114 protein-coding genes, 1 tRNA gene, 1 other RNA gene, 2 riboswitches and 2 other annotated features (2 of these 120 cut by a window edge) are annotated in these 115,343 nt (G+C 35.5%); of the genes, 91 read left to right on the top strand and 25 right to left on the bottom strand.

Annotated features, from left to right (window positions below; all coding sequences use genetic code 11):
* The 4 genes in view from HZY91_RS03740 to HZY91_RS03725 are tightly spaced (at most 11 nt apart) and all read left to right on the top strand, a layout consistent with a single transcriptional unit that may run on beyond the window.
* Nucleotides 1-115: the final stretch of a metallophosphoesterase family protein gene (locus HZY91_RS03740; protein ID WP_197114933.1), read on the top strand. Its footprint begins 1,157 nt before the window's first position; the window shows 115 of its 1,272 coding nt (coding positions 1,158-1,272); its start codon lies beyond the left edge, outside the window; it ends in the stop codon at nucleotides 113-115.
* Nucleotides 105-2,957, top strand: coding sequence for an ATP-binding protein (locus tag HZY91_RS03735; protein ID WP_197114932.1), 2,853 nt, complete (start codon nucleotides 105-107; stop codon nucleotides 2,955-2,957). Before HZY91_RS03740 ends, HZY91_RS03735 begins: the two co-directional genes overlap by 11 nt.
* Complete coding sequence (locus HZY91_RS03730; protein WP_197114931.1) at nucleotides 2,957-3,901, top strand: 3'-5' exoribonuclease YhaM family protein; 945 nt, start codon at nucleotides 2,957-2,959, stop codon at nucleotides 3,899-3,901. Before HZY91_RS03735 ends, HZY91_RS03730 begins: the two co-directional genes overlap by 1 nt.
* Nucleotides 3,902-3,912: 11 nt before the next feature.
* Nucleotides 3,913-4,548, top strand: coding sequence for an SRPBCC domain-containing protein (locus HZY91_RS03725; protein WP_197114930.1), 636 nt, complete (start codon nucleotides 3,913-3,915; stop codon nucleotides 4,546-4,548).
* A gap of 41 nt (nucleotides 4,549-4,589) precedes the next feature.
* On the opposite strand, the gene HZY91_RS03720 is transcribed toward HZY91_RS03725, so the two are convergent.
* From HZY91_RS03720 to HZY91_RS03710, 3 genes are all read right to left on the bottom strand, one after another.
* Entirely contained in the window at nucleotides 4,590-5,627 is a 1,038-nt protein-coding gene (locus HZY91_RS03720; protein WP_197114929.1) for a peptidylprolyl isomerase, read from the bottom strand.
* Nucleotides 5,628-5,743: 116 nt separating this feature from the next.
* Entirely contained in the window at nucleotides 5,744-6,142 is a 399-nt protein-coding gene (locus HZY91_RS03715) for a YtxH domain-containing protein (RefSeq protein WP_197114928.1), read from the bottom strand.
* A 12-nt stretch (nucleotides 6,143-6,154) separates the two neighbouring features.
* Entirely contained in the window at nucleotides 6,155-6,580 is a 426-nt protein-coding gene (locus HZY91_RS03710; protein ID WP_197114927.1) for an HIT family protein, read from the bottom strand.
* A 250-nt stretch (nucleotides 6,581-6,830) separates the two neighbouring features.
* Between HZY91_RS03710 and HZY91_RS03705 the strand changes: the two genes are divergently transcribed.
* The 4 genes from HZY91_RS03705 to HZY91_RS03695 all read left to right on the top strand — a co-directional run bounded on the left by HZY91_RS03705 (nucleotide 6,831) and on the right by HZY91_RS03695 (nucleotide 9,294).
* Nucleotides 6,831-7,613, top strand: a complete 783-nt coding sequence (locus HZY91_RS03705) for a hypothetical protein (protein WP_197114926.1) — start codon at nucleotides 6,831-6,833, stop codon at nucleotides 7,611-7,613.
* Between the two features lie 87 nt (nucleotides 7,614-7,700).
* Nucleotides 7,701-7,826 (top strand): hypothetical protein, encoded by a 126-nt coding sequence (locus HZY91_RS11070; protein ID WP_268888811.1) that lies wholly within the window; start codon nucleotides 7,701-7,703, stop codon nucleotides 7,824-7,826.
* A gap of 250 nt (nucleotides 7,827-8,076) precedes the next feature.
* Entirely contained in the window at nucleotides 8,077-9,096 is a 1,020-nt protein-coding gene (locus HZY91_RS03700) for an SPFH domain-containing protein (protein WP_197114925.1), read from the top strand.
* Nucleotides 9,097-9,294, top strand: coding sequence for a type II toxin-antitoxin system antitoxin (locus tag HZY91_RS03695; RefSeq protein WP_197114924.1), 198 nt, complete (start codon nucleotides 9,097-9,099; stop codon nucleotides 9,292-9,294).
* Between the two features lie 243 nt (nucleotides 9,295-9,537).
* Here the strand turns inward: HZY91_RS03695 and HZY91_RS03690 are convergent, their stop codons facing one another.
* On the bottom strand, nucleotides 9,538-10,146 hold the full coding sequence (locus HZY91_RS03690) for a DUF4352 domain-containing protein (RefSeq protein WP_197114923.1): 609 nt from the start codon (nucleotides 10,144-10,146) through the stop codon (nucleotides 9,538-9,540).
* Nucleotides 10,147-10,958: 812 nt separating this feature from the next.
* Here HZY91_RS03690 and HZY91_RS03685 point away from each other — a divergent pair.
* Nucleotides 10,959-11,174 (top strand): DUF3923 family protein, encoded by a 216-nt coding sequence (locus HZY91_RS03685; protein ID WP_197114922.1) that lies wholly within the window; start codon nucleotides 10,959-10,961, stop codon nucleotides 11,172-11,174.
* A gap of 223 nt (nucleotides 11,175-11,397) precedes the next feature.
* A complete protein-coding gene (locus HZY91_RS03680; RefSeq protein ID WP_197114921.1) occupies nucleotides 11,398-11,790 on the top strand; it encodes a hypothetical protein in 393 nt (130 codons plus the stop codon).
* Nucleotides 11,791-11,845: 55 nt separating this feature from the next.
* Here the strand turns inward: HZY91_RS03680 and HZY91_RS03675 are convergent, their stop codons facing one another.
* Complete coding sequence (locus HZY91_RS03675) at nucleotides 11,846-13,003, bottom strand: DUF1002 domain-containing protein (RefSeq protein WP_197114920.1); 1,158 nt, start codon at nucleotides 13,001-13,003, stop codon at nucleotides 11,846-11,848.
* A 1,162-nt stretch (nucleotides 13,004-14,165) separates the two neighbouring features.
* Nucleotides 14,166-14,237 (bottom strand) — tRNA-Arg (locus tag HZY91_RS03670).
* 172 nt (nucleotides 14,238-14,409) lie between these two features.
* Here HZY91_RS03670 and HZY91_RS03665 point away from each other — a divergent pair.
* From HZY91_RS03665 to serS, 6 genes are all read left to right on the top strand, one after another.
* Entirely contained in the window at nucleotides 14,410-15,723 is a 1,314-nt protein-coding gene (locus HZY91_RS03665; protein WP_197114919.1) for a hypothetical protein, read from the top strand.
* 80 nt (nucleotides 15,724-15,803) lie between these two features.
* The gene (locus tag HZY91_RS03660; RefSeq protein WP_197114918.1) at nucleotides 15,804-16,673 is read left to right on the top strand and encodes a PPK2 family polyphosphate kinase; all 870 of its coding nucleotides are present in this window, start codon (nucleotides 15,804-15,806) and stop codon (nucleotides 16,671-16,673) included.
* Between the two features lie 129 nt (nucleotides 16,674-16,802).
* Complete coding sequence (locus tag HZY91_RS03655) at nucleotides 16,803-17,417, top strand: 50S ribosomal protein L25 (protein WP_197114917.1); 615 nt, start codon at nucleotides 16,803-16,805, stop codon at nucleotides 17,415-17,417.
* 79 nt (nucleotides 17,418-17,496) lie between these two features.
* Nucleotides 17,497-18,687, top strand: a complete 1,191-nt coding sequence (gene queG / locus HZY91_RS03650) for a tRNA epoxyqueuosine(34) reductase QueG (RefSeq protein ID WP_197114916.1) — start codon at nucleotides 17,497-17,499, stop codon at nucleotides 18,685-18,687.
* Nucleotides 18,684-19,211, top strand: coding sequence for a tRNA (uridine(34)/cytosine(34)/5-carboxymethylaminomethyluridine(34)-2'-O)-methyltransferase TrmL (gene trmL / locus HZY91_RS03645; protein ID WP_197114915.1), 528 nt, complete (start codon nucleotides 18,684-18,686; stop codon nucleotides 19,209-19,211). Before queG ends, trmL begins: the two co-directional genes overlap by 4 nt.
* 36 nt (nucleotides 19,212-19,247) lie before the next feature.
* Nucleotides 19,248-19,473 (top strand) — a binding site (T-box leader).
* A gap of 49 nt (nucleotides 19,474-19,522) precedes the next feature.
* Nucleotides 19,523-20,815 (top strand): serine--tRNA ligase, encoded by a 1,293-nt coding sequence (gene serS / locus HZY91_RS03640; protein WP_197114914.1) that lies wholly within the window; start codon nucleotides 19,523-19,525, stop codon nucleotides 20,813-20,815.
* A gap of 163 nt (nucleotides 20,816-20,978) precedes the next feature.
* Here serS and lplA read toward each other — a convergent pair whose 3' ends face one another.
* The 6 genes from lplA to HZY91_RS03610 form a co-directional block, all read right to left on the bottom strand.
* Nucleotides 20,979-21,980: a lipoate--protein ligase gene (lplA, locus tag HZY91_RS03635; protein WP_197114913.1), complete on the bottom strand. Its 1,002-nt coding sequence runs from the start codon at nucleotides 21,978-21,980 to the stop codon at nucleotides 20,979-20,981.
* Between the two features lies 1 nt (nucleotide 21,981).
* Nucleotides 21,982-22,911 carry a lipoyl synthase gene (gene lipA / locus HZY91_RS03630; RefSeq protein ID WP_197114912.1) on the bottom strand — a complete coding sequence of 310 codons (930 nt, stop codon included), beginning with the start codon at nucleotides 22,909-22,911 and terminating at the stop codon, nucleotides 21,982-21,984.
* A 2-nt stretch (nucleotides 22,912-22,913) separates the two neighbouring features.
* Nucleotides 22,914-23,162: a biotin/lipoyl-containing protein gene (locus tag HZY91_RS03625; RefSeq protein ID WP_197114911.1), complete on the bottom strand. Its 249-nt coding sequence runs from the start codon at nucleotides 23,160-23,162 to the stop codon at nucleotides 22,914-22,916.
* Between the two features lie 247 nt (nucleotides 23,163-23,409).
* The gene (gene lepB / locus HZY91_RS03620; RefSeq protein WP_197114910.1) at nucleotides 23,410-23,940 is read right to left on the bottom strand and encodes a signal peptidase I; all 531 of its coding nucleotides are present in this window, start codon (nucleotides 23,938-23,940) and stop codon (nucleotides 23,410-23,412) included.
* Between the two features lies 1 nt (nucleotide 23,941).
* Nucleotides 23,942-24,229, bottom strand: coding sequence for a hypothetical protein (locus tag HZY91_RS03615; RefSeq protein WP_197114909.1), 288 nt, complete (start codon nucleotides 24,227-24,229; stop codon nucleotides 23,942-23,944).
* Nucleotide 24,230: 1 nt separating this feature from the next.
* Nucleotides 24,231-24,440 (bottom strand): helix-turn-helix transcriptional regulator, encoded by a 210-nt coding sequence (locus tag HZY91_RS03610; protein WP_197114908.1) that lies wholly within the window; start codon nucleotides 24,438-24,440, stop codon nucleotides 24,231-24,233.
* Between the two features lie 134 nt (nucleotides 24,441-24,574).
* Between HZY91_RS03610 and HZY91_RS03605 the strand changes: the two genes are divergently transcribed.
* Entirely contained in the window at nucleotides 24,575-25,894 is a 1,320-nt protein-coding gene (locus HZY91_RS03605; protein ID WP_197114906.1) for a carboxylesterase family protein, read from the top strand.
* Between the two features lie 113 nt (nucleotides 25,895-26,007).
* Here the strand turns inward: HZY91_RS03605 and HZY91_RS03600 are convergent, their stop codons facing one another.
* Entirely contained in the window at nucleotides 26,008-26,841 is an 834-nt protein-coding gene (locus HZY91_RS03600; protein ID WP_197114904.1) for an undecaprenyl-diphosphate phosphatase, read from the bottom strand.
* A 162-nt stretch (nucleotides 26,842-27,003) separates the two neighbouring features.
* Between HZY91_RS03600 and HZY91_RS03595 the strand changes: the two genes are divergently transcribed.
* Nucleotides 27,004-27,510, top strand: coding sequence for a PTS sugar transporter subunit IIA (locus tag HZY91_RS03595; protein ID WP_197114902.1), 507 nt, complete (start codon nucleotides 27,004-27,006; stop codon nucleotides 27,508-27,510).
* Between the two features lie 90 nt (nucleotides 27,511-27,600).
* Here HZY91_RS03595 and HZY91_RS03590 read toward each other — a convergent pair whose 3' ends face one another.
* Together HZY91_RS03590 and HZY91_RS03585 are read right to left on the bottom strand one after the other, a co-directional pair.
* Nucleotides 27,601-28,542, bottom strand: a complete 942-nt coding sequence (locus tag HZY91_RS03590; protein WP_235991449.1) for an FAD:protein FMN transferase — start codon at nucleotides 28,540-28,542, stop codon at nucleotides 27,601-27,603.
* An 8-nt stretch (nucleotides 28,543-28,550) separates the two neighbouring features.
* Nucleotides 28,551-29,600 carry a lactonase family protein gene (locus tag HZY91_RS03585; RefSeq protein ID WP_197114900.1) on the bottom strand — a complete coding sequence of 350 codons (1,050 nt, stop codon included), beginning with the start codon at nucleotides 29,598-29,600 and terminating at the stop codon, nucleotides 28,551-28,553.
* A gap of 128 nt (nucleotides 29,601-29,728) precedes the next feature.
* On the opposite strand from HZY91_RS03585, the gene HZY91_RS03580 reads away from it, so the two are divergent.
* The 4 genes from HZY91_RS03580 to HZY91_RS03565 all read left to right on the top strand — a co-directional run bounded on the left by HZY91_RS03580 (nucleotide 29,729) and on the right by HZY91_RS03565 (nucleotide 33,771).
* Complete coding sequence (locus HZY91_RS03580) at nucleotides 29,729-30,967, top strand: AI-2E family transporter (protein ID WP_197114898.1); 1,239 nt, start codon at nucleotides 29,729-29,731, stop codon at nucleotides 30,965-30,967.
* A gap of 130 nt (nucleotides 30,968-31,097) precedes the next feature.
* Nucleotides 31,098-31,778, top strand: a complete 681-nt coding sequence (locus HZY91_RS03575) for a DUF554 domain-containing protein (protein WP_197114896.1) — start codon at nucleotides 31,098-31,100, stop codon at nucleotides 31,776-31,778.
* Between the two features lie 119 nt (nucleotides 31,779-31,897).
* Nucleotides 31,898-32,536 (top strand): NADPH-dependent FMN reductase, encoded by a 639-nt coding sequence (locus HZY91_RS03570; protein ID WP_197114894.1) that lies wholly within the window; start codon nucleotides 31,898-31,900, stop codon nucleotides 32,534-32,536.
* Nucleotides 32,533-33,771 carry an NAD(P)H-dependent oxidoreductase gene (locus tag HZY91_RS03565; protein WP_197114893.1) on the top strand — a complete coding sequence of 413 codons (1,239 nt, stop codon included), beginning with the start codon at nucleotides 32,533-32,535 and terminating at the stop codon, nucleotides 33,769-33,771. Before HZY91_RS03570 ends, HZY91_RS03565 begins: the two co-directional genes overlap by 4 nt.
* A 42-nt stretch (nucleotides 33,772-33,813) precedes the next feature.
* Here HZY91_RS03565 and rnhC read toward each other — a convergent pair whose 3' ends face one another.
* A complete protein-coding gene (rnhC, locus tag HZY91_RS03560; RefSeq protein ID WP_197114888.1) occupies nucleotides 33,814-34,749 on the bottom strand; it encodes a ribonuclease HIII in 936 nt (311 codons plus the stop codon).
* A gap of 230 nt (nucleotides 34,750-34,979) precedes the next feature.
* On the opposite strand from rnhC, the gene HZY91_RS03555 reads away from it, so the two are divergent.
* From HZY91_RS03555 to ccpA, 16 genes are all read left to right on the top strand, one after another.
* A complete protein-coding gene (locus tag HZY91_RS03555) occupies nucleotides 34,980-35,342 on the top strand; it encodes a cell division protein ZapA (protein ID WP_197114886.1) in 363 nt (120 codons plus the stop codon).
* A gap of 24 nt (nucleotides 35,343-35,366) precedes the next feature.
* Nucleotides 35,367-35,906 (top strand): CvpA family protein, encoded by a 540-nt coding sequence (locus tag HZY91_RS03550; RefSeq protein WP_197114884.1) that lies wholly within the window; start codon nucleotides 35,367-35,369, stop codon nucleotides 35,904-35,906.
* Between the two features lie 29 nt (nucleotides 35,907-35,935).
* The gene (locus HZY91_RS03545) at nucleotides 35,936-38,293 is read left to right on the top strand and encodes an endonuclease MutS2 (RefSeq protein ID WP_197114882.1); all 2,358 of its coding nucleotides are present in this window, start codon (nucleotides 35,936-35,938) and stop codon (nucleotides 38,291-38,293) included.
* A 104-nt stretch (nucleotides 38,294-38,397) separates the two neighbouring features.
* Complete coding sequence (gene trxA / locus HZY91_RS03540; protein WP_197114880.1) at nucleotides 38,398-38,709, top strand: thioredoxin; 312 nt, start codon at nucleotides 38,398-38,400, stop codon at nucleotides 38,707-38,709.
* 172 nt (nucleotides 38,710-38,881) lie between these two features.
* Complete coding sequence (gene ald / locus HZY91_RS03535) at nucleotides 38,882-39,991, top strand: alanine dehydrogenase (protein WP_197114878.1); 1,110 nt, start codon at nucleotides 38,882-38,884, stop codon at nucleotides 39,989-39,991.
* Nucleotides 39,992-40,134: 143 nt separating this feature from the next.
* Nucleotides 40,135-41,022 carry a PfkB family carbohydrate kinase gene (locus tag HZY91_RS03530; protein WP_197114876.1) on the top strand — a complete coding sequence of 296 codons (888 nt, stop codon included), beginning with the start codon at nucleotides 40,135-40,137 and terminating at the stop codon, nucleotides 41,020-41,022.
* 49 nt (nucleotides 41,023-41,071) lie between these two features.
* Nucleotides 41,072-42,832: a hypothetical protein gene (locus HZY91_RS03525; RefSeq protein ID WP_197114874.1), complete on the top strand. Its 1,761-nt coding sequence runs from the start codon at nucleotides 41,072-41,074 to the stop codon at nucleotides 42,830-42,832.
* Nucleotides 42,833-42,951: 119 nt separating this feature from the next.
* On the top strand, nucleotides 42,952-43,860 hold the full coding sequence (locus HZY91_RS03520) for an ABC transporter ATP-binding protein (RefSeq protein WP_197114873.1): 909 nt from the start codon (nucleotides 42,952-42,954) through the stop codon (nucleotides 43,858-43,860).
* Entirely contained in the window at nucleotides 43,853-45,184 is a 1,332-nt protein-coding gene (locus HZY91_RS03515) for an ABC transporter permease (protein WP_197114871.1), read from the top strand. Before HZY91_RS03520 ends, HZY91_RS03515 begins: the two co-directional genes overlap by 8 nt.
* A 187-nt stretch (nucleotides 45,185-45,371) precedes the next feature.
* Complete coding sequence (gene racE / locus HZY91_RS03510; RefSeq protein ID WP_197114870.1) at nucleotides 45,372-46,220, top strand: glutamate racemase; 849 nt, start codon at nucleotides 45,372-45,374, stop codon at nucleotides 46,218-46,220.
* Nucleotides 46,195-46,800 (top strand): XTP/dITP diphosphatase, encoded by a 606-nt coding sequence (locus HZY91_RS03505; RefSeq protein WP_197114868.1) that lies wholly within the window; start codon nucleotides 46,195-46,197, stop codon nucleotides 46,798-46,800. Before racE ends, HZY91_RS03505 begins: the two co-directional genes overlap by 26 nt.
* Entirely contained in the window at nucleotides 46,797-47,339 is a 543-nt protein-coding gene (locus tag HZY91_RS03500; protein WP_197114866.1) for a YfcE family phosphodiesterase, read from the top strand. The genes HZY91_RS03505 and HZY91_RS03500 overlap by 4 nt, the downstream gene beginning before the upstream one ends.
* The gene (gene cbpB, locus HZY91_RS03495) at nucleotides 47,326-47,844 is read left to right on the top strand and encodes a cyclic-di-AMP-binding protein CbpB (RefSeq protein ID WP_197114864.1); all 519 of its coding nucleotides are present in this window, start codon (nucleotides 47,326-47,328) and stop codon (nucleotides 47,842-47,844) included. Before HZY91_RS03500 ends, cbpB begins: the two co-directional genes overlap by 14 nt.
* 124 nt (nucleotides 47,845-47,968) lie before the next feature.
* A complete protein-coding gene (locus HZY91_RS03490) occupies nucleotides 47,969-48,613 on the top strand; it encodes a DUF948 domain-containing protein (RefSeq protein ID WP_197114862.1) in 645 nt (214 codons plus the stop codon).
* Nucleotides 48,606-49,172, top strand: a complete 567-nt coding sequence (locus HZY91_RS03485) for a YtxH domain-containing protein (protein ID WP_197114860.1) — start codon at nucleotides 48,606-48,608, stop codon at nucleotides 49,170-49,172. The genes HZY91_RS03490 and HZY91_RS03485 overlap by 8 nt, the downstream gene beginning before the upstream one ends.
* A gap of 195 nt (nucleotides 49,173-49,367) precedes the next feature.
* Nucleotides 49,368-50,372 (top strand): catabolite control protein A, encoded by a 1,005-nt coding sequence (gene ccpA / locus HZY91_RS03480; protein WP_197114859.1) that lies wholly within the window; start codon nucleotides 49,368-49,370, stop codon nucleotides 50,370-50,372.
* Between the two features lie 269 nt (nucleotides 50,373-50,641).
* Here ccpA and HZY91_RS03475 read toward each other — a convergent pair whose 3' ends face one another.
* From HZY91_RS03475 to HZY91_RS03465, 3 genes are all read right to left on the bottom strand, one after another.
* Entirely contained in the window at nucleotides 50,642-53,866 is a 3,225-nt protein-coding gene (locus HZY91_RS03475) for a transglycosylase domain-containing protein (RefSeq protein WP_235991447.1), read from the bottom strand.
* A gap of 26 nt (nucleotides 53,867-53,892) precedes the next feature.
* Nucleotides 53,893-54,864 carry an oxygen-dependent tRNA uridine(34) hydroxylase TrhO gene (trhO, locus tag HZY91_RS03470; RefSeq protein WP_197114849.1) on the bottom strand — a complete coding sequence of 324 codons (972 nt, stop codon included), beginning with the start codon at nucleotides 54,862-54,864 and terminating at the stop codon, nucleotides 53,893-53,895.
* A gap of 169 nt (nucleotides 54,865-55,033) precedes the next feature.
* The gene (locus HZY91_RS03465; protein ID WP_197114847.1) at nucleotides 55,034-55,591 is read right to left on the bottom strand and encodes a folate family ECF transporter S component; all 558 of its coding nucleotides are present in this window, start codon (nucleotides 55,589-55,591) and stop codon (nucleotides 55,034-55,036) included.
* Nucleotides 55,592-55,630: 39 nt separating this feature from the next.
* Nucleotides 55,631-55,727, bottom strand: a riboswitch (THF riboswitch).
* A 107-nt stretch (nucleotides 55,728-55,834) separates the two neighbouring features.
* Between HZY91_RS03465 and HZY91_RS03460 the strand changes: the two genes are divergently transcribed.
* Nucleotides 55,835-56,758, top strand: coding sequence for a diacylglycerol/lipid kinase family protein (locus HZY91_RS03460; protein WP_197114845.1), 924 nt, complete (start codon nucleotides 55,835-55,837; stop codon nucleotides 56,756-56,758).
* A gap of 88 nt (nucleotides 56,759-56,846) precedes the next feature.
* Nucleotides 56,847-57,263 (top strand): DUF2187 family protein, encoded by a 417-nt coding sequence (locus tag HZY91_RS03455; protein WP_197114843.1) that lies wholly within the window; start codon nucleotides 56,847-56,849, stop codon nucleotides 57,261-57,263.
* Between the two features lie 73 nt (nucleotides 57,264-57,336).
* Here the strand turns inward: HZY91_RS03455 and HZY91_RS03450 are convergent, their stop codons facing one another.
* On the bottom strand, nucleotides 57,337-58,311 hold the full coding sequence (locus tag HZY91_RS03450) for a tetratricopeptide repeat protein (protein ID WP_197114841.1): 975 nt from the start codon (nucleotides 58,309-58,311) through the stop codon (nucleotides 57,337-57,339).
* Between the two features lie 40 nt (nucleotides 58,312-58,351).
* Between HZY91_RS03450 and HZY91_RS03445 the strand changes: the two genes are divergently transcribed.
* Nucleotides 58,352-58,768, top strand: coding sequence for a ribonuclease HI family protein (locus HZY91_RS03445; protein WP_197114839.1), 417 nt, complete (start codon nucleotides 58,352-58,354; stop codon nucleotides 58,766-58,768).
* Here HZY91_RS03445 and HZY91_RS03440 read toward each other — a convergent pair whose 3' ends face one another.
* The 3 genes from HZY91_RS03440 to gpsB form a co-directional block, all read right to left on the bottom strand.
* Entirely contained in the window at nucleotides 58,769-59,896 is a 1,128-nt protein-coding gene (locus HZY91_RS03440; protein ID WP_197114837.1) for a THUMP domain-containing class I SAM-dependent RNA methyltransferase, read from the bottom strand.
* A 112-nt stretch (nucleotides 59,897-60,008) separates the two neighbouring features.
* Nucleotides 60,009-60,395: RNase P RNA component class B (rnpB, locus tag HZY91_RS03435), an RNA gene on the bottom strand.
* Between the two features lie 27 nt (nucleotides 60,396-60,422).
* Complete coding sequence (gpsB, locus tag HZY91_RS03430) at nucleotides 60,423-60,764, bottom strand: cell division regulator GpsB (RefSeq protein WP_197114835.1); 342 nt, start codon at nucleotides 60,762-60,764, stop codon at nucleotides 60,423-60,425.
* Between the two features lie 235 nt (nucleotides 60,765-60,999).
* Between gpsB and HZY91_RS03425 the strand changes: the two genes are divergently transcribed.
* The 6 genes from HZY91_RS03425 (at nucleotide 61,000) to dtd (ending at nucleotide 66,684) form a co-directional block, all read left to right on the top strand.
* Nucleotides 61,000-61,524: a DUF3013 family protein gene (locus HZY91_RS03425; protein WP_197114826.1), complete on the top strand. Its 525-nt coding sequence runs from the start codon at nucleotides 61,000-61,002 to the stop codon at nucleotides 61,522-61,524.
* A complete protein-coding gene (gene prmA / locus HZY91_RS03420) occupies nucleotides 61,521-62,477 on the top strand; it encodes a 50S ribosomal protein L11 methyltransferase (protein ID WP_197114824.1) in 957 nt (318 codons plus the stop codon). The genes HZY91_RS03425 and prmA overlap by 4 nt, the downstream gene beginning before the upstream one ends.
* Nucleotides 62,477-63,268: a 16S rRNA (uracil(1498)-N(3))-methyltransferase gene (locus HZY91_RS03415; RefSeq protein WP_197114823.1), complete on the top strand. Its 792-nt coding sequence runs from the start codon at nucleotides 62,477-62,479 to the stop codon at nucleotides 63,266-63,268. Before prmA ends, HZY91_RS03415 begins: the two co-directional genes overlap by 1 nt.
* Nucleotides 63,255-63,902 carry a deoxyribose-phosphate aldolase gene (gene deoC / locus HZY91_RS03410; protein ID WP_197114822.1) on the top strand — a complete coding sequence of 216 codons (648 nt, stop codon included), beginning with the start codon at nucleotides 63,255-63,257 and terminating at the stop codon, nucleotides 63,900-63,902. Before HZY91_RS03415 ends, deoC begins: the two co-directional genes overlap by 14 nt.
* A 121-nt stretch (nucleotides 63,903-64,023) precedes the next feature.
* Nucleotides 64,024-66,222 (top strand): RelA/SpoT family protein, encoded by a 2,199-nt coding sequence (locus HZY91_RS03405; RefSeq protein WP_197114821.1) that lies wholly within the window; start codon nucleotides 64,024-64,026, stop codon nucleotides 66,220-66,222.
* Between the two features lie 9 nt (nucleotides 66,223-66,231).
* Nucleotides 66,232-66,684 (top strand): D-aminoacyl-tRNA deacylase, encoded by a 453-nt coding sequence (gene dtd, locus HZY91_RS03400; RefSeq protein WP_197114820.1) that lies wholly within the window; start codon nucleotides 66,232-66,234, stop codon nucleotides 66,682-66,684.
* A 29-nt stretch (nucleotides 66,685-66,713) separates the two neighbouring features.
* Here dtd and HZY91_RS03395 read toward each other — a convergent pair whose 3' ends face one another.
* The gene (locus tag HZY91_RS03395; protein WP_197114819.1) at nucleotides 66,714-68,105 is read right to left on the bottom strand and encodes an N-acetylmuramoyl-L-alanine amidase; all 1,392 of its coding nucleotides are present in this window, start codon (nucleotides 68,103-68,105) and stop codon (nucleotides 66,714-66,716) included.
* A gap of 195 nt (nucleotides 68,106-68,300) precedes the next feature.
* Nucleotides 68,301-68,489 (top strand) — a binding site (T-box leader).
* A 38-nt stretch (nucleotides 68,490-68,527) separates the two neighbouring features.
* Between HZY91_RS03395 and hisS the strand changes: the two genes are divergently transcribed.
* The 31 genes from hisS to HZY91_RS03240 all read left to right on the top strand — a co-directional run bounded on the left by hisS (nucleotide 68,528) and on the right by HZY91_RS03240 (nucleotide 101,568).
* Nucleotides 68,528-69,850, top strand: coding sequence for a histidine--tRNA ligase (gene hisS, locus HZY91_RS03390; protein WP_197114817.1), 1,323 nt, complete (start codon nucleotides 68,528-68,530; stop codon nucleotides 69,848-69,850).
* Nucleotides 69,850-71,631 (top strand): aspartate--tRNA ligase, encoded by a 1,782-nt coding sequence (gene aspS, locus HZY91_RS03385; protein WP_197114815.1) that lies wholly within the window; start codon nucleotides 69,850-69,852, stop codon nucleotides 71,629-71,631. Before hisS ends, aspS begins: the two co-directional genes overlap by 1 nt.
* Before the next feature lie 205 nt (nucleotides 71,632-71,836).
* The gene (arcA, locus tag HZY91_RS03380) at nucleotides 71,837-73,060 is read left to right on the top strand and encodes an arginine deiminase (RefSeq protein WP_197114813.1); all 1,224 of its coding nucleotides are present in this window, start codon (nucleotides 71,837-71,839) and stop codon (nucleotides 73,058-73,060) included.
* Nucleotides 73,061-73,095: 35 nt separating this feature from the next.
* On the top strand, nucleotides 73,096-74,103 hold the full coding sequence (argF, locus tag HZY91_RS03375) for an ornithine carbamoyltransferase (RefSeq protein ID WP_197114811.1): 1,008 nt from the start codon (nucleotides 73,096-73,098) through the stop codon (nucleotides 74,101-74,103).
* A gap of 81 nt (nucleotides 74,104-74,184) precedes the next feature.
* The gene (locus HZY91_RS03370; RefSeq protein ID WP_197114809.1) at nucleotides 74,185-75,681 is read left to right on the top strand and encodes a YfcC family protein; all 1,497 of its coding nucleotides are present in this window, start codon (nucleotides 74,185-74,187) and stop codon (nucleotides 75,679-75,681) included.
* A gap of 16 nt (nucleotides 75,682-75,697) precedes the next feature.
* The gene (locus tag HZY91_RS03365; RefSeq protein WP_197114807.1) at nucleotides 75,698-77,035 is read left to right on the top strand and encodes a M20 family metallopeptidase; all 1,338 of its coding nucleotides are present in this window, start codon (nucleotides 75,698-75,700) and stop codon (nucleotides 77,033-77,035) included.
* Between the two features lie 16 nt (nucleotides 77,036-77,051).
* Nucleotides 77,052-77,993, top strand: coding sequence for a carbamate kinase (gene arcC, locus HZY91_RS03360; protein ID WP_197114805.1), 942 nt, complete (start codon nucleotides 77,052-77,054; stop codon nucleotides 77,991-77,993).
* 309 nt (nucleotides 77,994-78,302) lie between these two features.
* Nucleotides 78,303-79,994 carry an arginine--tRNA ligase gene (gene argS / locus HZY91_RS03355; RefSeq protein WP_197114796.1) on the top strand — a complete coding sequence of 564 codons (1,692 nt, stop codon included), beginning with the start codon at nucleotides 78,303-78,305 and terminating at the stop codon, nucleotides 79,992-79,994.
* 177 nt (nucleotides 79,995-80,171) lie between these two features.
* Complete coding sequence (locus tag HZY91_RS03350) at nucleotides 80,172-80,870, top strand: Crp/Fnr family transcriptional regulator (RefSeq protein WP_197114794.1); 699 nt, start codon at nucleotides 80,172-80,174, stop codon at nucleotides 80,868-80,870.
* 256 nt (nucleotides 80,871-81,126) lie between these two features.
* Entirely contained in the window at nucleotides 81,127-82,026 is a 900-nt protein-coding gene (locus tag HZY91_RS03345; RefSeq protein ID WP_197114789.1) for a DMT family transporter, read from the top strand.
* Nucleotides 82,027-82,069: 43 nt separating this feature from the next.
* A complete protein-coding gene (locus tag HZY91_RS03340) occupies nucleotides 82,070-83,431 on the top strand; it encodes an APC family permease (protein ID WP_197114788.1) in 1,362 nt (453 codons plus the stop codon).
* 47 nt (nucleotides 83,432-83,478) lie between these two features.
* Complete coding sequence (gene orr, locus HZY91_RS03335; RefSeq protein WP_197114787.1) at nucleotides 83,479-84,552, top strand: ornithine racemase Orr; 1,074 nt, start codon at nucleotides 83,479-83,481, stop codon at nucleotides 84,550-84,552.
* Nucleotides 84,553-84,571: 19 nt separating this feature from the next.
* On the top strand, nucleotides 84,572-85,630 hold the full coding sequence (gene ord, locus HZY91_RS03330) for a 2,4-diaminopentanoate dehydrogenase (protein ID WP_197114786.1): 1,059 nt from the start codon (nucleotides 84,572-84,574) through the stop codon (nucleotides 85,628-85,630).
* A gap of 25 nt (nucleotides 85,631-85,655) precedes the next feature.
* Nucleotides 85,656-85,949 carry a 2-amino-4-oxopentanoate thiolase subunit OrtA gene (gene ortA / locus HZY91_RS03325; protein ID WP_197114785.1) on the top strand — a complete coding sequence of 98 codons (294 nt, stop codon included), beginning with the start codon at nucleotides 85,656-85,658 and terminating at the stop codon, nucleotides 85,947-85,949.
* A 5-nt stretch (nucleotides 85,950-85,954) separates the two neighbouring features.
* Entirely contained in the window at nucleotides 85,955-87,367 is a 1,413-nt protein-coding gene (gene ortB / locus HZY91_RS03320) for a 2-amino-4-oxopentanoate thiolase subunit OrtB (protein ID WP_197114783.1), read from the top strand.
* A 2-nt stretch (nucleotides 87,368-87,369) separates the two neighbouring features.
* Nucleotides 87,370-87,741, top strand: coding sequence for an ornithine aminomutase subunit alpha (locus HZY91_RS03315; RefSeq protein WP_235991445.1), 372 nt, complete (start codon nucleotides 87,370-87,372; stop codon nucleotides 87,739-87,741).
* Nucleotides 87,734-89,953: a D-ornithine 4,5-aminomutase subunit OraE gene (oraE, locus tag HZY91_RS03310; protein WP_197114781.1), complete on the top strand. Its 2,220-nt coding sequence runs from the start codon at nucleotides 87,734-87,736 to the stop codon at nucleotides 89,951-89,953. Before HZY91_RS03315 ends, oraE begins: the two co-directional genes overlap by 8 nt.
* Nucleotide 89,954: 1 nt before the next feature.
* Nucleotides 89,955-91,367 carry a GlmL-related ornithine degradation protein gene (locus HZY91_RS03305; RefSeq protein ID WP_197114773.1) on the top strand — a complete coding sequence of 471 codons (1,413 nt, stop codon included), beginning with the start codon at nucleotides 89,955-89,957 and terminating at the stop codon, nucleotides 91,365-91,367.
* Nucleotides 91,368-91,388: 21 nt separating this feature from the next.
* Nucleotides 91,389-91,943, top strand: a complete 555-nt coding sequence (locus HZY91_RS03300) for a cob(I)yrinic acid a,c-diamide adenosyltransferase (protein ID WP_197114771.1) — start codon at nucleotides 91,389-91,391, stop codon at nucleotides 91,941-91,943.
* 35 nt (nucleotides 91,944-91,978) lie between these two features.
* Entirely contained in the window at nucleotides 91,979-92,860 is an 882-nt protein-coding gene (locus HZY91_RS03295) for a LysR family transcriptional regulator (protein WP_197114769.1), read from the top strand.
* A 30-nt stretch (nucleotides 92,861-92,890) separates the two neighbouring features.
* Nucleotides 92,891-93,706: a metallophosphoesterase gene (locus HZY91_RS03290; RefSeq protein ID WP_197114767.1), complete on the top strand. Its 816-nt coding sequence runs from the start codon at nucleotides 92,891-92,893 to the stop codon at nucleotides 93,704-93,706.
* Nucleotides 93,706-94,053, top strand: coding sequence for a hypothetical protein (locus HZY91_RS03285; RefSeq protein WP_197114765.1), 348 nt, complete (start codon nucleotides 93,706-93,708; stop codon nucleotides 94,051-94,053). Before HZY91_RS03290 ends, HZY91_RS03285 begins: the two co-directional genes overlap by 1 nt.
* Nucleotides 94,054-94,058: 5 nt before the next feature.
* Nucleotides 94,059-94,793: an adenosylcobinamide-GDP ribazoletransferase gene (gene cobS / locus HZY91_RS03280; protein ID WP_235991490.1), complete on the top strand. Its 735-nt coding sequence runs from the start codon at nucleotides 94,059-94,061 to the stop codon at nucleotides 94,791-94,793.
* Nucleotides 94,790-95,386: a histidine phosphatase family protein gene (locus tag HZY91_RS03275; protein ID WP_197114762.1), complete on the top strand. Its 597-nt coding sequence runs from the start codon at nucleotides 94,790-94,792 to the stop codon at nucleotides 95,384-95,386. The genes cobS and HZY91_RS03275 overlap by 4 nt, the downstream gene beginning before the upstream one ends.
* A riboswitch (cobalamin riboswitch) is annotated at nucleotides 95,386-95,502 on the top strand. It overlaps the preceding gene by 1 nt.
* 126 nt (nucleotides 95,503-95,628) lie before the next feature.
* On the top strand, nucleotides 95,629-96,105 hold the full coding sequence (locus HZY91_RS03270) for an ECF transporter S component (RefSeq protein ID WP_197114760.1): 477 nt from the start codon (nucleotides 95,629-95,631) through the stop codon (nucleotides 96,103-96,105).
* A gap of 4 nt (nucleotides 96,106-96,109) precedes the next feature.
* Entirely contained in the window at nucleotides 96,110-97,018 is a 909-nt protein-coding gene (locus HZY91_RS03265) for a GHMP family kinase ATP-binding protein (protein ID WP_197114758.1), read from the top strand.
* Nucleotides 97,006-97,968 carry an adenosylcobinamide-phosphate synthase CbiB gene (cbiB, locus tag HZY91_RS03260; RefSeq protein WP_197114755.1) on the top strand — a complete coding sequence of 321 codons (963 nt, stop codon included), beginning with the start codon at nucleotides 97,006-97,008 and terminating at the stop codon, nucleotides 97,966-97,968. The genes HZY91_RS03265 and cbiB overlap by 13 nt, the downstream gene beginning before the upstream one ends.
* Nucleotides 97,969-98,131: 163 nt before the next feature.
* The gene (cobU, locus tag HZY91_RS03255) at nucleotides 98,132-98,755 is read left to right on the top strand and encodes a bifunctional adenosylcobinamide kinase/adenosylcobinamide-phosphate guanylyltransferase (RefSeq protein ID WP_197114753.1); all 624 of its coding nucleotides are present in this window, start codon (nucleotides 98,132-98,134) and stop codon (nucleotides 98,753-98,755) included.
* Nucleotides 98,756-98,816: 61 nt separating this feature from the next.
* A complete protein-coding gene (locus HZY91_RS03250) occupies nucleotides 98,817-99,755 on the top strand; it encodes an ABC transporter substrate-binding protein (RefSeq protein WP_197114751.1) in 939 nt (312 codons plus the stop codon).
* 35 nt (nucleotides 99,756-99,790) lie between these two features.
* Nucleotides 99,791-100,807 carry a FecCD family ABC transporter permease gene (locus HZY91_RS03245; protein ID WP_197114749.1) on the top strand — a complete coding sequence of 339 codons (1,017 nt, stop codon included), beginning with the start codon at nucleotides 99,791-99,793 and terminating at the stop codon, nucleotides 100,805-100,807.
* A complete protein-coding gene (locus tag HZY91_RS03240; RefSeq protein WP_197114746.1) occupies nucleotides 100,807-101,568 on the top strand; it encodes an ABC transporter ATP-binding protein in 762 nt (253 codons plus the stop codon). Before HZY91_RS03245 ends, HZY91_RS03240 begins: the two co-directional genes overlap by 1 nt.
* A gap of 34 nt (nucleotides 101,569-101,602) precedes the next feature.
* On the opposite strand, the gene HZY91_RS03235 is transcribed toward HZY91_RS03240, so the two are convergent.
* Nucleotides 101,603-102,424: a pyruvate, water dikinase regulatory protein gene (locus tag HZY91_RS03235; RefSeq protein WP_197114744.1), complete on the bottom strand. Its 822-nt coding sequence runs from the start codon at nucleotides 102,422-102,424 to the stop codon at nucleotides 101,603-101,605.
* 60 nt (nucleotides 102,425-102,484) lie between these two features.
* Between HZY91_RS03235 and HZY91_RS03230 the strand changes: the two genes are divergently transcribed.
* The 13 genes from HZY91_RS03230 to HZY91_RS03170 all read left to right on the top strand — a co-directional run.
* Nucleotides 102,485-102,961, top strand: coding sequence for a Fur family transcriptional regulator (locus HZY91_RS03230; protein WP_197114741.1), 477 nt, complete (start codon nucleotides 102,485-102,487; stop codon nucleotides 102,959-102,961).
* Between the two features lie 144 nt (nucleotides 102,962-103,105).
* Complete coding sequence (gene rpsU, locus HZY91_RS03225; RefSeq protein ID WP_006417488.1) at nucleotides 103,106-103,279, top strand: 30S ribosomal protein S21; 174 nt, start codon at nucleotides 103,106-103,108, stop codon at nucleotides 103,277-103,279.
* Nucleotides 103,280-103,509: 230 nt separating this feature from the next.
* Complete coding sequence (locus HZY91_RS03220; RefSeq protein ID WP_197114739.1) at nucleotides 103,510-104,103, top strand: hypothetical protein; 594 nt, start codon at nucleotides 103,510-103,512, stop codon at nucleotides 104,101-104,103.
* A 222-nt stretch (nucleotides 104,104-104,325) separates the two neighbouring features.
* Complete coding sequence (locus tag HZY91_RS03215; protein WP_197114737.1) at nucleotides 104,326-105,291, top strand: PhoH family protein; 966 nt, start codon at nucleotides 104,326-104,328, stop codon at nucleotides 105,289-105,291.
* A 25-nt stretch (nucleotides 105,292-105,316) separates the two neighbouring features.
* Nucleotides 105,317-107,539 (top strand): HD family phosphohydrolase, encoded by a 2,223-nt coding sequence (locus HZY91_RS03210; RefSeq protein ID WP_197114736.1) that lies wholly within the window; start codon nucleotides 105,317-105,319, stop codon nucleotides 107,537-107,539.
* Nucleotides 107,540-107,549: 10 nt separating this feature from the next.
* Nucleotides 107,550-108,029, top strand: a complete 480-nt coding sequence (ybeY, locus tag HZY91_RS03205) for an rRNA maturation RNase YbeY (RefSeq protein WP_197114734.1) — start codon at nucleotides 107,550-107,552, stop codon at nucleotides 108,027-108,029.
* A complete protein-coding gene (locus HZY91_RS03200; RefSeq protein ID WP_197114732.1) occupies nucleotides 108,007-108,408 on the top strand; it encodes a diacylglycerol kinase in 402 nt (133 codons plus the stop codon). The genes ybeY and HZY91_RS03200 overlap by 23 nt, the downstream gene beginning before the upstream one ends.
* A 12-nt stretch (nucleotides 108,409-108,420) precedes the next feature.
* Complete coding sequence (gene era / locus HZY91_RS03195) at nucleotides 108,421-109,329, top strand: GTPase Era (protein ID WP_197114730.1); 909 nt, start codon at nucleotides 108,421-108,423, stop codon at nucleotides 109,327-109,329.
* Nucleotides 109,330-109,345: 16 nt separating this feature from the next.
* Nucleotides 109,346-110,125 (top strand): DNA repair protein RecO, encoded by a 780-nt coding sequence (gene recO, locus HZY91_RS03190; protein ID WP_197114727.1) that lies wholly within the window; start codon nucleotides 109,346-109,348, stop codon nucleotides 110,123-110,125.
* A 266-nt stretch (nucleotides 110,126-110,391) separates the two neighbouring features.
* Nucleotides 110,392-111,279, top strand: a complete 888-nt coding sequence (gene glyQ, locus HZY91_RS03185; protein ID WP_197114725.1) for a glycine--tRNA ligase subunit alpha — start codon at nucleotides 110,392-110,394, stop codon at nucleotides 111,277-111,279.
* 11 nt (nucleotides 111,280-111,290) lie between these two features.
* The gene (glyS, locus tag HZY91_RS03180) at nucleotides 111,291-113,342 is read left to right on the top strand and encodes a glycine--tRNA ligase subunit beta (protein ID WP_197114723.1); all 2,052 of its coding nucleotides are present in this window, start codon (nucleotides 111,291-111,293) and stop codon (nucleotides 113,340-113,342) included.
* A 22-nt stretch (nucleotides 113,343-113,364) separates the two neighbouring features.
* Nucleotides 113,365-114,666 (top strand): GTPase ObgE, encoded by a 1,302-nt coding sequence (obgE, locus tag HZY91_RS03175; RefSeq protein WP_197114721.1) that lies wholly within the window; start codon nucleotides 113,365-113,367, stop codon nucleotides 114,664-114,666.
* A gap of 9 nt (nucleotides 114,667-114,675) precedes the next feature.
* Nucleotides 114,676-115,343: the beginning of an acyltransferase family protein gene (locus HZY91_RS03170; protein ID WP_197114719.1), read on the top strand. Its footprint extends 1,174 nt past the window's final position; only the first 668 of its 1,842 coding nucleotides appear in the window; its start codon is at nucleotides 114,676-114,678; its stop codon lies beyond the right edge, outside the window.

Raw genomic sequence — 115,343 nt, 5'->3', positions numbered from 1 at the left:
TCCTGATTTAGAAAATGATAGTTCATTAAAGCAAGATATCGTTCATTCTGCCCAAGAATTAATGATTCAAGCGATTGGCTTTGAGTTTAAGGAGGCCGAGATGGATGAAAATTAAGACACTTGACATTTATGGATATGGTAAGTGGGTCAACCAACGTTTTGATTTTAATGATAAGATGCAATTAATCTATGGACAAAATGAAGCTGGAAAATCCACACTTCAGTCTTTTGTTAGGAGTATTTTATTCGGTTTTCCATCAAAGCACCGTCGAGTTAACCAATTGAATCGCTATGAACCAAGACATACGGATAATTATGGAGGAAGAATCTTACTTACAGATACTGTATTCGGAGATGTATGGGTTGAAAGAACTGCAAATGGAGTCTATATTACCGATAATGACGGTAACCAATTAGAAGAGAATAGCTTAGATTTGATATTAGGAGGATTAGACGAGAATCTTTTTGATAGTTTTTATGCTTTTTCACTCCGTAATTTACAAGAGTTAAGTAATATTGATTCTGAGAGGTTAGGCGATTATTTCCTATCAATTGGGACAGTGGGAAGCGATAAATTTTTAAACGTAGCGAAGCAACTTGAGAAAGATGCAGATCAAATTTATAAAGCCAAAGGGAAAAAACCACAACTAAATCAATTGCTCAATGAATATGATCACTTATCCCAAGCTTTAGAGCGCTTGAAAGGTGATATGGCTCGCTATGATGCGTTAATCGCTGAACAGCAAGATGAGATTGAAACAATTGAGGAATTAAACCAGAATATTTCGGAAATTGAAAGTAAAATTAGACGCTTAGACAAACTGATTGACCGTTATGAAGTTTATCAAAAAGATCAAGCTGCACAGAGAGAATTAGAGCGATTAGTCTATACGAATATGGACAAAGAGGCTCCCCAACAATTAGATGATGCGCTTCATTCGCAAGCAGAAAGCCAGAAATTAATCACCCAGATGGAAGAGCGAATTCGAAATTTAAATTCGGAAATGAGCTCCTTAACACGTTTAAATTGGTCTCGTAATCATATTTCTGAACGTCGAAAATGGATAAGTGATACAGAGCATATCAAAGATGTACAATTAAGATTAGAGCATGTAATTGAACGAATTCAAGAACAATCTAATTTAATGGCGAATATTGCACGTGAAGGGCAATTTTATCCTGAAAAAATAGTGGAAACGGTAAACTTTGAGCAAGAAATTGAACAAGGGCATGCCATTCAAGCTCAAATAGATGATTTGAGAGGACAACAAGATTCTCTGCAAGAGCAAAGGAAGGTTTTTTTAGATCAACGACGAGAATTACAAGCTTACTCTGCTACAGTAAGACAGCAATATGCGAAATTAGAAAGTCAAAGAATGAATGAAGAGGCACAGTTAATGCAAGCGACGAGCCTTAAACATTATTTTTTAGGTTTTATTTTTGTGATTTTAGGACTTTCAATTGCTACTCATCATTATCTATATCAAAGTACAGCTATTTATCGTTGGTTGGCGATTACTTTATTGGTAATTGGCCTTTTAAGCGTTTTCTATATTGCAATCGAACATCGAAAGCACCGATATGAATTTGCTAATAGTCCGGTTTTAAATAAGATGAATGAGCTTAAGGATAAAGATAGCCAGTATCAAGAAAGAAGTCAGTCCTTAGGTCAAGATATCAATCAGCGTGAGGCTAGTTTAAGAACGGTGGCAACTGAATTAGAGAAACAGCGGCAGCACCAACAAAGATGGTTAGTCTCGCTTGGGTTTTATCCAACAGCAGATGCTGAGCTCATCATCAAATCGAATCCTGTAAAGCAGTACTTTGAAGCAGAGAAAATCAGAAGTCAATATGAAGATGAGCGCAATGATTTAACATTTGAAATAAGTAAATGGCGAAATAGTCTGGCTCCTTTATTGGAAAGATTTCCATTTAGTGATAATCAAGAGGTTAGAGCGCTAATACGGCATGTAGAAGAAACGGAAGTTAGCCTTGCTCGACAGTTTGAGCGAGGAAAAGCAATGGAAGAGCGAATTGATAATGCAAAAGAGATCATTGCGAGTCAAGAAGCGAATATTAAAGAAAAACAAGCACTTGTTGAAAATATTTATCAAGCAACTAATTCTTTTGATGAAATTGACTTTAGACAAAAGGTACAATTTAATCAGCAAATTGAACAACTAAAGGAAAAGCGAACCCTATATGCGGAGCAAATGGTAGGGTATGAAGAAGAGCTTGCCTTAGTGAAAAGTAGCCAAAAGTTGAATCATGAATACAATCAACTTCAGAATGATCTCATAATGAATAAGAATCGATTACAGCCTCATCATCATCAACGAGCGAATCTTGAAGTTGCTATTAAGCAATTAGAACAAGATGGTTCATATCAAGGATTAAATCAAGAGTTAGAAAATAAGCGTGCTCAAATTTTAGATTTGATTCAAGAATGGGGACGTAAAAAGATAGCGACTGATTTAATTTATCAAACGTTAAGACAAGGGATGGATAATCCGATTCCTGAGATGAATAAAATGGCAAATGAGATTTTCAGCCTTTTGACTTATGGACGTTATACTCAGATCAAACTTAATAAAACGGGTATGAAGGTACGACAATTTTCTGATTTACTATTTGAACCTCACGAACTATCGCAAGGGACTCTTGAACAATTGTATGTCGCTTTAAGATTAGCATTTATTGCAAATGCTTCGAGTATGGTTTCGATGCCGATCATGATTGATGATGCTTTTGTAAATTTTGATGAGATTAGAAAAACTAGTATGTATCATGTAATTGAGAAGATATCAGAAGATCATCAGGTCCTATTCTTTACATTTGATCTTCAAGCTCAAGAAACTTTTGGAAGCAAACAAGAAACAATTAATCTTGATTTATATTCTGAGCAAAATGAGGACCACCATTCAGAAATAATTGATAAGAAGGAGGGTAAAGAATAGTGACTTTATTGTATGATGTTAAAGAGGGAGAAGAATTTGGGATCTATGTTTTAATTAAAGGAGCAGATTTAAGAACCGCAAGAAATGGGAATCCTTTTATTGCCTTTCGATTTCAAGACCGTTCTGGTTCAATGGATGGAATGTATTGGTCGGCAACTGAAGAAGAAATTGCAACGTTTCAGGTAGGAAAAGTGGCTTTTTTACGAGGAGAGCGAGATAATTATCAGGGAACCCCTCAAGTGAAAATTAAAGCATTAAGGTTAGCTGAGGCAGGCGAACCTAATGATCCGACTCTTTATGTGGAAAGAATCGAAATGAAAATTGAAGATATTCAAGAAGAAATTAATGATGCTCTTTTTGAAATTCACGAACCAAACATTGCAAGGATTGTTCGCAAAATACTGAGCCAAAATGAAGAAAAGTTTTTTTCATATCCTGCTGCCAAACGTCATCATCATGCTATGGCCGGGGGATTGAGTTATCATACTGTTTCGATGTTAAAAATTGCTAGAGCGATGATTGAAATCTATCCTCAGTTAAATCCGAGCTTATTGATTGGTGGACTCTTACTTCATGATATTGGAAAAACGATTGAACTCTCAGGACCTATTTCGACTGAGTATACGTTTAAAGGTAAAATGCTTGGCCATATTGTGATTATATCTGAAATGATTGATCAAGCTTGTCGTGAGATTGGGATCGATAATGAGCAGGAGTCAGTTATCTTATTGAAACATGTTGTTTTAGCTCATCATGGAAAGCTTGAATATGGTAGTCCCGTGATGCCTAAATTATTAGAAGCTGAGATATTGCATCAAATTGATAATATGGATGCTAATATTAATATGATTGCATCTGTCTTAGAAAAAACAGAGCCAGGACAAGAAAGTGCACAAATTTTTCCGTTGGATCGTCGCGCGTTTTATAAACCAACATTCAAATAAAGGAGGACGATATGGCTGAAAATCAAGATGAGAAATATTTTTCTGATGCAGATCAAATTAATAATGCTAAAGAGAGACTCGAGGCTATTGAACCTGAGTATATGTCGCCTCAACATTCTTGTGGCTGTGGTGGTAGTTGCGGTTGTAGTCATGATGAAATGGATGTGAAGACAGATATTGGGTTTAATCTTGTCTTTGAAGGAATCATTGAAGCTAAGCGAGAGAAGATTTGGCAATATTTGACGGATAATCAATACTTAACGTTATGGCAAGAACAAATAAAAATGGTTAATTGTCAAACTGGAGGAAAAATGAAGGTCCAATTATCTGAAAATGAGCATGACATTTTGTTAATGGACGTTGAAGAAAATCATTTACTTTCATTCCTTTGGGGACAGGATATGGTATCTATCCGTTTAGAGGATTCTACCCCTGATCAAGCAGCCTTTATTCTAGAATATTGGTTTGCGGACACAGAAACGGCTGAAGCAAATGTTGTTTCGGAATGGTTGGTCATGCTCAATAATTTAGAACATTTTCTTTTAACAGGTGAGAAAGATTCGGATTCAAATGAATTGAAAATATCTCTAGACCAGGAAATCACAAGTTTAATTAAGGACCAACAGAGTCATGAATTGGAATTATAGAAAAAAGCCTCTCAATCATCATTGAGAGGCTTTTAAAGTTGTTATTCAGCTACTTCAGCTGTTGTTTCTTCTTCCGCATTTTCAGCTGTATCTTCAGTAGTTGTTTCTTCTGTTGGGGTCTCAGTTGAGGCTTCTTCATCTGTGCTAGCACCTTCATCTTCAGAACCACCTTCTGCTTGCTGGTCAGCTAGAGCGATTAAGTCATCAACAGCTCCTTTTAGATCTTCATCTTGGATTTCAATCTTGGATTGCTTAATGAGTTCTCCAACGATTCCATAAGTGAAATCAGAATCTTCATATTTGCTTTGTTTATATAATTCAACAATTTCATCACGATTTTCTTCTAATGATTTTTTCTCACCATTATTAATTGCTTTAATGACATGGAAACCAAATTCAGATTTAACAGGTTCTTTAGTCATTTCACCATTATCGAGAGACTTAACGGCTTCTTCGAATTCAGGGACCATTTGTCCTGTAGAAAATGGTGTTAAGAGGCCGCCGTTTTGAGCAGTAGAGTCTTTTGAAACTTCTTGTGCGACAGCGTCAAATTCCTCCCCATCATTAATTCGTTGGATGGCTTCTTTTGCTTCTTCTTCGGTATCAACTAAGATATGTTGAGCCTCCATCATTGGTTGGTAGTCATTTTCATAGTAGTTTTTGATTGCTTCATCAGATAAATCGAGTTTTCCTTCTACAACTTCTTGTAGCATATTACGGATATACAATTGATATTCGTACTGTTCAACCGTTCCTAAACTTTGATAAGATAGAAATTGTTGGAAAACTTCTTCTCCACCCAGTTCTTTAATTTGTTTTTGAACTTCTTCCGTTGCGTTTTTACGCGCAGCTTCAGGGTCTTTTACATTCTCTTCTAATACAGCTTCAATGATTTTTGAACGAAGAGCCACTTCTCCATACTGTTCTTTCATTTCTTGGTATAGATCTTCGGCTGTTAATTCTGTTTCACCTATAGTGGCGATAGTACCTTCTTGTGCAGAGACTTGAGTAATAGTCGGTACTGATACAATCGCTAGGCTCGCTGCGGTTAATAACCATGTGCGAATAGATTTCTTCATAAAAATTATTCACTCCTAAAGTTCTCAATAATTTGCTTAATAGCATGATCTTATCTTAACATTAAATACTCAAAATAGGGTAGTATATAGTTAAAAATTACCGAAAAGATCTTATTTTATGCATCTATTTTTTCATTTTGAGAAGGAGATAGCTGCTGGAGGGTAATAGACTCTTCTTCAACATGAGTTTGTAAAGTATTCGCTTTATCTTGGACTCTTCTTAAGCGAGGACTTGTTTCTTCTTTGAAATGCCTAATGGTTTCTTCGATCGCCTCAGTGGCTGTGTTCAGACTATGAATACCTTCATTAGAGAGATGTTGGACTGCTTGGCTGAGGTTGTCTACTTTAAATCGAACATCATGTACATCTTCAGTTGCGACATCAATTTTTTCTTTTAATAGGCTTCTTGTTTGATAGCCAGGACGTTTAGCATTCATGAGTCCACCAATTACGCCTAAGACTAAGCCAGTAATTAAGCCTTGACCTAAATGATTCTTTTTCTTTTGTTTTGTCATTTTGTTCACCTTCTATTCAAAATTGTGGTTTATTTTTTGAGCGAGTGCTTGAAATTCTTCGGTTTGATAGTTATCCTGATTATTCGTAAATTCTAGCTGAAATCCCTCTTTTTCTTGATAGCGTGGGATTAAATGGATGTGGGAGTGAAAAACCGTTTGATAGGCAATCTCTCGATTATTATTTAAAATATTCAGACCTTTCATATCAGGTAAAGCTTGTTGCAGTGCTTTTGCTATTTTAGGTAGACGACTAAATACCTCAGAGGCTAAGTGTTCGTCATATTCAAAAATATCACATACATGTTTTTTGGGTACTAGCAAAGTATGACCAGGTGTTACTTGAGAAATATCTAGAAAAGCATAGACTTTATCGTCTTCGTATACTTTTGCATTTGGAATTTCTCCGTTGATAATTTTGCAAAAAATGCAATCTGTCATTTGCTCACTCCTTCATTTTAAAAATTTTACAATATAGTAATAGCTTACCATAAAATGAATTTTTTTCCTTCTCATAAGAAAAAGTTTAAGAGCAAACAGATCAAATTCATATAATCTTCATAAAACAAGCGGTGAGACAGTTAAAATTCATTAATTATTCCATATTATCTCATGCTAATTTGAATTTTAATATGTTATAATAGCTACGTTAAAGTGCCATAATGGTATTGTTTCGATAAGGAGGATATATATGCAAGAAGTAAAAATGAACTTATTGAAATTGTTTCTTGTAATTTGTACTATCTTTTGTGTGCAAGTGATGGGTGCTAATTCGATTGTTTATGGTCAAGAAATCACTGATTCTAGTAATGAAACAACCGTTACTACAACTGATAATATGAATGAAGAAACAACAGCAGAAGAGATGAGCGAGGAGAGTCAAGAATCTACTGTAGTAAGTGATGAAACAACAGTTCAAATGGTAGATCCTAGTCTGTTTAATAGTATTGTGCCTTATGCTCAGTTTATGAATTACAAGTATGTAGGAGATGGCACACTTTTTTCAACAAAGGATGTTATTATGGAATATATGCCTGATAATAACGGGGTTTTCCAAGTAGCTGAATTTACTGAAAATGAAGCGGTCGCTTTTGTTTATCAAATTCGACCTACAGGTCTGTATGAACTAGCGTGTATTGAAGATTATTCGGTTGTTCAAGATATGCGTTATTCTAGCTTAGCAATGGATGGGTCAGAGTCATTTATTTTACCTACAGATTTAAAAGTAGGGACAAGTTATCAATCTGGTTATTCGGGAGAAAAGCGTCGCACCGTTACAGGAACAGCGGAATCAGTTTCCATTGGATCACAAGCTTATTATAATGTATTAGTGATTGAAGAAGAGGATGGACAAAGTCTTAAGCGCCTTTACTTTGCGGAAAATGCTGGTATAATATTAATTGAAGAGGTACTATCGGATGGAACATCAAATCATTTGATGTATCTTGATGAAACTCAAGGGCCTCTGCAGTAATACTATAATATAAGACATTGTTAGCTGTATGATGAAAGGGATGTCGTTGTGTGTTTTCCTTATTATGAGAAAAAGGGGGGAAACAAGATGGATCCGTTCTGGGTGTTGTTATTCTCAACAGTGGTCATTGCAGTAACTTTTGGAGTCGCTTTAAATATTAATGATGATAACAGGGATAATCACCGCCATTACCATCGTCCAATATTTAGCTAAACATGTCTTACATATATATTAAAAAACTCTAGTTTATACTAGAGTTTTTTATTTTTTTAGATAGGAAAACGATTTATTACAAGATTACTTGATGTAAAGTTTCCGACATAGAATGTTAACTGAATTTGGTGAGCAATACAATTTTTAATTAAAATTTAGATAAATGATTGACAAATGACTAATTTGATATCATAATGATATCAAATAGAATTACTGATCGTTAAATTACTTGAAAGAAAGAGTGGATAAAATGGAAGAAAAAGTAATAAGTAGAAAACCAAATGGCTTACCAGCCTTGTTTTTGATTTTTACGATGTATATCGGGGCTGTAGTTGCTTTAGTAGGGCTTATATCAAATGAAGTAAACTTTCCTGGAATTCAGTTTTTGTATGTAGTTATCGTTGTTTGGCTTGCTTTAGGATGGATTCTTTTTTTGGGAATTAAAATCCTTAAGCCTCAAGAAGCATTAGTTTTAACCCTTTTTGGAAATTATATCGGAACTCTTAAATCACCTGGTATTTATTTCGTGAATCCATTTTCAACTGCTGTTAATCCAGCAGCATCAACTACTTTGGGTCAGAGTGGAGATGTAAAAAGCTCTAAAATTCAAATTAAAACGGGTATGAATGAGAATGGAAATAACTTACAATGGCCAGATAAACGAATTTCGCTCAAAATTATGACTTTAAATAACTCTAAACAAAAAATAAATGATTGTTTAGGAAATCCAATTGAAATTGGAATTGCAGTGATGTGGCGTGTTACAGATACAGCAAAAGCGGTTTTTGATGTAGATAATTTTAAAGAATATTTATCACTCCAATGTGATTCTGCTGTAAGAAATATTGTCCGCATCTATCCCTATGATATTGCACCAAACGTTGATACAACAGGTGATGGGATTGCAGATGATGGAAGCCTTAGAGGATCTAGTGAAGTGGTAGCTCAGCGTATTAAGGAAGAAATTCAAGCAAAAGTGGTAAATGCTGGATTAGAGATTATTGATGCGAGAATTACTTACCTGGCTTATGCTCCTGAGATTGCTGCCGCAATGTTGCAAAGACAACAAGCCTCTGCAATTATTGATGCAAGAATGATGATTGTCGATGGAGCAGTTGGAATGGTTGAGTTGGCGTTGGATCGTTTAAGTGAGGGAGATATTGTTGAACTAGATGAGGAGCGTAAAGCAGCAATGGTTTCAAACTTATTAGTGGTTTTATGTGGAAATCATGACGCTCAGCCTGTTGTTAATTCAGGAAGTTTGTATTAATTGAGTAAGAAAAAACAAATTCCTTTACGTGTTTCTGAGAAATTATACAATGCTCTAGCTGCATGGGCAGAAGATGATTTTAGATCAGTCAATGGACAGATTGAATATTTATTGACTGAATGTGTGAAACAGCGTAAGAAAGATGGTAAATATGTCTCGGAAAGATTAGATGAGGGCATTGATTTGGATATTGATTAAATAAAAGGAGACCTAGAAAAATGACTGGGTCTCCTCTTACTATTCTAGTATTAAAGAGTATCGAAGTCAGAACAATGTCTAAATAGGCTTATACTTATGACGAATTTTTGAAGGTAATAGCTTTGCCACCACAGAATTAAAGAAGAGTTGAGAGATGATAAATGGGTATTAATGATCTAGCTTTATCTGATTCAGCAGGATTGGTATTAAGAACATAAAAAAGAAGCCTATTGGCTTCTTTTCTTATTGTCTTTCTTCTACGTCTTCTAGAGGGATCACGACGGTTTCGGTATCCGACATGCTATATAATTGAGAGAATTCTAGTTCCATATTCTTTGCTTCACCATTGAAGCCAAAAGCTACTTTACAATCTACTTCTCTTCCTTTTGAAACAGAGTCATAAGTAGTATCCATCATGTAATAATCAGAGGCTTTAGAACCGTCTACATAAAGCTCAAATTCACTACCTGTATAGTATTCTTCTTCAGTATTATTTAAGAGAGTATATTCAATGACTAAGACGTTATCGTATTCTTTATCTTCGTATTCGTCTCTTTCTTCAGTGAGATATAAATCTTCAATGGTTACTTCGATACCGTCAAATTCAAATGTTTCTCCGATGACTTTACCACCATTTTCTGGTTTGTCTTCTTTGTCTTCTTTGTCTTCGGAATTACCGCTTAGTTCTTTTAATTGAGCTTCTAATTCTTCAATTTCAGCTTTTTTATCTTCGATTTCAGCTTCTAAATCTGTTATATCTTCTTGACTTGCTTCACTTTGATTTTGAGCAAAAACAGGAGTATTACCAGCGAGAATAAATAAACTTGTGAATAACAATAGACTTTTTTTCATATTGTTTCCTCCGTATGATTGTTTTGTGAAAAATGATATTACGAAAACGCATACTTACACTTGTAATAACATTTCCATAGCTTAATAATATCACATTATGGACGATGATTGGCTTGAAGAATTAAAATTTACATAAAATTTACAATTATATGATGAAATTAATAGCCACTTTTTAAAATGTTTTTAATCGATATCATTGATAAAGATGTCTTGTGTGAGTAGTGTTAAAAGAGAGAAATGATTAAAATTTTAGCTTAAGTTCAATAGGACTTTTGCCTGATTTGAAATAACATAAAACTTGATACGATTTAGATAAGAAATATTGATGAAACGGGGAAGCTTGAGCATGAACTTAGTATTGTGGTTATGTATTGCGGTTGCAATTTGTGCTGGTATTTTAGGAGCTAGCTCAGAAGAAGAAAGTAGTAAAGAGAAAAAAGACTAGACATTAGTATTTGTTTTGAATAATGATTTTTATAAAATTTCTAAAAATAAAAAACTCCTAACCAATAAAGGCTAGGAGGAGGGGAGAAGAGTTCTCCTTAATACGAATAATAAAATCATAATAGCATTAAAATTTTAGCGCCTCAAGCTATATATATAATTATAATAAAATATGGATGTTTATTATTTAGCATTATAAATACTCCCCTATTTGGCATGAAATGAGGATATCATAAGGGCTAATCTTCATTTTAAGAATAACTTTTTCCTTATACTTCTTTTAATAAGAAAAGTATGGAGAAAAGTCTAATCGCATCGTTCGCGGAGCAGAAAAAATAGTTTATCAATAAGTTAGGAGATGATTATGGATGAAAGTTTGGAGAATGGTTAGTATAGCTGAGTTTATTATATATATTGTAGTGAGCTTATTTCTTTTTCTTCGTGTAAATGATGGTGCTGGAGCAGCTAACACTTTAGAAGTTAAAATGATTAGTTTTGCGGTATGGACTGTGTTTAACTTTTTTATTTTCTTCATTCAATGGGTATGGTATAAGAGAATACACAAAAATAAACGTTTAAAATAAATGGTTTATGTAATACAGTCATAGCAATCATTTAATTCTATTTATTAGAGGTAAGTAGAATGATATGTTAGTTTAAAAATTGTAAGTTATTAAAAAAACTCAGCTTAATAAGATCTGCTCAAATTTAGTGTAAAAATAATTATGAATATTATAAAATATTAGTAAGAATATTTCTTTGATACTAATTTTAATTATGTGATTATCTAAATTAGAGAGGGTCAAAATGAAAAAAATAAGAGTAGCCGCCATTTTGATGTTACTTCATGGATTAGTGATGGAATTAGGAACCGGAATATTTTTTATCTTAACAATATTAACTGGTTTTGTTAACGTAAATGAAATTGAAATGGAAATTTTTTATCTGGAATATTTTCAGAAAAATTTGGAATGGATGCTAATGATGAGTCTGATCTTTGGAGTAGTCAGAAGTGTTGGGGCTCTGGGGTTGTTGAAGAGACGAAAGTGGGGATTCATACTATCTATTATAAACTGTCTGGTAACAATGGTCTTGATGGTGTTTATGTTACCGTCTGGAATTATGGATGGACTATTTGCATGTAGTTCTTTAATTTTGATTCTTATGGCGTATTATGGTGAAAATGAAATAGAGGTTTAGTATCAGTCAAAAAGAAGGCAGATAATTATCTGCCTTCTTTTTAAAAATCATTTGATTACTTTTTTTCTATGTTTTCTAATGGGATGATAACTGGATCACCTTCATAATCAAGAGTGTCTTTCAATTCAAGTTCCATATTATCTGTTGGGCCATCAAAGCCAAAGGCGATTTTACAGTCTACTTGTCGACCCGCAGAAACGGAGTCAAAAGAGGAATCTAATAATAAGTAATTGTCAGCTTTGGCCCCATCAACATATAACGTAAATTCATTGCCGGTATAATATTCTTTGTCTGAATTATTGAAAAGAGTGTACTCTAATATCAGAACATTTTCATATGTTTGATCTGCATATTCATTTCTCTTCTCTGTTAAATAAACGTCCGAAATTTCAGCTGCAATGTTTCCTTGTTCAAATTTTTGACCAACGTTTTGATTGTCAGAGGGGATATTGGAGAGTAGTGATTTTTTGGTAGCAGGATCGAGTGCAACTGAAGATTTAGAAAAGCCGATACCATGTTCAATGATCGCTTCTGTGGTTTTTGCTTCAAAATCATGGTCATTCTTCTTCAAGAAAGAAACAATTGCGTCTTCAATTTCTTGTTCTGAAGCCTCTTCATTTTCTTCAAGTACGTCAATCACTTCGATATTAATTTTTGCAACAACCGTGGCAATTTCTTGCTCCGTTAGCTCTGTCTCTTCTGCTAATAATTGTTCAATCTTAATTTGTTGTTCTGCTGTTTGAATATCTTCTTTGTCTAATTCTAAACCGGCTTGGGAGAAAATTTCGTAGACACCAGCTAAGGCACCTTCTCCACTGACTGGAGTGGTAGAACCAATCTGAATAATGGCATCTTTAGCTCCCGCAGAAATAGCAGCATTTTCATAAGTTTTTTTATTAACTTTTGTAATATTATCCGGTGTTTTGATGACTACGGTTAATCCAGAACCTTCAGGTAACATAGTAACGAATGAACTGGAGTAGACACCATCTTTATCGGACGAACCGTCGTTGAGATACTTATTAATAATTTCGCCATCAATGGTTAGAGTATTTTCTTCGGGTATATCTTCTGCTTCGAAAATGGATTTTAATTCGGTAATTTGTTCTTCGGAAAGGGAATTACCAACAGACATAAAAGACTCTTGTTCTTGAGCAAAAACAGTAGGAGCAAATAGAGATAGGGACAATAAACTGAGAAGAAATTTTTTCATAAAAGCACTCCATTCTTTAGTGTTATAACCTATGAATAATATATCATATTTTTAAAGGGAGGGTCATTAAGAAAAAAATTTTGATGCTATGAAGTAGAATTTAAAATTGGGTATTATTTCTCTGCTCGTTACGAGTGAGAGTGTTAAGTATATATAATTAAATTCTTTTAAAGCCTATGTAAAGCCATTTTTATTTATTTATTTATGCTTATTATATACAAAACACTTCTATAATAATTTATAGCGCTGTTAGACGTGTTTTAATTTAATTGAGTAGAATTACAAAATAATACTTTAAGTTTCTTAAATGGCGATGATTTTATTGTCGAGTGCCAAAAAAGTGCCAAATCTTCTTGAATTCATATTTTATCTTTGGATTGTTCCTAGTATCGATAAGAAGAATTGGTCAGTACAATTAACGTGATTGCTGAGATAAAAGATATTCCGGATGTTAACTTTTCTAAATTTGCGGTTAAACTTGAGAAGTATAATTCATGGATTTTAGTTGAACACTTAAAAGAAACAAAAGCGGATTGAGAAATGCCAGTATCTTTAGCTATTCTATACCCTGATTTATTTTTTAAGAGCCATTTAATTAAGTTTACATCTGCTATTTTGGCCATCGTGTCACCATAATAAGCATATTGATCATTAGTAAAATAGCCCAAAATAAAATTCTTAGATTTGTTTTTTATCTTTATTCATTTGAATTCTCATTTCATATCATTTAGAATAAAAGGGAAGGAAGGTCAACGTCCCTTTAGTTGTTATTCTGTTAGCGACTTATACAAGTTGTATAGTGTGGATATTATAGTGAGTAGTTTGGCGACCAACTCTATAATATCCTTTTTGTTTTTGCTTTTTTCTTTTTTTTATTTATTTCCTAGTCTTCATATTTGCATCTTCCTTTTCTGACCTTCTATCCATATTAGGTCCTATAAAGGATACGCGATCAAGTGTTATTTATATAAAAAAACAAAAAACCCACCAATTTATGAAGAACCCTCCTAAAATCCGGATAAGGATTTTAGAAGGACTCTTTAACTTTAAGATAGTGTTATTTTTTGTGCTCAAAATATAGTATAATTCAACCGGTTGGGAGTTTGGTTGGATTCCCCAGTGCTATAAACCTTATTCTAAAGCCACTTAAGAATCAAAAAAATATCGCCGGAGGGAATCGAACCCCCATCGAAAGAACCGGAATCTTTCGTGATATCCATTACACTACGGCGACATAACTCTTTTATTATAGCAAATACTTCTGGGTTTTGGCAAGAATTAATAACTATAGAAAGAAAAATACGTGAATCCTATGTTTTTCGCTACTTTGCTAGACAATTAGGAATCCATGCATTAAAATTTAGGTATGTTTCACTTATTAAGGAAAGCATGAAAGGGAGATCTAGATGAAATTGAAAAATGTGTTACTGAAGAGTTCATTATTATTAGGATCAATGTTAATTTTAGCAGCATGTGACCAAGGAAAAGAAACCCCTGCAGATACTGATACAGCAACTACAGCTGTTAGTGATGGAGAAACTACAACAATTGAAGAGACAACAACTACTGTTTCAGAAGAATCAGCTTCAGAAGAAGAATCTGCTTCAAGTGAAGAGTCAGCATCAGAAGAAGATGCATCCGCTTCAAATGAAGAGTCAGCGGCTGAAGAAGATGAGTCTGCATCAAGTGAAGATGATTCTGCTGCTTATGCAGTGATTCCTAACGCAGAAGACGAATCAGCCTCAGAAGAAGACGAGTCAGCTTCAAGCGAAGATGAATCAGCATCAGAAGAAGATGAGTCTGCATCAAGTGAAGACGAATCAGCATCAGAAGAAGACGAGTCTGCATCAAGTGAAGATGAATCAGCATCAGAAGAAGATGAGTCTGCATCAAGTGAAGAAGAATCAGCCTCAGAAGAAGATGAGTCTGCATCAAGTGAAGAAGAATCAGCATCAGAAGAAGATGAGTCTGCATCAAGTGAAGACGAATCAGCATCAGAAGAAGATGAGTCTGCATCAAGTGAAGACGAATCAGCATTAGAAGAAGATGAGTCTGCATCAAGTGAAGACGAATCAGCATTAGAAGAAGATGAGTCTGCATCAAGTGAAGACGAGTCTGCTTCAAGTGAAGAAGAATCAGCTTCAGAAGAAGAATCTGATTCAAGTGAAAAAGAGTCTGACGGAATGGCGGCAGTACCGAATGCAGAAGACGAATCAGAAGATGAATCAGAATCTAGCGAAGATGAAACTCCTGAATTACAAGATGGAGAATACAAGGCTGTTGCAGAACCAAATGAGCAAGGTTGGGCATTAGAACATATCATTACAGTTAAAGACGGAAAAGTAACAGATTCTAAATTTGACTATAAGAATGAAGAAGGCGACTTATTAAGTGAAGATGAAGAATATAATGTTCAAATGGAAGAGGCCACAGGAGAAACGGCTACAGACAATATCAAAGCATTAAATGAAGCCTTCATGGAGGATCCGTTTGCTGAGATTGATGCTATATCTGGTGCAACTGAATTAGTAGAAGACTTTAAAAAATCTGCTGAAATTCTTTTAACTGCAGCTGAAGCTGGTGACACGGAGGAACAAAAAGTTGATTTAAAGAAAGAATCTTCAGAAGATGAAAGTGAAGAAGCGTCGGAATCTAAGAAGGAATCAGGAGATGACTCAGAAAGTTCAGAAGAAGCAGCTGAGTCAGAATCAGAAGAGTAATCGTTATCTATATAATTGACAATCAAAGTCACTTCATTTTTTGAGGTGACTTTTTGCTTATAAATAGGAGAGTATGAATAATGGTTAATATTGAACAGTTTAGAGTAAATAAACAAGAATCAGTCAATTTGAGAGAGCGTCTAACTTATATTAATCATAATTTTACTAGCGCTCAAATTAAAGAGAAGGTTGACCACAATTTTCGAACGATCGATCAATTGCAGCAAAAGTTGATGGCTGAAGAAAAAGAGGCACTCATTTTTGCATTACAGGCGCTTGATGCAGCTGGAAAAGATGAAGCAGAGCGTTATGTTTTTTCTAAACTTAGTGCGCAAGGATTAAGAACATCATCCTTTTCTAAGCCGAATAGTACGGAACTTCAACATGATTACCTTTGGCGTTTAGCCTCGGCGATGCCAGAGAGAGGGGAGATTGCCGTCTTTAATCGTTCGCATTATGAAGAGGTTATTGGGGCAAGAATTAATCAGAGTCATCTTGAAGCCCCATTACCAGAACATGCCAAGATAGATGATATATGGCAGATGAGATATCGCCAAATTAATCATTTTGAACAATATTTATACGAAAACGGATTTTATATGGTAAAAATATTTCTTCATATTTCTAAGGAGATTCAGAAGAAACGGCTATTAGAAAGGATTGAGGATCCAAACCATCAATGGGAGTTTTCTTTCTCTGACTTAGAAGATCGTGAAAGATGGCAAGACCATATGTGCGTTTTTGAAGAGTGTTTTTCTGCGACCTCAACAAAATATGCACCTTGGTATATTATACCTGCTGACGATGGAGATTATGGTAGATGGTTAATTAGTGAGATACTTTTGGATAAATTGACAGATATCAATCCAGAATTTCCTAAAGTTAGCAATAAAGAAAAAGAAAAACTGGCTCAAGCAGCTGAAAAGTTACGAAATGGAGATTTTGACTAAGGATTTCTATGCCAATTCATAAATTTCACTAGCAAAACAGCTAGATTTTTGGTATGATAATTGATGTGCAAAATTTACTACCTATCTATCAAGTTAGCAGATAAATAAGTTATAAAGGAGTTCATATACATGGCAATTAAAGCAGAGGTTAGAACAGCAACTGGTACAGGCGCTTCTAAAAAGGCGCGTAATGAAGGTAAAATCCCTGTTACTTTATACGGACAGTCCGTTGAAGTGACGTCTTTATTAGTAGATCGTCGAGAATTTGAAGGTCTTTTGAAAAAAGAAGGATCAAATGCCGTTTTTGATGTCGAGTATGATGGGAAAAGTCAAAAAGTTATCTTAAAAGATTTTGAAAAGGCAGCCATTAAAGACCTTTTTTATTCAATTGATTTAGAAGCAATTTCGGCTGATCAGAAATTAACAGTAGAAGTTCCATTATCTCTAGTGAATGAAGAGACAGTTAAGATTGGAATCGTAGAATTAGTATTGAATACTGTTCAAGTTGAAACAAAACCAGATAGTATTCCTAACTCATTCGAAATTGATGTAACGGGTATGGAAATTGGTGATACAAAATCAATTGCTGATCTTGAGGTTCCAGAAGGTGTAGAAATTTTAGTAGAGGCTGAAGAGACAATTGTTTCGGTATCAGCTCCAACTGAAGAACCAGAAGAAACAGATGAAGAAGAAGTAGCAGAGCCTGAAGTTATTGGTGAAGAAGCTACAGAGGAAGAAGAATAATTTTGAGGTAGGAAAGTATAGCACAATAAACGCATGCGTTTGTTGTGCTTTTTTTACATGGATAGGGGTGAATAATTGAATGAATCAGCAGAATTTAGAACATGTTAAGCGATTGATCAAAAGAAAAGCAACAGAAATTGGAATCGATAAGATTGGTTTTGCGAGTGCAGATCCTTTTGATCATATTGAAGAAAGTTTCTATCAGCAGAAAAAAGCAGGGCATACAACTGGTTTTGAGCATAAAGTGATTGAAGAAAGGATTTATCCTGAATTAATTTTTGATCAACCACAATCGATTATTTCAATTTGTTTAGCCTATCCAAGTCAAATAAGAAATCCTTTGCCTTCAGAACGTGAGCAACGTCGAGGTCAATTTGCTCGAGCATCTTGGGGAATTGATTATCATGATATCTTGCGAGATAAAATGAATCAGTTAATGACTTATGTGGAAGAAATTGTGCCAGAGATACGTTTTAAGACGATGGTCGATACGGGAGAACTGTCAGATGTTCTAGTAGCAGAAAGAGCCGGTATTGGCTTTATTGGACGAAATGGGTTATTAATTACAAAAGAATATGGAAGTTATGTCTATCTTGGAGAAATAATTACTAATCTTCCATTCCCTGTTGATGAGCGTGTTCCTTTTGGATGCGGTGATTGTTATCGGTGTGTTCAGGCATGTCCGACCCAAGCTTTGTTAGGTGATGGCAGAATAAATGGCCCACGTTGTTTATCTTATCAAACCCAGACTAAACAGTTGATGCCTCATGAATTTCGACGTAAGATCACACATGTTATTTATGGTTGTGATATTTGCCAATTAACTTGTCCTTTTAATCAGGGAGTAGATTTTCACCTCCATCCCGAAATGGAACCTGTTCCAGAACAAGTGCAACCAGAATTGAAATTAATGTTAAATTTATCTAACAAAGAATTTAAAGAAACTTATGGGCATTTATCTGGAGCGTGGCGTGGAAAAAAACCTCTGCAACGTAATGCTATAATTGCGTTAGCAAATTATCAAGATCAGTCTGCCATTCCTCACTTATTAGAAGTGATCGAGAAGGATTCTCGGCCTGTTATTCGAGCGACTGCTGCTTATGCCGTAAGTCAGATTCAGAAGTATCAAAATCTATCTCTAATAACTTTTATTGAAGAACAGATGGCAAAGGAAACGGAACAAGAAATAATTGATGAGATGGCTGAAGCGATTGAGAAGCTAAAGAATAAACGACTAAGACGTCGTACTAAGCGGGAGGAAAATATTTGAAGAATCATATTGTACTATTTGAACCTTTGATGCCTGCGAATACAGGTAATATTTCGAGAAGCTGTGCGGCAACTAATTCACCCTTACATTTAATTGAACCTCTTGGGTTTTCAACGGATGATAAGATGCTGAAACGAGCTGGACTAGATTATTGGCATCATGTAGATATCACTTATCATAAGAGTCTTAAAGCCTTTATGTCTTATTTAGGGAATCGACGGCTCTTTTTGATAACAAAATTTGCTCCCCAGATTTATTCTGAAGTTAATCTGTCAGATCCAAAGGTTGAGGAACAGTTTTTTATTTTTGGGAAAGAAACAACAGGATTGCCGGTTGATTTTATGGAAGAACATAGGGAGCAATGTTTAAGAATTCCAATGAACGATCAACATGTTCGTTCATTAAATTTATCGAATACGGCCAATATTATTATTTATGAAGCTTTACGGCAACAGGCTTTTAATGGTTTAGATACCATTCATCACTATCGAGATACACAAAAGGCAAAAGATCTGAACTGGTAGGTAAAACTTGACTTTTAATCTTAATTTAATATAATTAATTTAATAGTAAGGGCGACCAGTAATTGAGGTATCTGTTCAGAAAGATGGCGGTTGATGCAAGCTATTCAGATTAATCAGTGAATCCGCGCTCCATTCTGCTTTATGAAAACAATGATTAAATAAAGCCGGTAATCACCGTTATGATTGAAGTGTAAAAGCCATTTTAGATTAGGCTTTTAAAATCGGGTGGTACCGCGGAAAATGAGACCTTTTCGTCCCTAGTGGATAAAGGGTCTCTTTTTGTAAGCAAAAAGTTAAAGGAGGAAAATACCATGCTAGATCGTAAATATGTTCGGGAACATTTAGAAGAAGTGATACAAAAGTTAGAAGTACGTGGAGTAGAGGCTGCAACACTTGAAAAATTTAAAGAGTTGGATGAGAGCCGTCGTCAATTATTAGCAATTGTAGAGTCTAAGAAGCAAATTCGGAATAAAGTATCGGAAGAGATTGCGACGATTAAAAAAGCTAAAGGTAATGCAGATGAACAGATTGCTCAGATGCAAACGATTGGAAAAGAGATAAGTGGGTTTGAGGCTGACTTATCAGACGTTAATCTGAAATTAGCCGAAATAGAACATCGTTTACCTAATATAGCTCATACGTCTGTTCCTGCGGGTGAAGATGAAGAAGATAATATTGAGAATCGACGTTGGGGTGAGCAAACATCTTTTGATTTTGAGCCTATGAATCATTGGGACATTGCGGATCGTTTAGGAATTTTAGATTTTGAACGCGGCGGAAAGGTTGCTGGTTCACGGTTTGTTTTCTACAAAGGGTTAGGGGCAAGGCTAGAAAGGGCAATTTATAATTTTATGCTAGATACCCATACTGCTCAGAATGGTTATACAGAAGTGATCCCACCTTACATTGTAAATGAAAAATCAATGTTTGGTACAGGACAGTATCCTAAATTTAAAGAAGATACATTTGAATTAAATGATGATCGTCATTTCGTATTGATCCCAACGGCAGAAGTTCCTTTGACAAACTATTATCGAGAGGAAGTGCTTGATATCGATGATTTACCTGTAAAATTTACGGCGATGTCACCCTCATTCCGTTCAGAAGCAGGTTCAGCTGGACGTGATACCCGAGGTCTAATTCGGATGCATCAATTCCACAAAGTAGAGTTGGTGAAATTAGCTCATCCTGATCATTCTTATGAAGAATTAGAAGAGATGTTGCAAAATGCCGAAGGCATTCTCCAAGCATTAGAATTACCATATCGGGTGATCACTTTATGTACAGGAGATATGGGATTCTCAGCTGCCAAAACTTATGATATTGAGGTTTGGGTTCCGGCTCAAAATACTTATCGAGAAATTTCTTCTTGTTCGAATACTGAGGATTTTCAGGCACGACGTGCTATGATTCGTTTTAGAAATTCTGAAGGCAAATTGAATTATGTTCACACTTTAAACGGTTCTGGCTTGGCAGTTGGTAGAACGGTAGTAGCAATCTTAGAAAATTACCAACAAGCAGATGGATCTGTAAAAATTCCTAAAGTTTTAGTGCCTTATATGGGAGGGGTTACGGAGATTAATGAGCAGAATGCAATGGGATAATTTTGAGAAAAACCTTTACAATCTTGTAAAGGTTTTTTATTTTTCATTAATATTAGAGGGAATAAAAAAACACTGTACAACAGAGTACAGTGCTCAAAAATGGTAACTATTTATATTTTTAACGACTAGCTATTAGATTCTATTAATTGTAAATTTTAAAAGTCTAGAAACCTTTGAATAGTGTCGAAATGATTTCTTGATTGGAAATATGATGGATAAGATCTTGTGAAAAATGTTGATGAAAGTGTTGCTGGACTCTTCTCTTATCAAAAGGAAGTCCTTGTAGAGAATGTTCAACCGCTTTCAGGTCATGACCACTAAAGAAATCACCTTCAAAGAGACAGGACTGGATGATGCCGTTTGTGACTTGACAGTGAATACGGAGCAGTCCACCGGGGAAGACTTCTTCATTAACTAATGAAAATTGAGGGTTACGACCGAATATCCAATCCCAAGATTGGAATTTTTCAGTTTTTAGTTTCTGAATTGCCTCCTCATCGGCTGGGGTGAGAGGATAATCATTTAATTGGTCACCGACAATTTGTTTGACTAGAGCTTCTTTGAATTCCAAGGCGTTCCAATCTTGAGGGCAAAAATCTTTGATATTCCCCGTTCGATCACGGACCGATTGAATTCCTTTTGAAACTAATTTATGTTTAGCTGGATTCAGATAACGTGCCATAGCAGCTAAATCGCTATCAAATAAAAGGGAGCCATGATGTAAGGTATAATTTCCTTTGAAACATTGGGCATTCCCTGAAACTTTTTTACCATGGATCGCAAGGTCATTGCGACTATTCATCTCTGCGGGTATGCCTAATTGATTTAAGGCAGAGATAATAGAGTGCATAAAACGTTGAAAATCGATATCTTCATGTCGATCTTTTCCGGGTCGACGAGGGCAAATAAAACTATATTGCCAGCCCCCTTGATCAGTGAAAATAGTTCCCCCTCCTGTATTGCGACGAGTAATGCTAACTTGGTCATGCTCGAGTGCTGGTAAATTCAATTCTGTATAAGCGCTTTGATAGTTACCTAACATGACGGTGAGGTGGGTTTGCCATATCATAAAAAGATCTTCTTGTAGATTGCCTTCTGTCATTAAATATTCTTCTAAAGCAAAGTAATAATTAGCATCAAGCGAATGGGTTTCGAGATATAACATACTATTTGTTCGCTTCTTTTTTGGCAATTTGGGCAACCAAACTATTTTGGGCATCAAAATTGTATTCTACCCCAACAGCATCTAAAGATTCATGCGCCTTATAAGAACTTCTCACTTGGGGACCAGACGCAACAAATTTGAACCCTTTTTTCATTCCCATTTTATTATATTTACCAAATTGCGATAAAGAGATATACTCTTCTAATTTGTAATGTTTGGGTGAGGGTTGAAGATACTGTCCGACTGTGAAAAAATCTACTCCAGCTGCTAAACTATCATCCATTGCTTTTGCAACTTCTTCTTCTGTTTCCCCTAAACCTAACATGACGCCTGTCTTGGTATAGATGTGTGGAGCATGTTCTTTAATATATTTTAAGACGAAGAGGGAGCGATCATAAGTTGCGCGATGCCGGATTCTTGGGGATAAGCGTTCTACCGTTTCAATATTATGATTAATAATATTAGGTTCTGCCTCAATCACTGTATCCAGACTTTCTTCACGGCCTAAAAAATCGGGAATTAGAACTTCGATGGTGGTTTCAGGACACTTGGCTTTCACTGCACGAATGGTTCGAGCGAATTGTTCTGCTCCTCCATCTTCTAAGTCGTCACGAGCGACACTTGTTACGACTACATGGCGTAAGCCTAATGTATGGCAAGCATCGGCAAGGTTATCGGGTTCATCTTCATTGACGATCTCCATGTTGCCCGTCAAAATGTCACAGAAACGACAAGCCCGCGAACAACGACTCCCCAAAATCATAAACGTAGCGGTTCCATTTTTATAACATTCACCAAGATTAGGACAAGTGGCTTCTGCACAAACAGTATTTAGTTGAAGACTAGATAAAAGGCCATTGACTTGATCGACAGACTCATTGTCAAAGCGGATACGAGGTTTCACTTGAGTAGTGGAAGAAGTAATTTTCATCCTTAATCCTCCTTGCTTTCATCAATAGTTGCAATGAGGTCTCCTGCTGTGACAGCATCACCTAACTCCACATGAATGGAAACTAATTTTCCACTAATGGGTGATTCGATCTCATGAACTGCTTTATCTGTTTCAACCGCATAGAGCACTTCACCTTTTTGGATAGTCTGTCCAATCTCAGTAGTCCATTCAATGACAACTCCTGATAGGATCTTAGAACTTAGTTTTGGAAATAAAATATCTTTTTGCACAATGAATCCTCCAATCATTTGAATAAGCGGATTTACAAAAATAAAACCCTAACTTTCATTGTAAACGCTTAAAAATAAATATTCAACGATTTATTTAAAATTTAACCTAAATTTTAAGGTAACTTCATGGGTTTAACATTTAATATTTGATATAAATATCTTTGGGACTGGAGAGTAAGAATTTTTTGGGGCATCCTATTAGAAGATTGCGAGGAAAAATATAAAAAGGGAGCAGCTTGCTCCCCAATTATTCAAGTATACTTATTTTGTTTAAGGGGTAAAAGCTAAAAACAGCTTCACCTAATATTGCTTCCTGCGATACTAAACCATAATTTCTACTATCCCAAGATTTGGTTCGATGATCCCCCAAAACAAAATAATATCCTTCTGGGATAGTATTCGTAAGATTAAAATCTTTTGTATAAGAAATTGAAGGATCGGGGCTGAGATAGTTCTCGGTTATTAATTGGTCGTTCAAATAAAGTTGATTATTTTGATAGCGAAGACGATCGCCTGGGAGACCGATCACTCGTTTAATATACTTTTTATTTTTTCGATCAGGAGCTTGCAGTACGACGATATCAAAATGGTCAATTTCAAAATGTCGAGATATCATAATTTTTTGCTGATCCATTAATGTGTTTTCCATGGAAGAGCCTTTCACTGTGCAGGGGGTAATAAAAAAATGCTGTAACAGTAAAGCAATGACCAATGTAGAGAGAAATGTTTTTATATCTGTAAGGAGGTTTTTTCTTAGATAATGTAGGATAGTATGCATCTTAATACCTTCTTTCATTAATATAAAGACTGATAGTCATGCTCAGGAAGTAGCCAGTTACTAAAATTATATCGCTGTATTGATAGAGAAATTGTGCTTCTTCTGTCGGTAAAATATTTGATCGAAAAATAGAAAGAATGGTGAATAAAATTAACATCATGGAGGTAGCGGAATAATTTGATTGTAAGAGGATCATTTCTCCGCGTTCATCCTTTTGGTAATAAAAAATTTTATAAAGATAATAACCACCACATAGGATAATGAGAGACATATAAAGAAAAATTAGCATATTAGGACTCCTTTTCATGGTCAAAATTAAAACAGTCAGTGATCGAAACATTAAAAACAGAGGCAATTTCAAAAGCTAATTGAAGAGAAAGTGAATATTTCCCTTTTTCGATGGAAGCAATCGTTTGTCGAGTGACACCTACTTGCTTAGCAAGATCTGATTGAGTCCAATTTTTTTGAGCTCGAAGAGTCTTAAGATTATTTATGATCAACTTTATCACTCCTTTGAACTGTGACACTTATGATGTTAATTATTTTTAACAAAATGTCAACTTTTTTTAACAAAACCTTTATTTTTGTTGAATCGTTTATAAGAAGATATAATAAGTTGATAAGGAGTGGTGGAATGGATTGTCGATTAGTTAAATGGCCATATGATCAAGGTGAAATAATTGGTTGGAATGACGGAAGCGTAAATCGAGCAACTGGTATTGCCTATGCAAGAGCAGGACGCTTTGAATATCCCACGCTCATTAAAAATAACCGTAAGCAAATAAAAGCAACGCAATTATCTCCAATGGCACCGCAAAAGCGAGGGGTTGCGAAATTACTGGGTCCTCAAAATCATTTAGAGATGACTGAGGCTTGTCAGAATTTGTCAATCACTTTGCCGGCAGATCATCAAGCGACTGATCCACTTCTTCCAGTAATGGTGTGGTTTCATGGTGGAGGTTATGAAGTTGGAGCAGGCGATTTAGAGATTTATTATCCAAAACGTTTGGTGGAAGAGCAACGTGTGTTGGTGGTTAATCTTAATTATCGGTTAGGTATACTCGGTTTCTCGAGGGATCGAGAAGGGCAGCCGGCTAATTTAGGGCTTCTAGACCAACTTATGGCTTTGCGTTGGATAAAGAAACATATTAAACAATTTGGCGGTGACCCTAATAATGTCACTTTATTCGGACAATCTGCAGGGGCAGATGCGATTATGCATCTAATGGTGGCTGAAGGAAGTAAGAGGTTATTTCAACGAGTCATTATTCAATCTGCTCCTATTTCTGCGAATAAAAAACATGGCAGAATTCATCAAGAATTACTTCAAGCCAGTCAACAGATTACGGATGAAATGTCGTTGGAAGAGGTGATTACATTTCAAACAGCGACTTTGATGAAATTGCGTCAAGGGTTTCAACGGGCAAGTTTCTTGCCTGTAGCTGTTAAATATGGTGTCTATCCTTTACCAAAAGAAAAAAACTTAAAAGAAGCCTATCGGTTAGTTGCAAGTGATTTTGATGTTTTAATTGGATCTAATAACCATGAAGCAGATTTTGTCTTATCACAAGAACGCTATTTTAGTCAATATAATAAACCAATCATTGGCCGATTATTAGAAGTAGCTTTAGACTTTTTTACTGAGATTATCTTTGAGGAAGAAATTGATCGTTATGCAGAACTATTCTCTAAAGCTGGAGGAAGGGTAGCCACTTATTTATTCCGTGGTGGGAGAGGAGAGCATATCTTTGAGGGAGTTCATATGGCTGAAATTCCTTTACTTTTTCATCCTGAAAGTATAGAAAACGGATTGCTTTATAGTCATTATTCAACGGAAGATTTAGTGAAATTAGGACAACCTTTACGGAAAATATGGGCTGATTTTGCAAAAACAGGAGAATTGAATTCCATAAAGTTACCTGATCTTATTGAAATTAAGAGTTATGATAAATAATAATTTTGACATAGGTGAGAAAAATACAAAAAAAGAAAGAAAATGTATTTATCGAGACAGAGAAAAAGCGATAAAAAGACCGATTACTGATAAACAGTAATCGGTCTTAAACTTTATTTGAATAGGTAATAAAGAATGACAATAGAGCCAAGAATAATGCGATAATAACCAAAAGGTTTGAAGTCGTTTGTTTTGATAAATTTTAATAATGAGCGGATTACAATCAAAGAAACGATAAAGGCCACAAACATACCAAAGACTAAGTAGATCAGTTCAGTACTAGTAAAGTCAAAACCAAAATCTAAAAGCTTTAAGAAAGACGCTCCAAACATAACAGGAAGTGACATGAAGAATGAAAATTCTGTTGCTACTGTTCGTTCCATACCTAATAAGAGTCCTCCTAAAATAGTTGAACCTGAGCGTGATGTCCCTGGAATGAGGGATAAAGCTTGAAAGAGACCTGTTTTAAAAGCTGTTGGATAAGAAATTCTTTCTAGATTTTCAATTTGGCGATCATGGCGACCAGGTTTTCGATTTTCAATCCAGATAAATGCGAATCCATAGATAATTAAGGCAGCAGCTACGACAGGAGGGATATTAAAGTATTCTTCCATATAATCATTAATAAGGAATCCGAAAATAATGGCTGGTAATGAAGCAACAGCTACTTTAAACCATAGTACCCACGTCTCTTTCCGATTCTCTGGCGATTTTTTAGGATTAAAAGGATTAAGTTTATTGAAATAAAGGACAACTACCGCTAGAATTGATCCTAATTGGACAACAGTCCGGAACATTTCGATAAAAGCGGGATCTAAATTTAATTTAATAAATTCTTCTACTAAAATTAAGTGCCCCGTAGAGGAAATAGGTAACCATTCAGTAATCCCTTGGACTACACTTAAGATAAATATTTTTAATAATTCGAATAAATCTATTTCTTGCAAATTATTCACCTCAGCTTTGTATTTAACAGCCTTTATTATAACGAAAAGTCCAAGCCTTGTCACTAAGAGGATCCTGAGTCCAGTTTCGATTAAGGGCTTCCAATAGTTTCGGTTTACGACTTATGTTAAAATAAAGTTATCATTTAGTGAGGGGGAATAAAAATGTTTGGTTTTTTTAAAAAGAAAGACAAAAAAGAAGATGTAATGAGTAAGGAGATCACTTTACACGCAGTCTGTGATGGTGAAATAGTGAGAATTGAGGACGTAGAGGATCAAGTGTTTGCTCAAAAAATGATGGGGGATGGTTTTGCTATAAAACCGTCTCAATCAGAAATATTTTCACCTGTTAATGGAACTATTCATAATATTTTTCCTACTAAACATGCATTTGGAATTACTGCAGGAGAGTTAGAAATATTGCTTCATATGGGAATTGATACTGTTTCTTTAGAGGGAAAACCTTTTGAGTCAGTGGCTAAAGAAAACGACTCAGTAACGCCAGACACACAATTGTCTAAAGTGAATTTCGAAGCGCTTGAAGAAGCGGGAAAAGATAATGTTATGATAATCATCTTTACAAATGGATCTGAAGTTATTGATGAATTTGAACTAACGGCTTCGGGGCAAGTAAGCCAAGGACAAGAAATAGGGCGAGTTGTGTTACGTTAAGGTAATAGAATGCCTCTCTTTGAACAGCCCCCAAAAGTTAGAGTTAATTAACTCACTTTTGGGGGCTGTTCACTTATAGGTAAATTCTTTTTATTTTTTTAAGAAGGTAATTTTTTTCATTCCTTGAGAAAGATAAAGGTTGTTATGACGGTCGATAATTAAGCCTTCTATGTTTTCAGTCTGTTCAATGATTTCAAGAGCCATTTGAGGAGAACAATAAAATAATCGAGTGGTCCATTCCTCAGCTTTTAAAGAGAGAGGAGAGAGAATTGAAACAGATGCGAGTTGATTTTCAACCGGATAGCCAGTGTGCGAGTCTAGAATATGATGGAATAATTCGCCTTTTTTAGTACGAAAAACACGTTCATAAATCCCAGAAGTGACCAGCGATAGATCTTGTATTTTAACAGCTGCTATTAGCTGTCCTCTAGGTTTTTGAGGATCTTGGATACCAATACGCCAGCAAGAATCGCTTCTTTCAGGGTTCCCTCCAATGGTTAAGACGTTTCCACCTAGATCGATAAAACCAGATTTTACTCCATTCTCTATAAAAAATTTTTTGAGGTTATCTGCGAAATAGCCTTTCGCTAAAGCACCGAGATCAATCGCCATACCTGGATGCTCCAGATAGACTTCTTTTGTATGTGAGTTCATCTTAATATGTTGAGGATTAATTAGTTTTAAAACTTGCTCAATTTCTTGGGGATCAGGGATTTGATTAGCCCCGAAACCAATTTTCCATAATTTAACTAGAGGACCAATGGCGATATTAAGAGTTTGTTTAGATTGAATACTGGCTTCTCGACCATATGCAATTAAGTCAAAGAGATCTTGATCGACTTGAACAGGTTTGATCCCAGCATTTAGATTGATCTGTTGTAGTTGACTACTGTTGATAAAAGTTGAATAACGTTGATTATAGTCTAGTAATATTTTTTTTGCTTGTTGGAGAAGCGAAACAGCGTTCTGATGCAAAATTTTTAGATGAAGATTGGTTCCCATAGTTGGAAAGGTGATTTGTTTAAAATCCATCTCTTCACCTAATTGAGTGTTGTGGAACTTTCAGAAAGAATGCAAACACATTCGGGAGCGTAAGTTTCGTTATGTATGAATGAAAGTTCCCCGCTTTTTTTATCTCTCTTGAAGAGTGAGAGGTAGTCTGAATCTTGATGAGCTACAATTAGATATTTTTCATCTTGATCTAAAATAAAATCTCGAGGAACTTTTCCGACCGTATTGACCCGTTGAATTCGAGTTAAATGGCCATTTTTTTGATTGATTTCATAAACCGTAATACTATTATGATAGCGAGTGGAAACATATAGAAAGAGACCGTCTTGAGATAAACGGATAGCAGCACCGCTTGATTCTTCTATAAATTGATCAGGAATATTCTGTTTACGGTCTTTTATCGTTAAACTGCCATCTGTATTGAGATAAGCAAGAGTTGTAGTATTATCTAATTCTCCTATAATGTAAACAAAATTTGATTTAGGATGCTTAACTAAATGGCGTGGACCACACCCAGCTGGCAGTTCTAGGGAATGTTCTAATGTGATTTTTCCTTCATAATCAATTTCATAGGTTGAAACAGTATCTGTTCCAAGATCACAGACATAGAGACGTCTTTGATCATGAGAAACTCCTGCGTAATGAATGTGTGGTTTCGTTTGGTTGGGATGGACACTTGAACCCGTATGTTCCACTCGCTGGATGTGGTGTAGATATTCATGCTCGTCGAAATAGAAGATATCTAAGGCACCCTCATGATAATTGGACAGATAAATCGTTCGAGAAGAGGCACGGTAAGATAAGTGACATCCAGGTATGTTAGAAACCATTAGACGATCTACTTCATACCATTTATCCTGGTCATTTTTTTTGAAGGCGACTAGACCACTTTTAGGGTCGTCTTGATGAATGGCGAATAAATAGTTCAAATCATTTGAAAGACATAGATATGTTGGGTTGTTTAGACTTGCAATCGATTTATGGGCTGAGAATAGTTCGTCATCTTTTTCTAAGGTGACAGATTTGAGTCCTGTATTGATGCGACGTGTATAGCCACCTAATAAAAATGTTTCGGTCATGAGAGTCCTCCTTAATGAAATTATAATAATTATACCATAAGAAATTGTAGGAGGAGGAAAGATAGAAATCAACAAATTTTAAAAAAATATGGTAAAATAAATCTACTTATTTAGTGAGGAGGGTAACTATGCGCAGAGGGCCAGAACATACGCCGTTAACAACATTTAAACGTAATTTTATGAATAATCAACACATCATTCGATTACTTATACTATTACTCACATTCAGTGTGATTTTTTTATTTACTAAGATTGCATATTTATTTCAGCCATTAGGAGTATTTATTCAATTCTTTGCTTTTCCTATGATTGGAACGGTAATTTTATATTATTTATTTTCGCCTATTGTTGTTAAATTGGCGAGAAGAGGTGTAAATCGTCACTTGGCAATTTGGATGATTTATTTTTTTGTGACCCTTCTATTAGTATGGGGCATAGCAACACTTGTTCCCATCGTTCAACGACAAACACAATCATTCGTTGAGAATCTTCCGGAATATTCTAATAGTATTCAAGATCTTTTTAATAGTATTCCTCTAGTTCCAGATTTAGAAGATGTATTTCCAAATTTAGCGACGCAATTATCTGACATGAATTTAAATGGATTAGTGGAACAGTTTCAACCGATTATTACGTCAACTTTCGGTAGTTTAGGAAATGTTATTGGGACGCTTTCAACTGTAGTGACAGGCTTGATTACCATACCGGTCTTATTGTATTATATGTTGTTGGAAGGTTATAAATTGATCCCTTTGATGTTGCATCATATTCCCAATGCTTATCGAAAAACGTCTAAAACAATCTTTTTTCAATCACATTATCAAATTGGGCGTTATGTTCGTGGACAAATTATTGTTGCGATCATGGTAGGGTTCCTTTTTGCAATTGGATTCTCAATTATTGGCTTAGACTATGCGATTACTTTAGGTGTGTTGGCGACAGTCCTCAATGTCATTCCTTATATTGGATCTGTTATGGCGGCAGTTCCTGCGGTTATTATTGGTTTAATTACTTCGCCTTTTATGTTCATTAAGGTGCTGATTGTATTGAGTCTTGAAGCTTTTATTGAAGGGCGGTTAATCCAACCACAAATTCTTGGGTCTAATTTGAAGATTCATCCGGTTACAATTTTAATTGTTTTGTTGGGTGCTGGTCGTTTGTTTGGTTTAACAGGAGTGATTGTGGGAGTTCCAGCTTTTGCTGTTTTTAAAGTTATATTCACTGAATTATATCGGATCTATCGGAAGAATTCTCCTCTATATGAAGAAGATGAAATTACTCCTCAACCATTTGAAGAGGAAATTGACATCGAAGAAAGTTATGATGAAATTGATATTAGTCAAGTAGTAGATGAAAAGAAGGGTTAGCAGCTGAAGATCAAGTGGGACAATTACTTTATACAAATGAAGTAGAAGAAGATTCCGAAGAGCAGGGTTAATCAAATACAAACAATAGAGAGTGGCTTTGGCTGCTCTCAATTTATGGAGGAAAGTATTGATGGGAGTTTTAGTGAACACAATTATTATTATTGTAAGCTCATGGGTAGGGACTATAGTAAAATCAGGAATTAGCGCAAAGCTACATGAACGTTTGATGCAAGGGATGGCTTTATCGGTAATTGCTATTGGAATTGATGGGCTACTGACAGGAGATAATACGATTGTGCTGATCTTATCAATGGTATTAGGGACGGTTATTGGTGAAAGTATTGATATTGATGCAAGATTAACTCGTTTTATTACTAATTTGGAAGCGAAATATGCTAAGAGCGGGAGAGAGAATAATCTTGGACAAGGATTTATTGCCGGTGCAATGATTTTCTGTGTAGGTTCTATGTCTATTTTAGGTTCGTTAGAGAGTGGCCTAACAGGAGATAATACAACATTATATACTAAAAGTATTTTGGATGGTATAACAGCCTTGCTTCTTTCATCTTCACTGGGCTTTGGTGTAATGCTATCAGCAGTTGCTGTTTTTTTTGTCGAAGGAAGCTTAGTTCTTTTGGCAGAAGTAGCCGCTCCGATTCTCTCTCAAGCAATGATTAATGAAATTATTGCAGTCGGTTCCTTGCTTTTAATTGGTTTAGGAACCAACATATTAAACTTGACTCAATTAAAAATTTTGAATCATACACCTGCAATGTTTTTACCTGTTTTATTGATGCTTATTATGAAATAATAAGCATTTTTTGTTTAGAGGACTTATTTATAGCCCGCTGATCCTTATTATTTTTGATTATTTTCAAGCTTTGATAAGATAGGTGAGACTAAAGGGCGGATCGAAATGGAGGATAAAGGATGGTAAAAATTATTGGAATTGTTGGTAATAATTCTACAAAATCGACTAATCGTACATTGATGCAATACATTGCTAGGAGATATAAGGAACAAGCAGAAATCGACTTATTTGAAGTAAGGGACTTACCAATGTTTAATAAACCGTCGAATGGTCAAATTCCTGAAAAGGCTAAAGAGATAGCAGCAAAAATTGAAGTAGCTGATGGTGTTATTATTTCTACCCCAGAGTATGATTTATCGATACCAGCTGCTTTATCAAGCGCTTTAGCTTGGCTATCTTATAATATATATCCTTTTGTAGATAAGCCGGTCATGATAGTGGGAGCTTCTTATGGTGCTTTAGGATCTTCTCGAGCTCAACAGCATTTGCGTTCTATATTAAATGCACCCGTTATTCGAGCCATTGTTATGCCTGGAAATGAGTTTTTATTAGGGCATTCCTTACAAGCTTTTGATGAAAATGGAGACTTAATTTTTCCCGAAAAAGTGAAACAATTAGATGGCTATTTTGTAGATTTTCTGAAATTTATTAGAGTAACGGAAGTTCTAAGTTCTAGCCATGAATCTAATGTCCAAGAAGCTGCAAATTTTTATGCTGATCAATTTGACCTTCAAGCACAAAGGAGTGAGAAGAGATGAAATTAGTGGGAATTGTGGGGTCTAATGCAGAGCAATCTTACAATCGTCAATTACTACAATTTATTGAAAGACACTTTAAATCAAAATTTGACTTTGAAGTTTTGGAGATAAAAGATGTTCCGATGTTTGATGCGAGTAATGACCAGACGGGGCATCCAGCGATTCAATATTTAAACAGTAAAATACAAGCCGCAAACGGTGTTATTATTGCAACACCTGAGCATATAAGAACAACCACTCCAGTTTTAAAGTCAACCATTGAGTGGTTATCTTATAAGGTGAATCCTTTTGTTAATAAGCCTGTTTATGTAGTGGGAGCTTCTTATTATGATCAAGGCACATCTCGTGCCCAGTTACATGTTCGTCAAATCTTACAGGCACCGGGGGCGAATGCCTATGTATTTCCTGGAAATGAATTTTTGTTAGGGGAAGCGAAAGAAAAATTTGATAGTGAAGGCAATATTATTGATCCTGGAACGATTACCTTTTTGGAAAGCTGTATCGAAAAGTTTTTACGATATGTAGAGCTAGTGACGGAGTTAGAGAAACCCGTAGCAGATCCAGAAGCCGAAGATTTAGAAGCCAGAGGGAAAATAGCTACTACAATAGAAGATGTTGATATGCACGCAGATAATTGGATAGAACAAGCTTCAATGAAAGTGGGAGCCGTTGAAGGGAATACCTATGTCAAACTAAGTGACGGCTTGTTAACAGTAGAACAAATAGATGATTTATTAAAGTCTATGCCCTTTGAGATTTCCTTTGCTGATGCTAATAATCAATTTATTTATTATAATCATAATAAATCGTGTGAAGAAATGTTAGCAAAAAGAAGTCTCGAACAAGTAGGGAATTCTTTGGGAGATTGTCATCCAAAGGCTACGCATCAGACTGTTAAATGGATAATCAGTCAATTAAGATCAGGTTTACAAGACGTCATCAAGGTCTATGATTCTTCACATGGCCCCGATAAATTTGTAGTCAATACTTACCAAGCTGTAAGAAATGATATTGGTGAATATTTAGGGATTAATGAGTATGTTCAAGACATTTTACCTCTGATTGATTGGTATTTGCAACAGAGTCGTCAGGAGTTGGTCAGTGGGACGGATACATTATCGGGAGCAAGTGTAAGCTCCAATGCTGATACTACTTCAAGTGCTTCCCGAAGTAATCTTGAAGATAGCACAGGTTTAGAGGCAGATGCAGTTTCAGGAGCAAGTCTTAAGAAATAGTTTAAGCCCCATCAAAAAGGGGCTTTTTTTATATAACAAAAATTAATGATATTTTTTTGAGAGTTTATATGCTTTTTTTGTATTAGCAAAATGAAGTTTTGCTGTCGATTCTAGAGCCCCAAGACCATATTTATCTATTAGTTGAGCAGCGAACAAATCAACTTTTGGACTTGCACCAGAAGGGAGTATTTTACCATATTTAGCACCGAGTCTTGAAAGAGAAGTTACAAAGGCGTCTCTCGCGATGATGGAGGCACAAGCAACTGCAAGATGAAGAGATTCGGCTTTTTTTGCAAAAAATATTTTCCCTTGATATACATTAGAATCTGATTGTAAATGACGAAAGTAGTTTTTTTCCGGAGTAAATTGATCGATTAAAACACCTTGTAGGTTGTTCATTTGTACGTCATCGAGCTTACTTATTAATTGTTGGATGGTAAAATTATGTAACTTTGCTTTCATTGCATTGGCATTGTATTGTTTTATAAGTTGATTATATTTAGCAGGGTTAACAATGGTTAGGTGATACGGAACAGTGTGCTTAAGATTTTGAGCAATTTGTTGAATCTCTTTGTCTGATAATTTTTTAGAATCTTTGACACCTAATTCTTGTACTAATGCTTGTCGCTGCGAATCTAAATAAACGGCACAGACAGTTAGCGGTCCAAAATAAGAACCATTTCCAACTTCATCACTCCCGATAAGAGAGTATGAAGTAATATTTTTAGGGATGGAGGATAGACTTTGGGATGTTTGGCCTTCTGCTAATTGGATAGCATTTTGTTGCCATATCGAGGCTTCGGATTCCGCCTGATGGCCTTGAAAGAGAACTTTTCCAGATTGGTAAGCTGTGATTGAAACACCATTTCTTTTGGCTCTAAATTGGCTGTAGGGTACAGGGGATACTAAGTCATTTTGATAATAGGCTTCCATCTTTTTGAGTGTCGTTTGGTTTACTTTTAGAGTAGCATTCGTCATTGTTATCACCATATTTCTATATATTATTAGAATTAATGCAAGTTTATTCATATGAAAAACTTGATTTAAGTGTTCTGAAAGGCTCTTGAGTAATAATCATAGAATCGTACTATATCTAGGATCTTTTAGTCTATATTTGTTTATTATACCGTAAATAATAAGATAAGGTGCAAGAATCCCAGACTTCTGGTAGAATAATTGCAGAGTTTATGGAGGATTAAGGTGATAAAATGAAAGATAAGTACAGATACAAAGCAGAAATAGCAGGGAAAATATATACAATTGTTGGGGATCGACCTAGTCAGCATTTAGATGCAGTCGTTGATCTTCTAAATCAACAATTGGAACAGCTTGGCCAACTGGATCCAAACTTGTCAAGAGAAGATCGTTCTATATTAATGGCTATTAATGCTATTTCTGATCAAATTAGTAAGGAAAATCGAATTGTTGAGTTAGAGGCAGAATTAGCAGTCTTGAAAAGTGATCGCGACTATCATCAATCTGCAGATAAAACACATGATCCATCAAATTTAGAACATAGTAAAAATACAGTAAGAGTAAGAGCTAAGTCAAGTCAGGATCAAGATAAATAGGCAGTAGTCAGTGAGGAGATTTGTATGGTAACATTAATTATTTTGGCAATTTTAGCTTTTGGTTTTTATACGGGTTATCGCTCGGGTTTGATTATGCAAGGAATCCGTTTAATTGGTTATATTATTACATTTTTGCTTGCAACTCGGTATTTTGATGTGCTTAGCGAATGGGTAGCAATGTTTATTCCTTTTCCGGCTATACAACCTGATAGCGAGTTAGTGATGTATGATGAGGTCCAAAGTTTTTACTTGGACAAGGCTTTCTATAATCTTTTAACATTCTTTATTATTTGGTTAGCAGGTTGGGTGATAACCAATGCATTATCGGTTCTTTTTACAAAGATTGCTTATTATGATTTTTTGCATATTGCTAATCGCATCATAGGTGGAATCATTAATTTCTTAGTTGTTTATTTTATTGTTTTTATGGTACTTTATCTTTTATCATTATTACCCATTGAGTTTATTCAACAACAATTTGTTAATAATCCTTTAATTTTCTGGATTGTAGATTCAACACCTATCTTAGCAGACTATGCTGATAAGTTAGGTTTAGGAGTATAGTTAATGAAAGAAAGGCGTGACTTGCTTAAATGACCAATCAAAAAACGCTTGATAAGTTAGAATATGGCAAAATAATTCGCCAATTAAAATCGTATATACAGACAGAAATGGCAAAAAAATTAGCTGATATGATTTCTCCTTCTTTTGATATAGAAGAGATACGTACTTGGCATGATGAGATTGAAGAAGCAGAAATGATTCGACAACAAGGTAAACATATTCCAATACCTTATTTACAAGAACTAGGCTCTGCCTTTAAACGACTAGAGGTTTCAGCTTCATTAAATGCACGGGAAGTTGCTCAAATTGGGAAATTGTTAACGACGACTAATCAAGTTACTGATTTTTTTGATCAAATGAAAGTTGAAGAAAAATACTATCCTGCTTTAGATATTTGGGTAGAGCAGTGTGTATCCTTGCCAAAAATAATTGAGAAAATTCATCAAACCGTGAGTGAAGACGGAAGTGTATTGAATTCAGCTTCGGTTAAATTATCCAATATCAGGAGGGGTCAAACTCAAACGGAACAACAAATTCGTAATCAGCTTAATCAAATGTTGAAGTCAAAAGCCAACTATCTATCAGATGCGCTGATTACAATCCGTAATGAGCGGTATGTATTACCGGTAAAAGCAGAATTTAAGTATCAGTTCGGTGGAACTGTTCATGACCAATCTTCTACCGGACAAACTTTATATATTGAACCCCAGTCGGTTGTAGAGTTAAATAATAAATTGTCTCAGTTACATGTGGAAGAAAAACAAGAGATAGAGCGGGTATTAGAAGAGATTTCGATGGAAATTGAGCCATATGTTGAAGAGATTCGCCAGAACCAAGCGATGATTGCTCAATTAGATTTTATTCAAGCTAAAGCTGATTATGCTGCATCAATTAATGCCAATAAGCCAAAGTTTTCGACGGATAATCAAATTGCTTTATGGCAAGCAAGACACCCGTTAATTGATCCCAAAGAAATTGTAGCAAATGATATTTTGATTGGGGATCAGTATCATATCTTGGTGATTACAGGACCGAATACTGGGGGAAAGACGATTGTATTAAAAACAGTAGGACTCATTCAACTGATGGGACAATCAGGATTGTTTATCCCTTGTGATGAAGGATCGCAATTAGGAGTCTTTGATTCTATATTTGCAGATATTGGGGACGAACAGTCCATTGAGCAGAGTCTTTCAACTTTTTCTAGTCATATGACTAATATAGTTTCGATTATCAAGGAAGCGACTCATCAATCAATGGTTTTATTTGATGAATTAGGTTCAGGAACTGATCCTCAAGAGGGGGCTGCCTTGGCAATGGCTATTCTTAATTATTTAAGATCTGTTGGAGCAACTGTAATGGCGACGACTCATTATCCAGAATTAAAGGTCTATGCTCATGAAATGCCGAAAACAATTAATGCCTCAATGGAATTTGATATTGACTCTTTATCGCCTACATATCGCTTAATGATTGGGGTGCCGGGACGTTCGAATGCTCTAGAAATTTCGAAAAGACTTGGTTTACGAGAGGATATTTTGTTAGATGCGCAGCAGGGAATTTCGACCGAGAGTCAGTCGCTTAATGAAATGGTTGCTAATCTGGAACGCGAAAGACGGGAAACAGAATTAAAAAATGCTACTGCAGATGAGTATTTAAGAAGATCAGAATCGTTACTAGAAGACTTAAGAACCGAATACGATCGATATTTGGCTTATAAAGATAGTATATTTGAAAAAGCTAAACGTATCGCAAATGAAAAAGTAGAAGATGCTCAGAAAGAAGCAGAAAAACTGATTCAAGATATTCGCGATTTACAATTAGTACAAGGCCAAAATCAGACAATTAAGGAACATATTCTAATTGATAAGAAAAATGCTTTTAATGATTTGAAACAACCAGAAAATCTTAAAAAGAACAAAATTCTTCAAAAAGCTAAGCGTGCGCAAGAATTCGCAGTTGGTGATGAAGTTGAAGTTTTATCCTATGGTCAACGGGGAACCATTATTGAAAAGACTGGTAAAAATGAATATATGGTGCAAATGGGTATATTGAAAATGAAATTCTCTAGCGAAGAATTAAAAGCTTTAGAGAAAGCAAAAGCGAAGAAAAAAGTGAACGTTCAGAGAAAAGCAGGAACAAAAGTAAATACTAGTATCGATATTCGAGGACAGCGTTATGACGCAGCCATGCAGAAATTAACGCAATATCTAGATCAAGCTCTTCTATCCAATCATCCTATGGTCACGATCATTCATGGAAAAGGAACCGGAGCTCTTAGAGAAGGGGTTCAAAAAAAACTGGCACAACATTCGCAAGTCGATCACTATGAATATTCGGCTCCAAATGCGGGTGGAGATGGTTCCACGGTCGTATATTTTAAATAAAACATTAATCAAGTAAATGTTTGATTAAATAGGCAAATGAATAGTAATGAAATTTTCAATGTGTTAATATATCTAAGAGTATTAATAGAGGAAGGAGAATGATAATGGTTAAAGCAATTACAGATGCAGATTTTCAAACGTCAACACAAAATGGGGTAACGTTGGTGGATTTTTGGGCGCCCTGGTGTGGACCTTGTCGGATGCAGTCCCCAATAGTTGACGAATTAGCAGAAGAAATGGAAGGACAAGTTGAATTTTTCAAAATGAATGTGGACGAAGAGCCGAAAACCGCACAAGAATTTGGAATTATGTCTATTCCTACCATGATTATTAAAAAAGAAGGACAGGTAGTGGATAAATTAGTTGGTTTTCATGATAAAAATCGTTTAAGTGAAATATTAAAAAAACATCTCTAATCTAAATTTTTAACCCGGTATTTTTACTGGGTTTTATTTGTTCATAGCCGTTTATTTTTATTAATAAGAGCTGTCAATAAATTGATAGATAATGATAAGGTAATTCTTTTGGATTAGAATAACCTGTGCTATAATGAGATTAGTTTAAATTATATTAGGAGGAAATGAGATTATGATTATTGGAGTTCCTAGAGAAATAAAATCAAACGAAGACCGGGTAGGTTTAACTCCAGCTAATGCTCACGAATTAATATCATCTGGCCATCAAGTATTAGTAGAAAAAAATGCAGGGATAGGATCAGGTTTTACTGATGAGCAGTATGAAGAATTTGGGGCAACGATTGTAGATGCACCAGCAGAAGTGTGGAAGGCAGAAATGGTCATTAAAGTAAAGGAACCATTGGAAGAAGAATTTGATTATTTTTATGAAGGTCTAATTCTATTTACTTATTTACATTTGGCTCCTGAATATAAATTAACTGAGGCTCTTCTTGATAAAGGAGTCATCGGTGTAGCCTATGAAACGATTGTAGAAGCTGGGACACTTCCTTTATTAACACCCATGTCTGAAGTAGCAGGAAGAATGGCTGTTCAAATTGGTGCGAGGCTGTTAGAGAAGATCGGTGGCGGACAAGGGATTCTATTAGGAGGAGTACCGGGTGTTCAGCGTGCGAATGTAACCGTGATTGGTGGTGGAGTTGTTGGATTAAATACTGCGAAATTGGCCTATGGATTAGGGGCGAATGTAACAATATTGGATGTTAATCCTCAACGTTTGGCTGAATTGGAAAATATTCTAGGTAATGGTGTTCAGACTTTGATGTCAAATGATGCAAATATTGAGAAGGCAGTGATTGATTCCGATTTAGTAGTTGGATCTGTTCTCTTAGCAGGTCGACGGGCACCCGTGCTTGTATCTGAAGAGATTATCAAACAAATGCGTGAAGGATCTGTATTAATTGATATTGCAGTTGACCAAGGCGGAAACTTTGAAACAACTCATCCTACTACTCATAAGGAACCTACCTATGTTAAACATGGGGTTATTCATTATGCAGTTGCCAATATTCCTGGGGCTGTACCTCGTACATCAACGATTGCGCTGACAAATGCAACTTTAAAGTATGCTATTCAAATTGCTAACCTCGGTATTAATAAGGCGGCGAAAGAAAGTGATGCAATCTTGACAGGAATTAATACCTATTATGGGCAATTAACTTCTCAAGCAGTAGCAGAATCTCAAGGAAAAGAATTTATTGATATTACCAATCAAATCAATTAAATTAGCTATTTAGAAATAAACAGTGAAAAAAGGATTCTTATTACCATGGTAATAAGAATCCTTTTTTCATATTAATATTTAAAAGCTTCTTTATTTACTAGTGATAAAGGCTTACAATAAAAAGAGAAATGGAGGTTAAGAAGATGTATCCATTGAGGAATAAGAAATATGCAGAATCCATTTTAGTAGTGAATGATATACCTGGTGCTGGTAGAGTAGCAGGTTCAATTAATTTACCGGTGGTGGCAGCCGCTCAATTAGAAGCTGCAATTTTACCCACTCTAATTCTTTCGTCCCATGCAGGCGAACAAGGAAATATGGTACGCTACTCAATGAAGGAAGCGTTTCAACAAATGTTAAGTCATTGGGAGGAAGTGGGGTATCATTTTGATGCAGTTTTAACCGGTTATTTTGCAGATGTGCAGCAGATTGATGATTTATCAAATTATTATTTACGTGCAAAAGCGCATAATCCTTCAATTAAATTGATCATGGATCCTATAATGGGGGATCATGGCAGGTTTTATAAAGGATTTGATAAAGAAGTCGCTCTTCATTTGCGTGAATTAATTCAATACGCTGATATTGTGATGCCAAATTTAACAGAAGCGTGTTTGATTTTAAACCAAGAGTATAAAGAAAATTTTCAAGTTGAAGAAATCGCTGGAATTGCACAAGACATCTTATCTTTAGGTGCTGAGACAGTTATTATTACTGGAGCTCGAGATCATAATGAAGTTGGAGATAATAAGATTGGTTTTTATTATGCTTGTCAGAATGGAGAAGCAGGTACGGTTTTACATCAACATTTTGATGGCTATGTTTTTGGAACAGGAGATACCGTTATTTCATTAGTTGCCGGTAATTTTTTAGCGGGGGAAACGATTAAACAGTCAATAGAATTTACCAGTCAGATTGTAGAAGAACTTATTCCCTATTCAATCAAAAAAAATGATTATCAAGTAGGCCCTATTCATTTTGAGCCTTTTTTAGCTACGATAGCAGAACATTTTATTAGCTTACGTCAGTAGACTTGTATCGAATAAAACAATAGAATTTTAAAAATTATGGAGGGATAGTATGCCTGTAAAAGATGTTACACCTAATTCAGCATCTTCTTTTAATAAAATAAATAAAATCAAAAAGTTTAGTCCAAGATATTTATATTTAGTGTTAATGATTTTTCTCTCAATCTATTATTATTTAGTTTTGCCCCCTTTTCATTATGCGTCGTTAGATTTCTGGATTTTTCTAGCAATCGCATTGATCGGGGTGTTTATTATTGAATTGTTTACTGATTCAAGTGGATGGTTGCAAAAAATAAAAAATCAAAATTATCAATCTTTAGAGATAAAAGGAATTAAGTTACCCAAAAAATATCGGTGGTTTTTTATTCCGATCCCCTTGCTATTATTGTTAGCCTTGGCTGGTCATTTAATTTTCTCTCCTTTATTTATTTCCAAACAATATGCAAATCTGATTCAACCCGTTACTAAAGATTTCAAAAGTGAGTTTCCGGAAAGTAATATTGATCAAATTCCTCTTGTTGACCGTGACACTGCTGTTCGATTAGGAAATCGACATTTGGGAGCTTTAACTGATTTGGTATCGCAATTTGAAGCTTCAGAAGAGTATACACAAATTAATATTTCGGCAAAACCCTATCGAGTGACACCGTTAAAGTATGCTGGTTTTTTTAAGTGGCTAAATAATTTCAAAGATGGAATTCCTCATTATTTACAGGTAGATAATGTTACAGGAAAGGTAGAAGTTAAAAGTCCAGAGCAGCCTATTCGTTATTCTTTTGCGGAACATCTGGGCCGTAATATCTATCGTCATCTACGATTTAATTATCCTTTTAATATATTTGGGCAACCTTCTTTTGAAGTGGATGATGAAGGAATTCCATATTATATTGCAACGACTTATGGTAGAAAGTTCTTTCTTCGTGAAGCAGAACCAACAGGACTAGTAATCGTAAATGCTATGACCGGTGACCATCAAAAATATGAATTGGACGAGGTTCCTGGATGGGTAGATAGGGTATATTCGGCTGAGTTGATCATGCATCAACTCAATTTAAATGGACAGTATAAAAATGGATTTTGGAATTCTCTTTTTGCAAAAGAAGGAGTGACTGAAGCAACTGAGGGATATAATTATATTCCTATGAATGATGACTTATATCTTTATACGGGAATTACTTCTGTAGTAGCCGATGATTCTAATATTGGCTTTGTTTTAGTTAATTTAAGAACGAAAGAATCCTCGATGTTTCCTCTTTCTGCTGCTGAGGAATTTTCTGCAATGCAATCTGCTGAAGGGTCAGTTCAAGAAACCGGTTATAAAGCGACTTTCCCTCTTTTAATTAATTTACAAAATAAACCGATGTATATTCTTACTTTAAAAGATTCTTCCGGCTTAATTAAAGATTATGCTTTAGTGGATGTTCAAAATTATCAACAAGTATATGTGGCACCAAGCCTGACTCAACTTATGAAGCAATATGCGGAGGATCAACCGCTAGATTTAGAGTCTATTAGCCAAGAAAATCTTCAAGAACTAACGGGACAAGTGGAGTCCATTCAAGCGGTTGTCCAAGATGGACAAACGATGTATTACTTCATGATGGATGGTAAAGTGTATCAAGCACCACTTGCACTCAATGAATTTTTACCATTTGTTCAAGAAGGTCAAGATATTAACTTTACTGTAGATACTGAGGGATCTATTTATTCTGTTGATCTAAGTAAAAGTTTTGGAGATAATGCCGATGAAGAAGCCACTGTAGAAGAAACAAGTGAGACAACAGTGGATCCCTTAATTGAAAATGTTAACTAGATTATCTCTTTATTAAATAGATATTAATAAATTAATTATTTTAAATTTACTACAAGTCTCTTTTTTTAGTTTATTAAGTCATCTATAATGAAAATAGACTATTATGAAAGAGGTGCCAAATGTTAGAAGTTAAACATCTAGCTAAAAACTTCGGTTCAATCCGAGCGGTTAAAGATGTATCTTTTAGTGTGGAACCTGGAACTATTATGGGCTTCATTGGTCCTAATGGTTCAGGGAAAACCACGGTGTTTCGAATGATTTTAGATTTTTTATCCCCTGAAAAGGGTGGAAAAGTTTTGTGGGATAAGCAACCGATGAATAAGAAAGTTTATGAGCTCGTAGGTTATCTTCCAGAAGAGCGTGGCTTGTACGATAAAATGACAATTGAAGATCAAATTGTATATTTTGCAACCTTAAGAGGAATGAAACGCCAAAATGTTTTATTGGAGATCGATGAATGGATGAAGAAATTTGCCGTAAAAGGTAATCGAAAGGATAAAATCAATACACTTTCGAAGGGAAATCAGCAAAAAGTCCAATTAATCGCAACGTTGATCCATCGTCCCAAATTAGTGATTCTAGATGAACCATTCTCTGGACTAGATCCTGTTAATGCAGATTTGTTGAAGCAAGGCATTATAGAATTAAAAGAGAACGGCTCTAGCATTATTTTTTCGAGCCATAATATGTCGAATGTATCTGAAATTTGCGATAAGTTAGCGATGATAGTTAACGGAGAGCAAGTACTCTATGGTACTATTCAAGATGTGAGAGAAAACTTTGGAAGAATAAAAATATTTTTAGAAACCGACTGCTGGACTGTAGAAGATTTAGAACAATTAGAAGGTGTTCAAACAGTCATGAAGACGAGTCCAAATAACTATACATTAATATTAGAAGATGAAAGTTATGGTCGAGATCTCTTCCAAAAAATTACAAAGGGTCAATATATCTCAATGTTTAGTCAGCAGCCTCCAAGTTTAGAGGAAATATTTAAGATGAAAGCAGGTGAAGCGATCCATGGATAAAATTTGGATTATAGCCAAAGAAGTCTTTCGTAAAAATGTGAAATCCTGGGCCTTTTTCTGGATGATAGCTGGACCGATCGTCATGGGGTTAGTTATTGCTGGCGTTGGTTATTTTATTTATCAAGACCAATTGACATCTTCAGTTGGGGATGTTGCCATTCTTAGTCAGAATGAAGAGGTTGTTTCAACCATCAAAGGCTTAGAAGATGATAATGAATATTTATTTGATTTGAATCAAGAACAAGCCGACCAGCAACTAATAGATGGAGAAATTGATGGGTATCTGTTAGTCGAAGACCAGGATGACTCTTTTAGTGCGAAATTCTATCGTAATAATTCTGGTAAAAATATTAATACCACTAATATGGAAGAGGCTTTATCTGATTTAAATCTTCAACTTAATGCTGAGAAATTAAATCTTGATCAAGCAAAAGTAGCTAAATTAACTGATAGTAAAATTAATATTGAAACGATCAGGATGCAAAGTGATGATGGAGAGATCACTCAGGTGTCAGATGATGATCCGGTTATGGGTGCGAAGATAGCAGTGGCTTATGTAGTGTGTTTTGTGGTATTTATCTTTATCATGAATTATGTCACGATTGTTTCACAGGAGGTGGCTGCTGAAAAAGGTTCTCGGATAATGGAAATTATTTTATCGAGTGTATCAGCTGTGCATCATTTTTTTGGTAAGTTGTTGGGAATTGCAATGGTTATTTTGACCCAATTACTGATTTATGGAGCAATTGGAATGTTATTTTCATATCTGGGTGGACTATTTATGGCTGATTTTATGATGAAAAATCAAGGACAGTTTCAAGGTGCGGAGATGGAAGCAGGGAATATGATTGATCCTGCCTTAATCTCTGATTATGTCGCAGCTGTTCGGCCTGTTTTACTATATGGTGTACTCTTTGCCGTGCTTGGAATTGCTATTTATTCGGTAATTGCTGCCTTTTTAGGTTCTTTAGTTTCTAGAACAGAGGATGTAAACAAGATGATTACACCGATAACCTTGATGGGAGTAGCTGGATTCTATATCGCCTTGTATGCTCTAAAATCTCCAAATTCATCTGTTGTTCAAGTAGGTTCCTTTATACCTTTATTTACCTCATTTATTATGCCGTTTAGGATAGCAAATGACACAGTTGGAACGGGAGAAATCTGGATATCGGTTGCGGTAGTTGTAGCGTTTCTCATTCTGTGTGTCGCAGTTTCTGTTATATTTTATAAATCAAATGTGTTGGTGTATAGTGAAAAAGGCTTAATTGGAACTTTTAAACAATCCTTAGCAATTTGGAAGAATGAGAACAAAAAAAAATAATGAGTTGATTGAAAAGTCCTTGGGAGTTCTCCCAAGGACTTTTCTTATAATGTGTAGAATATTGGGGGGAGCTAATCATGACTTTTTCTTATAGATTAAAGGATAAAATATACTTCTTTCAATCTATCTTCACAGCTTTCATTTTTAAAGTATGGTAAAATAATTTTCGTGAAGAGAGGTAAGATAAATGAAAGAATTACCAATTGGTTTTATTGATTCAGGATATGGGGGCTTAACAGTTGTTAAGCAGAGCTTGAAACAACTCCCCAATGAGTCGATTATATATTTAGGTGATAATGCTCGTTGTCCTTATGGTCCTCGCTCTTTAATGGAAGTGCGAAAATTTATTTGGCAATTAACCCATTTCTTACGAGAAAAAGGGATAAAAATGTTAGTGATTGCTTGTAATACTGGTACCGCAGCTGCCTTGGATGAATTAAAGGCAGTTTTGCCGATTCCGGTGGTGGGGGTGATTGCTTCTGGAAGTCGGGCTGCTATTAAACAAACTCAGAATAACCAAATAGGAGTTATAGGGACGGCAGGAACGATTAATAGTCAGCTGTATACTCGGACTATTCTAGAAAAAACAGCTAAAGTTAAAGTTGAGAGCTTAGCTTGTCCTAGTTTTGTTGAGTTAGTTGAGGAGGACCGACTAGACGAATCGTCAACACAACCCCATGTGAATGAGGTGCTAAAGCCTATAATTCAATCAGGTATTGATACGCTTGTATTGGGTTGCACTCATTATCCATTGATGAAAAGAGAAATAAAAGAAGCATCCGGTTCAAAAGTACACCTCATTGATTCTGGCGTCGAAACAATTAATGAGGTGAGTATGTTATTGGATTATTTTAATTTAAGTCGGACCGCTGAGGAACAAGAGCAAGATCCAGCTAGTCAAATTTATTATACAACTGGCGAGATTGAGCCATTTAAGGTGATAGCTGGAAAGTGGTTAAAGGCAGATGATATTGTCGTCAGACAGTGTAGAATAAAAGGAGAAATTATCGTTGAAGCTACTAATTGCGAGTCATAATAAAGGTAAAGTTGCAGAATTTGAAAAATTGTTAAAGCCTAAAGGTTTTGATATTACTTCTTTAATTGATTATCCAGAATTGGATGAAGTAGAAGAAACAGGTAAAACATTTGAAGAGAATGCTCGACTAAAAGCAGAAACCATTGCGAAAGAACTTAATTGCCTATGTTTATCGGACGATTCAGGACTATCAGTTCCTATTTTAGATGGAGAACCAGGTGTATTTTCTGCACGTTATGCAGGAGAGCCTAGTAATGATCAAAAAAATATAGACAAACTTTTATCAAAATTAGAAGGATATCATGGTGAAGATCGCGCTGCTTTCTTTTCGACTTGTATCGTTCTTGCATATCCAGGTAGAGATTCGTTAGTAGTAGAAGGAAGAGTAGATGGTTTGATTGCCTATGAAGAACATGGCGATAATGGGTTTGGATATGATCCGATTTTTATCTATGAACTTGAAAATAAAACTTTTGCAGAATTAACATCTGAGCGAAAAAATCAGATTTCTCATCGAGCGAAAGCGGTAATGAATTTAATGAACGAAATGCCTGAATGGTTGGAGGAATTTAAGAGATGAAATTTTTAGTAATGAGTGATAATCATGGAAATGAATCGACCGTTAACAAGCTTGTTCATAAATTTAAAGGTCAGGTTGACTACTTATTTCATTGTGGCGACTCTGAATTTACAACGAATCATACAATATGGAGAGAATTCGATGCAGTGGTAGCAGGCAATATGGATTTCCATGCTGGATACGAAAATATTCAAATAGTTGATACACCAGTTGGAAAAGTTATTCTGACTCATGGACATATTCAAAATGTTAATCGAAGTAACTTAGGTTTGTATGAATTAGCCAAAGATAATCAAGCCTCCTTTCTTTTTCATGGGCATACACATCGCCTTTACGCTGAATATAAAGATCGTATCTTAATGGTTAACCCAGGCTCTTTATCGCAATCTAGGGGCGAGTATTCTGGGAGAACGTTTGCGATAGTTGTGATAAATGAGAATTCATATCGAGTAGATTATTATAATCAGGATGGAAACTATATACAGGAATTGTCTCAATATTTTACTTTAGATGGAGATGAAAACATTGATCAACCCTAAACTTCGACATATGATTGTTGATGATATTCAGAGCTTGATTATTCCCGAGAAAGATGTAGCCTATTTATATGACTTTAATAGTTTGATGCATGGTTTACTCGTTTTAACTTCCGTTAATTATGCGATGATTCCTGTTTTGAAAAAAACAGGACAGATGGTTGGTTTATTAAATATAACAATGATCATTCAGGAAGCAATGACTTTGGAAGATATGGATATGGATAACTTAGAAGGAAAGACAATTGACCAAATTGAATTAAGAAAACCAGAATTTATTACTCAAGATGAAGAGATAGATTCAATCATCTATAAATTATTGGACAATAATTTTGTCTGTGTAGTGAATGACTTAGAAAATAAAGAATTTATTGGGATCATTACACGTAATGCAGTGTTAAAGCGTTTAAACGCTTTATTGCATAATCCTAAATTAAATGAAATTGTAAAATTTGGCAGCGATCTTGAAATGTTGATTCAAAAAAATAGTGAGGAATTCCATTATTAATGGAATTCTTTTTTTATAAAAAAAATAGCAATATCTTTTTAGCTTTAAGCGTTAACAATTGAGTTTAAAATTAAAACGTGCTATATTAAAAATATAAAAATTCAGCAAAGGAGTGATGAATCTTATGACAATAGGTCAAATCGCAGCAATTATAGCTGCTATAGCCTTTGCAGTATTAGTCGTCTTTTTATCTCTAAGTTTAATTAAAGTTTCAGGTGTTCTGACGGAGCTGAAGGAAACTGTCAACCGTTTGAATACGACGATTGATATTGTAACAAAAGATGTTGACAACTTATCAATTGAAGTGGAAGGACTGCTTAATAAGAGTAATTCTCTAGTAGATGATATTAATGGGAAACTTGGCAAAACAGATCCATTGTTTACAGCAATTGGTGATCTAGGAGTCTCAGTATCAGAATTAAATGATACAACAAAAACTATGGCTACAAACTTAGTGTCAGGTGTAAGTTCACAGCGTAAAAGTAAGTCGCCATTGAGTAAATTCGTTCGTGCTACTCAAGCTTTAAAGTCTAAAAGTAAGAAAAGATCACATAAAAGTGATTTGAGCAACAATGTTGAGAGTGTTTATGAGGAAGATACAGAATTACTTCCTTCAGAAGACCTTGCTGACTTATATCTTGAACCAACTGTAGAAACTACGAATAATAATTCGACTGCATCAAATTTATCTAATTTTACTGATCATCGACCGTCTACAACGGCTGGCGAAATTACTATAAGTACAAAGGAGCATGATGATAATGAGTAATAATAATAATGATGGATTTTTATTAGGAGCAATTATTGGAGCAACAATTGGTGGAATTGCAGCTTTGTTGTATGCTCCTAAATCAGGTGAAGAATTACGTAAAGACATTAATGATGAAGTAGATTATTGGTTAGAAAGAGCGAACGATTACACTGAATATGCTGTTGAACGTGGTGTTGAAATGTATGATGCTGCTTCTGTAGCGAGTGATGATATTCGTGTAAGTCTTAAGTCATCTGCGGAAAATTTAAAGCGACAAGCAAGTGATTTTAAAGATGAAGCATCGAAAGAATGGGGAAATGTTAAGGAAGAATTGCGTCATTCTCGTGAGACATTAGCAGCTAAAGCTGAAGACATTTCAGTTAGTGCTGAAAATGAATTGCAAGGCACAGCTGAAGACATTGAAATGTCTGCCAATGAACTGGTTGATAAAGTTAAAAATGATGACCCAATGGAGAAGACAGAGGTTACTTTTGACGAAGCAAATACCCAAGCCCCTGTATATGAAGAACCTATTGCTGTATATGAAGAACCAGTAGATAACGATCATCAGTTCTAAATCAATTAGCTTGTTTGTTCTATATCAGGATTAACTATAAATAACCTAGTACTAATCTTCTTGGTGCTAGGTTATTATTATTATGTTATAATGTAAATTCATGAAAACGTAACATTACAAGATCGAAACCGCTTGCAATATTGAGTGTCTTATGTTAAATTTTGTGTGTAACTATTTAGTGAAAGAAGGGGAGTCATGGAAAAGCAAACAATCACCATTTATGATGTGGCTCGTGAGGCTGGTGTGTCAATGGCAACTGTTTCACGTGTTGTAAATGGAAATCCAAACGTTAAGCCCAGTACTCGCAAAAAAGTGTCAGAAGTTATTGAACGCTTGGATTATAGACCGAATGCAGTTGCGCGAGGACTTGCTAGTAAAAAAACCACGACAGTAGGGGTTATTATTCCTAATATTACCAATGTTTTTTTCTCTGCTCTGGCTAGAGGGATTGATGACATTGCTGCTATGTATAAATATGATATTATACTTGCTAATGCAGATGAAAGTGTAGATAAAGAAGTGAATGTGTTTCATAATCTAGAAGCGAAACAAGTTGATGGGATTATTTACATGGGCTATCATATTGAAGAAGAAGTGAAAAAAGCTATTAAAACTTCTAGAATTCCTGTTGTAATTGCTGGGATGGTGACAGATGACCCAGACCTTCATACTGTTTCGATTGATATTCGTCTAGCAATTGAAGAGATGACAGAATATTTATTGAATTCAGGAGGAAAAAGACCTGCTATTGTCACTGATCAAGCACGTTATTTTGTAAATGAGGTTCATCGGATTCCAGGTTATAAATCGGCTTTAGCTAAACATAATATTGAAGTCGATGATGATTTGATCATTCAGAATGATTTTACAGATGATGAAGGAGATATTATTGTAGATCAATTGCTTGCGGCGAAAGCAACTGGTGTTATTGCAACTCGTGACTCTATTGCGGTCACCATTATCAATTCATTAACGGATAAGGGAATTAAGGTTCCAGATGAATTTGAAATCTTTGCTTGTGATAACTCCGTTTTGACGAAGTATACTCGACCACAATTGTCAAGTTTACAATACCCATTATATGATGTGGGGGCAGTTGCGATGCGGTTATTAACAAAGATAATGAATGATGAAGAAATTGAAGAATTACAAATTGTTCTACCACATAAACTAATTCACCGTGACTCTACAAAGAAATAAGTGAGGAGTAAGGACTATGCGAAATAATAGTATGAACCAATTAAAAATATATTTTTCATTGGCTTTATTAGTCATTCAAGCGATAGGACTTATTAGGGCCTTACGTAAAGAAAAGAAGAAACAACTTCTCTAAAAGATAAAATTTATTATTCGAATAGTTGTAAACAATTTTAGCTAATATGAAATAACAAGTGTAATTTTAATATAAAAACTCATCCTGATCTCTTTCAAATAGATCAGGATGAGTTTTTGTTAAGAGAAAGCCCAAATTATGGAGCTGGATCAGTTCCTGGAGGGGTTTCACCACCAGGAGGTGTTTCAGGTTCATCTGGTTGATCAGGTGGAACCGTAGGGTCAGGTGTCACGGTTGTATCAGTATCTCCGTCAGAAGGATCTGTCGGGGACATTGGATCAGTTGTGGCTTCTTGACCATTCGTGTTATTATTGGATTCTCCATTTTGTGAGCTGTTATTATTTCTTTGTCTCTGGTTACTATTTGACAAGTAGGCAGCCCAGAAACGCTGAAGTTCTTCATCAGAAGCATTAAATAGGAAATCATAAGTAAGTTCAGCGGCAGGATTTGATCGTTTGAATACATCTTCTCTCAAAGGACCCGATAATGATGCTTGACGATTATTTATCCTAATTGTACCTGGGAGTGTACCTGTTTTTTCAAGAATGGATTGCTTCACTACAGATTCTGGTTGCTCGAATTTGAGATCCGTACCAAATATATCAGGACGAAGTGCATAGAGATCGTTGACAACATTTGCCCAGAATGTTTGGCTTCGTAGACTTTCTCCACCATAACCATCATTAATATCTATGACAAAATCTCCGTATTGACTATCGTAACCAATCCAAGAACCAATGGTAATTTTAGGTGTTGAGGCAATATACCACACATCTTTTGAATTTTCACTAATTCCAGATTTTGCGATCCAATCACCGTTCACTTCCATTAATTCAGCTGCGCGGCGACCTGTTCCTTCAGTGTTTGTGTCACGTAGCATATCGACCATTAAATAATTAGTATCTTCACTAAAGACTCGTACGGGTTCTTTATTTTGTTCAAAGACAATATTCCCAAAGGAATCTTCTATTTTTTCAATATAATAGCCTTCTACATAGTTGCCTTTATTGGCAAAGGTTGTAAAACCAGAAGTTTGTTCAAAAACGGTTGGTCCTTTTGTGACTCCTCCTAGAGAGAATGCTAAGTTTTGTGTATCTTCTTCTGTATAAGAATCAACAGTATTAAAGCCCATTAATTTTAGATAGTCGATGACCGGTATGTTTTGATTGCGAATTTCTTCATAGACTCTGACTGCTGGAATATTATCTGAACGAAGAAGAGCAGTTCTTGCAGTAAGATAGTCTCCAGAAACGACCATTCCATAGTTTGTTGGTCGCCATTCTGTTCCATCAGAATACGTTTCAACAAACTCTGTATCCGGAATAATGGTTGCAGGATAAATCAAATCATGTTCAATTGCTGGGGCATAGACTGCCATTGGTTTAATGGTGGAACCAGGAGATCGATGCATACCAAAGGCGTGATCAATTTGGTTATTTTCAAAATCAGTCCCTGCAACAAAGCCTAAAACTTTGCCTGTCTCATTTTCCAGAACAACCATTCCAGCTTGGACATCTTCTACATAATAGACTTCTTCACCTGTATTAGGGTCTATATAGACGCCTTCATAGCTAATCCCTAACTCATCATCATGAGCTTGAGCAGATTGTTGGAGTTGATCGTAAATTTCTTTATCGATTGTTGAATAAACATGATATCCACCTGTACGTAACTGCTCTTCAGCGTCATAGAAATATTCATTATACCATTCATCATCTGCATAAACTTGTTCAATCGTATAACCATCTTCTTCGATATTTAAAGCCATAATTTGTTCAATGGCACCATTCATGACGGCTTGATATAAGTATGATTGTCTATCTTCAGGAACTTTTTCTGGTTCAAGAAAATCACCGACAATATCATATTGAATGGCTTCATCGTAAGTTGCTCTATCAATAACTTGATTGCGATACATGCTGTAAAGCACTGCCTTCATTCGCTTGATACCAGCTTCAAAATTATCCGTTCGTAATTCTCCAAATTGGTTGTAAGGGGTATAGTTATATGGATCTTGAGGTAAGCCTACTAAGAAGGCTGCTTGCGCTAGATTAACATCTTCAGGTGGAACACCAAAGATACCTTCAGAAGCTTCACGGATACCAGCAACATTTTCTCCTTTATTATTTCTTCCAAATGGAGAGACGTTTAAATAGGCCGTTAAAATTTCATCTTTTGAAAAATAATTTTCAAGTCGAAGTGCTAAAAGAATTTCATTGGCCTTTCGAAAGAAAGTTACATCGTTTGTGAGTAATTGTTGTTTGACCAGCTGTTGTGTTAAGGTAGAGCCACCTGTTCCGGAACCTGTTAGCAAAGTTTGCAAAACAGCTCTTAGAGTAGCTTTGGGATTAACACCTGGATGATCATAAAAGGCTTCGTCTTCAATTGAAATTAAACCATTAATGATGTTGGGTGAAATTTCATCGATTGACGCAACTGATCGAACAACATCTGATCTAACGTTTGCAATGGGCTGTCCGGATGCATAATAAAGAGTAGACTGTTGCTCAAGTCGATTAATTGATTCAGCCATCTCTTGCTTAGTAGGGGGCTCTGTTTCTCCAACAAGCGCTGCAAAGTATCCTAGACCAGTTCCTCCGACTAAAGCACCCAATAAAAGACCTGCTACTAAAATAAAAATTAGAAAGTGTTTAATAATATTAATTAGAACGGCAAATATAAGCGCTAATTTTTCTTTCCAATTATAATCAGATAATGAATACTGTTCTTTTAATTTCTGATGTCTTTTTTGTCTTTTATATTTTTGGCGTAACCACCAGTTTGTTTCTTCGAACTCTGCATCGTCTTCGTTAGCATAAACGTTTGAAAAAGATTGATTAGAACTATTGTTTAGGCTAGGATCATTCTCATATAGAGAGGTAAGACTACTTTTTGAGAGCTTTTCGGTATTAGACTGATTGTAAGCAGTGCGGTTCTGAATAGAATCTTGCTTAGATGGTTTTTCTTGATCTTGGTCAAGTGGTGAAAAATTTTCGTCTTCTGATAGTCCCATTCCTGATAAGATCGGGACGCGGTGAGAAGATCTTTTGCTTGAGATTTTGATATTCTCCTGATGCGTATTGTCCCTCTTAGAATTAGAAATGTTTCTGCGAGAATAGGACTGCTCCACTTCCTCATCGTTTTGCATTTTCTCAAGTTGAGATATTCTTTCTTGTCGCCGCTTCCGGGCTTCTTCAGGCGAAAAATAAGTTTGTTTTTGTCTTTGACGTAAAGTCTCACTTGTAGATTCTTTATAAGGATTAGATGTTCTATGATTTCCTTGTAAAGATGTGGTGCTATTTACATCTTGATTTGATGAAGGATGTTCATGGCTTTTAAACGGATTCTGTTTATCTACCATTACATCACCCCCTTATCTATCTTAGTTTATGCAGTATGAGTATTCTTTAAAGATTCGCCAATAGCATTTAAGCGTTCTTCCCACTCTTGAGTGGATAGATTGTTTTCGCTAATATAACGGTTTCTGGGGTGTCGTCGGCACTCTGCAGAACACCCTCTCAAATATTTATCTTCATTTAATTTTGATGCAATTATTTGTTCGTTACATTCAGGATTACCACAGTTGATATAACGTTCACACGGTTTGCCATCGAAATAATCTTTAGCAACGACACTTGGATTGACATGGTTAATAGGGATAGAGATTCTCTCATCAAAAACATACATTTTACCTTCCCACAGATCTCCTTTTATTTCAGGATCTTTTCCATAAGTATCAATTCCACCATGTAATTGCCCAACATCTTTAAATCCTTCGCGAAGCATCCAACCAGAGAACTTTTCGCAACGAATCCCACCTGTACAGTATACCACAATGCGCTTTTCCATAAATTTATCTTTATTTTCTAGGACCCAGTTTGGGAGTTCACGGAAATTACGAATTTCAGGTCTAATAGCCCCTTTAAAATGGCCTAAATCATATTCATAATCATTTCGGGTATCAAGAACAATAGTATCTTCGTCTAATAGAGCATCGTGAAATTCTTTAGGATTGAGGTATTGACCCGTGATTTGATGGGGATCAATATCATCTTCTAGATTTAAAGCAACAATTTCTTCACGGTGTCGGACATACATTTTTTTGTGTGCAAAGTTGTCAGCAAGGTCTTCTTTAAACCATACATCCTCGAAGCCGGGTAGCGAATGAACATAGTCCATATATTTTTTTGTTTGTTCAATTGTACCTGAAACGGTGCCGTTAATTCCTTCAGATCCAACCAAGACACGTCCTTTTAGACCTATACTTTTACAATACTCTAAATGTTCTGTGACAAATTCATCTGGATCTTCAATTGTTTGATATTTATAAAAAAGTAGTACACGATAATTCTTTGACATTTAAATTCCTCCTGTAGTTGCAAGCTACATTTATTTTCTCATAGAATAATATTATACGTAAAAACTGCTAAAGTCTCAACATCAATGCATTTTTCATCAAAATGTAAATCAAATTTCATCACTCAGTAATCAAAAACCCTCCTAGCAAGGCTAGAAGGGATATATAGTATTAAAATTGGTATTTTTTTATTAATTTTTGAATCATAGGAATTTTGAAAACAAACAAAAGAATGAGTGTGTTAGTAGGGAGAGTAAAAGCATTTTTTGCAATTCGGAGTGGCATAAAAGCTTTCCAAGCTTGGCCAGACATCATTCTAACCCAAAGAGACCCCAAGCCTAAATTGACAAAAATAGTAATTAAGAGAACCGATAGGAAAATATTCTTCCAATTATGTTCTTTTCGCCATAAGAAAAGCCCATATATTAATCCACCTACACCTGCACTCAGCGTATAACCAAAAAAGAAAGTATAACCGTCAATTAATGCTGTGATGATATCAGTCAACATCGATAAGATAATTCCCCACCATGGTCCAATAATAGCACTTGAAAGAGCAGTCCCTAAAAATCCAATCCCCACGGAAGCAATCTCACCGAGTCTTAAGGATGGAATATAGCCTAATAAAATTCTGAAGGCTAGTAAAAGAGCCATTATTGTGAGTTGGAGGGTAGAAAGTTTTCCTTTTTTGCCATAGACTTTTGGATGGTTGATATTTGTGTTTTCCATAAAAAAACGCTCCTTTTCGACAAGAGCGCCACAAAAAAATGCAGCGAATGCAAAGATAGTACCGCAAGAAAAAATCTTTTCGTCTATTGGCTACATCCCATCCAATAGCACTTAACGCTCTATCTTTTACTCTGTCATGTATTGTATTAGGAATATTATAACTCATATGAAGGGGAAAGGGAAGGTAGTTGACAGAGAAGTTAAGCATTTATGGTATAATTGAGATACTATAGGAGTGATGAGATGGAAAAGATACTGGTAATTGCTAATCCAGGTTCAGGTAAGGGATTGGCAGAAGTACATGCCTTAAGCTTAAAAGATCTATTAGAGGAAAATTATCAGGCAAAGGTGGAAATAAGGCTTACTCAAACTCTAAATGATGCAAAAATTTGGGCTCAGCATTCGTTACAAGACAATTTTGATACGGTCATTTGTTTAGGCGGAGATGGAACGGTTAATGAAGTTATTTCAGGATTGATGACGCTGGAAGAACTTGAACGACCGAAATTTTCCTTTATTCCTTTGGGAACAGTGAATGATTTAGCACGTGCACTTGAATATCCATTAATAGCGAATCAAACGATTGAATGCTTTAGAAATTTGGAGGAAATGCAAGTTGATGTGGCAAAAGTTAATGACCATTATTTTATTAACGTTTTAGCTTTGGGGTCAATTCCCACAGCGGTTTTACAAACTGAATCGCAACAAAAAAATCGTTTTGGTATTTTGGCATATATAATGAACGGTTTTAAGGCCTTTTTTGAGGGGTATCCTCAAGCTTTAAGAATTACTGATGAAAATCAAACAAGCTACGACTTAGAAACCAATTTATTATTGATTGCTTTAACATCGAGTGTAGGAGGTGTAGAAAACTTATTACCAGAGGCAAAATTTGATGATGGACAAGCTTTTCTTATTGCCCTTAAAAATTCGATGGCAATTTCTAGTATTCAAACGTTAATACAAGACCAAGGCTTGCCAACTAGCTATACAAATAATGATTATATTCTGGTTTTAAGGGGTAAACAATTTACCGTTGAGGCAATTAATGTAAAAAGTAAAGATGAGCTGGTGGCTAATATTGATGGAGATCAAGGACCAAGTCTTCCTCTAAAAGTTGAAATTATACAGAAGGCTATTTCAATGTTAGTACCCAAAGAAAGCTAAGGGGCATTTTACGTCTGTATAATAGAGAAGTATGGTATAATGAATATGAGGCTTGGAGTTTTGTTTGGAATAAGAAAAGAGGGATAGCATGTCGAAAAAGCTTTCAGAAGGACAACGTTCGCTAATCGGTAAAGAATTGAGACGTGGTACAAGTAAGTCACGTATTGCATCTTTATTAGATGTTGATTATGAAACGGGTCTTAAAATGATTGAGGAAGTTAAAGAGTCAGTTCGCCCTGATATAGGGGATAAGATAACTTTCCAATTTCGTGGGAGTGATATGGCTGGTATCATAACGAAACTGCTTGCGAACAGTGCAGTAGTTGATATTTATTGGCAAGAATCAGATGCCATGATGCAGGATATTATAGAAGATAAGACCATTGTGAATTATAAGGATATTATTGATTTTATCTCTTTACCACCACAAGAAGAGGATAAAGAAATTATCTTAAATCCTCAACCTACTATTTCTAATGAAATAGATTCTCAAGATAAAAACTAATGATCATAACTATTTAGTTGAAATAGAAAATCACCCTATATACAAGAGGTATAAAGGTGATTTTTTGGTTTTATTAGGGTGTGTTGATGGTAAGTTGACTAATCTCTTCTATTGCAGTTTCTAAGTATTTTACAATAGTGGGATCAGGGTCCCCATTCTTATATTCTTCGAGATCATAATAGTGAAGAAATATTTGGAACCAATCTTGTGCATTGGGAATAGCTTTTTCAATAAAGGGGTAAAAAACCATTACCATCAGATTAAAAATTTGAATTAATTCAGTATAAAAATTAGGATTATTTTGGTCTGTATAATCTTGAATTAAATTTACAATTTCTTTATAAATAAAGTTAGAACGATATTCTTTTAATTGATTGGTATTTAGAACATAGGACTGGCTAAACCAATAAAGTGTAACTTGTTTATCAATTTTTTGGTAAAGATAATAATGTAGAATATCACTTTTAATAAAGTGTGGTACGTCAGAGTGCTTGAGTAAAGAATCTAACACAATAAAAGCAGATGGATTTGCAAAACGATAGAGATATTTGACTCTTATAGCGAGTTTATCTATCCCTAATTTTAAAATATTATCGATTAGTTTTTTAGCATCTGTTTCATCATTGATCTTATTGATGACTTGTTCGAACTCGTTAGCCTGTTTATATTCATGGATCAAGAGATCAATTTGGTCGGTAGACCATGACTGTTCTATGAAATGATCCTTTATTTGGTAGAGTTCTAATAAAGATTGACTTGAGTCTTTTAGAATTTCTAAAGATAAGGCGTAAAGAGTTGCAAGAGATTCTGTTTGAAAGCGATCAACTTGATGAGGATAATTATGATCCCATAATTTTTGCATGGCGTCTGTATCTTGAATAAGTAAGTACAAACGAGCTAATTCAGTGAAAATTTTAGGATCTGCGTCTAATGCAAAACTTTGTTCGAGCAAATGAATAGCTTCAGCGAAATTGTTGTTTTCTAACGCATTTTGTGCTTTCCGATAGTAATTTTCTGCATTATTTGGTAAATTTAGAATATCCGACATAAAGGTGGATCGACTCCTTTCAGTATAAAAGAGGTGGACTATGTTACTTATTCATATTGATGCTGCTTTTAATCCTAAAACGCAGGAAGCGGGCTTAGCCTATTATATTCAGCAAGATAGACAAGAATATCAAGAGAAAATATATCTGTCAAAACTACAAGATAATCATTTAGCCGAATTTTGTTGTTTATTTTATGGCCTAAAATGGGTTCAACAGCACGAAATCAATATTGACGAAATGATCCTTATTAAGACTGATAGTAAAATTGTCGCTCAGTCGGTGGAAAAGGGATATGTTAAATCAGAACAATACAAGCGTCAATTAGATGAGATATTGTATTTAATTGCGCAGTATAAATTACTGTTTGTGAATTGGGTGCCGGAAAAAGACAATCGCATTGCAGATCATTTAGCCAAGCAGGCTCTTCACCGACAAGGAAAAGTTCGTGTATTATAATTATTTTTCTGTCGCCCAAAATTGATAATAGTTGACTTTTAAAGCTCCATTATAAAGTTTGCGTTTTTTAGTTGCTTTTTCTCCGTAGTAAATTTCAAAATTTTCATCGCTAGTAAGTATATATTTGCTCCAAGTTGGCATCTCTCGATAAATATTTCCCATCTCTTGGTAAATCTTATGAACCTCATCTTCATTCAACAGCCGGTCTCCGTATGGAGGATTGGAAATTAGGATCCCGTATTTTTTCTTTGGAACAAAATCAGAAAGTTGCATTTGTTTAAAAGCGATACTATTAGCGACACCAGCTGCTTCGGCATTTCTTTTGGCTATTTCGATCATACGAGCATCAATATCGGTACCATAAAGTTCTAAATCTACATCATGTTGAATAGTAGCTTCAGCTGCTTGTCTCTCAATTTTCCACACTTCTGGATGGAAATATTGCCATTCTTCTGCTGCAAATTTTCTTTTAAGACCTGGGGCGATATTATGGCCCATTAAAGCAGCTTCAATAAGAATAGTTCCAGATCCGCAGGTAGGGTCATAAAGAGGTCGATCAGGGTACCAAGTGGTAAGCATCACAAGAGCTGCAGCCATGTTTTCTTTGAGAGGGGCGCCCCCTTTTTCGGTACGATAGCCTCGCTTAAAAAGAGAAGTTCCACTGGTATCAAGTGTAATCATCGCGTGATCTTTTAATAAAGAAATTTCGATAGGATATTTTGCACCTGTTTCAGGTAAAGGTTGTTTACGAGCATAATAGTCCATTAAACGCTTTGCGATAGCTTTTTTAACGATTCGTTGACAGTTAGGAACTGAATAAAGTTTTGATTTAATTGATTTTCCGGATACTGGAAATTCTGCATCAAGAGGAAGGAGATTCTCCCAAGGTATACTATATGTTTGATCGAATAGTTGCTCAAACGATAAAGCTTTGAATTCTCCAGCAATGAGTTTAATACGATCCGCTGTACGAAGCCATAAATTTGTTTTAGCGATGTCTATGGCGTTTCCTTCGAAACGCACACGTCCATTTTCTGTTTGGGTTTGGTAGCCTAAATCTTTTAATTCACGATTGACTAAAGATTCTATTCCAGCAGCAGCTGTAGCAAGTAGGGGATATTTTTTCATATACAATCCTTTCTATAAAAAAACACGTTTCTGTTAGGCAAATGATTGCTCATAGAAACGTGTTTATTTATATTAAGCAGTCATTCAGCGTAAATACCTATGGGTAGTAAATTTCGATAAGCCATGTTCTGTCCTTGATAAAATGATAGGTACGTTTTATCAAGGGGTAATCATCTATCTACAAGTGATCTTGTCTCTTTGTCTGTTAATTGTTTCTTTCAACAATTCATTCCTTCTAAAGAGTGCCCCTACCAAATTTGGGTTGCTCGCTCGAGGGGTTTACCGCGTTCCACCTTTATGTTTCCATAAAGTATCGTCACTGTGGCACGTTACAGAATACTTATTCATAGTCATTTAAAGACCTTAGAAATTTCTTCCGCCGTTAGCCCGAAGGCTACCTTAGCTTATTGTTTCGCTAAGCACGAACACTACAAGCATTGCAGCTTGTGCGAGCATGGACTTTCCTCAGTCAAATAATTGACCGCGATTACCTGAAATTCACTATGTTGCTCAATGTTTGCTATTATTAATTTTCTTCGATGTTGGCATCAGCATTTGAGATTTTTGCCCCAAATACGTGTTTTTCTAGATTAGATAAACGTTTGAGAATATCAAAGTTTGTTACACCAGATCCTGGTGATGATGGAACATTTTTCTTGGCTAATGCTAATTGTTTAGTTAATTCATCTACTTTAGATATCAAGCGTTCATTTTCGTTTTTAAGAAAGACAACATCTTTTTGGTACGAATCATAATCACGAATAATGCTATCGAGATATTCATCGACTTCAGCGGCATTATAGCCACGCATAGATCGAGAAAATTCTTTCTGTAAGATATCTTTTGCGGTTAAGTTTTTCTCTGCCATGAAGTTCACCTCGTTTGCTAAAATATTTTTCAAATTGAAAATTTGAAACACCAGAAGGTATTGTATACTTTTTGGAAGAAAATTTCAAAGAAAAATTTATCTTTTTTAGATAATCTAAGATCTATTATGACATTACCGTAAAGAAATAGCTAGTATATTCATTGACTTTTTTGAGGCTTTTCATTGAAATAACATACTGACTCGGTCATAATATTAATGAAAAGTGGGGTGTGATATGAAGGTTGAAAATTTATATAAAATCTGCATCAAATTGATGGAAGAACATCACTTTCAATGTGAGTGGCAAGTGACTTATGAAGAAGAAAAAGAAGAGCTAGTGATTAGCCTCCAATTTAATTTGCCTAATTCTAATAATCAAAAATTGGTAGATTATGAAGGGGTTAAAACAGATCATTCACAGGTGATTTATCAAGCCAATGTCTTAATAACTAATTATCCCATTACTTATGCAGAAGACCAATATTTTTTATGTTATGTATTTGATCAACAAAAAGGAATTTATTATGGGGATTTAGAGGCGTTGGTTAAACAATTAAAATTGATTGCCTCTTCTTGTTTGATGGAATGGGAAAAGTTTCTAAATGATGATCAGAGATTAACGTTTGCTTTAACTTGGGATTGGCAAGCTTACTATAAACAAGTAGATAAGCTAAAGGAACATGGAAGGTTTAGTCGCTTACCACTAAATTTTATCTCTCCAGTAAGAAATAGTTTGATGCAGGAGGGGATTATTAAATGACTCATTGGCAAAGTGTGAAGATATCTTTTGCTAATAAAGATGCAACTTTTATAGAGTATGTCACTCACTTATTATTTGAATTAGGTGCTCAAGGAACAGAAGTTAAATATGCACCCGGATATTTAGAAAGTCATCCTAATTTATTTGGAGAAATTCCAGAAGAATTACCTGTATCTTATTTAGAACACATGACAGAAGTATACGGCTATTTTGAAGATGAAATTGATATTATTGATCTGATCAATAGATTAGAAAGTGACATTGAGGGAGAAAAAAAGATTGATTTTCAAACGGTAAAGATAGAAAATTGGCAAGAAAACTGGATGGAATATTATAAAGTTCAGCACATCACTCGATTTATTAAAATTGTTCCAATTTGGGAAGATTATCAGGCGTTAAATTTAGATGAAAAGATTATCTTTTTAGATCCAGGAATTGCTTTTGGAACAGGAGACCATCCAACTACACAATTGGGAGCTCAAGCTTTAGAGACTGTCATGCGAGGAAATGAAACGGTGATAGATCTTGGAACAGGATCTGGAGTTCTGTCTTTTATTGCTTATTGTTTAGGAGCTCGTAAAGTATGGGGATATGATCTGGATCCTCAAGCAGTCGAAGCAGCAAAAAATAATTTAACATTTCAGCCTAAGATTAATGAGTTGATTAAAGAAGGGCGTGAAGTTCCAGTTGAATTTGCTGTTAATGATTTACTACAAGGGATCAATATTAATGTAGATATTATTATTGCCAATATACTTCCTCATATTTTGGTTGAGATGTTTGATGATGCATATCGCTTACTCAATGACTCAGGTTACTTGGTTTTAGGAGGAATTCTAAAGGAGAAACAAGAAGAGATTCTTTCTGCTTTAGATTCTCAGAAGTGGGAAGTCATTCAAATCAATCAACTGAGAAATTGGATAGGTATTATTCTTAAGAAGAAGGGGAAATAATGCAACAGTATTTTATTCAAAAGAAAAACTCTGATTTAGTGGTGGGAGAGTACGTTAAGCTAAGTCATGAGGATAGCCATCATCTTCTTAATGTAATGAGAGGACAAAATGGGCAAACGGTTCAAATAGTCTGTAATGGCCAACATTTTTTAGCGAATTTAGTTGATACAGTAGAAGGTTATGCTGTGTTAAAAGTCTTTGAGAAATCTTCATATGACGCTAACCAAATAGAATTACCTGTACAAGTTACCATTGCTTGTGGCCTGTCCAAAAATGAAAAAATAGAAATGATTGTACAAAAGGCTACTGAATGTGGAATGGCTTATTTTCAGCCTTTATCTTTAACTCGGGATGTAGTTAAGTGGGATTCAAAAAAAGCACAACAGAAACAAAATCGATTGCAGAAAATAGCGCACTCTGCAGCTGAACAGAGTAAAAGAGCCCTTGTTCCAGAGATACTTTCTATTAAAACTTTAAAAGAATTACTGGACTCTAGTCTCAAGTATCAACACAAATGGTTGGCTTATGAAGAGATAGCCAAACAAGGGAACCATCATTATTTTGCTAATCTTCTATCCCAAACGGAAATGGGTGAAGAAATTTTATTTGTCTTTGGCTCAGAAGGTGGATTGAGTGAAAAGGAAGTAGCTGCATTTAAGGCAGCAGGTTTCAAATTATGTAGTTTGGGTCCGCGAATTCTGAGAGCAGAAACGGCTCCAATCTATGCCTTAAGTGCAATCTCATATGCATTAGAAATTAATTTTCAGGAGGAAAATCATGGAACTAAATAAATTTATTGATCATACTCAATTAAAAGCAGAGGCAGGAAGAGAAGCGATCGAAAAGTTGTGCAGTGAAGCAAAACAATACCATTTTATGTCTGTGTGTATTAATCCAACATGGATAGAATTAGCGAAGCAGTCTTTAGAGGATTCAGAAGTAAAAGTATGCACAGTGATAGGATTCCCTTTAGGAGCAAGTACGAGTACAATCAAAATTGCTGAAGCCAAAGATGCAGTAGCTAAGGGTGCTGATGAGGTTGATATGGTGATGAATATTGGTGCTGCGAAGGATGGTGATTGGCAAAAAGTAGAACAAGAAATCAGAGAAATTGTAAATGCTGTTCCTGAAATGATAATTGTAAAAGTGATCATTGAAACAGCCCTACTTACAAGGGAAGAGATAGTCAAGGCTTGTAAATGTGCTGCTAATGCGAAAGCTGATTTTGTGAAAACATCTACTGGTTTTTCGCATGAAGGAGCTCGAGTGGAAGACGTAAAATTGATGAGGGAAACAGTAGGACCTCATATGGGCGTGAAGGCTTCTGGAGGAGTAAGTAATCGAAAAGAAGCGATTGAGATGATTGAAGCTGGGGCAACTAGAATTGGTGCTTCAAAAGGAATAAAAATAGTCAGTGAAGAATAATAAATAAGCTCAATGGCTAAGGTCATTGAGTACTTTTTTATAGTAGATAAGTTGAAGACTAATATTGTTATTCTGATAAGCTTTAAGTTATAATAAGAAGAAAATGTAGAGGGGTGAGTTGATGGGAAGGAACGAGGTATTTACCGGTAACGACGTTATCGACTTGTGTGCAGAATATATGAATGAGCGAAATCTTGCTTTTGTCAGTAAAGCTTTAGATTTTGCGACTAAAGCCCATGAGGGGCAGATGAGATTATCCGGAGATGCCTATATTAACCACCCAATTCAAGTTGCTGGAATCTTAGCTAAGATCAAATTAGATCCTGATACAGTTGCCACAGGTTTTCTTCATGATGTTGTAGAAGATACTGACTATAGTTTAGCAGATATAGAAGAAGAGTTTTCTGAATCGGTCGCTTTTTTAGTAGATGGTGTTACTAAGCTAGGAAAATTTAAATTTCAAAGTAAGGCTGAACAATTAGCAGAGAATCATCGCAAAATGCTTTTGGCAATGGCAAAAGATATTCGTGTGGTGATGGTGAAGTTAGCTGACAGACTTCACAACATGCGAACGCTAAAGTATCAAAAACCCCAGAAGCAAATTGAAAAATCACAAGAAGCTTTGGAAATTTATGCTCCTCTAGCTGAAAGAATTGGTATGAGTGTTATTAAATGGGAGCTGGAAGATATTTCACTCCGTTATATTAAACCAGATGCTTATTATGATATTGTCAACCAGATGGATGCTAAACGGACAGAACGAGAAGAATATATTCAAGTTGTAATTGAGGAGATAAATCATTCGATTTCTGAATTGGATATGGAAGCAGAAGTTTATGGTCGACCTAAACATATTTATTCAATTTATCGGAAGATGATGGATCAGAATAAAGCTTTTGATGATATTTATGACCTTTTAGCTGTTCGGGTTCTAGTGGATTCTATTAAAGATTGTTATGGTGTATTAGGAGTGATACATACTAAATGGAAGCCAATGCCTGGTCGATTTAAAGATTATATCGCCATGCCTAAAGCAAATATGTATCAATCTATTCATACAACTGTGATTGGACCTCAAGGAAAACCTGTAGAAGTACAAATTAGAACTTTTCATATGCATGAGGTAGCAGAATATGGTTTAGCAGCTCATTGGGCTTATAAAGAAGGCAGAACTATTGAGCAACAACCTGAAGATAATATTCAAAAACAACTTAAATGGTTTAGAGATATTGTTGAATATCAAGATGATGCAGATGATGCAAGTGAATTTATGGAATTTATCAAAGAAGATGTTTTTAAAGATCAAGTTTTTATTTTCACACCAAAAGGAGATGTTTTTGAATTACCAGCGGGATCTGGACCGATTGATTTCGCCTTTCACATTCATACTGAAATAGGGAACAAGACAATTGGTGCAAAAGTTAATGGAAATATTGTTCCTTTGAATTATCGTTTAAAAAATGGGGATATTGTTGAAATACTAACCAATTCTAATTCGAATGGGCCTAGTCGAGATTGGCTAAAATATACGAAGACTTCGAAAGCTCGTAATCGGATTAAGCGATATTTTAAACTACAAGAGCGAGAGAGAAATAGTGAACTAGGCCAACAAATGCTTGAAAAATCATTAAAAGAGCAAGGCACTAGTATTAAATCTTTAATAAAGAAACACCAAGAGAAAGAATTGTTAGAACGTTTTAATTTTAATGCCATGACAGACTTATATGCAGCGATTGGATTTGGGGAACTTTCTGTTTATAATATATTGAATTATCTAGGAATTCGTGAAGATAAAGACCAGGAAGAAAGTACTCAGAATGTTGTTTCTAAATCGACAGATGAAAAACAACAAAGTCGGACTGTGCATGAGAGCGGGGTAGTCGTTGAAGGTGTCGATAATCTAATGATTCGTTTGAGTCGTTGCTGTAGTCCAGTGCCTGGAGATGAAATTGTAGGTTATATTACTCGTGGAAGAGGTATTTCAGTCCATCGTGCAGATTGCTCAAATTTAAAGAGTGAATCAGATTTAAAAAATCGTACGATCCACGTAGGTTGGGAAGAACATAAACAATTCTATGATGAATATGAGACAGAATTACAAATTATCGGCTTTGATCGTTCCGGATTGATCAACGATATTCTTCATGTTGTCAATCATACGGTTAAAAATTTGAAAAATGTTAACGGTCGTATTGATCAGGATAGTCAGGCAACTGTTACTTTAAAAGTTGCAATTTCTAATACAAAACAATTAAATGATTTAATGATCAAGTTAAAAAATATTCCTGATGTTTATGAGGTGAATCGAATTTCTAATTAAGGAGAGAGTATGAGAGTTATTATTCAGAAAGTAAAGGAAGCTAAGGTAACAATTGAAGGAGAAGTAGTAGGTGAAATAAAAAAAGGTTATGTGCTTTTGGTAGGATTTACTCATGGAGATGATCATGAAGAGTGTGATTACTGTGCACGGAAGATTGCGAAAATGCGTCTTTTTGAAGATGAAGATGGAAAGATGAATCTCTCTCTGGATCAAATTAATGGGCAAATATTATCTGTCAGTCAATTCACACTTTATGCTGTAACGAAGAAGGGAAATCGTCCTGGTTTTACAGAAGCTTGTGATCCCGAAATAGCAAATGAACTATACGAGTATTTCAATGATCAATTGCGATCGTATGGTTATGAAGTCCAAATAGGTAACTTTGGTAGCCATATGAATGTTTCCCTCCAAAACGATGGTCCTGTCACGATCATTTTGGATAGCATAGCCAATCGGCAATAAAAAAGAAAGGAGCGTACTCCTTTCTTTTTTTATTGAACTAAATTAATTTGATCGAAATAATTGACTAAACCGTTGGCGATACCATCAGCTAGCTCTTGCTGGTACTCAGAAGTTTGCATTAAAGACAAGTCTTCTTGATTGGTGATGTAGCCGAGTTCCAATAACAGTGAAGGAAGATTATTTTCTCTGATAACTTGATAGTTTCCAAATTGTACCCCTTGATTTGGGTGGTCTAACTCTGCTAAACCACTGTTTAAGGCATAAGCAAATTTGTCATCATCTGGGTGATAATAGTAGGTTGTAATCCCTCTAAAGCTAGTATCATAAGATGAATCAAAGTGAATTGAAATAAATAGATCCGCTTTTGATTCATTGCTAATGGCAACTCTTTCAGCAAGATCAACAAAGACATCCTCTGAACGAATCATTATAACTTTAGCGCCTAGCGCTTCTAAGGTATTTTTGAGTGTCATGGCAGTGGGTAAGACATAATTTTTTTCGTAATGTTTTTGGTCGAGAGAAATTGTTCCAGGGTCTTCTCCACCATGACCAGGGTCTAAAACAATAGTGGCGTTAGCTAAATTACGATTAATAGGTTCGCTTCGATGATCAATAGAATAAACGGGTTCTGAAATCGCAAGTTGATTGATATAGCCTCTAACACCATATAAATCTTCTACAAGATAAAAGTCTATTCCTTCATCGTTAGACACAGAATCGATAATAGTAAATTCTTGCTGATATTCTGTGGCATAGACAACAGCAGAATCAATACTTGCTTCTTCATATAGAAATTCATTATCTTTTCGCATGATTGCAATATTAGATAATTCTTCTACTTGTTTTTGATGAGCTTCTTCAGATAATTTTTTTTCTTTTTCTTGTGAAAGTTTGGTTTCCACGTCTGGTGTCGAGCGGATCGTAATATCTTCTGTTTTTACGAAGACAGGCTCTCCTTCGTATGTAATCTGACTCCAACCTTGTCCTTCGTAGTTAATAGGAATATAGCTCTGTGAAGGGATTGTTGTAATCGGGTCGGCTTTGTCGTCTGCTTCTTGATAGACAGGGGTTTGTTTAGTAAATTCAGCCGTAATCGCATTATCTGATTGAAGATGAGTATCTTTCAGTAACCATTCTGGAATCCAGCCTTCAAGAGAGCCATCGTATCTAACTTTAATCCAGTTATTTGAGTGGGCTAATTGAGAAACCTTACTTCCCTCAGGTATAGTTGACAAGCCTTCAGAATTAGTAGCAGCTCTTGATCTTACAACAACTCCAGGGCGTTCGATGATCAGGTAGTGGAAATTAGTTAAATAATAAAAACCAATACATGTAATCAGTAGTGTCATAACAAAGAATAATGGAGGAAGTGTTCGACGATTGAAGATTTTGTGATAGGGGGTTTGAACTGATCTTTGCACGCTGATACTCCTTCCAATAACATTCGATTAAATTAATTATAATCAAATTTATTCATTATAATCAAATCATCTTGATCTTGTTACCTAATAGTAATATTGGTGATACTACATTTTAACATTAATTTTTCTGATTTTCCTCTTATAAGATTTGTCTTGACTTTCTATTAAAGATTAAGTAATCTGAAACCAATATAGAGGAATTCTATGAAATAGCCAAGTAATTAAATTAAGCAACAGAGAGTAATGAAATGCTGAGAACATTACATAATTTAATGAAGACACTATGGAGAAGGATAATGAAAAGTTATCCCGTTAATTGCGTTAAGATTATAAAGGTAACAGTTGTTACAAATTTAGGTGGTACCACGTTTACACGTCCTATAGCGAAAGCTAGGACGTTTTTTTATTTAGGAGGATTTTTTATGATTCAAAAGATGAAAGGCACTGAGGATATACTACCTCAAGATATTTATCGTTGGCAATATGTAGAAGATTTAGCAAGGGATCTATTTGATCAATACCTATTTCGAGAGATCCGAACACCCTTTTTTGAGTCTTTTGATCTTTATTCTCGTTCAGTAGGAGATACGACCGATATTGTCTCTAAGGAAATGTATGATTTTTACGATAAAGGCGAGAGACACATCGCCTTACGACCTGAAGGGACAGCTGGGGTGGTGCGTTCATATATTGAAAACAAATTATTTGGACCAGAGCACAGCCAACCTTTGAAACTTTATTACATAGGTCCCATGTTTCGTTATGAGCGTCCACAAGCTGGAAGGCAAAGACAGTTTAATCAAATCGGTGTGGAAGTATTTGGTTCAGATAATCCTGCGACAGATGTAGAGGTTATTGCCTTGGCATGGCAGTTTTTTCAGGAATTAGGTTTAAAGAATCTCTCAATTCAAATCAATTCATTAGGTCGTGCAGAAGATCGTCAAGCCTATCGTCAGGCACTTATTGAATATTTTGAACCACACTTGATGGAATTAAGTGAAGATTCGCAGCGACGTCTTCATGAAAATCCTTTAAGAGTCTTAGATTCAAAAGATCAGAAAGATAAAGTACTTGTTAAGGAAGCGCCGAGTATTTTAGATTTTCTTTCTGAGGAAAGTAAGAAGCATTTTAGTGAAGTACAAGAGATGCTCACTTTGTTAGACATACCATATGTCGTTAATGATAAGGTGGTTCGAGGTTTAGATTATTATCAGGATACTATTTTTGAGATATTAGTGACAGATGATGCGATTGGTGCTCAATCGACGATTTGTGGTGGAGGGCGTTATAACGGCTTAGTAGAGCAACTGGGGGGTCCTCAAAAGTCTGCGTTTGGTTTTGGGATAGGTTTAGAGCGATTGATGATATTGATTGATAAACAAAAAATTGAGATTCCAACCTATGAACCTGTTGATGTGTATGTTTTGTGTCTTGGAGAAGAAGCTAATCAATTAGCTCAGGTATTAGTTCAGGCAGCTCGCCAAGAAGGATTAATTGCAGAAAGAGATTTTTTAGGCAGAAGTATGAAATCTCAATTTAAAACATCAGATAAACTTCAAGCAAAGTTAGTAATGACGGTTGGAGCGAAAGAAGTGACGCAAAAAATAATTAGGATTAAAAATCAAGAGACTGGTAAACAAACCAGTATGGAGCTTGAACAATTATTAAATGATTTTTCAGGAAATTTCCGCAAATTAACCGTTGATACAACAATAATTGATAAATATTTTAGAGGTGAAGAATAGTGGCAAAACGAACAGTATATTGTGGTTTAGTAAATGAAGAATTGGTAGGTCAACAGGTTACATTGAAAGGTTGGGTTCAAAAGAGACGTGATCTTGGGGGAGTTATTTTTGTTGACTTACGGGATCGTGAAGGAATATGTCAGGTAGTATTTAATGCGGCTAATTTGTCTAGTGAAGATTTTCATACTGCTGACCGACTTCGCTCAGAATATGTCATTGAAATAACAGGCAAGTTAGATTTTCGAGCTGAAGATCAGATAAATCCAAACATTAAGACGGGAAAATATGAAGTTTATGCAGAACAAATTATTCTCTACTCAAAAGCCAAAACACCTGTGATTTATATTGAAGATGATATAGAAATTGATGAAGAAGTTCGCTTGAAAAATCGGATGTTAGACTTACGCCGTCCAAAAGTACAAGCAAATATCCGTTTAAGACATACTGTCACTCAAACAATTCGTAATTTTCTAGACAAGGAAGGTTTTATTGACGTAGAGACTCCCATGTTAACCAAATCAACTCCGGAAGGAGCCCGTGATTATCTTGTTCCAACAAGAAAAGAAGCAGGGAAATTTTTTGCTTTACCTCAATCACCGCAATTATTTAAGCAATTATTAATGGGTGCAGGTTTTGATCGTTACTATCAAATTGTTAAATGTTTTCGTGATGAAGATTTACGAGGAGACCGTCAACCAGAGTTTACTCAGGTCGATATTGAAACGAGCTTTTTAAGTCAAGAAGAAATTCAGGCCGGGGCAGAAGCAATGTTGAAAGAAGTGGTGAAAGCTAGCCGAGGGATTGAAATCAATGAAGCATTTCCAACAATGACTTATGATCAAGCAATGGCAGAGTATGGATCAGATAAACCAGATATTCGTTTTGAAATGAAATTGATTGATCTTTCAGATTTTGCAATGACGACCGAATTTGGTGTGTTTAAAAATGCTGTAGCTAATGGTGGGCAAGTTAAGGCAATCAATTTAAAAGCCAAGGCCGATGAATATACGCGGAAAATAGCCGATGATTTGTTTAATATTGTTAAACCATATGGAGCTAAAGGCTTAGCGTGGACTAAAGTGCTGGAGGAAGGTTTCAATGGGCCTATCGCCAAGTTTATGTCTGAAGAAGATCAGGCAGTGATTAAAGAAAAGATGAATGCAGAGGTAGGGGATATACTCTTCTTTATGGCTGACCAAAAAGAAGTAGTTGCCGATTCATTAGGTGCATTGCGGGTGTATTTAGCTAAAAAGCATCAATTATATGATCCGGAAGAATTAGCATTTTTATGGGTGACAGATTGGCCATTATTTGAATATGATGAAGAAGCGGGAAGATATGTTGCGATGCATCATCCTTTTACTTCGCCACAAAATCCTGATCCAGAAATATTAAAAGCTGACCCTGCGAATGCGCGAGCAAATGCCTATGATATTGTCTTGAATGGCTATGAAATTGGCGGCGGTTCTTTAAGAATTCATACGAAAGATATGCAAGATCAAATGTTTGAATTATTAGGTTTTACTCCACAAGAAGCTGAAAAACAATTTGGTTTTTTATTGAATGCACTCGAATTCGGGTTTCCTCCACATGGTGGAATTGCTCTAGGTTTAGATCGTTTGGTGATGATTTTGGCTCAAGAACCAAATATCCGAGAAGTAATTGCTTTTCCTAAAACGGGACGAGGACAAGACTTATTAACGGATGCCCCAAGCTATGTGGCCAAAGATCAATTAGATGACCTTCATTTAATGGTTAGAATGCCTAAAAAAGATCTATAATTTAAATTTTACAAGAAACACCTTCGCAAGATAAATTTTATGAAGGTGTTTGAGTATTATTGAGAGCAATTTGACCATAAAATAATAATTGTGACGAATATCACATTTAGAATGTCGATACTTTTTGTTTGTAAGGTGATCAATTTAACGGAAGCGCTTTCCGGTCTGGGGTATAATGAATTCATAATATGAAGGAGGTAATAAGATGACAGAGAGCATACATGTTTTTTCTGAAATCGGACGTTTGAAGAAAGTATTACTGCATAGACCTGGTAAAGAATTAGAGAATTTAATGCCAGACTATTTGGATCGTTTACTTTTTGATGACATTCCTTACTTAGAAGAAGCCCAAGCAGAGCACGATGCTTTTGCTAAAGCTTTGGAAGATCAAGGGGTAGAAGTTGTTTACTTAGAAAAGTTAGCAGCTGAAGCTATTGATGCAGGGGATGTTAAAGAACAATTCATTACAGAATGGATTGAAGAATCAGGAATCGTTTCTGAAAACGTTAAAGCAATTGTTAAAGAAAAATTGATGGCGATGGATACTTTCGAAATGGTTTTAAAAACGATGGAAGGTTTCAAAAAATCAGAAATTAATACTGAACACTTAAATTCATTGGCTGACCTTTTAGAATCAGATTACCCATTATTGGTAGATCCAATGCCAAACTTATACTTTACTCGTGACCCATTTGCAACAATGGCTAACGGTGTAACAATCAACCATATGTATTCGGATACTCGTAACCGTGAAACTATTTATGGACACTATATCTTCACTTACCATCCAGAATATGGTGGAGATAAAGTAACTAAATACTATTCTCGCGATGAAGATACTCGTATCGAAGGTGGAGATGAATTAGTATTATCTAAAGATGTTCTTGCTGTTGGGGTTTCTCAGCGTACAGATGCTCGCTCAATCGAAAAAGTTGCGAAACGTTTATTTGAAGCAGGTGCATTCAAAGAAGTATTAGCTTTCTTAATCGATAATAATCGTAAATTTATGCACTTAGATACAGTATTTACAATGGTTGATTATGATAAATTCACTATTCATCCAGAAATCGAAGCTGGATTGCGTGTATTATCATTAAAACCAGGCGAAAACGGAGAAATCGTTATTGAAGAGAAAGATTCAACTAAATTAGCTGATGTATTAGCTGAAGCATTAGGAATCGAATCAGTAACATTAATTCCATGTGCTGGTGGAGAAATCGTGGGTGCTGCTCGTGAACAATGGAATGATGGATCTAACACTTTAACAATTGCACCAGGTGTTGTAGTCGTTTATGACCGTAACGTTATTACTAACCAATTGTTAGAAGACGCTGGATTACAATTAATCAAAGTTAAAGGCGGGGAATTAGTTCGCGGTCGTGGTGGCCCACGTTGTATGTCAATGCCATTAGTACGTGAAGATATCTAATTTTACTAAAATCAAAACAAAAAGGGGTTGGAAGAATGTTCCAAGGACGTAGTTTATTAAAAGAAGTAGATTTTACACCAGCAGAAATTGAATACTTAATCGACTTTAGTATTCATTTAAAAGATCTTAAAAAACGTAATATTCCACATGAATATTTAAAAGGTCAAAACATTTGTTTATTATTTGAAAAATCATCTACTCGTACACGTTCAGCATTTACGGTTGCTTGTAACGATTTAGGTGCTTATCCAGAATTCATGGGAGCAAATGATATTCAATTAGGTAAAAAAGAATCCGTAGAAGATTCTGCTAAAGTATTTGGAAGCATGTTTGATGGTATTGAATTCCGTGGTTTCAGCCAAGATCACGTGGAACAATTAGCTAAATATTCTGGTGTTCCGGTATGGAATGGTTTAACAGATGAATGGCATCCAACACAAATGATCGCTGACTTCATGACTATTAAAGAAGAATTCGGTAAATTAAAAGGATTAAAATTAGTTTACTGTGGTGATGGACGTAACAACATGGCTAACTCTTTAGTAGTGACAGGTTCTATGCTAGGTGTATCAGTTACAATTGCTTCTCCAGAAGAATTATTCCCTGAACAATCAGTGATTGATTATGCAGAGAAATTTGCTAAAGAATCTGGATCAACTGTTACTGTAACTTCTGATATTAAATCAGCTGTTAAAGATGCTGACGTTCTTTATACAGATGTTTGGGTATCAATGGGTGAAGAAGATAAGTTCGAAGAACGTATCAATCTTTTGAAACCATACCAAATTAATAAAGAATTAACTGATTTAATTGAAAATGAAAACTACATCTTCTTACACTGTTTACCAGCTTTCCATGATACTGAAACTAAATATGGTGCTGAAATGGCAGAAAAATTCGGCGTAAAAGAAATGGAAGTTACTGATGAAGTATTCCGTGATGAAAAACATGCTCGCCAATTTGAAGAAGCTGAAAACCGTATGCACTCAATCAAAGCGATTATGGCTGCTACAAACGGTAACTTATTTATCCCAAAAGTATAATAAAAAATTTAGAGTAGACATTTTATCCGGTTGTGGTCGTGAACTACGGCCGGATATTTGATATTTAAGGAGGAAAACAAAATGTCTGAGCCGAAGAAGAGAAAAATGCTTAATGCATTTACAATGTTATTTATTTTAACCGCTCTTGTGGCGGTATTAACTTGGTTAATTCCAGCTGGAATTTATCAAACTGATGCAGATGGAAACTTTATTGCAGGTACTTATGAAGCTGTCAAAAGAACTCCTCAAGGTATTTGGGACTTATTTTCTGCCCCAATACGAGGATTTCTAGGAACAGAGACTACACCGGGTGCTGTTGAAGTTGCTTTATTTATCCTTATGGTGGGTGGCTTCCTTGGAGTGGTAAATGAAACGGGAGCCATTGATTCTGGAATCGCTGCGATGATTAAAAATAGCAAAAATACCAATGTTTTAATATGGATTTTAATGGCAGTTTTTGCTCTTGGAGGATCTACTTATGGTATGGCTGAAGAGACCATGGCCTTCTATCCTTTATTGATTCCTTTAATGGTTGGAGTTGGAATGGATGCCTTAGTGGCAGTAGCTGTTGTTCTAGTGGGGTCAGGTTTAGGAGTTCTTTCTTCTACTGTCAATCCTTTTGCAACTGTGATTGCTTCTGATATGGCTGGAATCAGTACCGCTGATGGAATTGTGTTACGGGTGATCTTTTTAATTGTTACTTATATAATTGGAGCATTATATGTATCTAGATATGCCAATCGTGTGAAAGAAAATCCTAAAAATTCGTTGATTGCGGATCAAATAGAAGCTGATAAAGCAAAATGGTCTTCTAAAGAGGACATACCAGCACCTACTGGTAAACAAAAAATAGTATTATGGTTATTCGCTTTAACTTTTGTACTGATGATTTTGTCTCTGATTCCATGGGCTGACTTAAGAGAAAATTGGACTTTCTTTAACACGCTTAATGAACGGATTCTAGCTTTACCAGTCGTTGGTCATTTGATTGGGAAATCAATTCCTCCATTTGGTACTTGGTATTTAGTAGAAATCTCTGCCCTCTTCCTATTAATGTCAATTGTGATTGCTGCCTTCTATGGAATTAATGAAGGCCGCTTTGTGGAAGTTTTCCTTGAGGGTGTTAATGATCTTATTTCCGTAGCCTTAATTTGTGCGATTGCGCGTGGTATTCAAGTTGTAATGAATGATGGCCAAATTACAGCTACTGTTCTACACTGGGGAGAGCAAAGTCTTGCCGGATTATCCAAAGGAGTCTTTACGACTTTAACGTTCTTGTTCTATATTCCAATGTCATTCTTAATTCCTTCAACATCAGGTCTAGCTGCTGCTACAATGGGAATCATGGCTCCTTTAGGTCAGTTTGCTGGAGTTGCTGAGAGTATTATTGTTACCGCCTATCAAGCAGCCTGTGGTATCGTAAACTTGATTACTCCAACATCAGGTGTAGTAATGGGAGCTTTAGCAATTGCTAATATTGATTTAGGCGTTTGGTGGAAATTTATGCGTAATTTGATTATTATAGTATTTGTCTTATCGATTGTATTATTATTAGCAGGTGCATATCTAGGAATTTAGGAGGTAGAGGTAGTTCATGAATTACACTTTAACAAACCAAGTTCAAGAAGAAGCCATAAAGGCATTAGCAGATTGGATTGCTATTCCATCTGTTTTGGATGAGAATGATTCTAATACCCCTTTTGGACAACCCATTCAAGACATGTTGGAACAGGCGATAACAACATGTGAGTCACTAGGAATGAAAACTTTTATCGATCCAGATGGATACTATGGTTATGCTGAGATTGGTGAGGGCGAAGATTTATTTGGTGTATTATGCCATTTAGATGTTGTTCCAGCTGAAAATGAGAATGACTGGAGCTATCCACCCTTTGAATTAACCGTTGAAAAGGACGCCCTGTATGGGCGGGGGAGCCAAGATGATAAAGGACCAAGTATCGCTGCTTTGTATGCCCTAAAGGCTTTGTTAGATCAAGGCTATCAATTGAATCAGAGAGTTAGATTTATCTTTGGAACGGATGAAGAAACTTTATGGCGTTGTATGGATAAATACAATGAAAAAGAAGAAGCAGTGACAATGGGGATTGTGCCAGACTCAGCATTTCCGCTAACATATGCAGAAAAGGGATTACTTCAGTTGCATATTACGGGACCTGGATCAAATGATTTTACGTTAAATAATAAAGGTGCATTGAACGTGGTTCCTGCGAAAGCAGAGTATGAAGGTCAAGATGTTGAACAAGTTTATGACTATCTTGAAAATTCTCATTACCAAGTTGATAAAGAAGGTAATAAAGTGATCGTTCATGGGAAATCTGTGCACTCTAAAGATGCAGATCAAGGTGATAATGCACTTGTCCATCTAATAGAAGCTTTAAGTGAAAGGTTTGATCATCCAGTTCTTGACTTTGTTAAGAAGAATTTTGTCAATGATGTGCATGGACAAAATATCTTTGGTTTGATTGAGGATGAGCCTTCAGGGAAATTGACTTGTAATGTTGCAAGTTTAGAAGTGAATAATCAAACTTCTAAATTAGCAATGGATTTAAGAATTCCAGTAACGGCTGATAAAGAAGAGTTAGTGAAGACACTCTGTCAGTCTCTTGAAGGATCGGAATTGAAGTATGAAGAGTTTGATTATTTGGCCTCACTTTATGTTCCTCTAGATTCTGAATTAATTACGACATTATTAAGGGTATATCGTGATTTAACAGGGGACATGACAGAGCCGATTTCTTCAGGTGGAGCCACTTTTGCTAGAACAATGAAAAATTGTGTGGCATTTGGAGCGCTTCAAGAAGGTGTAGCAGATACTATGCATCAAGTAGATGAAAAGATGCCGCTAGTAAATTTCTATGAAACAATGGAAATATATGCCCATGCCTTAAAGGCTTTAGTAACGAAATCATAAGGAAAGGAAGTAATTTATGACAAAACGTAAAATAGTGGTAGCATTAGGAGGAAATGCAATTCTATCCTCTGATCCAACTGCCGAAGCACAAAAAGAAGCATTGAAACAGACAGCATCACATCTTGTAAAATTAATTCAAAATGGTGATGAATTAATTATTACTCATGGGAATGGACCTCAAGTTGGGAATTTATTATTACAGAATATCGCAGCTGATTCAGAGAAAAACCCAGCATTTCCACTTGATTCTCTAGTAGCAATGACAGAAGGAAGTATTGGCTACTGGTTACAAAACGCGATGCAAAATGAATTGGCTAAATTAAACATCGATAAGTCAGTAGTTAGTTTAGTTAGCCAAGTGATTGTGGATAAAGCTGATCCTGCTTTTGAGAATCTTTCAAAACCAATTGGACCGTTTTATACGGAAGAAGAAGCTAAAAAGCAAATGGAAGAAAGTCAAGTAACCTTTAAGGAAGATGCAGGACGTGGTTGGCGAAAAGTAGTAGCCTCTCCAAAACCGGTTGCAATTAAGGAAATCGACTCCATCTCAGCATTAGTAGAAGCAGGCCATGTTGTGGTGGCTACTGGTGGTGGCGGTGTACCTGTGATTGAAGAAGATGGGAAGTTAATAGGAGTTGAGGCCGTTATTGATAAAGATTTTGCTTCTCAGAAACTAGCTAATGATTTGGGAGCAGATATGTTTATTGTCTTAACTGGTGTTGACTATGTGTTTGTTAATTATAATAAGCCGAACCAAGAAAAGTTAGAAAATGTTAAAGTTTCTGATTTGAAAAAATATATTGAAGAAGAACAGTTCGCGCCTGGTTCTATGTTACCTAAAGTTGAAGCGGTAATAAACTTTGTAGAAAATAGTCCAGAAGGAAAAGCGGTTATTACTTCATTAGAAAACTTACAAGCATTGATTGAAGAAAATGCAGGAACAATTGTTGAAAAATAACATTTGATTCCTTTTCTTTTCCAAGGTATAATGAATAAAATTAATAATTAAACGAAATGAGAAAGAGTAGACAATGGAAAGGTCTTTAGCAAGTCGGGATGATGGGAGCCGATGATACAACCATGGTTGAAGCGCATTCTTATATTGGGTAGATGAAATCACTAGTAGTTTACCACGTCAACAACACGTTATCGTTGCAGAGATTGTACAAAAATTGTGCAATGAATTAGAGTGGTACCGTGTATGTTAATACGCCTCTAGAACATCGTTCTAGGGGCTGTTTTTTTATGAAAAAAAGGAGAGAAAATCATGTCAGTAAAAGATTTAATTATAGAGAGTTTGTATGCCCAATTGTCAGAGCATTTATCTAAAGAAGAAATTGATAAATTGATTGAAAAACCAAGTAATAGTGAATATGGAGACTATGCGTTTCCGGTATTTACCTTAGCCAAAATTTATCGTATGGCACCTAATTTAATAGCAGAGAAAGTAGCAGCAGAAATTGATTCTAATTTGTTTGAAAAAATCAATGTAGTAGGAGCTTATATTAATTTCTTTATTAAAAGAGAAGAACATGCTCAAAATGTTATTGCGGAAATTATCGAAAAAGGACAAGATTATGGTAGAACAGATATCGGAAAGAATGGGAATGTTCCGATCGATATGTCTTCACCTAATATTGCTAAGCCTATGTCGATGGGACATCTTCGTTCAACAGTACTTGGAGAATCCATTGCCCTCATCTTAGAAAAGATAAATTATAAACCAATTCGGATTAATCATCTTGGCGACTGGGGAACTCAATTTGGAAAGTTGATTGTTGCTTATAAGGGTTGGGGAGATGAAGAGACTGTTAAGTCAGATCCAGTCAATGAATTAGTTAAATTATATGTTGATTTTCACGAGAAAGCTGAAGAGAACCCTGAGCTAGATGATCAAGCTCGTCAAGCCTTTAAAAAGTTGGAAGATGGAGATCCAGAATATACTGAACTATGGAATTGGTTCAAAGAAGAATCAATTAATGAATTTAAACGCGTTTACCAACTCTTAAATATTAATTTCGATTACTATACAGGTGAATCGTTCTATAATGATAAGATGGGAGAAATTTTAGATTTATTAGAGGAGAAGAAAATATCTAAGATTGAGCAGGGAGCGACAATTGTTGACTTAAGTAAATATGATTTACCAGTAGCTTTAATCAAAAAATCTGATGGCGCTACACTTTATCTTACTCGTGATTTAGCCACTGCCTATTATCGTAAGCGTACTTTTGATTTTGTCAAAAGTTTGTATGTTGTTGGGAATGAGCAAAGCGATCATTTTAAACAGTTGAAGGCTGTCTTAAAAGAATTAGGGAATGAGTGGTCAGATGATATGCACCATATTCCATTCGGTTTGATTACGTTAAACGGTAAGAAATTATCGACTCGTAAAGGTAAAATTGTCCTTTTAGAAAAAGTTTTATTAGAGGCGATTGAAATAGCGGATAAGCAAATTACCGCTAAGAATCCAGATATTGAGAATAAAGATGAAATTGCTAAACAAGTAGGGGTTGGTGCGGTTGTCTTCCATGATTTAAAATCAGACCGTCAAAATACGTTTGATTTTAATTTGAATGATATTGTCCAATTTGAAGGAGAGACAGGTCCGTATATTCAATATACTTATGCTCGTTTGAATACAATTTTAAGAAAATACGGCAAAGAAGTAGCTACAGATCATCCATATCGCTTGAATGATGAACATAGTTGGGAAATTGTGAAATTATTACAACAATATCCTGAAGTTATCATTCGGGCAGCAGAACAATTTGAGCCTTCAGTAATTGCGAAGTACGCTATTTCTCTAGCGCAGTTATCTAATAAATATTACGCTAAAGTTAGAATTTTAGATGAGAATGAAGAGTTAGAATCTAGAATTCAATTAGTTAAAGCTATTACAATTGTTTTAAAAGATGCTTTAAGTTTATTAGGAATTGCTGCGCCTGAAAAAATGTAAATTTATTTATTAATCATACTAAATTGCAAAGAGAATTGAAAGATGAGATAATGAAAAAAATATTATCGTGATAGAGAAGGAATCTTTCAATTCTTAATAGGCATTATTTAAGTTTCCTTTCTATACAAGATAATTATTGGATCCAGTTCAGTAAATTTTTGATAGAAGGGAGATTTTATGGTCAATCGTGATATTGAAGGTTACATTGAACAATTGTATACTTATGATTTTTTTTCGCGTTTAACGATCGAAGAAGCCAATGAAATAACGGCTTCAGCTTTATTCCATCATATTCCCAAGGGACAAATTATTTTCTTTCGGGAAGATCCAATTATTTATAGTTATTTCCTCTTTAAGGGATTAGTTCGTTTAGAGAGAGCTGATCAAAGTGGGGAATATCGATACTTAGATTATGTTGCTGAGGAAAGCTTTTTTCCATATGGAGAATTCTTCTTTAAAGATCATCATATTTATGATGCTTTTGCTGCAACTGATTTGGATATTATTTTTATTCCTAAGAAGATAATAGAGAGTATTATCTTTAATAATTCTGAACAATTAAAGTATATGTATCAGAATCTAGCAAGTATCCAATACTTCTTAGAAAAGCGCGTTCAAATGACAGCTGTTTCGAGCGCAAGTATTCGAGTGATACAGACGCTGGCGATTTGGATGTATGATATGGGAAAACGAATGGGAGATTATATGATTATCCCGCATCCTTTAACAATTATGGAATTGGCGATTGTAGCTGGAACAACTCGTGAGACAGCAGGAAGAGTCGTCAAAGAATTAAATTTATCTGGTAAAATAACCTTTACCAGACAAAAGATTATTTTTCATGATTGGAAATATTTTGATAATTTGCTTGAATAATAGCAATAAAAAAGACTAGAATTTTTTCTAGTCTTTTTTTGATGCCTAAATACGCATAATGCTAAATATTTAGTGAAACTAAAGAATAAAAAGATTCCTTCTCTTTACATCATACTAAAATGATTATTCGAAATTGTAAACGTTTAAACATTAATTAATAATGAGAATAGTAAGTATTCAGGGAATGAATAAAAATCTAAGTAAAAACGGATAAACTATCTGTAAGCGTTATCAATTTGTGGTGTGGGGGTGCTTTATGAAAGAACTTAATAAAGGACGGATCGGCCTCTTAATTATGGCCATGATATGGGGGTCAAGTTTTGCTTTTAACGAGTTAGCAATGCAGTCCTTTACTCCATACCAACTATTAGCGCTGAGGTATTCGATTGCGGCTCTCTGTTTACTAGTTATTTTTAGAACAAAAATTTTATCAGCTCCTTTTTTAGTAATCAAAAAAGGTGTTTTATTAGGAATTGTTTTGTATTTGGCTTATATATTTCAAACGGTTGGCTTATTTTATACTAGTCCCACTAAGAATGCATTTCTGACAGCTTTCAATGTGATTTTAGTTCCTTTTTTAGCGGCTACAGTCATGAAAAGAAAAATTAAAAGTTATGATTATTTGGGGGCAATAGTAACCCTAGTTGGGATTGGTGTTATGTCGATGACTAGCCGGTTAGCTGCTTTTAATCTCGGGGATTTGTTGACGTTAATTTCTGCTTTCTTTTTCGCTTGGCAAATTTTGTTTTCCGATATGTTTGCGAAACAAGAAGATCCGCTGGTGATCAATTCGATTCAGATGATTACGGCAGCATTTTTGGCGAATGTAGTAGCTTTGATCGAAGGTCAAACATTCGATTTTTCTAACCATCAGTCAAATATGACTGTCATTTATTTAGCAGTATTTTGTACAATGATTGCTTTTTTACTACAAACTTATTCACAACAATTTACATCTGAAACTGAGGCAGTCTTAATTATGTCGTTGGAATCGATTTTTGGAATGTTTTTTTCAATTTTGATTGTAAAGGACTATCCAACTATCAGAACTTTAATCGGGGCGATGTTGATTATTGGAGGTGTCTTGATTGTTGAATTAGTTCCACTTGCAAGAAAGAATAAAGTGTTCATAAAAGAAAGTAAAGGGGGAAAGTAGGATTGGTTGGTGTGTTGCTAGATCAAAATTAAAGGAGAATTAAATGAAAACAAAAGAGAATTACAGCCCTTCAGAAGCTGCTAAGTTTGGTTTAGGAGGGGCGATATTATACGGAATAAATGTTGTCCTTGGAAGTGGTATCTTACTATTACCTAAAACAATTTATGCTGATTTAGGACCAGCTTCAATTATTGCTATGGCTTTATGTACGGGACTGGTATTTCTATTAGCCTTATGTTTTGCTGAAGTTGCGGGATATTTTGATAAGAATGGAGGCGCTTATCAATATGCCAGGGCCAGCTTTGGAGAGAAGACAGCATTTGTAATAGGAATCTTATCTTGGTTTACAGTCACTGTAGTTTGGTCTGCTTCGGCTAGTGGATTGTCAGAAATTTTAGGGGTCACTTTTCCGGTTTTAGCACCTTTTACAACCCCATTAGCTGTTCTTATCATTATCTTTTTGACTTTTATTAATCTAGCTGGCATTAAAACCGTTAAGATTTTTACAATTACAGTCACTATTGCGAAAGTTGTTCCTATGGTATTGGTTGGTGTAATTGGAATTTTCTTTATTCGTGGAGGATTTCAAGCAGGTAATTGGACACCTTTTGTTCAAACAGCAGAAGGTTCTTCAGTAGCCAAAGCAATGGCCAGTACAGCGATGACAGTCTTTTATGCCTTTGTCGGTTTTGAATCTCTACCAATAGTAGCAGGGGAAATAAGAAATGCTAAGAAAAATGTTCCTATTGCTATTATTGTATCTTTACTGATTACTTCAAGTATTTATATTTTATTGATTGCTACTTCTATTTCTATGTTAGGACCGAATTTATTAGATTCATCGGCACCTATTCAAGAAGCTTTTGCAAAAATTGTAGGACCTTGGGGTTATTGGTTCGTTGCGATATCCGCTATTGTTTCTCTTGCAGGATTAAATGTTGGAGATTCTACTCATAGTCCTCGAATGTTGGAAGCAATCGCAGATAGTGGAGCCTTGCCTGAAATCATTGCTTATAAAGATAAAAACGGAACACCAAAAGTTGCAATTATTATAACGGCAATTGTAGCTGCTCTTTTTGCTTTGACGGGCTCATTTGAAGTGCTAGCAAGTTTAAGTGTGGTGTTCTACTTTTTCCAATATATTCCAACTTGTTACTCTGTATTAGTTTTACGTAAGAAATTGCCAGGTGTTAAAGATCAATATCGTGTTCCTGGGGGAATGATTATTCCTATCTTGGCAATAGGCGTTAGTCTATGGATGATCTTAGCAGATTCTTTAAATAATGTGTTGATCGCTATAGTAGGAATTATCATTGCTGTCATCGTTTATTATTTATTGCAAATGATTAAGCATAAGCGACAGAATCAAAGGGAATTGAATGCTGACTATTCCGAATCTGAATAGTTACACAAAATGAAAGCGCTATAATGAGCTTAAAGGGGGGCGAAAAGATGGTGCAACCTTGCATCGTGACGGATACTGTGAAATTAAGACATAATCTTGAGTACTTATCAAAAAAATTGCAAAAAAATGGAATTGCGATCGCTGCGGTAACAAAGGTTTTTAGTGCACATCCTAAATTGGTGTCTATCTATAATGAAATAGAGGAAATAGCCTTTTTAGCAGATTCAAGAATAACTAATTTAAAATCATATCCTAACAATTTAACAAAAGAAAAAATGTTGTTAAGAATTCCGATGTTAAGTGAAGCGGAGGAGGTCGTGCGATTTGCAGATATCAGTTTAAATTCTGAGATAGAAACCATTCGACGCTTAGATCAAAAAGCAAGTGAATTAGGAAAAGTGCATCAAATTATTTTGATGCTAGACCTGGGTGATCTTCGTGAAGGTATCTTTAGCTCAAGTCAATTGATGGAATATATAGAAGAAATATTGAAGATGGAAGCTGTTTCGTTAGTAGGTTTAGGGGTTAACCTTACCTGCTATGGAGCGATTATACCTGAACCTGTTACTTTGCAAAAACTAGTTGATTATAAACAAGAAGTGAAAAAACGTTTTTCTTATGATCTTAAATTAATTTCAGGTGGAAATTCTAGCTCATTATATTTACTTGATCAAGCAGAAGGAATCCCAGAAGGTATTAATTTGCTGAGAATTGGTGAGGCTTTTGTTTTAGGTGTTGAAACGGCCTTTGGCAGAAGGATAGCAGAGATGTATCAGAATGTTTTTACTTTAAAAGCTGAAATTATTGAATATAAAGATAAACCTTCTTTACCGATTGGAAATAGTGGTCAAGATGCTTTCGGGGAAAAGCCTGTGTTCGAAGATAAAGGTGAAATGCGGAGAGGGATTCTTGCTATAGGACGACAAGATATTAGTCACCAGAATATGATACCAAGAGACAGTCGACTCCAAATTATTGGGAGTTCCTCTGACCATACGATTATCGATTTTACTAATGCAAAAGAGGATTATCAGATAGGAGGAATGGTTGAATTTGATGTAACTTATGGTGGATTATTGTCATGTTTTACTAGTCAATATGTAGATAAAAAATTTATTTAAAAAATAGGAGGAAGTATATATGGAAAATGTAAAAGTAGTAATTTGGGGAATTGGGGCAATGGGTTCAGGTGTAGCGAAAACTTTATTGAAGAAAAAAGGTGTCGATATTGTAGGGGCGATTGATATTGGGGATAAAGTTGGAAAGCCTCTTTTTGAAGTGTTAGGAGAAGAATTCCCTGAAAAAGAAAATATCAAAGTAGGAACAGTGGAAGAATATATCAAACCTGAGTATGCAGATATTGTGGTGCTTTGTACTGATTCTTTTGTGGAAAGTTCTTTTGATAAGATTAAAAAAATTATTGAAAATAAAATGAATGTCATTTCGAGTGCTGAAGAAATGGCTTATCCAAAAGCTCAGAGTCCGGAATTAACTGAGCAGTTAGACCAGTTGGCAAAAGAAAACGATGTGACTGTTTTGGGAACCGGGATTAACCCAGGACATATTATGGATCTATTAGTATTAGTCATGACAGGAGCATTAGTTGATGTGAAACAAATTACGTCTCGTCGTGTTAATTCACTTTCTCCATTTGGTCCGGCCGTTATGGAGGAACAAGGGATTGGAATTAGTGTTGAGGAGTTTGAAGAGCGTAAGGCAGCTGGTAAGATGTCAGGACATGTTGGATTTGCAGAGTCCGTTCAAATGATGGCAGATGCACTAGGAGTGGAATTAGAACATTTTGAAACAGGAATGGAAGCTATTGTAACAGATGTAGATCGGAAATCTCCTTATGGAGAAGCTAAAGCAGGCTCAGTAGCAGGAGTGGCAATGACTGCTAAGGGGATGGTAAACGGGGAAGAATTCTTTACAATGGATCATCCTCAACAGATTGAACCAGAACAAGTGGGAATTGATACAGGAGACTACGTTATTATTGATGGAACACCTAAGGTAAATATGGTTAATTCACCTGAAATTGAAGGTGGTTTAGGAACAATTGCAATGTTAGTTAATATGATTCCGAAAGTTATTAACTCAGAAGCAGGGGTAGTGACAATGATCGACTTACCAATTCCACATGCAATCTTAGGAGATTTTAGAGAACAAATAAAAGAAAATAAAAAAATTGTTAAATAACTATTTAAGATCAGGAGGAATTTAATTGGCTAAAAAAGGTGAATGGGTACAAATTAAAAATATCGTTTTATCCCCTACGGAAAGAGCTCCACAAGTTCCGGAAGATACTAAACAAGTGCCATTAGTGATGTGGGTAAAAGGCTTTCTAAATAATGATGGTGAAATTGGAGAAGAGGTCCACATTACCACAGTTACGGGTCGTGAAGTGGTTGGGGAGCTGGTAGTGGAGCAACCTTATTTTGATCACTCGTTTGGAGAATATGTGCCTGAAATTACAGAAATTCATTCGCAATTAAGTAAAGAAATGGAAGAGGTGTAAGTGAATTGTTAGATAAGTCTTATGAGGCGGTAATGGGCCGTAATAACGAAATAATGAATAATTCTCTTCAAATTGATTTTTCAAAATTTGAATTAGAGGGGGCTGCCTTCGATTATGAAGCAATGATGTCTGAAGTTGGTTATGAAATGGATGAGATGCGCAAGATCCAATTAGAGTTAGGAGTAGGGAATACACCAATTGTTGAGTTGAAAAACCTTACGAAACTTGCTCGTAAATATGCACCAGAAGGTAAAGGCGCTAGAATCTTTATTAAAGATGAGGCATGTAATGCGTCTGGTTCTTTTAAAGATCGACGGGCTTCTATATCTTGTTATCATGCAAAAAAATTAGGTTATGAAGGGGTTGTGACTGCAACCAGCGGTAATTATGGCGCAGCAGTAGCCTGTCATGCAGCTAAGTTAGGTTTAAAATGTATTGTAGTACAAGAATGCTTTGACTCAGAGCAAGTTGGTCAACCAGAAATTGTAGAAAAAGCTCGTAAGTGTGAAGCATTAGGTGCAGAAGTTGTTCAGTTATCCGTAGGCCCCGAATTATTTTATGAATTTTTGAAAATTATAGAAGAAACAGGTTACTTTAATGCTTCTTTATATACTCCATTTGGAATTGCTGGGGTTGAGACTCTAGGTTACGAGATAGTCCAACAATTTAATGATCAAATTGGAAAACAACCTGATGTGGTAGTCGTGACGAATGCTGGTGGAGGTAACTTAACAGGAACTGCTAGAGGAATACGAAAAGCAGGCAATACTTCGAGTCAAATCGTGGCTGCTAGTGTAGATTTAAAAGGACTTCATATGGCATCTGATAAAGATTTTAATCGTAAATCTTTTACAACGGGTCATACTGGATTTGGAGTACCTTTCTCAACTAATCCAGATCGGTCAGATGTTCCAAGATCTGCTGCACGTCCATTCAGATATATGGAACGTTATGTAACAGTGAAACAAGGCGAAGTTTTCTATATCACAGAAAGCCTTGCCTGGTTAGAAGGCTTGGAGAAAGGTCCAGCAGGTAATACATCGTTAGCTGCTGCTTTTGCTCTTGCTCAAGAGATGGATCAGGAACAAATTATATTAGTACAAGAAACCGAATATACTGGAGCAGGCAAGAGTGTGCAACCACAACTCTCATTTGCTAGAAAGAATGGCATTGATATTCATTTTGGTAATCCAGATGATGAAGTTCCAGGAGAAAGCATTATTCTACCGGAAAATCCAGGCATGATAAAAGCAAGAGATATGGATCTTAAACGTGTCTATAAATCGAGAGTGAAAAATATCTTATCACAAACAGAAGAAGATTTATCTGATGTAGAATTAGAATACATTGCAGAGGAACTTAATTCTACAATTGAAGAGGTTCAATTGCTTATTAAAGAAATAAAAGAGGGGGTTTAAAAATGACTAACAAAGATATGTTTGATGAGAAAAGACAACATTTAGCGAATCTTTCTGATGAAGAATTGAAGGATAGGTTTTGGCAATTGGCTGAAGAAATTGTTCAACCCTTATTAGACCTGGGTCATGAATACACTTCTCCTTCGATTGAGAGATCAGTTTTGTTAAGGATGGGTCTTTCCTCTATTGAGGCAACCGCTGTGGTCGATCAAGTTTTAAAGCATGATTTGATGGGAAAAGGCGCTGGTCATATTGTTTATCGTATTGCTAAAGAAAATGATCTTGATATCCGTACAGCTGGACAAGAATTAGGAGATGGAAATCATTGGGATCAAGTCTTAGAAATTTTTAAAGGTGGTGGACATAATGAATAAGGACCAGTTGCAAAGAGATGTGAAATTAGATATTCATCAAATTTTAGACAAGTTAGAAGACTACAAACCCAAAAGACGCGGATGGGTTTGGAGAACACCAAAACCCCTTTATAAAATGCATTCCTTTGAGTATAAAGATATGTCAGAAAGTTTAAAACAAGGGGTGCCTCTTCCATCTGCTAAATACTTTGATAATATTGATCCCCAAGGGACCTCTACAATCACAACAGAAATCGCATCAGGACGCTTTGAGGATGATATTCGCCGTATGAGAATGGCTGCTTGGCATGGGGCCGACCATATTATGGTTATTCGGACGGCTGGTCAGTCGCATTTTGATGGCTTAATTGAAGGAACTCCTCAAGGAGTTGGTGGTATTCCAATTACTCGTAAACAAGTCCGTGCTCAAAGAAAAGCCTTGGATATGATCGAAGAGGAAGTTGGACGTCCGATTAATTATCACTCTTATATATCTGGAATTGCTGGTCCTGAGATTGCAGTAATGTTTGCTGAAGAGGGTGTGAATGGAGCGCACCAAGATCCTCAATATAATGTTCTGTATCGGAATATAAATATGGTTCGTTCTTTTGTGGATGCTTGCGAAGCTAAAAAAGTAATGGCTTGGGCGGATATTGCACAAATTGATGGAGCCCATAATGCTAATGCAACTGCACGAGAAGCATGGAAAGTCATGCCAGAATTAATGGTGCAACATGCAATTAATACTGCTTTTTCTTATAAAGTTGGAATTGAACCATCTAATATATGTCTTTCAACGGTTCCACCAACTGCACCTCCTGCTCCATCGATGTACTTAGATTTGCCGTATGCCGTAGCTTTAAGAGAGTTCTTTGCTGATTTTAGAATGCGTGCACAACAAAATACAAAATATATGGAAGCTTCAACTCGAGAAGCGACTGTGACACATACATTAAACTTACTAATTTCGAAGTTGACTAGCGCAGATATTCAATCGACGATTACTCCTGATGAAGGGCGTAACGTTCCATGGCACATTTATAATATTGAAGCGGTGGATACAGCGAAGCAAGTCTTCCAGGGTCTAGATGGATTTAATGAAATGGTACAATTAAAAGATGAAGGACCTCTTCGTGAAAAGGCTCGGGAGTTAAAAGAACGAGCGGTTCTATTTATGGAAGCCATTGTAGAGCAGGGAGGCTATTTTAATGCCGTTGAAAATACTATGTTTGTTGATTCTGGTAATTATCCTGAACGAAATGAAGATGGTATTAAACGGGAAATTAATGGAGGAATTGGCGCAGGAACGATTTATAAGCGTGATGAAGATTACTTAGCACCTGTTACGGCTCATTTTGGTTATAATAATGTAGCCCAATATAATGAAAGCGCTGTTGAAGATCCAAGTAAACTAATCAAAGGATCCACTTTAGAAGATCATAGTAAGATCGTTTATATTGACGAATTAGATGAAAATGATAATGTAAACCTTCGTTTAGAAGAAACTAAAAAGTATCGTGAGGAAGGCTTAATTCATCCAGAAGCTGAGTGGAAAGGTGATGGTATCATCCTACTCACATTCATGTTGCCTGAATCAAAACGAGTGGCAGAATTTGCAGCCCTAGAAATAGGTAAGAAAATGGGCTTAGAAGAGTGTGAAGTCATTAATACTGAAGTTCTTCAATATGCTGAAGGTACAAGAATTGAGATGAAAGGGCGTTTATCTTTTGCAATTAATAAAGAAACTTTAATTGTACCTGAAGAACCAGAAGTATTAACAGATGATGAAATTATGGCCGATATTAAACGTAAAGGGATGACCCTTGTGGCAGGTACAGTTGGAGAAGATGAGCATTCTGTTGGATTGCGGGAAATTATTGATATTAAACATGGCGGTATTGAAAAGTACGGAATAAAAGTACATTATTTAGGTACTAGTGTGCCAGTGGAAAAAATGGTGGATGCTGCAATTGAGTTGAATGCTGATGGAATCTTAGCCTCTACTATTATTTCCCATGATGATATTCATTATAAGAATATGAAGCGTATCAATGATTTAGCGATTGAAAAAGGAATACGGGATCGTATTATCTTGGCTGCTGGAGGGACGCAAGTTATTCCAGAGATTGGACTCAAAAATGGTATGGATGCTGCTTTTGGACGTGGAAGTAAAGGAGTCGATGTGGCCACTGCTTTAGTCGAAAAACGTTGGCAAATGGAGAAGGAGAACTAATATGAAAGTAGATGTGCTTGTAGCTGAAATTGGGTCAACGACAACAGTTGTGAATGCTTTTAATGGAATTACTAGTGGAGAAAAACCTTCATTTATTGGTCAAGGTCAGTCAAAAACCACAGTTGAAGATGGGGATGTCAGGATCGGACTACAAAATAGTATTGAAAATTTAAAAGATAATTTACAAGTAGATGAGTTACAATATAATGAAATGTTTGCTGCATCTTCAGCTGCAGGTGGTCTAAAAATGACAGTCCATGGTTTAGTGTTTGATATGACTGCTCGTGCTGCGAAAGAAGCAGCACTAGGAGCAGGTGCAGTCATCCGCTTTGTTACGGCGGGAAAGTTAAGACGAAGTGATTTGAAAAAAATTCAAGAATCAGATCCTAATATTATTTTAATTGCAGGTGGTGTTGATTATGGAGAGCGGCATACGGCTCTCGATAATAGTGAAATGATCGCAGGAATAGGTTTAACTATTCCTGTGATTTATGCAGGAAATATAGAAAATCAGGAAGAAATTAAGTTGATTTTTGAAGATAGTAATCAAGAAGTATTTTTGGTGGAAAATGTTTACCCGAAAATAGATGATTTAAATATTGAACCCACCAGGAAAGTAATTCAAGATGCCTTTGAAAAGCATATTATTCATGCTCCCGGGATGGAACATATCTACGAGATGGTGAACGGAACGATTTCACCAACGCCAGGATCTGTGATGAATATCGCTAAACTTTTCCATCAATACGTGGGGGATGTGATGGTGATTGATGTAGGTGGGGCAACAACAGATGTTCACTCTGTTACCAAAGGAACAAATTATATTAATAAAATTTCAACCGCACCTGAGCCTCTAGCAAAAAGAACCGTTGAAGGAGATATTGGTCTCTATGTAAATTTTGATCATGTCGTTGATCTTTATGGAAGAGAGAAGTTAGAGGAGCAAGGTTTTGATGTTGATAAAATTAAGGAAAGTTACACAGGGATCCCCACAACGGAAGAGGAAAGAGAATTTCTCAGTCTCTTAACGGAAACCGCTACTCTAACTGCTGTTGATCGTCATGTGGGATCTATTCGCTATGTCTATGGACCAACGGGACGTTCTACTTTAGCAGAAGGTAAAGACTTAAGTCGCGTGCGATTTGTGATTGGGACGGGGGGAGCTTTGACCCACCTATCAAGAGCAGAAACAACTCTAGGAAAAATACGAAAAACACGTGATTCTTTAAAACTCTTACCAAAAAAGGAATTGATAATACTTTTAGATCATGATTATATTATGTCTTCTTTAGGAGTTCTAGCCACTGCGCATGAAAAGGCTGCCATGGAATTGCTAGAGCAGACTTTACGATTTCCAATTTTGACGTATAATAAAGATGAATCAGTTGAAATGGAAACAGATACTGAAGAATAAAGTATGATAGGGGAGAGCTAGATGCAAGTTTATACTCGTACAGGCGATAAAGGTCAAACTCGAATTATTGGTATGGATGTTGTTCCTAAAGATCACATTAGAGTAGAAGCATATGGAACAATTGATGAGCTTAATTCTTTAGTGGGTGTTATTATTTCTTACCCTAATATTGAACAAACGGTTAAGGAAGAGTTGCAGGAAATCCAACAATTGTTATTTGATTGCGGTACAGATACAGCCACTCCTCATGGTTACATGGACTATCGTACCAAAAAAGAAGCAATCGATTGGTTAGAAGAACGGATTGATGCATATAGTGATATTCCAGCTAAAATTGAATCTTTTATATTACCTGGAGGGATTCTCGAAGCGAGTATGCTACATTATGCTAGAACCGTCTGTCGAAGAGCAGAAAGATGTGTTGTTTCTTTTCAAAATGAAACAGAATCTAATCCTAATGTGTTAAAGTTTCTTAATCGATTATCGGACTATCTTTTTGTGGTTGCACGTTTAGTTAATCACCAAATGGATCATCAGGAAACTTTTTATGAACGATCAGGGAAAGTTTTTCGGTAAGCACATGATCTCATCTGAAAGAATGTAGGGAACTTATGAAAATAAAAGCACTTCAGACTTTTCAAGTAGTAGCAGAAGAACTTAACTTGTCTAAAGCAGCCATTAAGTTGAATTATTCACAGCCAACTGTGACGAAACATATTCAGTATTTGGAAGAAGAATTGCAAACAATCTTGCTGGTTAGAGGTGAAGGAAAATATCAGCTAACGAAAGCTGGTCATGAATTATATGCGCGTTCATTAAAAATCATTCATGAATTAAAAGCGATTGAAGAGATTGCCATTCAGGGGAATGGTGTTCAGCAGTTGAAATTGCAGGGACATGATTATTATTGTTATGAATATTTTATGCCTGCTATTAAAAAAATGAGAGCAGCATACCCTGGGGTAAAATATTCCCTTATTGGTTCAAATAATCAGGATACAGTTGGAAAACTGTTAAAGGGTGAGATTGATGTCGGAATTATTTCTGGCAATATGCTACCTAATGATTTTAAAAGTGTTCAGATTGGCGAAGAAAAAGTTGGAGTATGTGTGAATCATACTATTTTTCAGGAAGAATATACGACCATTGATTATTTAGCTAAATATCCTTTAGTCATTGATGAGACCGAGTATTATAAGAGTGAAAATATATTTCCTTTCTTAAATGAACCCCTAGATATTATTAATACAACTAGTGATGAAGTGGTGCATGAAGCGATTTTGCGTCATAAGACAGTAGGCGTTGTTCGTTTGGGACGTATGGCTGAAGATATTGATCAAGAAAGAATAAAAATTGTGGAAACTTTAGTTGTTAGGGATCCTATATATTTAGTGATTAATAAAAGTGTTAGAGATAATATTGTGTTAGCATTTTATGATATTACTACAGAAATAGCTAACCCTCGTAGTAAATATCGAGTTAGATGGGTTTAATCATTGAGTAACTAAAGATTGAGGTTAGGTATGAGGATAGCTTTTATAGCTGATATTCATTATGATTTGCAAACAACGTACACAAAATTTGATCTTTTCGAGAAGATTAAAAATGTGTGTCAAGCGAATAATGCTGACCTTTTAGTGGTGGCTGGAGATATTTCTAATGATTATCTTTTAACTATTCACTTTATGGAAAAATTACAGGATTTCCTAGGGTTTCCTACTTATTTTGTACCAGGAAATCATGATTTTTGGTCTAATAAGCAAGATGCGTGGGATTTATTGAAACTTTATCAGGAACATCCTCAGAGCCTGATGCGTGAACCCATATTATTACAGGAAGATTGGTTATTAATCGGCACTTGTGCCTGGTATAATCACTATGCTAATAAGGGCCGACATAGTAAGGCGTTTTTAGATAAAGGGTATTATCAAGGCTATCACTGGATGGATAAACAGAAAATTTATTGGGGGAAAGACGATTCCTCAATGTCTCAGTATTTTTGTGAGCAAGTGGAAGAGCAGCTTGGAATTTTTCGGACGGATCACATTATTTTAGTGACTCATATGGTGACGATTCCTGAGCTGCAAATTCCATCGGATCCAAAATTTCAAGAAGATATTGATTATTTTAATGCGTTTATCTCAACGAATGATTTTGATAAGATTTATCGAGATTTTCCGATTAAATATAGTTGTATGGGACACGTTCATTCACGTCAGTCATGCTATCGTGATCAGATCCAATTTCATACTTGTTGCTTGGGGACTGAAAGAGAGTGGGCAAAAGGAACAGATTTATTATCTAATATAACTGAAGCAATGAAATGGGTGGAAATTTGATGGAGAGCACAACAAGACATTATTGTGACATATCGATTATAACCGTCACAGATGATTTAGTTTGTATGACAGCTTCTGATAGTTCAGCAGAAATGAGAAATAAAGTGCATGATAAGGTGTGCGTTCCACCTCGAATTATTGCCCAAATGGCTGTAAGAGTTTCTTTGTTAGAATTATTTCGCATAAATATTTGTGCTGTTTTTTTAATCAATTTAATTCATGCTCTACCTCAAATCTACCAATTGAGGGGTCCTGCAACATCATTATTAATGGTAGGCACTACTCAAATTGCGTATCATTTACAAGAGAAATTTTCAAATTTTATCAGGATAGGAGAATTTGTGTGATAAAAATGATTATTCTATGTTTTCAGTTTTTCACTCAGATTCCTATTAACTATTTGGTTGAAGAACCAGACAAACAATTCAAAGAAGGTATAGTATTTTTCTCTTTCTACGGTATTCTATATGGAAGTTTGTTAGCTTTTTTCTGGTTTGTATTGAGTCATATGCTAGATGCTTATCTTACTTGGGGACTTGTGATGGTATTTGATGTTATCTTGACGAATGCTTTTCACTATGATGCTCTGGCCGATACATTTGATGGTCTTTTGTCTGGCAGAAAGCCAGATAAAATGCTTGAAATTATGAAAGATTCCTTAATTGGGTCAAACGGGACCGTTGTTCTAATATGTTATTTTCTACTTACATATCTCTTTGGTCAGGCTTTTATTGATCGACATGTTAATGACTGGATGCTTCCATTGGTTTGGGCTGCGACTGGACGTTCATTACTCACGCTAACTTTTTTTAATTTACATTATGTGGGTAAGAATCCAGCGGGATTAGGAAGTTTATTTGAAGGAATTAAACCTAATCAAATCGTTATTTGTCAGCTGTTTTATTTATTATTCTTATCTTTACTTAATTTGAAATGGTTCTTAGCCTATGTAATGAGTATGGGGATGATTTTTCTGTATCGACGATATGTCTATCGTAAAATTGGAGGAATGACGGGTGATACGATGGGGGCTTCTGTTTTAATTGGCCAAGTGATATTTTTGATAATGGTTGAGATATTGTCATGAAATTATTACTTGCTCGTCATGGTCAAACACAAATGAATCAAGAATCTAGGTTCTATGGAAGCTTAGATTGTCCTATAAATCAGACTGGAAAAGATCAAATGAAAGAATTAGCTGAGAAGTTAAGGATAACTCAGCCATCAGTAGATATTATTCTTTCTTCCTCCTTAAATAGGTGTGTTGAAAGTGCTGAAATTATTATGGAAAACACTCATTACCCATCAGTAAAAGTAAAAAAAGTGGAAGGTTTATCAGAAATCGATTTTGGTAAATGGGAAGGTTTAACTGCTAATGAAATTGAGCAAAAAAGTCCTACCCTTTGGAAAGAATATATAGAAAATCCATTTGCATTTTGCTTCCCGGAAGGAGAAACATTTCTATCTTTTAAAGACAGAGTGTTATTAGCAATTGATTCGACACTTACTAGTATTTCTAATCAAAGTACAGTATTATTAATGTGTCACTTAGGGGTATTAAGATTGATAAAAGATTATTATGATCCAATGATAGGAAAGAGTTTCTGGGATTATAAATTTCCGCAAGGAGACTATGTTGAAATAACGTTGGATATAAACGATTTTAATTCAAAAGGATGAAATGTTCGTTGACATTTAGTGATTGGACAGGGGAAGTAGGTGGAAGTCCTACACAGCCCCTTGCTACTGTGAAGAGAAATCTAAGTCAGGTTACCTGCCCAATCAAAATAAATATTGTTACTTCTCAGGGTTTAGTAACTTTTTACATATTAAATATCAATGTAGATTATTCTAAAGACCAGATATAGTGACAACTATCTGGTCTTTTTTTATTAAAGTTGTTAATAGAAGGGTAGAAAAGAATGAAAACAAAAAAACTTACAACAATGGCTTTGTTGCTAACTTTATCAATTATAGGAGCTAATATTAAATTTCTTTCGAGCATTGCTCTCGATTCTGCACCAGCTTTTCTAGCGTCGATGTTAATGAGCCCTATTGCAGGTTTTTGGGTGGGGAGTTTAGGTCACTTTGCGACTGCTTTGACTTCTGGTTTTCCTATGGGAGGGATTGCTCATATTGTGATTATGTTTAATATGGGGATCACAATGTATTTATTTGGCAAATGTTATCATATGGAGCAATTTACTCAAGTTATTCGAACTCTATTGGCGGTAGCAATCGGTCTATTGATAAATGTAGGACTCTCCTTATTATGTATGATTCCTATTATAGGATGGGGTGTGGTGGTGACTTTGTTTGTTCCGTTAACAGTAGCCAGTTTAGCTAATATTTTTCTAGCTATTCTTATGTATCAGTTTATGGGCAAAATGAGAAGATGATTGAATGATGAATAGAGAAAAGGTTTTTTTAAAATGTAAAACACCTGCGAGTTGCGGGGAAATTGTAGAGGGCGCTATAGGTACTAAAGCATTTTTATCTGCTTATCCTATTAATTGTTATAGTCATATCACTATTTCTAAATCATCTAATGGAACGAGAACGCCACTTCCTTCAAAATGCCAAAACTTACTAAAGATTCTTTCGAAGGAATGGGGAATTCCTTATCAAGAAATAGAAAATTTGATGATTGAGATTGATTCACAGATTCCAGTTGGAAAAGGGATGGGTTCTTCGACTGCAGACTTATCAGGTTTAGCCAAAAGTATCGCGTGCTGGTTTGGTTTGGAAGTGAGTGATGAAACTATTTTTCAACTTTGTATCCAGGTGGAACCTACTGATAATATAATTTTCAACCATCTCACATTAGTAGATTTTTTAAGTGGAGAGATTTATGGGAAATACCAAGCTTATCCACAATTTGATTTGTTGTGCTTAGAGTCGACCGAAATAATTTCAACTGTCAGTTACTATCAAAGTTCAATTTATCAGCAATGGATGAAAGATAATTATTTGAAATATCAACATTTATATGATGATTATAGTCAAATTCTTTCTGGGCCATTGAGGCTATCGGATTTGGGAGAGTTGGCTATTCAATCAGCAAAGCTTAATCAACATCTTAGAGCAAAGCCTTTATTTAAAGAAATTCTTTCGATCAGAAAGACGAAAGGGATCAAGGGGATTAACATTGCCCATTCAGGTTCAGTTATTGCCATTTGGTATGATCCAGCTTTACAGACGAGTTTAAGTCTTACAAAGATGTTGAAAGAAATAGATGGCTTAACTGATACATACCAGATTAATCATTATAAAACGGTTAAAGGTGGGAGTGAGATAAAATGGATCGAATAGTCCTGATCTTAATAGCGATTCTTTTAGACTTGCTCTTTGGCGATCCATATTCTTGGCCACATCCTGTAAAATTTATGGGGAATTATATTTATTATTATCTGGATCGCTTTGAAGATTCTACACTCTCATATAAAAAACAATTCCTTCGAGGCGTATATTTATGGGTTAGTTTATGTTGTATAACAATGGGAATATTAAGCATTATATTTATAATTTCAAAGCAAATTCATCCATATTTATCCAATCTTATAGCTATTTACTGTTATTATTCATCTTTCAGTGTACGATCGTTAGCAAGAGAGGCTAAAAAAGTTCAACAGGCTTTGTTAAAAGAAGGAATTGTGGCAGGACGACAGCAAGTAAGTATGATTGTTGGACGTGAGACTCATCATTTAAGTGAAGACGAAGTGATACAAGCAACGATCGAAACAGTTGCAGAAAATACTTCTGACGGTTTCGTTGCACCCCTCATTTATAGTTTACTAGGGGGGCCTTATCTAACGATGCTTTATAAAATGATTAATACCTTAGATTCAATGGTTGCCTATAAAAATGAACGTTTTAACTATTTAGGACGTTTTTCAGCAAAAGTTGATGATATTTTTAATTATATACCAGCTAGGGTAAGTGCTATTTTGATAATCATTGCAAGTTTTTTATGCAGATACAGCTGGCGAAAGGCTTGGGAAATTTTGAAACGTGATTGCTATCGACATGCGTCGCCTAATGCAGGGTTTCCAGAAGCAGCAGCTGCAGGTGCTTTGAGGATAAGATTAGGAGGAGGTCATTATTACCACGGAGTCTATGTTGATAAGCCATGGATTGGGGATGATGATAACAGAATTGTTATAGAGGATATTTCAAAAATAATCAATCTATTGTACTGTATCGCTGCGCTTATCTTTGTGGTGTTGTTCATGATTAGTTATCTGAAAGGGGCTTTGAGTTGAAGATGAAATCAATTATATTGCAGAATACTTGGATAAGCCCCGACAGAGTTAATGAAGGATTATTTTGCAAGAAGGAATGCAATAAATGGGCACAGTCTGTCAAAGAACATTTAAACTTTGAAAAGCTAATTCAGATAATTGAAGAAGGTGGGATTGAAAAGAAATGGGACAGCTAATTTATATAACAGGCGGGGCTAAAAGTGGAAAATCTTCTTTTGCGGAACAAGATATAATGAATTCTCAAAAAGAGCCGATCGCCTACATTGCTACTCAGGCTAGAGAATTTGGTGATGAAGAAATGGAGCGGAGTATTAAATTGCATCAACAAAGTCGACCAAAAGAATGGACAACTTTTGAGCAATATCAATCGCTTGATCAACTAATTATTGAGATCGAAAAATCATATCAAGGAATCTTAATTGATTGCGCAACGGTGTGGGTAACCAATATATTATTTGATTATTGGAAAGCAAATGCGAATTCTTCTGGACAAGAAGTAGAACAATATATTGATCATTTAACAATGAGTGAGATAAGCGCTAGTGAACAATTCCTAAAAAATGAATTATTCAAACTGTTAAAAGCTGTTGGAAATTCAGATATATCGGTTTGGATTGTATCTAACGAAGTGGGTTCTGGGATTGTTCCAAATAATAAGTTGGCAAGAATATTTAGAAATCTACAAGGAATAGTTAATCAGGAATTGGCGCGGGAAGCTGAGCAAGTTTACTGGTTAATATCTGGTATACCAATGAAAATTAAGGGAGGTGAAGCTCTCGGAGAGTGAATGGGTATTTCAAGTTGTATTATAGAAGAGTATTAGTCACACAAATTGCAAGGAGGAAATTATGAAAAAACAAACCATTTTTAAAACGATTTTTGGAGTCTTATTCACCTTTACTTTGGCCTTTTCAAATCAACCAGTAGTAAATGCAGAAGAATCAACATCTCAAGCCTTAAAAATTACGGATATGGTAGGAAGAGAAGTTGTTTTAGAGGAAGGACCTGCTACTGAAATAATTTCGTTGATGCCTGCTGATGCTGAGATTCTTTTTGAAATTGGTGCTGGAGATACTTTAGTAGGACGTGGTACCTATGTTGATTATCCTGAAGAGGACGTACAAGATATTCCTGTGGTAGCTACAGGTGAGGATTTGAACGTGGAAGAATTAGTGGCGTTGGATCCGCAATTAGTGATTATGACGACAATGGCGTTATCAGAAGATCAACTTAAGAGTATCGAGGAAGCTGGAATTCCGGTCTTTGTTACGGATGCCAAAACGATCGATCAAGTATATGAAGCCATCGAATTACTAGGACAAATTGTTGGACACGAAAAAGAAGCAGATGAATTAATTGAAGACATGTCTCAAACGTTCGAAGAATATACTCAAAAGGCAAAAGAAGAAGAGCTAGATGCAAGCGTTTATTACGAAATTACTCCTTTAGAATATGGTTTATGGACTGCAGGAAATGAAACTTTTATGGATGAAATGGGACAAATGCTTGGTTTAGAAAATGTGTTTGCGGATCAGAAAGGATTTGTTGAAGTCTCGGAAGAAAAAGTAATTGAGTTAAATCCAAGCATTATTTTAACAACTGCAGAGCATTATGATACAGAAGCGCCTACACCTGAAGAAGAAATTATGGGGCGTAAGGGGTGGCAAGATATCGATGCAGTTAAAAATGATCAGGTATTCGCTGTAGATAATAGTGCTTTTACTCGTCCTGGGCCTCGTTTAATGGAAGCGATAAAGACCCTTTATGAATATGTATATGATCGCTAATTAGATTATTAAAAAAGTTGAAAAGAGGTGAGTCAATGCTGAGAGGATCCCGCTTGCTAGGTGGCTTGTTAATCAGTTTATTTATTTTTCTATTATGCTGTACGATCGGAAGTGTTAAAATTCCAATTGTAGAAACTGCCAAGATATTAATAGCACAATTTCATTTGAATGTTGGGGAAGTAAACCCTCAATATCAGAATATTTTAGTAAACATTCGTATTCCTCGAATAATGGCAACTTTTTTAATAGGAATTGCTCTTTCATTAAGTGGTATGACCATGCAAAGTTTATTGAAAAATCCACTTGCTGATGGTTCGACTTTGGGAATCTCAGCAGGGGCTTCATTAGGAGCTGCATTGGCAATTGCTTTTGGTTTTTATTTACCTAATCTTTATTTTGGGTCAACTTTTATTATGGCTATTCTATTTTCGTTCTTATCTTTACTAATTATTTTATTTTTTTCTTATCATTTAGATCAAAGAATGAACAATATGACGGTTATCTTGACAGGAATTATGTTCTCGATGTTGATATCATCTGCATTGAATTTGTTGATTGTATTTAGTAATGATAAGTTAAAATCGATTATTTTCTGGACGATGGGATCACTGTCAGGAGCAAGGTATCCAGATGTGATTGTGCTGACATTAGCCGTTGTGATTGGAGGACTCATGATAGGGTTTAATGTTCAAGAATTGAATGCTTTTGCTATTGGAGAGAATATTGCGCATAATCTTGGAGTGAATGTCTTCCGAAAAAGAATAATTTTATTTATTGCGAGTTCTATTATGATTGGGGTAAGTGTATCGGTTGCTGGAAGTATACCGTTCGTTGGCTTAATCATTCCGCATATTAGTCGTTTAATAGTAGGACCCAATCATCGTAAACTCGTGGTTGCAGTTATTTTAATTGGAGGAAATTTTTTAATGTTAGCTGATCTATTGGCTCGGACCATGGCGAGTCCAGTTGAAATTCCTATTGGTGTTATCACTTCACTGATTGGAACGATTACTTTCCTTGTCATATTTGCTAGAAAGAAAGGACGGTTATAGTGTTAGAGGTTAATCAACTAGAAGTTAATCGTTCGGGTCATCAGATTATTTCCAATGTTTCTTTTTCTTTATTAGAAGGTCAATGGTTGATGGTATGTGGCCCAAATGGTGCAGGAAAAAGTACCATTACAAAAGCCATTGCTGGGCAGTATGATTATTGTGGAAAAGTTTTATTTAAAGGTCAAGATCTTAAACAAAAATCACTGAAAGATAGGGCTAAACAAATCGCTTTCTTAGAACAACATCATGGGATTGATTTTGATTACTCTGTAGAGGAGATAGTGGCCTTAGGCCGTTATGCCCATATGTCCGGCTGGTTTAAGAATTTATCTGCGAGGGATTATAAGATGATAGATCAGGTCATTGAGCAAACGGGCCTAGCAGATAAGAGGGATCAATCGATGCTAAGCTTATCTGGAGGAGAGGTTCAAAGAGCTTTTTTAGCACAAGTATTGGCACAAGAGCCAGATTTATTGATTTTAGATGAACCCAGCAACCATTTAGATCTTGTTTTTGAAAAGGAATTGTTTGAAGCATTAATTAAATGGTTAGAGATTCCAGGGCGAGCTATCTTATCTGTTGTACATGATTTAAGTCTGGCATGTAAATTTGGCAGCCATGCTCTTTTGCTTGATAAAGGAGAGGTTCGTCAATATGATGAAGCAAAAGAGGTGTTTCGATCTGAAGAATTACAACATGTTTACCAAATGGATGTTCCTCATTATCTATCAGATAAGCATGCAATTTGGACTCATTTTTAATAAACTTCCCTTTACTTCAGTAAAGGGAAGTTTATTATTTGATATTATAATTTAGAATATTAATAATAATATGTGCTGACTCTTCAATGCTTCTTTCCGCAACATTTAGGACAGGGACTTCTAATTCTTTGTATAAGGTATCAGCATATTGTAATTCTTTTGTTATTCGCTCGTTTGAAGCATATTGGGTATTGGCACTAAGTCCATATTCAATCATGCGGTTATTACGAAACTTTTGAACGACATTTAAATCGTTGGTTAATCCGATGATTTTCTTGCGATCCACTTCAAATAGAATTTGAGGAGGCTCATTTTCAGGGATAAGAGGAAGGTTGGCAACTTTGAAACCTAAAGTGGATAAATACATACTTAAAGGGGTTTTGCTAGTTCTTGAAATACCGAGTAAGATGATGTCTGCTTCTTGAAATCCTTTAGGATCTTTGCCATCATCATATTTTATTGTAAACTCCATGGCATTAATTCGACTGAAATATTCATCACTTAATTCATGTTGAGCACCCACTATTTGAGAAGGGCTATGACCTGTTTTATTATAAATAGCATCAAGCATTGGCTGCATGAGATTAAAATAGGTGAGATTTCGATTTTGGCAAAATTTTTCAGTTGCTTTTGCGAGCTCAGGATCAGCAATTGTTAGATAAAGAATCGCTTGATCTTTATATGCTTGATCAAGAATAGGTTGTAGACGTGTTGAAGTTGAAACAAACGTAAATTTATGTAATACTGAATGAACATCAGGAAACTGGGCAATAGTTGCTCGAACAACATTTAGAGCAGTCTCACCAATCGAATCGGAAATGATATAAATATGCAATGTTGTATCTTGAGATGTCATGGCTTCCCCCTAATATATTACTTAAGTTAATTTTACCATAACTGGAAATGAGGTGACTATTTGAAAGCTATTAAGATGCAAGAAAAGGAAATTTCTTCAGAAATTGAAGAACTTGTGGAAAAGGGAATTCAGGCCTTAAAAAAAGCTGGTTTTAAAACGACCAAAAAACGAAGAGAAATTTTAACCCTTTTTGCACAAAATCAAAGGTATTTAACGGCTTTAAATATTCATAATGCACTCGAAGCAAAATACCCAACCATGTCTTATAATACTACCTATCGTAACTTATATGATTTTGTAGAGGTTGGTATACTAGAGACAACTGAATATCAGCAGGAGCAACTTTTTAGATATGATTGTCATGTGACAGACCATGCTCATCATCATCACCATCATTTTATTTGTACAAGTTGTGGGATGACTTTACTTTTAGATGCCTGTCCAATGCAGGAAATTACAACGGATCTTAGTGAAGTAGTGGTTGAATCACATCGATTTGAAGTTTTTGGACTTTGCAAAGAATGTAAAAATGAATAAGATAATTATTCAAAATAGAATCTAAAAATATCCCTCGTAAGTGCTTGAAAAGCATTGGATAAATGATATAATTGTTGAAGGACTTTATTTAGAATGTTTTTTCTAAGGAAAGGTTACTACAAGCTCGGGGGGAGGGGAAACCATATGTCAAAAACAGTAGTTCGTGATAACGAATCATTGGATGACGCTCTTCGTCGCTTTAAGCGTAACGTTTCTAAAACCGGTACTTTGAGAGAAGCTCGTAAACGTGAATTTTACGAAAAACCTAGTGTTAAACGTAAAAAGAAATCGGAAGCAGCTCGTAAACGCAAGTTTTAAGCGTAGCGCCTAAGCAACATATAAAAGAAAATTTTATATTTTCACTAGAGATGGGATGGGATCCTATCTCTTTTTTTGTAATGTTTTCAAATTAAATTGTTCTTTCTGATCAGAAGAAGTGTATAATTAAAATTAAAAAGATAATGTGATGCTCTTTTTTTATAAGTTTTGCTCAATAAATTACAAATTAATTATCCATTAAAATAAGTTTTTTCTTATAGGAGGATTCTATGAATAGATTATATAAATTGAAACACTTGTATATTTTATTAGGAGTCTTATTTTTTATATTGATATTAGCTTATTTTCAAAATCAAAACAAATATAGTCTGGGAAATGAACAGCAACAAGTGTGGGAAGAGTTAAGGGGGGATGAAGGAGTTTATCACTACTCTAAACGTTATCAAAACCTTAATTATGGTGGGATTGATTTTTCTCGGGTAGATTCAGATTATAAAAATGAATTAGCTTTATTACAATTACATCAAATTGCGACGGGGGAGAATATTAAAGGAATTTATGTGGGTGAAATAAGTGATATTCATCCAGACATTTTAGAAGATGATTCCTTTGAAGACACTAGTATTATTATTAAGCAGGATGAAAATTTAAGGAAGATGGAGGTCATTTTCAAAGAACAAGTATTACCTATCAATAAATTATCTAATTATCTAAGAGCACCTAAAGAACTAGAAGAAGCTTATTATTCTTCCTACATATTAGGAAATAAAAGTTATTTATATGTAAAAGATCCGAATACACTACTTTTTTCTGAATACACAGAGGATAATCGGATGCTGACCATTGAATATGTAAAAAAATAGTTTTATTTGATCGGATGGTGCAAATATTTCGTTATTTAAATAGGAATAGGTGAACATATATATTGAGGGTGATTTAATAAAAGTTCCACATGATTGATATCAGGAGATTAGTCATTTGCAACCTCTTCTATTTGTTTCTTAATATTATTATCCAATAGATGTTATTTTAACTTGTTTTGTGGTAATCTGAAATAAGTGAAAAACGAAAAAGGAGACGACTATTTGAATCAAGAACAAGCATTTAATAAACAAGTGACAGTTACCAATCCAGATTGGCTGATCGCATTGTTGGGAATTAGTGATAAATATGTTCGGTTGATTGAAAACCATTTTGCTGTATCGATTGCTAGCCGAGGTGAAGTTATTACCATCATGGGTAATGATGAAGATGAAGTAGAAAAGGTGCGCCAAGTTCTTTTGAGTTTACTTCAATTACTAGAACATCATATTACACCTCGTTCTATGGATGTTATAACAGCAGTTAAAATGGCTAAAAATGGTACTCTAGATTACTTTATTAATTTATATGAAGAAGTGATTGGTAGAGCAGCGGATGGTACAGCTATTCGTGCCAAAAACTTTGGTCAGCTACAGTATGTTAAGGCGATTCATCAACATGATGTTGTGTTTGGAATGGGGCCTGCTGGAACAGGAAAAACGTTTTTAGCTGTGGTTATGGCGGTTCAAGCTATGCGTGAAGGACAAGTAAAAAAAGTGATCTTAACTAGACCAGCCGTAGAAGCTGGAGAGAATTTGGGATTCCTTCCAGGAGATTTGAAAGAAAAAGTGGATCCTTACCTAAGGCCCATCTATGATGCTTTGTATACTGTCTATGGAACGGAACAAACTAATCGTTTAATGGAAAGAGGAGTGATAGAAATAGCACCTCTTGCCTATATGCGTGGGCGAACGCTTGATGACGCCTTTGTTATTCTTGATGAAGCGCAAAATACTACAATTGCTCAAATGAAAATGTTTTTAACTCGTCTTGGGTTTGGATCAAAAATGATTATCAATGGGGATCAAACACAAATAGATTTACCTAAAGGTGTTAAGTCAGGTTTGATCGATGCTGAGCATAAATTAAAAGGTACAAAACGAATAGAATTTGTTAAATTCGATGAATTTGATGTTGTGCGTCATCCTGTAGTAGCAGATATCATACGAGCTTATAGTCGAGAAAATTAATGGGCTCAAATGAGGAGAAGATAAGATGAATAGACAATTACAATTAATTCATCAAAAAATGGGAAAATACTTTATCCCTTTTGTGGCGATTATTTTGTCTATCTATATTTTTTTATTGTGTTATCAACATATTCGACCGAAAACTTATGATTTTCAACTTAATCAAGTAGCGGAAGATACCATTTTGGCTCCTGTAACGATAGAGGACTTAGAGCAAACAAGGATTAATCGTGAGCGTGCTCGTGATTCAGTAGCGGATATCTATTTATATCAAGAAGATATTAGAATTCAGCAGTTAAATAAGATTGAACAGTACTTTGGCTTAATTCGAAATATGCGGAATGACACTTATTCCCGTGAAGATATTGAAAAAATACTCGCGGAGTATTCAGAACAACTTCAGCTAGATCAAGAGGAAGTTGAAGGGATTGATTTGAAAGATAAGAAGGAACTGACTTTTAGCCAATTATCTTCAGTTGAACAAGATATTATTTATCAATCCATGGTTTTAAATGCTGATCCTATAGTTCAAGAATTGGCTGCGGACTTAAATCAACGCTCTCTGCAGCAACTTTTTTCAATTACTAAGGACGAGTTATCAGAATTACAGAGCAATCTCGTAGACTTTGTGGCGATTACTTTAGAACAAGAATTAATGCCGAGTCAAGCTCGAACTGAGTTTGAAAAGTTGCGAACTCGTATTAATACCTCACAAATGTCTTCGTTTGCTAAGCAGACGACGATTGATTTTCTAGAACATCTTATAAAACCTACAATGGTGTATTCAGAATCTGAAACAAAAAGACTAAAAGATGAAGCCGCCCAACAGGTTCAAGAAAGTTATATTTTACAAGGGCAAGTGATTGTTCAAGAAGGGCATATTATTAATCAGAATAACATGCGTCAACTTGATCTTTTTGGCTATCTGGATGCATCAGCTAATCAATATTTAAGTCAAATATTTGTGATTTTAATTGTGGTCCATGCATTCGTCATCTATTATTATTTTACTAAGATTTACCCCGAAAATAGACTGGGAGAAGCTAGCTTGGCTTTTTCAGCTTATACCATTGCGTTAGCTAGTGCATTAACTTTGATTAAAATTTCACAATTTATCCAAGTATCTGGACTCAATTTTGCCCCCATTTTAGTCCCATTATTTATTCTGCCAAGCTTATTAAAGGATAAGACCAATTTACAAGTTTCAATATTAGTCATTATTTTTGTTAATCTCATGGGAATCTTTATTATTAGTGATAATGATAATCAGACTTTGGTGACCTTTATTGGTCTTTACTACCTGTTCTCTAGCTTACTCTCCTTCTTGCTCATGCCGTACATTGATTTAGGTCGAGAGGCACAGAGAGTCAATCTGATTATGGTCTTAATGTGGCAATTTTTGATTGCCATTCCCATAATGACTGTTCTAAGTATCCCCTTGATCTCTGACCAAGGTGCTACTATTCTTGTGATGATTTTAATGAGTGATGTAGTGGGAATTATCATTTCAACACTTTTCCTTCCATATTGGGAGCAAATCCTTTCGAGCCAGGCTCCTATGACGCTTAATCAGTTAGCAAACCTGAATCATCCCCTCTTAAAATTATTGATTGAAAAGGCTCCCGGTTCCTACCATCATTCAATTATGGTTGCTAACTTATCTGCTAATGCGGTAGAGGCAATTGGGGGAGATTCTTTAATGATTCGTGTAGCTGCTTATTACCATGATGTCGGAAAAACTGTACATCCCTTATTCTTTGTAGAGAATGTTTCAGGGGGGATTGAGTCACCGCATCGGATGGTTGGGCCTGATGAGTCTGCTGCCATTATTATTGATCATGTGGCTCAGGGAGTGGCACTATTAGAAGAATATAAAATGCCTCAATCTATTATAGATGTTTGTGAACAACATCATGGAACGACCTTGACACAGTATTTTTATTATCAAGCCAAAGAGAAGAAAATGAATATCTCTGAGAGTGATTTTCGTTATCCAGGTCCGATTCCTCAGTCAAAAGAAATTGCGATACTAATGATAGCCGATTCCCTAGAAGCAGCATCGAGAACAATGAAGGAGCATACTCAAGCTGGAATAGAGGAATTGGTAGATTCAATCATTCAAGGAAAGATTGATGATGGACAGTTTGCAGACTGTGGTCTGACAGTAGATGAATTGAGAATCGTTCGACGTTCCTTGATTCTAGGGGTAGCGAGTATGTATCATACAAGGGTGGAATATCCGAAGTAGGAGGAAGTAAATGATTTTAGAGATAATTGATGATTCAAATTATTTAAATTCTTTGCAAGTCCAGATGATAGAAGAAATTATACAATTAGCTGCTTTGAAGTTAGCATTTGATTTTGAGTTTGAATTGGATGTTTCGATTGTTGATAATGAGACCATTCGAACGCTTAATCGTGATTATCGATCCAAGGATGATGCAACAGATGTACTATCATTTGCCTTAACGGAAGGTGAAGATGAAGTGGATTGGGCACAGACTCTTGATGAGGATACCCCGCTTTCTGCTGTTCATTTGGGGGATATTATTATTTCGTATGAGAAGGCAAAAGAACAAGCAGAAGATTATGGTCATTCGTTTGAGCGAGAACTAGCCTTTTTAGCTGTTCATGGTTTTCTTCATTTAAATGGCTATGATCATCAAAGTGCGGACGAAGCAGAAGAAATGTTCAGTATACAAGAAGAGGTTTTAAATGAATATGGACTCACGCGATAATTTTAAAAATAATAATTTTTATCAGTCTTTATCGAGCGCATTAGATGGTTACAAACAAGCTTTTTTAACAGAAAGAAATTTAAGGTTTCATAGTTTTGCTGCTTGTTTAGTAATGGTTTTAGCTGCTTTGTTGAAATTTACTTTTGTTAAATGGTTATTTTTGATTGTGGCGATGGGGTTTGTATTTGTGGCAGAATTGTTTAACTCTGCCATAGAAGCGGTTGTTGATTTAGCTTGTGACTATGAATGGCATCCATTAGCAAAAAGGGCTAAGGATATTTCAGCAGCGGCTGTAATGATTTCCGCTTTAATAGCTATTGCTATTGGGATAATTTTATTTCTACCATTAGTGTGGCAGATTATTATCGAAAGATTTTAATGAGGAGTATGTATGTTAAATAATAAGGAATTTCATTCTGGCTTTGTCGCAATCATTGGGCGACCGAATGTAGGAAAATCGACATTGTTAAATCGAATAGTGGGACAAAAAATTGCTATTATGTCTGACAAGGCTCAAACAACGCGCAATAAAATTCAAGGGGTTTATACGCGTGAAGATGCTCAAATTGTTTTTATTGATACTCCTGGTATTCATAAACCAAAGCATGCTTTAGGAGATTTTATGGTTAAAACTGCCTATTCTGCGTTGAAGGGAGTAGATGCTGTGCTTGTGGTTGTCAATGCAAATGAGAAGATAGGACCGGGAGATCTTTTTGTGATCGACAAAGTTAAAGATCTTAATCTTCCCATCTTTTTGCTGATTAATAAAATTGATTTATGTCAATCACAAGACCTTTTAGAGATAATTGATCGATACCAACAAGAATTAGACTTTACTGAGATTTTTCCAATTTCTGCAAGGGAAGGGGATAATGTTGATCGAATGTTGGAAAGTCTATTAGCGATTATGCCAGAAGGACCTCAATATTATCCTGCTGATCAAGTGATGGATCATCCAGAATATTTTGTTGTATCAGAATTGATTCGAGAAAAAATTCTTCATCTTACTCGAGAAGAAATACCTCACTCCGTAGCTGTTCAGGTCCATCAAATGCAGAGAAATGAAGATGATAAAGTAGAAGTTCAAGCGACAATTATCGTTGAACGCAAAAGTCAAAAAGGAATTATTATTGGGGCTCAGGGCTCAATGATTAAGAGAATTGGTCAATTAGCGCGACGTGATATTGAGCAGTTATTAGGAGATAAAGTATATTTAGATTTATGGGTAAAAGTTCAAAGAGATTGGCGTGATCGTCAATCTCAGCTCAATGATTTTGGCTATCAGCCAGATAATTATTAAGCAGAGGTGTTGGGGTATGCTAGAAAGCTTTGAGGGGATTGTTCTTTTTATGCGTCCCCATCGAGAAAAGGACGCTTTAGTTAAAATATTTACCCAAACACATGGAACAAAAATGTTTTTTGTTAAAGGGCTTCAAGCTCTTAATCACCCTTTAAAGCAGCATTGTATTCCTATGTCACAGCATGAATATATCGGAACGATTCATTCAACTGGATTATCCTTTATTCGTGAAGCCCAGACCTTGGATATACATCGTAAAATCCAAATGGACCCTATTTTACAAGCTCATGCGGCTTATCTTTGCCAACTAGTAGATGCTAGTATTGAAGATAATCAACCAGATTCAATTTTATATCAGTTTTTGGCAAAAGGACTCCAAATGATTAATCGATCAGATGAAGCTCGTCCATTTCAAATTGCAGCGGAAGTTCAGCTTTTACATCGTTTTGGGCTAGCCATTGATTGGGATAGATGTGTTTTCTGCCACAATCATGAGGGGCCGATGGATTTTTCAATGCAGCAGCAGGGCATATTGTGTGAGAGACATTTCAATGAAGATCCTTTCCGCCTTCAACTTAGGCCCCAAGCCATTGCTGTGGTGAAATTATTATCAAAAACTGCTTTTGAGCAGATAGGAAATATTAAATTATCAGAACCGACTTATCAAGATATTAGGCGTTTAATGCATGAGATCTATCGTGATATGGTAGGTATTCATTTAAAAAGTGAGACTTATTTAGAAGAGATATATAAATTTATGCGGATAACAAATGATTTTCCTTTTCGAGAGAGCTAGTCAAATTGCCTTGAACTAGGATTGACATTTTTCTTAAAAATTAGTACAATTTGTTCAATCAAAGGCATGAGAATTAAGATAGTATAGCGACTCTAGGATAGTGCAAGCTAGAGCGAATCGAAAGGCAGTCTTTGTGGGAAAACTTGAAAAATGAGAGCTAGTCCATGACTAGAATTAGGGTGGAACCGCGAAAGATATTTCGTCCCTATGACAATTGTTGTCATAGGGGTATTTTTTATCTTTAAATAAGAAAGTGAGGTCATAATATGGCAATTGAATCATTGCAGGATATGATATTAACGTTACAGAATTTTTGGGCTGAGAAAGGGTGTTTAATTCTTCAATCTTATGACACCGAGAAAGGTGCAGGAACAATGAGCCCTTATACTTTTTTGAGAGCAAATGGACCTGAATATTGGAATGCTGCTTACGTTGAACCTTCTAGAAGACCTGCCGATGGTCGTTATGGAGAAAATCCTAATCGATTATACCAACATCATCAATTTCAAGTGGTGATGAAGCCTTCACCTTTAGAAATACAAGAATATTATTTGGATTCTTTATTGGCATTAGGAATTGATCCTTTAGCACATGATATTCGTTTTGTAGAAGATAATTGGGAAAATCCTTCTTTAGGTTGCGCAGGTTTAGGTTGGGAAGTTTGGATTGATGGAATGGAAGTGACTCAATTTACTTATTTCCAACAAGTAGGGGGAATGAAAGTGGATTTAGTAACGTCAGAATTGACATATGGGTTAGAAAGGATTGCCATGTACATTCTTGATGTTGACAATGTCTATGATTTACTATGGACAAAAGGGGTAAAGTATGGTGATATTTTTAAGCAACCAGAATTTGAGCATTCCAAATATTCATTTGAAATAGCAAATGGTAAACTGTTACATGAGCAATTCTTAGCTTATGAAGAAGAAGCACAGCGTTTACTAGAAGAACGCTTGGTTCATCCTGCATATGACTATATTTTGAAAACCAGCCATACTTTTAATTTATTAGATGCTCGTGGTTTGATTTCTCCATCAGATCGTCCAGCTTATTTAGGCCGGATTCGAAAATTGGCGAGAAGCGTGGCCAAAACTTTTGTAGAAGAAAGAGAATCGTTAGGTTTCCCTATGCTATATAAGAAAGACGCTTAGGAGGTAAAAAGATGGTGCAATATTTATTAGAAATAGGAATGGAAGAGATTCCAGCAAGATTTTTACTAAGTTTACGTAATCAATTACAAGAAAAAGTTGAAAACTATTTAAAAGATGAGAGAATTACATATGGGCGAGTTGAAAGTTTTGCAACACCTCGTCGTTTGGCTGTTAGAGTGTCTGATTTGGCTGAGAAACAAACTTCTAAAGAAGAAGAAGTTAGAGGCCCTTCTTTAAAGGTAGCTCGTGATGAAGAAGGAAAATTAACTAAGGCTGCACTTGGTTTTTTGCGGGGGCAAGGAGCTAAAGAAGAGGACATCTTTGTTAAAACAGTGAAAAATACGGACTATATTTTTGTGAATAAGATAGCAGAACAATTAGATGTATCAGAAGTGCTATCTGGATTAGGGAAAGTACTGGGCAGTTTGAATTTCCCTGTTAGTATGCGATGGTCTGATCTTGAAATTGAATATATTCGCCCCATTCACTGGATTGTTTCTCTATTAGATTCGCAAATAATTGATTTGAATTTTGCAGGAATCGGTGCAAGTAATCTGTCTCGTGGACATCGTTTTTTAGGAAGTGGCAAATTTATTGAAATAACCTCAGCCAGTCATTATGAGTCGCAGCTTGAACAAGAATTTGTTATTACGAATTTTGAGCAAAGAAAGAAAATAATTGCAGAACAAATCGCAGCAATTGCTCAACAAAACTCATGGATAATTCCTGAGAATGAGGAATTGCTTGAAGAAGTTACCGCTATGGTTGAATGGCCAACAGCTTTTTATGGCGAATTTGAGGAAGAATATTTACAAGTTCCTCATGAAATGCTAATTACGGCCATGAGAGACCATCAACGTTATTTTTATGCGATTGATAAAGAAAATAGCGATTTATTACCTATTTTTATTTCTGTTCGCAATGGAAATAATGATAGGATAGAAAATGTGATTCGTGGCAATCAAAAAGTGCTAAAAGCTCGACTATCAGATGCTAAATTTTTCTATGAAGAAGATTTGAAAAATTCGTTAGACGATTATTTGTTGCGCTTAGAAACATTAAATGAGCATTTTAAGCTTGGAACTTTAGCAGATAAACAGATTAGAGTAGGTCAATTGGTGAAAGAAATTGGGGCCCAATTAAAGCTTGCCGATAAAGAGCTGGCTATCAGTGAAAGAGCAAGTCAACTATACAAGTTTGATTTAGTAACGTTAGCGGTAGATGAATTTAGTGAATTGCAAGGGGTGATGGGGGGGATATATGCCAAACATTACGGTGAACCAGAAGCGGTAGTGCAGGCAATTAGTCAGCAGTATTTACCTCATAACTCAGGAGGCGATTTACCTATTGAGACAAGTAGCGCCTTACTGGCACTTGCTGATAAGTTAGATACACTTATGGCATATTTTACCGTCGGTCTAATCCCAACAGGTTCTAATGATCCCTTTGCACTCAGAAGACAAGCTATGGGCTTGGTTGAAATTATTGCGGATCAAAACTGGCAATTAAATTTAGAAGAGATCCTAACAAAAGTAAATTATAATGCTCAAAAGATTTCTAGCGAGACGCTACAAGCGCTTGTAAATTTTGTTAAAGCAAGGATTCAGGTATATTTAGAGAATAGAAATATTGATTATGATATTATTCAGTCAGCACTTAGTCAAAAAATGTTAAAACCTTTGCGAATGATTGAAACAGCTATTAAGCTGCAGGAATTACGTCACCAAGATAAAGGACAATTTCGTTTATTAATAGAGAATCTTTCAAGAGTCGTCAATTTGGGTGAAAAAATTACTGAAGAAGTTGAATTAAAAGTAGACCTTGCTCAAACAGAGCTCGAAAAAGATCTAATTAATAGAGTTTTAGGAATGCACCATGAAGGAGAAATTTCTGAGAGAATTAATTCTTATCAAGAAGTGAGCCCGATAATTGCTAAATATTTTGAAGAACATATGATAAATGCTGATGATGAAACAATTTGTTTTAACCGATATCAATTAATGTTTCAATTAACACAATTAATATTAGATCTTTTTGATCCGAGAATGATCGTCAGCAAATAAAATGAAATAAAGGAGCAAAATAATGTCTACCTTTTTAGATCGAGCAAGGGTAACCGCTATCGCAGGTAAAGGAGGCGATGGTATGGTTGCTTTTCGTAGAGAAAAATATGTGCCTGATGGTGGTCCAGCTGGTGGAGATGGAGGACGTGGTGGAGATGTCATCTTCAAAGTTGATGAAGGTTTAAGAACTTTAATGGATTTTCGTTATAATCGTCATTTTAAGGCGAATAATGGTGAGAATGGAATGAGCAAGAGCAAGTATGGTGCTGATGCTAAGGACCTGATCGTTAAGGTTCCCCCAGGAACGATTGTTAAAGAAGCAGAGACTGGACGTTTGATTGTAGATTTAGTAGATCATGGTCAAGAAGCAATTGTAGCTAAAGGGGGTAGAGGGGGGCGTGGGAATATTAAATTTGCAACGCATAAAAACCCTGCGCCTTCTATTGCCGAAAATGGTGAACCTGGTGAAGAACTTGATTTACAATTAGAATTAAAGGTTCTTGCGGATATCGGATTAGTTGGTTATCCTAGTGTGGGAAAATCAACGTTATTATCTGTGATTTCAAATGCTGAGCCCAAAATTGCTGATTATCAATTCACAACTTTGGTACCTAATCTTGGTGTAGTTCATTTAGCACCTGACCAAGAATTTGTTGTAGCAGATATGCCTGGCCTCATTGAAGGAGCGTCTAGTGGAATAGGTTTGGGAATTCATTTTTTACGTCATATCGAACGGACTAAAGGATTATTGCATATTGTGGATATGGCCGGTGTTCACGGGCGAGAACCATTTGAAGACTTTATTTCAATTATGAATGAGTTAAAAGTCTATAATGAAAAACTTTTATTGCGTCCAATGATCGTGGTGGCCAATAAAATGGATATACCAGATGCAAAAGAAAATTTATCAAATTTTAAAAAACAACTTGAACAATATTATCAAGAGTTAGAGATGAAGACACCAGAAATTTATCCTATATCAGCTTGGCAACACGCTGGGGTTCAAGAGTTAATGCGTGCGACTTATCAATTGCTTCAAACAGCTGACTTTATTCCGTTAGAAGAAGAAAATGAACATGTTGATTATGTGATAGAAGAAGATGACTCTTTCGAAATAGTAGCAGTTGATGAAGGGCTGTGGGAAATTCGTGGAGAGAAAATCGAAAAGTTATATGCGATGACTAATACTGCTCATGATGAAAGTTTACAACGTTTTGCAAGGCAAATGCGAAGCATGGGAATTGATGCAGCTTTGAGAGAGGCTGGAGCTGTTGATGGAGATATAGTATTATTATCTGATTTTCAATTTGAATTTGTTGATTAGGTGGTTTATATGAAAAAAAATATTAACACAGGAAGGATTCCGATTTTTGATGGTTTAAAAGGGATAGCCATTCTTACAATTATTGCTTACTATTTTATAGAACATATTGTGCCAGGTGGTTTTTTGGCAGTTAATACCTTTTTATTTATTGCGGGATTTTTTAATTTTCGCCATTTTTATGTAGCGGATAAAGCAGGTAGGCCCCCTCATTATGGGACTTTTTTACTTAAGCGATTTGAACGATTATTTTTCCCAACATTGGCAATGGTTGCTTTAACAGTCACTTATATTTTAATATTTGCCAGAGATTATCTGGCAAATATTAGAAATATGGGGATATCTGCTTTGTTATTCGTTAATAATTATTATCAAATTTTTAACGAGCAATCGTATTTTGTTCAGGCTGCGAACCCTAGTCCTTTTACTCATTTATGGTATGTTTCTTTATATGGACAGTTGGTTATTTTGACTCCTATTATGATCCTTATTTTATATTCGTGGCATAAGAAGCCCCAAGTAACAGTCAATATGCTCTTAATTATTTCGTTGATTTCGGCTGTCTTAATGGGATACTTGTATAAAGTAGGTCAGGATCCAACAGGCATTTATTATGGGCTGTTAACTCGTATGTCTGCCTTTACCTTTGGAGGAGCGTTAGGGCTGACTCTGCCAGTTCG

This window comes from Facklamia lactis, assembly GCF_015863205.1.
Taxonomy (GTDB): Bacteria; Bacillota; Bacilli; order Lactobacillales; family Aerococcaceae; genus Facklamia; species Facklamia lactis.
Note: the sequence above shows the minus strand (reverse complement) of the source record. Positions and strands in the feature narration are given on the sequence as shown.

What these genes read in the sequence shown, in the direction of transcription:
- HZY91_RS03735 (WP_197114932.1), top strand. Translation starts at nt 105, where the DNA reads ATGAAAATTAAGACACTTGACATTTATGGATATGGTAAGTGGGTCAAC.
- HZY91_RS03725 (WP_197114930.1), top strand. Translation starts at nt 3,913, where the DNA reads ATGGCTGAAAATCAAGATGAGAAATATTTTTCTGATGCAGATCAAATT.
- HZY91_RS03720 (WP_197114929.1), bottom strand. Translation starts at nt 5,627, where the DNA reads ATGAAGAAATCTATTCGCACATGGTTATTAACCGCAGCGAGCCTAGCG.
- HZY91_RS03715 (WP_197114928.1), bottom strand. Translation starts at nt 6,142, where the DNA reads ATGACAAAACAAAAGAAAAAGAATCATTTAGGTCAAGGCTTAATTACT.
- HZY91_RS03710 (WP_197114927.1), bottom strand. Translation starts at nt 6,580, where the DNA reads ATGACAGATTGCATTTTTTGCAAAATTATCAACGGAGAAATTCCAAAT.
- HZY91_RS03705 (WP_197114926.1), top strand. Translation starts at nt 6,831, where the DNA reads ATGCAAGAAGTAAAAATGAACTTATTGAAATTGTTTCTTGTAATTTGT.
- HZY91_RS11070 (WP_268888811.1), top strand. Translation starts at nt 7,701, where the DNA reads ATGGATCCGTTCTGGGTGTTGTTATTCTCAACAGTGGTCATTGCAGTA.
- HZY91_RS03700 (WP_197114925.1), top strand. Translation starts at nt 8,077, where the DNA reads ATGGAAGAAAAAGTAATAAGTAGAAAACCAAATGGCTTACCAGCCTTG.
- HZY91_RS03690 (WP_197114923.1), bottom strand. Translation starts at nt 10,146, where the DNA reads ATGAAAAAAAGTCTATTGTTATTCACAAGTTTATTTATTCTCGCTGGT.
- HZY91_RS03685 (WP_197114922.1), top strand. Translation starts at nt 10,959, where the DNA reads ATGAAAGTTTGGAGAATGGTTAGTATAGCTGAGTTTATTATATATATT.
- HZY91_RS03680 (WP_197114921.1), top strand. Translation starts at nt 11,398, where the DNA reads ATGAAAAAAATAAGAGTAGCCGCCATTTTGATGTTACTTCATGGATTA.
- HZY91_RS03675 (WP_197114920.1), bottom strand. Translation starts at nt 13,003, where the DNA reads ATGAAAAAATTTCTTCTCAGTTTATTGTCCCTATCTCTATTTGCTCCT.
- HZY91_RS03665 (WP_197114919.1), top strand. Translation starts at nt 14,410, where the DNA reads ATGAAATTGAAAAATGTGTTACTGAAGAGTTCATTATTATTAGGATCA.
- HZY91_RS03660 (WP_197114918.1), top strand. Translation starts at nt 15,804, where the DNA reads ATGGTTAATATTGAACAGTTTAGAGTAAATAAACAAGAATCAGTCAAT.
- HZY91_RS03655 (WP_197114917.1), top strand. Translation starts at nt 16,803, where the DNA reads ATGGCAATTAAAGCAGAGGTTAGAACAGCAACTGGTACAGGCGCTTCT.
- queG (WP_197114916.1), top strand. Translation starts at nt 17,497, where the DNA reads ATGAATCAGCAGAATTTAGAACATGTTAAGCGATTGATCAAAAGAAAA.
- serS (WP_197114914.1), top strand. Translation starts at nt 19,523, where the DNA reads ATGCTAGATCGTAAATATGTTCGGGAACATTTAGAAGAAGTGATACAA.
- lplA (WP_197114913.1), bottom strand. Translation starts at nt 21,980, where the DNA reads ATGTTATATCTCGAAACCCATTCGCTTGATGCTAATTATTACTTTGCT.
- lipA (WP_197114912.1), bottom strand. Translation starts at nt 22,911, where the DNA reads ATGAAAATTACTTCTTCCACTACTCAAGTGAAACCTCGTATCCGCTTT.
- lepB (WP_197114910.1), bottom strand. Translation starts at nt 23,940, where the DNA reads ATGCATACTATCCTACATTATCTAAGAAAAAACCTCCTTACAGATATA.
- HZY91_RS03615 (WP_197114909.1), bottom strand. Translation starts at nt 24,229, where the DNA reads ATGCTAATTTTTCTTTATATGTCTCTCATTATCCTATGTGGTGGTTAT.
- HZY91_RS03605 (WP_197114906.1), top strand. Translation starts at nt 24,575, where the DNA reads ATGGATTGTCGATTAGTTAAATGGCCATATGATCAAGGTGAAATAATT.
- HZY91_RS03595 (WP_197114902.1), top strand. Translation starts at nt 27,004, where the DNA reads ATGTTTGGTTTTTTTAAAAAGAAAGACAAAAAAGAAGATGTAATGAGT.
- HZY91_RS03590 (WP_235991449.1), bottom strand. Translation starts at nt 28,542, where the DNA reads ATGGATTTTAAACAAATCACCTTTCCAACTATGGGAACCAATCTTCAT.
- HZY91_RS03585 (WP_197114900.1), bottom strand. Translation starts at nt 29,600, where the DNA reads ATGACCGAAACATTTTTATTAGGTGGCTATACACGTCGCATCAATACA.
- HZY91_RS03580 (WP_197114898.1), top strand. Translation starts at nt 29,729, where the DNA reads ATGCGCAGAGGGCCAGAACATACGCCGTTAACAACATTTAAACGTAAT.
- HZY91_RS03575 (WP_197114896.1), top strand. Translation starts at nt 31,098, where the DNA reads ATGGGAGTTTTAGTGAACACAATTATTATTATTGTAAGCTCATGGGTA.
- HZY91_RS03570 (WP_197114894.1), top strand. Translation starts at nt 31,898, where the DNA reads ATGGTAAAAATTATTGGAATTGTTGGTAATAATTCTACAAAATCGACT.
- HZY91_RS03565 (WP_197114893.1), top strand. Translation starts at nt 32,533, where the DNA reads ATGAAATTAGTGGGAATTGTGGGGTCTAATGCAGAGCAATCTTACAAT.
- rnhC (WP_197114888.1), bottom strand. Translation starts at nt 34,749, where the DNA reads ATGACGAATGCTACTCTAAAAGTAAACCAAACGACACTCAAAAAGATG.
- HZY91_RS03555 (WP_197114886.1), top strand. Translation starts at nt 34,980, where the DNA reads ATGAAAGATAAGTACAGATACAAAGCAGAAATAGCAGGGAAAATATAT.
- HZY91_RS03550 (WP_197114884.1), top strand. Translation starts at nt 35,367, where the DNA reads ATGGTAACATTAATTATTTTGGCAATTTTAGCTTTTGGTTTTTATACG.
- HZY91_RS03545 (WP_197114882.1), top strand. Translation starts at nt 35,936, where the DNA reads ATGACCAATCAAAAAACGCTTGATAAGTTAGAATATGGCAAAATAATT.
- trxA (WP_197114880.1), top strand. Translation starts at nt 38,398, where the DNA reads ATGGTTAAAGCAATTACAGATGCAGATTTTCAAACGTCAACACAAAAT.
- ald (WP_197114878.1), top strand. Translation starts at nt 38,882, where the DNA reads ATGATTATTGGAGTTCCTAGAGAAATAAAATCAAACGAAGACCGGGTA.
- HZY91_RS03530 (WP_197114876.1), top strand. Translation starts at nt 40,135, where the DNA reads ATGTATCCATTGAGGAATAAGAAATATGCAGAATCCATTTTAGTAGTG.
- HZY91_RS03525 (WP_197114874.1), top strand. Translation starts at nt 41,072, where the DNA reads ATGCCTGTAAAAGATGTTACACCTAATTCAGCATCTTCTTTTAATAAA.
- HZY91_RS03520 (WP_197114873.1), top strand. Translation starts at nt 42,952, where the DNA reads ATGTTAGAAGTTAAACATCTAGCTAAAAACTTCGGTTCAATCCGAGCG.
- HZY91_RS03515 (WP_197114871.1), top strand. Translation starts at nt 43,853, where the DNA reads ATGGATAAAATTTGGATTATAGCCAAAGAAGTCTTTCGTAAAAATGTG.
- racE (WP_197114870.1), top strand. Translation starts at nt 45,372, where the DNA reads ATGAAAGAATTACCAATTGGTTTTATTGATTCAGGATATGGGGGCTTA.
- HZY91_RS03500 (WP_197114866.1), top strand. Translation starts at nt 46,797, where the DNA reads ATGAAATTTTTAGTAATGAGTGATAATCATGGAAATGAATCGACCGTT.
- HZY91_RS03490 (WP_197114862.1), top strand. Translation starts at nt 47,969, where the DNA reads ATGACAATAGGTCAAATCGCAGCAATTATAGCTGCTATAGCCTTTGCA.
- HZY91_RS03485 (WP_197114860.1), top strand. Translation starts at nt 48,606, where the DNA reads ATGAGTAATAATAATAATGATGGATTTTTATTAGGAGCAATTATTGGA.
- ccpA (WP_197114859.1), top strand. Translation starts at nt 49,368, where the DNA reads ATGGAAAAGCAAACAATCACCATTTATGATGTGGCTCGTGAGGCTGGT.
- HZY91_RS03475 (WP_235991447.1), bottom strand. Translation starts at nt 53,866, where the DNA reads ATGGTAGATAAACAGAATCCGTTTAAAAGCCATGAACATCCTTCATCA.
- trhO (WP_197114849.1), bottom strand. Translation starts at nt 54,864, where the DNA reads ATGTCAAAGAATTATCGTGTACTACTTTTTTATAAATATCAAACAATT.
- HZY91_RS03465 (WP_197114847.1), bottom strand. Translation starts at nt 55,591, where the DNA reads ATGGAAAACACAAATATCAACCATCCAAAAGTCTATGGCAAAAAAGGA.
- HZY91_RS03460 (WP_197114845.1), top strand. Translation starts at nt 55,835, where the DNA reads ATGGAAAAGATACTGGTAATTGCTAATCCAGGTTCAGGTAAGGGATTG.
- HZY91_RS03455 (WP_197114843.1), top strand. Translation starts at nt 56,847, where the DNA reads ATGTCGAAAAAGCTTTCAGAAGGACAACGTTCGCTAATCGGTAAAGAA.
- HZY91_RS03450 (WP_197114841.1), bottom strand. Translation starts at nt 58,311, where the DNA reads ATGTCGGATATTCTAAATTTACCAAATAATGCAGAAAATTACTATCGG.
- HZY91_RS03445 (WP_197114839.1), top strand. Translation starts at nt 58,352, where the DNA reads ATGTTACTTATTCATATTGATGCTGCTTTTAATCCTAAAACGCAGGAA.
- HZY91_RS03440 (WP_197114837.1), bottom strand. Translation starts at nt 59,896, where the DNA reads ATGAAAAAATATCCCCTACTTGCTACAGCTGCTGCTGGAATAGAATCT.
- gpsB (WP_197114835.1), bottom strand. Translation starts at nt 60,764, where the DNA reads ATGGCAGAGAAAAACTTAACCGCAAAAGATATCTTACAGAAAGAATTT.
- HZY91_RS03425 (WP_197114826.1), top strand. Translation starts at nt 61,000, where the DNA reads ATGAAGGTTGAAAATTTATATAAAATCTGCATCAAATTGATGGAAGAA.
- prmA (WP_197114824.1), top strand. Translation starts at nt 61,521, where the DNA reads ATGACTCATTGGCAAAGTGTGAAGATATCTTTTGCTAATAAAGATGCA.
- HZY91_RS03415 (WP_197114823.1), top strand. Translation starts at nt 62,477, where the DNA reads ATGCAACAGTATTTTATTCAAAAGAAAAACTCTGATTTAGTGGTGGGA.
- deoC (WP_197114822.1), top strand. Translation starts at nt 63,255, where the DNA reads ATGGAACTAAATAAATTTATTGATCATACTCAATTAAAAGCAGAGGCA.
- HZY91_RS03405 (WP_197114821.1), top strand. Translation starts at nt 64,024, where the DNA reads ATGGGAAGGAACGAGGTATTTACCGGTAACGACGTTATCGACTTGTGT.
- dtd (WP_197114820.1), top strand. Translation starts at nt 66,232, where the DNA reads ATGAGAGTTATTATTCAGAAAGTAAAGGAAGCTAAGGTAACAATTGAA.
- hisS (WP_197114817.1), top strand. Translation starts at nt 68,528, where the DNA reads ATGATTCAAAAGATGAAAGGCACTGAGGATATACTACCTCAAGATATT.
- arcA (WP_197114813.1), top strand. Translation starts at nt 71,837, where the DNA reads ATGACAGAGAGCATACATGTTTTTTCTGAAATCGGACGTTTGAAGAAA.
- argF (WP_197114811.1), top strand. Translation starts at nt 73,096, where the DNA reads ATGTTCCAAGGACGTAGTTTATTAAAAGAAGTAGATTTTACACCAGCA.
- HZY91_RS03370 (WP_197114809.1), top strand. Translation starts at nt 74,185, where the DNA reads ATGTCTGAGCCGAAGAAGAGAAAAATGCTTAATGCATTTACAATGTTA.
- HZY91_RS03365 (WP_197114807.1), top strand. Translation starts at nt 75,698, where the DNA reads ATGAATTACACTTTAACAAACCAAGTTCAAGAAGAAGCCATAAAGGCA.
- arcC (WP_197114805.1), top strand. Translation starts at nt 77,052, where the DNA reads ATGACAAAACGTAAAATAGTGGTAGCATTAGGAGGAAATGCAATTCTA.
- argS (WP_197114796.1), top strand. Translation starts at nt 78,303, where the DNA reads ATGTCAGTAAAAGATTTAATTATAGAGAGTTTGTATGCCCAATTGTCA.
- HZY91_RS03350 (WP_197114794.1), top strand. Translation starts at nt 80,172, where the DNA reads ATGGTCAATCGTGATATTGAAGGTTACATTGAACAATTGTATACTTAT.
- HZY91_RS03345 (WP_197114789.1), top strand. Translation starts at nt 81,127, where the DNA reads ATGAAAGAACTTAATAAAGGACGGATCGGCCTCTTAATTATGGCCATG.
- HZY91_RS03340 (WP_197114788.1), top strand. Translation starts at nt 82,070, where the DNA reads ATGAAAACAAAAGAGAATTACAGCCCTTCAGAAGCTGCTAAGTTTGGT.
- orr (WP_197114787.1), top strand. Translation starts at nt 83,479, where the DNA reads ATGGTGCAACCTTGCATCGTGACGGATACTGTGAAATTAAGACATAAT.
- ord (WP_197114786.1), top strand. Translation starts at nt 84,572, where the DNA reads ATGGAAAATGTAAAAGTAGTAATTTGGGGAATTGGGGCAATGGGTTCA.
- HZY91_RS03315 (WP_235991445.1), top strand. Translation starts at nt 87,370, where the DNA reads ATGACTAACAAAGATATGTTTGATGAGAAAAGACAACATTTAGCGAAT.
- oraE (WP_197114781.1), top strand. Translation starts at nt 87,734, where the DNA reads ATGAATAAGGACCAGTTGCAAAGAGATGTGAAATTAGATATTCATCAA.
- HZY91_RS03305 (WP_197114773.1), top strand. Translation starts at nt 89,955, where the DNA reads ATGAAAGTAGATGTGCTTGTAGCTGAAATTGGGTCAACGACAACAGTT.
- HZY91_RS03300 (WP_197114771.1), top strand. Translation starts at nt 91,389, where the DNA reads ATGCAAGTTTATACTCGTACAGGCGATAAAGGTCAAACTCGAATTATT.
- HZY91_RS03295 (WP_197114769.1), top strand. Translation starts at nt 91,979, where the DNA reads ATGAAAATAAAAGCACTTCAGACTTTTCAAGTAGTAGCAGAAGAACTT.
- HZY91_RS03290 (WP_197114767.1), top strand. Translation starts at nt 92,891, where the DNA reads ATGAGGATAGCTTTTATAGCTGATATTCATTATGATTTGCAAACAACG.
- HZY91_RS03285 (WP_197114765.1), top strand. Translation starts at nt 93,706, where the DNA reads ATGGAGAGCACAACAAGACATTATTGTGACATATCGATTATAACCGTC.
- cobS (WP_235991490.1), top strand. Translation starts at nt 94,059, where the DNA reads ATGATTATTCTATGTTTTCAGTTTTTCACTCAGATTCCTATTAACTAT.
- HZY91_RS03275 (WP_197114762.1), top strand. Translation starts at nt 94,790, where the DNA reads ATGAAATTATTACTTGCTCGTCATGGTCAAACACAAATGAATCAAGAA.
- HZY91_RS03270 (WP_197114760.1), top strand. Translation starts at nt 95,629, where the DNA reads ATGAAAACAAAAAAACTTACAACAATGGCTTTGTTGCTAACTTTATCA.
- HZY91_RS03265 (WP_197114758.1), top strand. Translation starts at nt 96,110, where the DNA reads ATGATGAATAGAGAAAAGGTTTTTTTAAAATGTAAAACACCTGCGAGT.
- cbiB (WP_197114755.1), top strand. Translation starts at nt 97,006, where the DNA reads ATGGATCGAATAGTCCTGATCTTAATAGCGATTCTTTTAGACTTGCTC.
- cobU (WP_197114753.1), top strand. Translation starts at nt 98,132, where the DNA reads ATGGGACAGCTAATTTATATAACAGGCGGGGCTAAAAGTGGAAAATCT.
- HZY91_RS03250 (WP_197114751.1), top strand. Translation starts at nt 98,817, where the DNA reads ATGAAAAAACAAACCATTTTTAAAACGATTTTTGGAGTCTTATTCACC.
- HZY91_RS03245 (WP_197114749.1), top strand. Translation starts at nt 99,791, where the DNA reads ATGCTGAGAGGATCCCGCTTGCTAGGTGGCTTGTTAATCAGTTTATTT.
- HZY91_RS03235 (WP_197114744.1), bottom strand. Translation starts at nt 102,424, where the DNA reads ATGACATCTCAAGATACAACATTGCATATTTATATCATTTCCGATTCG.
- rpsU (WP_006417488.1), top strand. Translation starts at nt 103,106, where the DNA reads ATGTCAAAAACAGTAGTTCGTGATAACGAATCATTGGATGACGCTCTT.
- HZY91_RS03220 (WP_197114739.1), top strand. Translation starts at nt 103,510, where the DNA reads ATGAATAGATTATATAAATTGAAACACTTGTATATTTTATTAGGAGTC.
- HZY91_RS03210 (WP_197114736.1), top strand. Translation starts at nt 105,317, where the DNA reads ATGAATAGACAATTACAATTAATTCATCAAAAAATGGGAAAATACTTT.
- ybeY (WP_197114734.1), top strand. Translation starts at nt 107,550, where the DNA reads ATGATTTTAGAGATAATTGATGATTCAAATTATTTAAATTCTTTGCAA.
- HZY91_RS03200 (WP_197114732.1), top strand. Translation starts at nt 108,007, where the DNA reads ATGAATATGGACTCACGCGATAATTTTAAAAATAATAATTTTTATCAG.
- era (WP_197114730.1), top strand. Translation starts at nt 108,421, where the DNA reads ATGTTAAATAATAAGGAATTTCATTCTGGCTTTGTCGCAATCATTGGG.
- recO (WP_197114727.1), top strand. Translation starts at nt 109,346, where the DNA reads ATGCTAGAAAGCTTTGAGGGGATTGTTCTTTTTATGCGTCCCCATCGA.
- glyQ (WP_197114725.1), top strand. Translation starts at nt 110,392, where the DNA reads ATGGCAATTGAATCATTGCAGGATATGATATTAACGTTACAGAATTTT.
- glyS (WP_197114723.1), top strand. Translation starts at nt 111,291, where the DNA reads ATGGTGCAATATTTATTAGAAATAGGAATGGAAGAGATTCCAGCAAGA.
- obgE (WP_197114721.1), top strand. Translation starts at nt 113,365, where the DNA reads ATGTCTACCTTTTTAGATCGAGCAAGGGTAACCGCTATCGCAGGTAAA.